The sequence below is a fragment of the Nitratidesulfovibrio sp. SRB-5 genome, from assembly GCF_019931275.1.
GTDB lineage: Bacteria > Desulfobacterota > Desulfovibrionia > Desulfovibrionales > Desulfovibrionaceae > Cupidesulfovibrio.
Window position 1 is genome coordinate 640,131 of the sequence record NZ_JAIOTY010000002.1, and the last position, 114,733, is coordinate 754,863.

Consider the following 114,733-nt stretch of genomic DNA (forward strand, 5'->3'; position numbering starts at 1 on the left):
TGTGGAGCTGGCGATGGGACTCGAACCCGCAACCGGCTGATTACAAATCAGCTGCTCTGCCAGTTGAGCTACGCCAGCCAACGAGAAAGGCCTTCTACCCGCTCCCCTTGGAAAAGGCAATAGGGTAAAGCGGAGGAATGTGCGTTTTTTTGTGCGTTGCATGGCGGATTGGCGTCCGGCGCGGTTTTGCGGGGACAAATTTGTGGGCATGGCGCAAGGGATGATGGCTCCGGGTGTCTGTGCAAGGGGGGGGATGGCCGGATGGCCGATGCCCGCATGCGGCGGCGCCCGTGTGGCCTGTCGGGCAGGCTTTCCGGATGGTCGGCAGGACGATGTCCTGACGATGCCCCGGCGTTGCCCTGACGATGTCCCAGTCCTGGGGATGGACAGTGTTGGGAGGCTGCCGTGCTGGCGATGCTGCCTGTGCGGCCAGCGTGGCCGACGCGACCCTAGCGATCCGTGTGGCTGGCGTGTCCCTTGCGGCCCGTGTGGGCCATCCTGGCGCGTCGTGGGCGTTGGCGCGGGGTTTCGTCCCGTGGCCATCGCTGCGTGTCACGTGGCGGCCAATCATTATAATAAGTGGGTATCCGAACGCGGCCCGCATGCCTGCCTTGCGCAGTCGCTTGCGGCGCTGGCTTTGGCCTGTGCGCGCCGCTGGGGCGGGCGTCGTGCCCTTTCCGCTGCGCACAACGAAAAGGGCCGCCCGAAGGCGGCCCGGAAAGGCGAGAGAAGGGTGAGGCTAGGCCGTTGCGGGGTGACCCACATGCGCGGGCGCATGGGCCGGGGCAACGGCGGGACGGCGGGCTGCCCGTTCGGCGGCGGGTTCGTCCAGCGTCACTTCCTGCAGGTAGATGTCCGCGTTGTCGGTCAGCACGCGCAGGAAGGCGTTGTTCAGGGCATGGCCGGAGCAGTGCACGATGAAGTGCCCCTGGAGCGGGGTGCCCAGCATGGCCATGTCGCCGATGAAGTCCAGGATCTTGTGGCGCACGAATTCGTCGGGAAAGCGCAGGCCGTCGTCGTTGAGCACCGCGTAGTCGTCGAGCACCACGGCGTTGTCCAGCGAGCCGCCAAGGGCCAGGCCCTTGCTGTGCATGTACTCCACTTCGCGCAGAAAGCCGAAGGTGCGCGCCTTGGCCACTTCGGCGAAGGTGCGGGGGGTTACCTCCAGGCTCATGTGCTGCACGCCGATGAGCGGATGGGCGAAGTCGATGGTGTAGTCCACGCGAAAGCCGTCGTAGGGCAGGGCGCGGATGGACTTGCCGTCGCTTTCGTGGCTGATGGGCTTGGCGATGCGCAGCACGCGGCGGGCGCGCGACTGGGTGCGGATGCCCGCGTTGCGCAGCAGCATGACGAAGGAGGCGGCGCTGCCGTCCATGATGGGCACTTCGCCGCCCTGCACCTCGATGATCATGTTGTCGATCTCAAGGCCGCGAATGGCGGCAAGCAGGTGCTCCACGGTGGCCACCGAAGCGTCATGCCCGCTGCCGGACACGCCGAGAGTGGTGGCAAGGCCGGTGGCGACCACCGACTGGGGATTGGGGGCCACGCGGCGCACGCCCTGGGCGGTATGGATATCGAACACGATGCCGGTGTCTTCGGGGGCGGGGCGCATGGTCAGGTGGACCATCTTGCCGCCGTGCAGGCCGACGCCCGAGCATTCGATGTTTTTCTTGATGGTGGTCTGGTTCATAACCCCTCCGCTGGCGTTAGAGCATGAACCGTGCCAAAATCTAGACTTTTTTAGATAGCTGAAATTGTAGGTATTCTGTGTGCGGTGCGGCGCGCGCGAGTGTGTGTTTCACGCACCTGTGTGGCTTTTGCGCATCAATCGTCGTGGTGCGGAAAACACACATTGCGGTGGCATTCGCGTGACGCGGCGTCACGCCACGCGCCAGCGTGTGCGAGCATCCCGGCCTGCGCTGCCGGGCTGTGCCCCTGTCAGTCGCGCGGGGCGCGCCGGGCCACCACGTACCGGTCAAGCCCGGCCAGATCCCGGCGGATGTCCACCTGGGCCCAGAGCCGGGAGCAGGGCTGGAACAGCTCGGCCACGGCCTGCCCCTGCGCGCAGCCGAACTCCATCAGGAACAACCCGCCGGGACGCAGCACCCGGCCCGCCTCGGCCACCAGTATCCGCGCATGGCCCAGGCCGTCCGCCCGGCCTTGCGCGGCGGCAGCGTCGTCCAGCCCCTCACCCGCGCAGGGCACAAGGGCGGAGCGCGGTTCGCGGTCGCGCACTTCCGGGGTCAGGTCCGCGTGTTCGGCCTCGCTGACATAGGGCGGGTTGGACACCAGCAGATCCAGCGCGCCGTCGCGGAACAGGGGGCGGGTGAAGTCCGCCAGCACGGGCTGGCAGCGCTGGAAGGCCGCCCGGCGTGCAGCGGACTGCGCGCTCTGGCTGGTGGGGGCCTTGTCCGCTGCATTCCGGCCGGGGCACGCCACGGTCGGTTCCATGCCCCCGCCGAGATGGGTGACGATGTTGCGCGCGGCCACGGCCAGCGCATCCGGCGCAATGTCGCAGGCCATGCCGCGCAGGTCGTCCCGCTCTGCGCACAGGGTCGCTGCGATGCACCCGGTGCCCGTGCCGCAGTCGGCAAAGAACGCAGTTCGCGGGGCCAGCGAGAGGGCGGTTTCCACCAGCAGTTCCGTTTCGGGCCGGGGAATCAGCGTGGCCGGGGTGACCAGAAAGTCGCGGCCATAGAATTCCCGTTCGCCCAGAATGTGCGCCGTGGGTTCCCCTGCGGCGCGGCGGGCCAGCAGGGCGGCGGCGTGCGCCAGCGCATCGTGCGGCACCGGAGCGGCGGGGTGCAGGGCCAGGCGCAGCAGCAGATCCTGCCGGGGCAGGGTAAGCACCCGCGCCACCAGCAGTTCCGCCGTCAGGCGCGGCGCATCGTCGCGTACGGAGGACGACGGGCTGGACTCCAGATGCGCCGCGGCAGCACGAACCACCGCGCGCAAGCCCTGCGGCGCGGCGGCGGACAGCGCAGCAAGGGCTGCCGGAGTGTCCTGCCCGGCAGGGTCGGGAACTGTCGTGGGGCTGTGATCGCTCATGGGGCCGAGCAGTAGCGCAGCCGGGGGCGCGCCGCAAGCGGTGTTGTGGGGAGGCAGTCGGGGCGCGTGTGGGACGGTGCCGAACGCAATGGACTCGCCGCATCCGTTCTCAGGCGTAGCACCATGCAAGACGGCCCGCCGCTTCCGCGACGGGCCGTCATCTCATTCACTTTTTTCCGGATGCCGGCACCGGTGCTAGTGCACGTCGGCCTGCGCCTTCAGCGCCTCGGTCTGGGCATGGGTGGACAGGGCGTCGAACAGGGTCTGCGCTTCGCCTTCCATGACCCGGTCCAGCGAGTACAGGGTGAGGTTGATGCGGTGGTCGGTCACCCGGCCCTGCGGGAAATTGTAGGTGCGGATGCGTTCGGAACGATCGCCGGAACCCACCTGCGAGCGGCGGTCGGCGGCCACCTCGTTGTGCTGGCGGTCCTGTTCGGCCTGCAACAGGCGCGATGCCAGCACCTTCATGGCTTTCGCCTTGTTCTTGTGCTGCGACTTTTCGTCCTGGCAGGATACCACGATGCCCGACGGAATGTGGGTGATGCGCACCGCCGATTCGGTCTTGTTGACGTGCTGGCCGCCCGCGCCCGACGCGCGGAACACGTCGATGCGGATGTCATCCGGGCGGATTTCCACGTCCACTTCCTCGGCCTCCGGCAGAATGGCCACGGTGGCGGCAGAGGTGTGGATGCGGCCCTGCGATTCGGTGGCGGGCACGCGCTGCACGCGGTGGGTGCCCGATTCGAACTTGAGGCGGCTGTACACCTTGTCCCCGGCGATGAGGGCGATGATTTCCTTGTAGCCGCCGGTGTCCGATTCGTTGGCGCTCAGGATTTCCACCTTCCAGCCGCGCATTTCGGCGTAGCGGGAATACATGCGGAACAGGTCCGCCGCGAACAGGGCGGCTTCTTCGCCGCCGGTGCCCGCGCGGATTTCCACGATGGTGTTCTTTTCGTCCAGCGGGTCCTTGGGCAGCAGCAGCAGTTGCAGTTCCTGCTCGATTTCGGGAATGGCCGCCTCGAGGGATTTGGCTTCTTCATGCGCCATGGACCGGATTTCCGGGTCTCCGTCGTCCAGCAGTTCCTTGTTGTCGGCAAGGTTCTGGCGCAGTTCCTTGTAGCGGCGGAACACGTCCACCACTTCCTTGAGGTCGGCGTGGGCCTTGGTGAGCTTGCGGTAGCGGTCCTGGTCGTTGAAGACCTCGGACGAGGCAAGCTGCTGCTCCAGGTCTTCGAAGCGGCGTTCCAGGTTTTCGAGCTTGGCGAACATCCGTTACTCCGTTGCGGGGGCCTGATGGCGGTAGGCGGGCGCGCGCACCGTTGCCGGGGCGGCGTCTCCCAGGGCCTCGCGCAGGGCCACTATGGCGACCTCGAGCTGGTCTCGGTCGGGTTCATGGGTGGTCAGCATCTGCAGCAGCATGCCGGGGGCGCGCAGCGCCGCGCCCAGCAGGCCGTCGCCAAGGCGGGCGGCGTAGCGGATGGCCTCGTAGGCAAGTGCGCTGATGGGGACCATCAGCAGAAATTTGAACAGCACCGTTCCGGCGTGCTTGGTCACCGCGCCGTCGGGCGTCCACACCAGCAGCAGCAGGGGCACCAGCACCGCGTGCAGGATGATGGAGATGGACAGCACGAACAGCAGAAAGGTGGTGCCGCAGCGCGGGTGCAGGCGGCTGTGGATGGCGGCGCTTTCGGGCGTCACGTCGCCGCGCGCCTCGAAGGCCCGGATCACCTTGTGCTCCGCCCCGTGGTACTGGAACACCCGGCGGATGTCCGGCAAGAACGAGATGGACAGGATGTACCCGATGAAGATGGCGAACTTGAACAGGCCGTCCCAGGCGTGGAACGACAGCCCTTCCACGTCGCCGCCAAGGCCCAGCCACTTCATGCCCAGCGAGAACATGTGCGGCAGCACCACGAACAGGCCAAGGGCCAGAGCCACCGACACCGCAAGGGTCACGGCCAGGTGCCACGGCTTCAGTTCCTCGCCGCTTTCACCCTGGGCGGCGTGTTCGGCCGAGCGGTTCAGGGCCTTGATGCCGTTGACCAGGGTTTCCACCAGGGTGGGAAAGCCGCGCACGAAAGGGCGTTTCAGCCATTCCGCGGACGACAGGGTGTACCACGGGCGGCTTTCGGCCAGTATTTCGCCGTCGGGCAGGCGCACCGCAAGGGCCAGGCGCTCGCCGTTGCGCATCATCACGCCTTCCATGACGGCCTGGCCGCCGATGGTGCAGGGCGTGTCCGCCGCGAGGGACAGCGCCGTGGGCACTACGCGACAGGCACGGCCAAAATGCGAAAACGCCGCGTGGAGCGCACCGGTCACGCCGGTGGCTCGTGTCCTGCCCATTGCGCCCATGCTGTACCCCTTGCGGCTGATGGCAATGAAGATTTCTCCCCGGAGGGCGAACCCCTCCGGGGAGGAAAAATCGACGTCGGCGCGCGTGTGCGCACCGCCCGAGGAAGGCAGGCTACTTGCCTTCGCCGAACTTGGCGTACTTCTTGCGGAAGCGGTCGATGCGGCCGGCGGTGTCAACGAAGCGCTGCTTGCCGGTGTAGAACGGGTGGCACTGCGAGCAGATTTCCACGTTCACGACTTCGCCCTTGGTGGAAAGGGCTTCGGCTTCGTAACCGCACGCGCAGGTCATCTTGGCCTTGAACGTGGTGGGATGGATGTTTTCTTTCATCTTGGACTCCTCGTGGGGAAAATCGGAACGCAAGTTGATACGCCCATCTCCCCGTTTTGGCAAGGCCCCCTATGTGACGGCGTTGCGGGCCGTCCGGGCCTCGTGTAGTCTGCCCATCGCCGCGCCCCGTGCATCGGGGCAGGGCGGGCAGGCGCAGGCAACAGGTATGCCGGGTGCGTGCCGCTGTCAAGGTTGCGCCGGTCGGGACCGGGGCAGCCGGGCCCGGAATGGTTTGTCCGGGCAGCCGCCGGTTTCCTTTTCCTCTTTTTTCGCGTGGCCCTGCCGCGCATGACGAGTACCGCATGTCCCGTCCCGTTGATGTTCATGAGGATGTGGCCGCAGCGCCGCGCGAAACGTTCGGGCCTGAAGCGACCGGTCCGCAACTGTCTGGCCCGCAACGGCCTGGTCCGGACGTGTCTGACCCCGCCGAGGCTGCCGTGCCCCCGCGCCCGCGACCGGCGAAACCCCCGAAAAAGGAACGCGCCGACCAGTTGGTGTTCGAGGCCGGGCTGGCCGAAAGCCGCGAGCAGGCCAAGCGGCTGATCATGGCCGGGCAGGTGGTGGTGTTGCCGGAGGGCGACGGCGACGCGGACGGGGACGACGCGGGCGTGCCGGATCTGGCGAAGACGCCGGAACGGGCCGTGAAGGTGGACAAGCCGGGCCACAAATATCCGGCCACGACCCGCTTCGAACTGTTCGGACGCGAGCGCTTCGTCTCGCGCGGGGCATACAAGCTGCTGACCGCCATCGAGTATTTCGGGCTGGACGTGACCGGGTTCGTCTGTCTGGACGCCGGGGCGTCCACAGGGGGCTTCACCGATTGCCTGCTCCAGCACGGGGCGGCGCGGGTGTATTCCGTGGATGTGGGGCACAACCAGTTGCATGAACGGCTGCGGGCCGACGCGCGGGTTGTCTCGCACGAGCACACCAACCTGCGCACCGCGCCGCCGGAGCTGATTCCCGAGCCGGTGGACCTGGTGGTGGCGGATGTGTCGTTCATCTCGCTGACGCTGGTGCTGGCGCCGTGCCTGCAATGGCTGAAGCCGGGCGGGCGGGTGGTGGCGCTGGTGAAGCCGCAGTTCGAGGTGGGGCCGGGGCAGACCGAAAAGGGCGTGGTGCGCGACCCGGCCCTGCGGCAGGCTGCCGTGGACAAGGTGGTGGCGTACTGCCGGGATGCGCTGGGGCTGGACCTGGAGGGCGTGGTGCCCTCGGCCATTACCGGCCCCAAGGGCAATCAGGAGTATCTGGCGGCGTTCCGGCGGCGGTAGGTTGCCTGCAAGGTATTGCGGTCACGCTGCAGTCGAAATCTGCGCGCTGCGGTCGCCATCCGTAAGGTTCGCGCGTTGCGCTCACCTAACGGCTGCCGCCTTTTGTCGCCGGACGGCGTTGAATCGGCGTTTTTGATGCTCACGTACAAGAGTACAGCTCTGCTTTCGCCCGCTGTAAGCCCCGCGCTTCGCGCTTGCCTAACAGCGGGCGATCTGCGCTCAAAAACGCCGATTCGCCTTGTCCGGCGAGCAAAAATCGTAATTTCGCACATCCTGTCCGCACCAGCCATCCGCGCCGGAAAGACCGGCGCGGAGTATAAGGAAGAAAGGCAGGGGGAGGGTGTGAGGGCCGCCCACAGGATATCGCGGCGGCTGTACATAAAAAGCTCCGCGCCGGAAGACCAGCGCGGAGCGTAAAGGCAATGAGGCTGGCGAACTTGTTTCTTCCACGTGCCGTATTTTCGTTCTCCGGCAAGGAAGATGAGCCTTTTGCGGAGGGAGCGTGCGGCAGCCGTTACACGAACTCAGTGAGTGTTACGGATGGCGACAGCCGCGCGCTCTTTGGTACGCGACCGGAGCAAAAGGCGACATCTGACGCGTTGCTCTCGATGGCCGTAAGACTCGCAGGCTCGTCTAGCGGCCACGTTGCACGCCCTTCGGGTCGGTCCGCCGGAGGCGAAAAGACGGCGCGTGGTTACAAGCCCTTCTTCGCCATCAACGCAGCCAGATCCGCCACGCGGCAGGAATAGCCCCACTCGTTGTCGTACCACGCCAGCACCTTGGCCATGTCGCCGTTCATCACGGTGGTGAATTCGGCATCCACGATGCTGGAATGCGGGTCGGCGATGAAGTCGGACGACACCAGCGGCTTTTCGCAATACGCCATGATGCCCTTCAGCGGCCCTTCGGCGGCGGCCTTCAGGGTGGCGCGCAGTTCGTCGGTGGTGGTGGGCTTTTCAAGCTCGGCCACAAAGTCCACGATGGACACCGTGGCCGTGGGCACGCGCAGGCTGATGCCGTCGAACTTGCCCTTCATTTCGGGAATGACCTTGGCCACGGCCTTGGCCGCCCCGGTGGATGTGGGGATGATGTTCTGGGCGGCGGCGCGGGCGCGGCGCAGGTCCTTGTGGGGCAGGTCCAGGATGCGCTGGTCGTTGGTGTACGAGTGCACCGTGGTCAGCACGCCCTTGACGATGCCGAAGGCCTTGTGCAGCGCCAGGGTGACCGGGGCCAGGCAGTTGGTGGTGCACGAGGCGTTGGACACGACGTGGTGTTTTTCCGGGTCGTAGTCCGCGTCGTTGACGCCAAGCACGATGGTCAGGTCTTCTTCCTTGGCGGGCGCGGTGATGATGACCTTCCTGGCCCCGGCGTCGATGTGCGCCCTGCACTGCGGCCCGGTGCGGAAGATGCCCGTGGATTCGATGACGATGTCCACGCCCAGGTCGCGCCAGGGCAGCACCTTGGGGTCGCGCTCGGCATAGTTGCGCACCACCCAGTCGCCCACGTGGATGTTGCCGTCCTTCACTTCGGCGTCCACCTTCAGGCGGCCGTAGCAGGTGTCGAACTGCAACAGGTGCACGTTGGTGGCCACGTCGTACAGGTCGTTGACGGCCACCACTTCCATGGTGTCGGGGTATCGGTCCAGGATGGCCTTGAACACCTGACGGCCTATCCGCCCGAACCCGTTGATGGCAATGCGGAGTTTGGTCATCGGGGGTTCTCCTACAGTTCGTGGATGGTGTTGTTGTACGCGGTGAGCAGCTCGTAGTCGGTCTTCAGCGCCTGATGCATGCGCGCGTTCTCGATGGCGATGGCGCTGAGGTTGGCGATGGCACCGGCGAATTCCACTTCTTCCTCGGTGAAGTCGCGGGCAACGGCGGAATAGACGCGCAACGACCCGATGGCCTTGCCGTCCACCAGCAGGGGCAGCACCAGGATGGACACCAGCCCTTCGGCGCGGGCGGCTTCCGGGTACTGGAAGCGCGGGTCGGTGGCCACGTCCTGGATGTGCACCACGTTGCCTGCCAGCACCTCGCGGTCAAGGCCGCTCTTGGCGATCTCGATGGGGCCCTTGCGCAGGTAGCCCTTGCTCAGCCCCCACGCGGCGCTGGCCAGCAGGGTGGTGCCGCGCCGGTCGATGAGCCGCAGGGTGCAGGCCTTGGCGTGCATGGCGTCGGCCACCTGCTTGGCGATGGTGTCGAGCACGGTGGTGGGTTCAAGGCTGGAGTTGATGACGCGGACCAGGTCGTAGAGGGTACGGTAATAGGTGTGTTCGCGTTCGCCCATGGCGATTCCTCCGGGGTTGGGGTTGCGGCGGACGTGCGGCGATCGGGACATGACGCTGGGGCGGGGTGGGCGCTGCGGCCCGTCGCAAGCCAGCCGTCCGGGGCGCGGCGCCTCGGTCCTTGCCGCGTGAATGGGGCCGCGTGGTGTCGCACCTGCGGGCCCCGGGGCTGCATGCCGCCGTTCGGCGGACATCCAGAGCCCGACATCCGGAGTCGGGCATCCAGGGTCGGGCATCCAGGGCCGGGCAGTGGCGGGCGATGCCGCCGGAAAGCCCGGTCCACGTCATTCTATATCCGTTCGGGAGAAAAGGCACAAGCGGCCATGCCCGCGGGCGCGGGTTGCCATTGGCGGCAAAGCGGGGTAGGTTGCCCGCGTCATTGGGGAGTAGCCGCCTCCGCAACGGAGGAGCCCACGTCAACAGACTTGGCCCGCGCATCGCGTCGCGTGCCATGGCGTGTGCGGCACCAGCCTGGCGAGACCTTTGACTCCACCACCAGAGCCGGGCCGGCGCTGGCGGGTTGGGGTCATTGGTAGTACCGTCGCCGGCCCCTCAGGATATCCCGCGTGGAAGCTTTCATCGCCGCCTTCGGAATGGTCGCCATCGCCGAAATGGGCGACAAGACGCAGCTCTTGTCGTTCGTCCTGGCAACGCGCTTCTGTGGCCGCCAGTGGCCCATCATCTGTGGCATTTTCGTGGCCACGGTAGCCAATCATTTCTGTGCCGCCTATGTGGGCGAATGGGTGTCCGCCAACATCGGCCCGGACATGCTGCGCTGGGGGCTGGGGCTGGCCTTTCTGGCCTTTGCCGTGTGGGCGCTGATCCCCGACAAGCTGGAATCGGAAGGGGAGTGCAAGACGCGGGAAAGCGCCTTCCTGTCCACCCTGGTGCTGTTCTTCCTGGCGGAGATGGGCGACAAGACCCAGCTGGCCACCGTGGCGCTGGGCGCGCGCTACGCGGACCTGCTGATGGTGACCATGGGCACCACCCTGGGCATGATGGCCGCCAACGTGCCCGCCGTGCTGCTGGGCGAACGCCTGGGGCAGATGTTTCCTCTGGACAAGATGCGCTTTGTGGCCGCCGCGCTGTTCGCGGTGTTCGGCACGCTGATCCTGTTCAAGGTCAATATGGGACTGGGGCTGGCCGGCCTGTAGGCTTCCCGGCCTGAACGCGGCCCGTACCTATTCCATGGCGGCCCGGATACCGGAAACGGGTCCGGGCCCCATTGCGTTGGACTGCGCCGGATTACACAGGATTACACCGGGTTGCGCCGGGGCAGGCAGGTCGGGCCGGGGGGGGGCTGAACCCGGAAACACCCCTAGAACGAGGCGTTCATGGTCTCCAGGCAGTGCAGCAGGGCCGCCTTCTGCTCGGCGGTCAGGTCGGCGGTCAGGTCGGCGGTCAGGCGGCGGTGCAGCCGGTCGTGCTCCTCGTACTGCGTCTGGCCGCGCTGGGTCAGGGCCACGAGGATGGACCGCCGGTCGTGCTCGTGCGGGCGGCGCACCACCAGCTGCTTGTCCTCCAGCCGGTCCACCAGCACGGTGAGGGTGCCGGTGGTCACCCCCATGCGCGCGGCCAGTTCCTTCATGGGCAGCGCGCCGTGAATGCCCAGAATCTCCAGCGTGTGCGTCTGGGGCAGGGTAAGCCCCTGTTCGCGCACCACGTCGTGCTCCCACGAGGAGAGCTTTTCGTAGAATTCCACGATGGCGTGGGTGAGCTTGCCGGTGTCGGACATGGTGGGCCTGCGTGCGAAGGGTGGACGCCGAAAGGGCGCAAGGGGCGCGGTGCCGCACGGATGCGACGGCGCGCCCGGTCCTTATAGCCACCCGCGGATGCGGGGGCAAGGGCGGCGAGGCATGGCGGCATGCTGCCGATGATGCCAGCGGGGGGCTTCCGGTGCGGGGGGCTTCCGGCGCGGGAACCGGTGGGGGGGCGGTCGCATGCGGGCGGGGCGGGGATGCGACGGCGCTTGTCGGTGGCTTGCCGATGTTCGCGCCTGCGTCACACCGGCAGAAAGGTCATGCCCACGCCCAGCCCCACCAGCAACAGGGCCAAGGCCCAGCGGACGGGGCGAAAGGGAAAGTCGGGCCGCCATGCCTCAGGGCGGTCCAGCCCGCGCGCGGCCACGGCCACGGTCTGGGTCCAGGTGCGCTGGCCCAGGATGCGCAGCACGGCGGCGGGCAGCAGCACGGCGCGCCGCCGCAGGGGCAGCGGTCCGCGCAGGTCCGCAGCGCGGGATACCTGCGTGAACGTTCCCTGCGCCATGGGCAGAAAGTGCACCATCAGCGCAATGCCCAGCGCGGGCTGCCAAGCCCGCGCGCCCAGCACGGGGCGCAGCAGCCACACCAGCGCCAGCCCCAGCGCGCGGGGCGATGCGGCCAGGGCCAGCGCAAGGCCGATGCCGATGAGCAGGGCCAGCCGCACCCCCAGCAGCGCGGATTCGCGCGCGGCGTGCGCCAGCAGGGGGCCGTCCGGCCAGGCCAGGCGCAGGGCGTCGAACAGCCCGCCCCCGCCGTCTCCTTCGCCTCCAATGACCGGCAGGGGCGGCGTTTCCGCCGTCCCCAGGCAGGCCAGCGCGAAACGCAACACCACCCACGCCAGCACGAACCATGCGTGGCCGCGCAGCATGCCCGGGCGCAGCCTGCGCCGCAGCGGTGTGGCGACGAACAGGCCGGCCAGACCCGCCGCCACCACGGCCAGCCCCAGGGGCGGCAGATGCCACACCAGCACGCCGTAGCATCCGGCCAGCAGCAGATGCAGGTGCGGGTCCGGCGGGTCCGGCGAATCCGGCGGTACCGGCGGATCCGGCAGGACTGGCAGGGCTGGCACGCCCGCGTGGGGGGGGCCGGGCCGCAGAGGTGGGGTGGGGCCAGATGTGGGAAGTGGTGCGTCGTGTTGCATGAAGATGCTTCAAAAACAGATGATTAAATTTTTTCTAGATTTTCTCTAGTGCGATTTTGGGTGGATGCGGCCCGCCCCGAGGCCGGGAGGGCGCACTCTTCTGGATTAACCGGATCAGCCGGATCAGCCGGAGCAGGGGGAGCGGTCGGATCAGCCGGGTCAGCCCGAGCGTGCCCGCCTGACGACCTGAACGGAGACCGTCCGGAGGTGCGGCGCCTCGTTGCCGCACCCGCGTGCGCGGCCTATGGTAGCCGGGTCCCCGCAGTTCCGCAAACGGCCAGCCTTGGGGCGTTGGCCCCAGCGCAGGAGGTCCCATGTCCGCCGGTTTCCCCGTTGTCTCCGTCAGGTCCGTTTCCCCGGCCAGCACGACGCCGCGCGCGTCCGTTTCCTGCCCCTTGCTGCTGGCGCGGGTGGCGGCGGGCTTTCCTTCGCCCGCCGACGATTACATGGACAGGCCGCTGGACATCGCAGAGCACCTGGTCCGCCATCCGGAAGCCACCTTCTTCCTGCGGGCGCAGGGCCAGTCCATGACCGGCGCGGGCATCCACGACGGCGATCTGCTGGTGGTGGACCGGGCGGTGGAGCCCGTGCACAACAAGGTGGCCATCGTGGCCGTGGACGGTGAACTTACCGTCAAGCGCCTGTATCTGCGCGCGGGCCGGGTGGTGCTGCTGCCGGAAAACCCGGACTACGAGCCGCTGGACGTCACCGGGCGGGACGACGTGCACGTCTGGGGCGTGGTGACCTACGTGGTGCACGCCCTGTAGGGGCCGCTCCCTGCCTCGCGCCGCTCCGGTGCCTCGCGTCGCCCCGGTGCCTCGCGTCGCCCCGGTGCCTCGCGTCGCCCCGGTGCCTCGCGTCGCCCCGGTGCCTCGCGTCGCCTCGGTGCCGCGCTCGCTCCGGTGCCGTGCCCGGACCGGGTGCCGGGGAAACCCCGCGCCGTCCGCGGGCCTTGCCGTGACGGCATGGGGAAGGGGCGTTGGCGCATGGTTTTTCCGCCGGGCGCGGCACCCCGTATCGTCGCTGCGGCGTCCCTGTCCGGCACTGTTCGCAAGGTTTCCGATGCGCGGCGCGGGCGCCGGGCACCACATTCCGAAATCACCTCCGAACAACGGCGCGGCCTGCATTCGCCCGCCCCAGCCCCCACGGCAATCCACCATGCCAGCCCCCGCACATCTTCCCTTCCGGCAGGTTTCGCCCGCCGCCGCTTCGCCGACATCTCCCGGCCCTTCCTGTTCCGCCAATACTGATGGTCCCGCCAGTCTCGCTTATCCCCCAGATTCCGCTGATTCCGCCGATTCCGCCAGTCCCGACAACTCGCCCAGTTCGCCCGGCCCGTCCGGCTCGTCCGGCCCGTCCGCCTCGTCCGGTCAGCCGTGGGCGCTGGTGGACTGCAACAACTTCTACGCATCGTGCGAGCGGCTGTTCCGGCCCGACCTGCGCGGCAAGCCCATCGTGGTGCTGTCCAACAACGACGGGTGCATCATCTCGCGCTCGGACGAGGCCAAGGCCCTGGGCGTGGAGATGGGCGCCCCGGCCTTCAAGGTGCGGCGCGAACTGGCCCGGCTGGGGGTGCACGTCTTTTCCTCCAACTATGCCCTGTACGGCGACCTTTCCAGCCGGGTCATGCGCACCTTGGGCACCCTTGTTCCCGAGGTGGATGTGTATTCCATCGACGAGGCCTTTCTGCCCCTGCGCGGTCCGCTGGCCGCCGACCCCGTGGCGGTGGGCCGCGCCCTGCGCGAACGGGTGGCGCGCTGGACCGGCATTCCCATTTCCGTGGGCATTGCCCCCACGCGCACCCTGGCCAAGATTGCCGGGCGGGTGGCCAAGCGCACCCCGCGATGTGAAGGCGTGTTCGACCTGGCCCGCAGCCGCGAGGTGCTGGGCATGAGCATGGACGATCTGCTGGGTTCGCTGCCCGTGGAGTCGGTGTGGGGCGTGGGGCGGCGGCTGGCGGGCATGCTGCGCGGCGCGGGCATCACCACGGCCCGTGCGCTGCGCGATGCGGGAGATGACTGGGTGCGGCGGCGCATGAGCGTCACCGGGTTGCGTACCGTGCTGGAACTGCGCGGCCTGCCGTGCATCGGGGCAGAGGAACAGGGCGAACCGCCCTCGCCGCGCCACACGGTGGTCTCCTCGCGCTCGTTCGCCGGGCGCATCGCCGACGTGGCCATGCTGCGCGAGGCGCTGGCCACCCACGCCGCCCTGGCCGGGGCCAAGCTGCGCCGGGCCGGGCTGGTGGCCGGGGGGCTGGCCGTGCACGTGCGCACCGCCCGCCACGACGAACAGGCGGCCCTGCGTTGCGACGACAGCGTGGCCCTGCCCCTGCCGGTGCCCACGGCGGACAGCGCGGTGTTCATCCGGCTGGCGCATGAAGGACTCGACCGCGTCTTTCGTCCGGGGTATCCCTACGCCAAGGCCGGGGTGATGCTGTACGGTCTGGAACGGGCCGACACCCGGCAGGGCAGCCTGCTGGCCCTGGCCGACGGCACGGCGGAACGCGACGCCGCGCGTGAACGGCTGATGGCCGTGGCCGACCGGATCAACGCCCGGTACGGTCGCGGCAAGCTGCGCCACGCGGCGGAAGGGCTGGACGACGAGGCCCCCTGGCACATGCGCCAGAAGCACCGTTCGCCCCGCCGCACCACGGCGTGGGACGAACTGGCCGAGGCGCTGTGCGAATAGTGCCGCAGACGCCGCGCGGGCAACGCGACCCGGCGGACCGCAGTGCGCGGGCGCAGCCCGAAGGACGTAAAGAGCAACGGCGCGTTGCGCCCGACGCCATTCCGACAAACTCATGCGCTATGCACAGGGTACGGCATCTGCCGTCCCGCAGGGTCCGCAGGCACCCGCGCCTTTCGCATTGCCACCCGCTGCTTCGGCCATCGACGGCCATCGACGGCAACTGGCGGTTACTGGCGGTTACTGGCGGCAATTGGGGCAGTTGGTGACAGCCGGGCAAGGCGGGGCGCGGAAGCCGGGGCCGGGCCGAACCGGACTGAACCGGACAGGGCCGGAGAGAACCTGACAGAACCGGGCCCGAGCGGACCGGTGCTCGGCGCCAGAAGGAACAGCCATGAAGGATTTCGTCTATCACAACCCGGTGGAGGTCCGTTTCGGCCCCGGTGTTCTGGCCGGGCTTGGCGCGCGGGTACGCGCGGCGGGCGTGGACCACGTTGTGCTGGTGGGCGGCGGCGAGGCGGCGCGCCGCGTGGGCGCGTACGATCAGGCCGTGGCCTCGCTGGATGGGGCGGGCGTGCGCCGCAGCGAGGTGTGGGGCGTGACGGCAAACCCGGATCTGGGCACCGTGCTGCGCATCGCCGCGGCGGCGGGCACCGGTGGCGAAGGTTCCACCGCCCATGCCCCCATCGGCGGTGGCACGGGATTCGTCGCCATCGGCGGCGGCAGCGTCATCGACGCCACCAAGGCGGCAGCGGCCCTGGTGCCCCTGCTGGCCGAAGGGCGCGACCCGTGGAGCCCCTTTGCCGAGCGCAAGCCGGTCACCCGCTCGCTGCCGGTGTTCGCGGTGTCCATCCTGTCGGGCACCGGATCGGAAATGAACGGCAACGCCGTGATTACCCGGGGCGCGTCGGGCCACAAGTGGGGCATGCGCTGCCCGTCGCCGGTGGCCACCTTCGTGGACGTGACCTTCCAGCAGGGGCTGCCCTGGCACCTGACCGTGAACGGCGCGGTCGACGCCATGAGCCACGTGCTGGAATTTTCGGTGGTGGGCACGCCCGCCGCGTCCACCGAGGCTGGTGTCGGGCGCAAGGCCCCGGAACTTCCCTTCTTTGCCGAAGAGGCGGTGCTGGCCCAGAACGAGGCCCTGTTGCGCACCATCGTGCGGGCCGCCGCGCGCCTGCGCGCCGATGCCCACGACGCGGAGGCGCGCGGGGCGCTGGCCTGGGCGTCGGGCGTGGGCCTGTCCGGCCTGACCGGGGTGGGGCTGGGGGCCGGGTCGTGGGAGTCGCACGCGCTGGAGCACGCCGTCAGCGGCCTGCACCCGCACGTGCCGCACGGGCTGGCCCTTGCCGTCATCTACCCGCGCTGGATGGAGGAAGTGGCGCGGGACAAGGCCCCGGCCATGCGCAGGCTGGCGGCGGCGCTGGAAGCCACGGTGGCCGAGGCCCTGGCCGAACCCGGCGAGGACGGCAACCCGTCGGCCCTGCCCGCTGGCGACCGCGATGCCCCGGAGCGTTGCGCGCTGCTGCTGCGCGCGCTGTTCCGGCACTGGGGCGCGCCCGCCGGGCTGTCGCACTGGGGCGTGAGCGAGGGCGACGTGGAGCGTCTGGTGCAGTTGGCCAAGGAATATCCCCGTCCGCTGCAACTGGCGGCGGACAGGGTGGAGCGGGTGTTCCGCGCGTCCCTGTAGGGCCGTCGGGTGCCGGAGTACCGGCGTGCCGCGCTGTACGGGCACGCCGGGCACACGGGGCACGCGGGGCACGGGTGGGGCGGAGGTGCGGATGCGGGCGGCAACGGCGCTGGGGGATGCGTGCCGCCGATCACCGGCGAGACCGGCGGGTGGAGGTCTGCATGAGCACGGAACGGACGGCGGGGGGGACGCCCGCCGCAACGGTGGATGATGCGCCCGACCTTGGGTGTGGCCGACCCGGCCAGTCTGATCTGTCTGGTCAGTCTGGCCAGTCCGGTGATGTCTGTCAGTCGGGCGATGTCGGTCAGGCTGGAGCGGGCGCGACGGCGAAATGTTGCCTGATGGAACTCCATCAGAACGAATTACGCCAGAACGAACACCGCCGGGAAGATCGTCGTCAGGCTGACCGGCGGCGCGAGGACCGGCAACTGCGGGCCGCACTGCCGCTGGCCGTGGAGGCCGCGCGGGGCGTGGAGCACCGGGCATTGCCTGATCGGCCCGATCAGCGCGGCCTATCCGACTGGGCCGATCGATCCGACCGTGCCGACGGGACCGCCGCCGCTCGGGATGACTCGGGCCCCGGCAACCCCGGCAGATCCGGCGGCGGTGGTGGCGTTGGTTCCGCTGGCACCGCCAGGGCGCGTTGCTGCGCCTGCGGCAGCCGCGATGTCTGGCTGCTGCACGACGGCGTGGTGCATCTGGTGGGCTGCCGCCGTTGTGGCCGCACCGGACCGGGGGCGCTCTCCGCGCCGCTGGCCGTGGAGGTGTGGAACAGCGCCGAAGAATCCCGGTTCTGCCGGGGGCTGCCGCCCGACGCCGAAATGATGGCCCCCTGCATGTGCGAGGCGCCGCCCCCCGATGCGGGCACGGCGGTGTCGTACCCGGCTCATCTGCGCCCGCTGGGCAGCCAGGTCATGCCCGCCCCGGTGCTGGTGCACCGGCTGTCGCCTTACGGTGCCCAGCTTTCCGGCCATTGCGAGACCTTGTGCCCGTGGCTGGAGGGCGCGGAGGGCGCGCTGTGCGAACTGGCCCTGCCCATGGCGGACGGCAGGGGCTGGACCTTGTTCGCCCTGCGCGTGGAATCGGCGCGGCGCGAAGGCGACGAACTTTTCGCGGGCGGCGCGTTCGTGCGGCAGGGCGAGCGGCAGCGCGGCCTGCTGGACCGCATGCTGGACGCGGCGGCGGTGAACGAGAAAGGGCAGGGGGATGAGGCGCTCGCGGCGGCGCAGTGATCGTGCCTGCATGCTGCCAAACGCCGGGGCACTTCGCCGGGCAAACCCGGCCCAGCCCGGCTCGCCACACGAACCCGCCATCCGGCCTTGCCCATCCGATCTTGACCGGTAGGCTCGGCGCACTCAATCTGCCCACGTAATTGAGGCGACTTGATTTGCCCCGCGCATTCCGCGCCACGTCCGGCAGTCTTCCCCACGCGTCGGCCCGGTCATTCGGGTAACGAAAAAGCCCGGCCTTCTGGCCGGGCTTTTCGCGTCGTGGAAATGCTGGGGGGCTGCACAGGCGCGGAGTGGGCACCCGGCGGGCGGTGCCTTCTCCCGTCGTTCTTTCAGGCTATTCCGCTTCTTTCTTCGGCTCTTCCGTCACCGCCATTCCCTTCAGCTCCGCCAGCTCGGAGGCCTTCAACTGGCCGCAGGCGGCCTTGATGTCCTGCCCCTTGCTCTTGCGGATGATGGCCGTGACGTTCTTGGACCACAGGTACTGCTCGAAGGCCAGGATGCGCGCCTGGCTGGGGGCCTCGTAGGGCAGTCCCTCCGCCGGGTTGTACACGATGAGGTTCAGCTTGGCCTTGGTGCGCGATACCAGGCGCACCAGTTCGCGGGCGTGGTCGATGGAATCGTTCACCCCGCCCAGCAGCAGGTATTCGAAGGTGATGCGCTCGCGCGTCTTCAGCGGGTACGATTCCAGCGCGGCCATCAGGTCGTCCAGGGTCCAGCGGGCCGCGCGCGGCATGATGCGCGCGCGCACTTCCTGATTGGGCGCGTGCAGCGAAACGGCCAGGAAGGCCAGTCCGCTTTCGCCCAGTTCGCGCAGGCCCTTTTCGATGCCGCAGGTGGACACGGTGATGCGTCGGGGCGAGAAGCACAGCCCGAATTCGTCGTTGAGGGTGCGCAGGCTGCGCATGACCTCGTTCAGGTTCAGCAGCGGCTCGCCCATGCCCATGAACACCAGATTGCGCACGATGGGGTGGTCGGGCCGGTCGTCGCCCAGATGTTCGCGCGCCACCAGCACCTGCCCGAGAATCTCGGCCATGGTCATGTTGCGCTCGAAGCCCATGCTGCCGGTGCTGCAAAAGGTGCAGCCCATGGCGCAGCCCACCTGGCAGGACAGGCACTGGGTCATGCGCACCTTGCCCTCGCGCGATTCGCTGGGAATCAGCACTGTTTCCACCAGCGCGCCGTCGGCCAGGGCCAGCAGGAATTTCACCGTGCCGTCGCTGCTGGTCTTCACGGTGCGGACTTCGGGCCAGGTGATGCGGGCCGCCTCGGCCAGCCGGGCGCGGGTGGCCTTGGAAACGTTGGTCATGGCGTCGAAGGACCGGGCATTCTTCTGCCACAGCCACTGCCACACCTGACGGGCGCGAAAGCGCGGCTCGCCGAGTGTGTCGGTCATCCACGCTTCCAGTTCGTCGTAGGTCAGGTTCAGTATGTCGATCATGCGTGATGGGGGGCAAGGGGTGGGCCGCACGGGCGGCATGGTGGTATGGGTAAGCCCGCGCGGCGGGTTCGTCCAGTGCGTGGCGCACGGAGTGTGGCGCGGGGCGCGCCCGCGCTGCGTGCAGATGCGCGGCCCGCAGGCAATACAGCGGAACGGGCGCGAGGGGAAGCCCCCGCCTGTTCCGTTGTCCGCGCAGGTCGCGCGGGCTGCTCGTGCCGTGCCGTTGTTGCGGGTAGGACCGGCGCCCCTGAGGAGCCCGACCGGCGCCCGATCGGCATCAGGCCGACATCAGCTCGACAACGGGCCGACAACGGGCGGGTATCAGTCCGTTGTCAGGGGGTGCCGTCGGCCTTGCACGGGCCGTTGTCAGGGGCGGCGGAGTCCTGCCCGCGCCCCTTGCTCCGCACCCGTCCCACGGACAGCAGCACGCCCACCGCGCACAGCGCGCAGAAGGTCCACAGCGCGGTGCGCATGGAGGAAAGGAAGCCCGGCAGGGTGGCCGCCGACACCGGCTCCCCGCCCATGAACACGGAAAACACGATGGTCACCACGATCATGGAAGCCATCATGCCCAGGGTGCGCATGGTGCTGGTCATGCCGGATGCCACGCCCAGGTGGCGCGGCTCCACACTGCCCACGATGGCGCTGGCGTTGGGCGAGGCGAACAGTCCGTAGCCCACGCCCAGCAGCACCAGCACCACCACGGTGAGCGCGGTGGAGGTGTCCTGCCCGATGAACGCGGCCACGCCAAGGCCCACGGCGCACAGCACCATGCCCACGGTGGCCACCCGTTCGGCGGGAAAGCGGTCGGCCAGCCGCCCGCCGACGGGCGAAAGCACCATCTGGATCACCGGCTGGATGATCATCAGCAGGCCCGCATCGCTGGGGGTAAGCCCGCGCACGTATTGCAGGTACAGCCCCAGAAAGAACAGCACCCCGAAGGTGGAGGCATAGTTGATGAGCGCGGACAGGCAACTGAGCGTGAACAGCCGGTTGCGCGACAGCAGGGTGACTTCCAGCAGCGGAAAGGGGGTGTGCGATTCCAGCCACAGGAACAGCCCGCCGCAGGCCAGCCCGGCGGCTAGCGCCCCCCAGGCCCATGCGCCCTCGTCCAGATGCGACGAACCCAGGGTAAGCAGCACGATGGTGCCCGCGTATACCAGGCTGCCGCGCAGGTCGAAGGGTTCGCCCCGGGCAGAGCGCCATTCGCCGCGCAGCCTAGTGAACACCAGCAGCAGGGCGGCAATGCCGAAGGGTAGCACCATCAGGAACACCCAGCGCCACCCGAAGTGGGTGGTCAGAAAGCCCCCGATCAGCGGCCCGCACGAAATGCCCGCATAGGCCGCCGCCGAGACGATGCCGATGGCCCGTCCGCGTTCCTCGCGCGGGAACACCTCGAGCATGATGGCGAAGCTGTTGGCCACGATCATGGCCGCGCCCATGCCCTGCAAAAAGCGCAGGCCGATGACCATGCGGATGGACTGCGACAGCGAGAGCACGGCGGTGATGGTGGTGAACAGCACAAGGCCCGCCAGAAACAGCCTGCGCCGCCCGAAGATGTCGCCAAGTCGGCCCATGATCAGCAGGAACACCGAAAGGGCCATGACGTAGGTGGTTTCCACCAGCCCCACCTGCATGGCCGTGGCGGCAAGGTCGCGCCCGATGGCGGGCAGCGAGACGCCCACGGCGGACATCATCAGCGGCATGAGGATCATGGACGTGCTGACCACGAACAGCACCGCCCCGCGCGAAACGGGCGCGGGCGACTGGCCGGGGGCGGATGCCCCGTGGCCCGGCGTGCGGCAGGGGAAGGAGGCGGGGCTCATTGCGCGCCTCCACCCGTCTGGTCCGTCGGGGAAGCATGGCCAGCCTTGCCAGCTTGACCAGTCTGGCCAGCTTGGCAGGTCGGGCCTGCCGGATTTGTCGGACAGGCCGTGTCCGGGGTGCCGGACATGTCCATCCGTTCCGGTCCGGCTGGCCTTTCCGGTTTGGCCGGCCTGTCCGGCCTGCCCAGTTCGGCCAGCACGTTGGAGATCATGCGGTCCAGAAAGCCCAGGGCCTGTTCGCGTTCATCGCCGGAGAATCCGCGCACCATGGTTTCGGTCAACTCGCGCAGGGTGGCCAGAAAGGGCGCGCGCAATTCTTCAGCCTGCGGGGTCAGGGTGATGACCAACTGGCGGCGGTTGCGCGGGTTCACGGTGCGGGTTACCAGCCCGGCGGCCTCCAGCTTGGCCAGCGAGCGGGCGGCGGAACCCTTGTCGAAGTGCAGTTTTTCGGCCAGTTCTTCCTGCGAGACGCCGTCGCCGCCCTGAAAGAGTTCGGCCAGAAAGGGTATCTGCCCCTTGCCCACCGGCCCGAGCGGGGTGATGCGCTCCAGGGCCAGCAGCAGCACCAGGCGGCGCAACTGGCCCACGCGGTAGGCAAAAGATGTGAGTCGCTGTTCCATGCGAAATGTCCTATTGTTGCCTTTGCAACTGTTGAGAGGGCAACAGATAGGCGTGGGGCGGGCAGGTGTCAAGGCTGTGCAGGGGATGGCCTGCGATTTTGCGCGGGCCAGAACAGGGCCCATGGCCGATGGTACAGGTTTTCCGGGCGGTCCTGCTCATGCCGGGGCGTGTGCCGTGGTACGGCGTGTGCTGCGCATCGCACCGGACTTGCCGTGGCGGGCGTGCGGAACGGGGATGCGGCAGCGCCACCCGCGCGAACGGCAGTGGACGCCGGAGCACGGCGGCGCTATGCCGTGGCGGTGCATCGTGATGCCGCGGCCTTGGCCGCACGGACCGCACTGTCGCCCCTGCGCCCTCATCCCGCGTCATCCGCCGAATCGCCAGACCGCCAGCCAACCGGACAGGGAACCGCCCATGAGCACCCGCCACGAATCTTCCGCAGGCCACACCGCCACAGCGCCCGACGCACCGGGCACCTCCGGGACGTTGGGCACGCCTGACGCCTCCCACGGACCGGGCGCGCCTGCTGCATCGGGGGCCGCGACGGGCATCGACCCTTCAGGGGCCTTCGTGCCTGCGGATATGCGCGTGCACCACGAAACCTTCCGGGTGCGCGGGTACGAGGTGGGGCCGGACGGCACCGTTTCCGCGCAGATCATCTGCGACTACCTGCAAGAGGCGGCGGGGGTGCATGCGGACAGGCTGGGGCTTTCGCTGGCGGCGCTGCACGAACAGGGGCAGGCGTGGGTGCTGGCCCGGCTGGCGGTGCAGGTGGAGCGCGCCCCGGCGGAGGGCGAGACGGTGACGGTACGCACCTGGCCGTGCGGGGTGGAGCGGCTGCAATTCCGGCGCGACTACCTGATGCTGGGGCAGGACGGGGCGGTGGTGGCGCGCGGGGCCTCGTTCTGGGTGGTCATCAATCTGGCCAGCCGCAGGCCGGAGAGGATCCCCCCTACGGTGGCGGCCCTGCTGCCGGAAAATCCGCCGCTGGCGCTGGATGGCGGACTGCTGGGCGACCGGCGGCCCCCCGCGGCGGCGGAAGACGCCGCTCCGCTTTCCTCCCGGTCCTTCGCGGTGCGCCGGGCGGACATGGACCGCAACCGCCACGTGAACAACGTGCGCTACCTGGACTGGGCGCTGGAAGGCGTGGCCGACGAGGTGCAGGAGACATCCCGCCCCGTGTGGCTGGACATGCACTTCCGGGCCGAGACGGTGTACGGCGACACGGTGGAAGCGCAATGCCTGCCTGCGCCTGCCGATACGCCCGCGCCGGGTGCCGCGCGCTTCGTGCACGTCCTTACCCGCCGCTCCGATGGCCGCGAGGTGGCGCGGGCGCTTACCGGCTGGCGGTGATGGGGTATTCCCGAGGATTTCTTTTGCCGTAGCCGCCCTGTTTGGTGGGCTCGGAGCGAATTCTGTCGGTATCTGTCCCTGTTAGTGTATGAGGGCGCACGGGTAAGGTCCTGTCTGTGCAGCACACCTTGCCTTGTCCCCGCCCCATCCAACGACCGCCTTTCGCGCGGATTGCGCCCGCAGCCGGAGATCGGCGCCGGAGGCCTTGCGACGGCGGAAGCTCCGGCGTCGCGGGTGCACCGCAGACCGACCAGAGGTACACGCAGAACCCGAACTAACACCAAGGCTTCGGGAGCTTCGCGCGCATTGGCGTCACCGGCGGCAGATCACCCGAAGGCGCCTTGCGCCGCAGGGAAGCTGCCGCCGCAGGGACGCCGCGCAGGATGCCCCGGGGTTCCAAGGGGCGGAGCCCCTGGAACGCGGGGGTGCAGGGGGTGTTCGTTACAACACCCCCTGCCCGTCGGAGACATAACGAAATCGAGCGTGATCGAAAGGGCACACGTGTCTTCGTAGAAACCGTGTCCGACAAGGCACAACGCCTCTTCTTCCCTTTCTTGCTGTCCTTCTTCTTCTCCCTCCCCCGGCCCCTCCCCCTTCCCCTCCCCAACAAAAAAACGGGGGAAGGAACCTGCGTCCCTCCCCCCGCGTCTCGCAAGGAATGCATCAATCCCGGCGCTAGCCGAAATTCTTCGCCTTGTACTCGCGCACGTAGTCCACGGCTTCGGGCACGCTGGTCACTTCGCCCGCCACCTGCGCCTTCAGCAGCGCATCGCGCAGCATGCCCACCTGGGGGCCGGGGTGCAGGCTGGTGAACTCCATGATCTCGTTGCCGTTCAGCAGGGGCTCCAGCATCTGTTCCGGGGTTTCGGCGCGCTCCAGGTACTTCATGTTGTGATTGAAGTAGGTGTAGCTGCCGCCGCGGGCTTCCAGATCGGCACGGGCCATTTCGATGAGCCGGGGGTATTCGTCCAGCGACTTGAAGCGGCGGATGCCCCGGTCGGTGAGCATGAAGTGGAAGCGCATGTGATGGCGCACCAGATGGCACACCTGCTCCACGTCTTCCGGCGAGAAGTGCAGGCGGCGCAGCAGCTTGCGCGTTACCTTCGCGCCCACGCGATGGTGCTGGTAGAAGTTCCACTTACCGTCGAAGTATTCCGCCGTGTACAGCTTGCCCACGTCGTGGAACAACATGGCAAAGGTGCCCAGCCAGTCGTAGTTGTACTCGCCTTCGGGGTAGTGGTGCATGCAATCAAGCGTATGGTCGAGCACCGACTCTTCCGCACCCTCGTCATTGCGCTGCTGGCGCACGCGGGACAGGGCCGCGACTTCGGGCAGCAGGCCGTGCAGCACCTGCGAATCGAACAGCAGCCGCACGAACTTCCACATGCACTCGGCTTCCACCTTGCGCCACTCGTCCATGATGTCCGAGATGCGCACGTAGTCCAGCACGCGGCTGGCGGCGCGGATGATGGCTATCCACGAGTTGGGTTCTATGGGCAGGTCGAAGTTGGCCGCAAAACGCATGGCCCGGATGACCAGCAGGTAGTTGCGGCGCAGGGTTTCGTCGGGAATACCACGCAGTTGCACCTTGCCCTTCGAGAAGTCCTCGAAGCCTTCGTACACATCGCCGGTATGGGCGATGTACGGGCAGGCCAGTGCGGGGGGCATCTTGCCCTGCTCTTCCAGCACGCGCAGCATGCGCGGGGTGATGCGGGCCAGGGTATGTTCCGGATGCGACGATTCTTCGGTGTCGGTGTGGTAGAAGCGGATCAGCGCTCCGCCTTCACGCATGGTGGCGACCACGCCGTCTTCGTTGGAGCGTTCGAGGCTGGGGAAAAGCTTGCCGAGCTCTTCGTAGTCGGGCTCGCAGGCGATGTCGATTTCGATTTCGCGGCCGTCCAGCAGTTCTTTCTGCAACTGCGCGTTGACCACGTAGGCGTCGTAGCCGTTGCGAAGGATGGCCTTGCAGATGGCTATGGCGTCCTTGAAAGGTTGGCTCATCCCTGTCCTCCTGAAAGTGATGAAAAGCGCGCCCTACGGCGCGGTGCCATCCGTGCATCACAGGCGCGGCCAGAAAAGTCAAGGCGGCTGGCGTGGGCTGGCGGGGCCGGTGGATGTGGGCCGGGCATGGCCGGTGGCACCGGATAGGGCAGCATTGGGTGCGTGCGCACGGGAAGTGTGTCTGCCTGATTGTGCCAAAATGCACAAAAGTGGCGTGGGATGCAAGGGGGAGGGGGGATGAGGGGTAAGGGGAGAGGGTTATGCCTTGGTGGTTACGGTTTCTACGAATACACGCCAGCCCTGTTGATTACTCTCGATTTCGTTATGTCTCCGACGGGCCGGGGGTGTTGTAACGAACACCCCCTGCACCCCCGCGTTCCAGGGGGGCTTCGCCACCCCTGGACCCCCGGCGTCTCTTGCGCGGCGTCCCCACGGCGGCAGCTTCCCTGCGGCGCTGGGGCGCCTCCGGGTGATCTGCCGCCGGTGCCGCCAATGCGCACCAATCTCCCGGTGACGTGACTAGGCTATGAGTTGCGTGTGTATTTGGGCCAGTTCAAAGGAAACGTGAAGCGCGTAGAAGCGTGTGACGCCGGGCTTTGACGGCGGCACATGCGTCGCAACGGGGGCGTGGGTAGGGCGACCAAGTGGGATTTAGGCTACGGGAGCTTGGCGCACATACGTATTCCGCCGGGCAGATCACCCAAAGGCGCTCCAGCGCCGGAGGGAAGCTGCCCGGTGAAGAATGCGGTGCAGGATGCGTTGGGGGTCCAGGGGGGGCGAAGCCCCCCTGGAGCGCGGGGATGCAAGGGGCCATCGCTAAATGGCCCCTTGCCCGTCGGAGACATAACGAAATCGACTGTACTCAACAGGGCTGGCGTGTATTCGTGGACGCCGTGTCCAATAGCGCACGACCTCTCTTCTTTGCCTGCGGCCCAGCCCCGTCCCCCTACACCACTTTCACTCCCCCAAGCCACAGCGCCTTCACCCGGCCCACCAGTTCCTTCCCCAGGAACGGCGTGTTCAGACTCTTCGAGTGCATGGTCCCGCGCGAGGGCACCCACTTCTCTTCCGGGTCCAGCAGGAAGAAATCCGCCGGGTCGCCCACGTTGAATCCGTTCACGGGCAGCCCGAATATCCTTCCCGGTTCCGTCGCCCACAGGCGGATCAAATCCGCCTCGGTCAGCACGCCTTCACGCACCAGCCCCCAGGTCAGGGCCACGGCGGTATCAAGGCCGGTGATGCCATTGGGCGCCTCGTCCAGCGGGGTTTCCTTTTCGTGCGCCGCGTGCGGGGCATGATCGGTGGCCAGGATGTCGATGACGCCGGATTGCACGGCCTCACGCAGGGCGGCCACGTCGTCGTCGGTGCGCAGGGGCGGGTTGACCTTGGCCTTGGTGTCGTAGCCCAGCAGTTCCTTGTCGGTCAGCAGCAGGTAGTGGGGGCAGGTTTCCGCCGTTACCGGCACGCCACGCTGCTTGGCCCAGGCGATCAGTTCCACCGAGCGGCGGCACGAGATGTGCGCGAGGTGGATGGGCAGCTTCAGGTAGTCGGCCAGCAGGATGTCGCGCGCCACGTGCAGCGCCTCGCCGATGTCCGGCTGGCCCTTCACCCCTATGCGCCCGCTGGTCTCGCCCTCGTTCATGTGCGCGCCCTTGGCCAGGTAGGGGTCTTCGCAGTGGTCGATGACCACCTTGCCCTGGTCGGCGGCGTATTCCACGCAGCGGCGGAACATTTCGGTATCCGGCACGGGCGCGCCGTCGTTGGAAAAGGCCACGCAGCCCGCCTCGGCCAGTTCGGCCAGTGGGGCAAGCTCCGTGCCCTTCAGCCCCACCGTGGCCGCGCCGATGGGGTGCAGGCGCGGGCCGTGCGGCCAGTGGCGGCGGGCGGTGTCGATCATGTCGCGGGTGATGGAGGCATCGTCGTTGACCGGTTTGGTGTTGGCCATGCACAGCACGGCCCCGAACCCGCCGTGGGCGGCTGCCGCAAGCCCGCTGGCGATGTCTTCCTTGTACTCCTGCCCCGGCTCGCGCATGTGGGTGTGCGCGTCGATCAAGGCCGGAAACAGCACCATGCCCTTGGCGTCGATGCTCTCCGCCCCGGCGGGCGCGGCGCCGGAACCGGCGTCCGTACCGGCGGGCGTGCAGCCCGCGCCGCTGTCGGTCACGGACGCGATGCGCCCGTCGGCCACGGCAACGTCCACCATGCGCCCCAGCAGGCGGGCATTGCGAAGGAACAGGGAAGGGGAAGTGGTGGCGGTCATGCGCGGCCTCCGTTGTCGGCGGTCTGCTCTATGCCGGTGCGGGTGGCGAGCAGGAAAAGGATTGCCATGCGCGTGGCCACGCCCGCGGCCACCTGGTCCAGGATCAGGCTTTCGGGGGCGTCGGCCAGCACGGACGAGATTTCCAGCCCGCGGTTCATGGGGCCGGGGTGCAGCACCCGCGCGCCCGGCGCGGCCATGGCCAGGTGCCGGGGCGACAGGCAGAAACGCTGCGCGTATTCGCGCAGGTCGGGCAGCAGGCCCGCCTGCTGGCGTTCCAGTTGCAGGCGCAGGCACATCACCGCGTCCACTCCCTGCACGGCGTCGTCCAGCCGGTTGAAGATGGTCACCGGCCAGTTGTGCACCCCGGCGGGCAACAGGGTGCGCGGCGCGCACAGCCGCACCTTTACCCCCAGCGACGAGAGCAGGTGCACGTTGGATCGGGCCACCCGGCTGTGGGCAATGTCACCCAGGATGAGCAGGGTGCGCCCCTCGAAGGTGTCGCCCCAGACCTGGCGCAGCGAATAGCAGTCCAGCAGGGCCTGGGTGGGGTGGGCGTGCCAGCCGTCGCCCGCGTTGACCACCGAGCAGTCCAGCCGCTCGGCCAGAAACTGCGCCGCGCCGCTGGACGAATGGCGGATGACGATGATGTCCGGCGTCATGGCCTGCAAGGTGAGCGCGGTGTCCTTCAGGCTTTCGCCCTTGGACAGGCTGGACCCGCTCTTGGCCAGCGAGAAGGTGTCGGCGGAAAGCCGCTTGCCCGCCACGTCGAACGATGTCTTGGTGCGGGTGCTCGGCTCCGCGAAGAACAGCACCACGCTCTTGCCCTTCAGGGTGGGCACCTTTTTCACGGGGCGGCGGTTGATGTCGTGGAACTGGGCCGCCGTGTCCAGCAGGTGGAACAGCTCTGCCCGCGTCAGCTGGGTGACGTCCAGCAGGTCCTTGTGGGGCCACGTGGGGCGTTGTGCGTGCTGCATGTGGGTGTGGGGGGTTACGGGGTTGTCCCCAGTGCTTGGGAAAAATCTTGGGGCAGCAGGGCCAGCCGCGCGCGGCGGCCCGGAACGATGGCGCCGATGTCGCCCCGGCCAAGGGCGGCTGCGCCGTCCGCGGTCAGCAGGCGCAGCAGGGCGGCGGGGGGCAGGTCGTGCCCGGCGGGCAGGTCGCGCAGGGCGCGCGCCTCGTTCCACAGGTCCAGGTCGTGGTTCGAGGCCAGGCTGTCGGTGCCCAGGCACAGCGGCGCGCCCGCCTCGGCCAGGGCGCGGGCCGGGGCCGATCCCACGTTGATGGCCGCGTTGGAGCGGGGGCACAGGCAGACGTGCGCGCCCGATTCGGCCAGCAGGCGGATGTCCGCCGCGTCCAGTTGCACGCAGTGCACGGCCAGGGTGCCTTCGTCCAGCAGGCCGAGTTCGGCTGCGTAGGGCACGGGGCGCATGCCCGCCGCGACAAAGCCCGGCGGCAGCACGCGCACGGCCAGCAGGTCGGCCAGCGCGCCGCGCCCGGTGGTCAGGAACTCCACCTCGTCCGGGTGTTCGGCCAGATGCATGGAAAAGACGCGGTGGTTGCGTTCGCACCAGCGGCGGGCGGCGGCCAGGGCCACCGGATGGGTGGAATACAGGGCATGCCCGGCCAGCGCGGCATCCGGGTGGACGGGGAAGGGCGCGCCGGTGGCGGGGGATGCGCCAGCCGGGCCGAAGGGGGCCACATCGTCCACGGCAAGGTCGGACGCCAGTTCCGCCATGGCGCGCGGCCACAGGGCGGCGGTGTCCGCCGGATGGGTGGGCGGGGCGGCAGACTCGCCGTCGGGCGCGGTGAAGCGGTAGCCGAACACCTCTGCAAAGTGCGAACAACCGATGGACGCGGCCTGCATGGCCCGGCGCACGGCGGCGGGGGCCACGGCGGTGATGTCGCCCACATGCGCGGTATGGCAGGCCGCAAGCTGGCGCGCGGCATCGGCCAGGGCGGCGGTACGGACGTCCGGAGGGGTTTCGGCCCCCGCCAGCGGCAGCAGGCTTTTCACCCACGGCACGAAGCCGCCCCCCAGCACGGTGCGCCCGGCCAGGTGCGAAAGTTCGAGATGGGTGTGGCAGTTGACCACGCCGGGCAGCAGGGTGACGTCGCCAAGGTCGGTCAGGGGCACGCCCGTGCGGCGGCGGAAGGCGTCCATGGGCTCCACGGCCTCGATGACGCCGCCGCGCACCCCCGAAAGCACGCGGGCCGCTCCATCCGCGCCGTCCGCGCCATAGGGGGCCTCCGCCCCCTCCGCCAATGCCGGTTGCCCGGTGCCGTCCAAGAAAACGCCCCGGATCACAACGACATGGTCGTCGAGAACGCGGGGCGGCGAAAACAGGTCGCGCGGGTCTCGTGACGGACCCTCACCTGCGAGGGGTATGACGCGTCGCGCGCGGACGGCGATGAGCATTGTCTGTACGGGGGGTTGGGTGTACAAGCCGGGCACGGTAGTCACCGGCCCTTGGGGTATGCCGTTGGACGCATGCCCACAAAATAGTGTTCCACAATCGGGTGGGGATGTAAAGAAAACGGGCGCGCCCGCCGAACAGATGACGACGGATGGCCGCTGGCAGTCGCACCGGTTGGCGACAGCCCGCCTGCCGTCCCCCCTTGCCTGACAGGCTCACAGACTCACAGACTCACAAACCCACGAGCCCACAGGCCCGCTGTCTCGTTGTCCCGCAATTCCGCCCCATCCGGGCGCACCCCGTCGACCTTCAGCCGCGTATCCCGCGCAGACTCCCATGACCACACCGCACCGCAGTCTCTGCCTCATCCACGCCAACTGCCAGGGCGACCCGCTGGCGCAACTGCTGGCCGCCTCGCCGCAGTTTGCCGCGCGCCACGAAATCCGCCGATACACCAACTACCTGCGCGAGCGCGTGGCCCCCGCCGAACTATCCGGCTGCGGGCTGTTCCTGTACCAGCACCTGGGCGAAAAGTGGGACGACCACGCCTCGGACAGGCTGCTGGCCATGGTCAACCCGGCGGCGCGGGTGCTGCGCCTGCCCAACATGCTGTTCACGGGGTACTGGCCCTTCTGGACCAACAAGAGCCCCATGGATTTCGGCGATTCGCTCCTGGACCGGCTGGTGTCCATGGGCCTTGGCATGGCCGAAATCCTGCACGTGTACCTGCACGGCGACATCGCGGCCAAGTACGACCTGGACGCCATGCTGCGCGCATCGCTGGATGTGGAACGGGACAAGGAACGCGGCGCGGACGTGGAACGGGGCAGGGCCGGGTGCCATGACGTTGACCGGGGTAATGACGCTGCCGGGCGCGCGCTGCCGGGCGGCATCCCCGCCGTGGTGGCCCCCACGGTGGAACTGGTGGAAACGCTGTGGAAGCAGGAGCGGCTGTTCGCCACCATCAACCACCCCAACCGGCGACTGATGCTGCACGTGGCGGAAGGCGTGCTGGCGGCGCTGGGCATGGACCCGCTGCCCCCGGCGGTGCGCGACGGCTTCACCGATCCGTACCCGGAGTTCGAACTGCCCATCCACCCGCAGGTTGCCGCGCACCACGGGCTGGCATTCGGCGGGCCGGACGCCACGTACAACATCTACGGGCGGCGCATGACCTTCGAGGACTACGTGCGCCGCTACGCGGACTGCCGCCTGCGCGGCATCGACAATTTCATCGGATACTTGCAACTGGTGTGAGGGGCGGGGCAAGCCCCCGCGCGCTCCGGCGGCGTCATGCCGTGGCGTCATGCCGGTTAACCGGCAGGGGGGCGACCCGCTCGCCGCATGGAGCGTCGGGCGCCGAACGTCGTGCCGCCGCGCTCCGTGGCTATGCCGGGGGCGCGGAGACGTTCGTTGTTCCGTCGAGCCCCAGCAGGGTGGCCGCGCTGGACAGCAGCACCTCTATTTCGCCGTCGGAAAGGTCCAGCCGCCGTTGCAGGCGGTGGCATTCGTCGGCGGGGTCGAACAGGGGATAGTCGCTGCCGAACAGGATGCGCTCGCGGTCGTGCCGGTCGAAGATGGCGTGCAGGGTGGCGTCGTCGATGAACGAGAGGCTGCTGGAGGTGTCCATCCACACCTCGCGGCCCACCAGCGCTTCCAGCGCGTACTGCCAGTGCTGGTAGCCGCCCAGGTGCGCGGCGATGAACCGGGCGCGCGGAAAGGCATCCAGCAGGGCGGCCAGCTTGTACGGGCAGGAGGGGTTTTCCGCCGGGGGCAGCTTGTCGCCGATGTGGCACATGAACACGAAGTCGTCCTGCGCCGCCTCGATGATGGGCAGCAGGCGCGGGTCGTCCAGGCGGAAGCCCTGGAATTCCGGGTGCAGCTTCAGCCCCCGGATGCCCGCCGCGCGCAGCCGGTCCAACTGGTGTTCCCAGTCCTGATATTCCGGATGCACGGTGCCGAAGGCCACCACCTCCGGGTGGTGGCGCTGCAATTCCACGGCAAAGGCGTTGGCGGGCACCACCTGCGCGGCGGCGGTGGCGGCGCAGTGCACCACCACGCCGTCCAGCCCGGCGCGTTTGGCGCGGGGCAGCAGGTCTTCCACCACGCCTTCGCCCACGGGCGAGATGCCGTAGTGCGATTCCAGCTGTTGCAGGACCTTGGCCGCGATCTTGGGGTGGAAGGCGTGGGTGTGGACGTCGAGGAACATGGGCCTTGCCCTACTCCCGGTCCACTGGGCAGTCAAGCGAGCAGGCACATTCGTTGCGTGAGGTGTGGCCGGATGTGCGTCATGGACATCCGCGAGGCGCCGTGAACGCCCGTGCCCGTCCGAAGGAATCGTTATTTCAGCAGGTCACGCAGCCAGCCGGGCACCGGCACCGGCTTGCCGTCGCGGTTGATGCAGGCATGCTGGGTCATGCCGTCGGCAAGCAACCTGTTGCGTCCCTCGTCCCGAATCTCGTACACGAAGGTCAGCGAGGCGCGGCCCCATTCACTGATGCCCGCGCGTATCTGGATCAGGTCGTCGAACCTGGCCGGGCTGCGGTAGCGGCAGCGTGCCTCGCGCACCGGCAGGATGATGCCGCGCTCTTCCACGGTGGCATAGCCCATGCCCCGCGAGCGGATGAATTCGCTGCGGGCACGCTCGAAGAAGTGCAGGTATTCCGCATAGTACACAACGCCCATCATGTCCGTTTCACCGTAGGACACCCGATGGGCCAACCAGATTTCCGGCACGGGAAAGCCGTCCATATGTTTCGCAACCTCCTGCCGCGTGGCGCGGCGTGTCGATTCGTACGCCATTTCGTGGTGAAAGCCAAAGCCGTGCGCGGCCTGTCCTGCTCCATGGCCTCGTCCTTGTCCACCGGGTCATCCACTGCGCCATCTGTTGCCGCATCTGTTGCCGCATCCGGCTCATCCGCATTCGGGCGTGCCTGCGCGCCTGCATGCGCCCGGGCCGCCGGGGCGCTGCTGCTGGCGCTGGTCATTTCCGGCTGTGCCTCGCATGCCCCCCGGATTGCGGTTCCCGAGCCGGAAATGCCCCCGGCGGTGCAGGCCCCGGCCCCGGCGCGCCCGGCCCTGTCGCTGCCGCCGCTGCCCGCCTACACCGAAGCCTCGCCAGATGAGATCCGCGCCGCCATCGCGGCCATGGACCCGCGCAGCCAGGGGCTTGCCTCGTGGAACGACCTGGCCCCGGCCCTGGCCCAAAGCCTTTCCTACATGGGCACCCGCCCGGCTGGCGGGGTGGCCCTTGACCGGTCGGGCGTGCGCGTGACCAACGCGGATTTCATGGCCGCCCTGCGCCAGCTGTCCGGCTTGCTGCCCCAGCTGGACGCCAACCCCGGCCTGCTTGCCCAGCGGTTTCGCTGGCTGCGCGTGGACACCGCCTGGACCGGCTACTACGAGCCGGTCTTGCGCGCCAGCCGCACCCCCGCGCCCGGCTACCCGCACCCCATCTACCGCACCCCGCCGGACATGCAGGTGACGGAAGTGGCCGCGTCCGGTTCCGGCAAGCAGCGCATGACCTACCGGGTGGTGAACGGCCCCAAGGGGCGCACGCTGCGGCCCTATTACGACCGCGCGGAAATCGACGCCGGTGCGTTGCGCGGCAAGGGGCTGGAACTGGCGTGGGCGGCGGACCCGGTGGACGTGTACATCCTGCAGGTGCAGGGTTCCGGCAGGGTCCGCTTTACCGACGGCAGCGAAGCCCGCGTGCTGTACGCCGCGCAGAACGGGCGGCCCTACGTGTCCATCGGGCGCATCCTGAAGGAACGGGGCGAACTGCCGCCCGACGGGGTGAACATGCCCGCCATCCGCCAGTGGCTGGAAAATCACCCCGCGCAGGCGCGGGAACTCATGAACACCAACCCCAGCTACGTCTTCTTCCGGATGGAGGAAGGCCGCGCCAGCGGGCCGCTGGGCTGCACGGGCAGGCCGCTGACCCCGTGGGTAAGCCTGGCCACCGACCGTTCCGTGCTGCCATCCGGCGCGCTGGTGGCCTTTTCCGCCCCGGTGCCGCAACCAGCGGGCGGCGGCGCGGTGACCGGCCTTGGCCTTGCGCAGGATACCGGCGGGGCCATCAAGGGCTACCGCATCGACCTGTTCTGCGGCGCGGGCGACCGTGCCGCCGCCGTGGCGGGGCATCTGGATGCGCCGGGGCCAGCGTGGCTGCTGCTGCCGCGTAACCCCTGACCAACACCCCGCAGGACGCCTCTGCAAGGAGACCTCCATGGACCCTCGCCAACCGGCGGAACGCATTCCTTCCATCCTCGTGGTGGACGACGACCCGGTGGCCCGCACCGCCATGTGCGGCTACCTGCGCGAGGCGGGCTATGCCGTGCGCGAGGCTGGCGGCGGGGGAGACGCGCTGGCCCTGTTCGACGAGCGCGGCGCCGACGCCGTGCTGCTGGATTGGCGCATGCCAGACAAGGGCGGGGCCGAGGTGTTGCCCCGCATCGCGGCGCAAGACCCCACGGTGCCGGTCATCGTGGTGTCCGGCACCAGCGAGGTGCGGGAACTGGCGCGGGCCCTGCGCCTGGGCGCGTGGGACTTCGTGATAAAGCCCATTGATGACATGGCCGTGCTCGACCGGGCGCTGGTGCGCTGCCTGCTGCGGGCCGAACTGCTGCGCGAGCAGGGCCGCCGCCGCGAAACGCTGGAAGACCTGGTGCGCCGCCGTACCGAAGACCTGGAGGACGCCAACCGCCGCCTGCGTCGGGAAATCGCCGAGCGCCGGGAATTCGAGCGGGCTCTTGCGGAAAGCGAGGAGCGCTTTCGTCAGTTGATGGAGAACTCCAGCGAGGTGTTCTGGGTGCGCGACCTGGCCAGTGACCGGCTACTGTATCTTTCCCCGGCCTACGAAACGGTCTGGGGGCGCCCGGTGCGCGAGGCCATGCGGGGCGGCAACCCGCGCATGGGCACCGTGCACCCCGACGACAGGAACGCGCTGGAAACCGCCATGGCGGGCATTGTCACTTCGGCCACTCCGGTGGATGCGGAATTCCGCATCATGCGGCCCGACGGCGAGGTGCGCTGGGTGCATGCCCGGGCGTTTCCCGTGCGCGACGGCGAGGGCAACGTCTATCGCGTGGCCGGGCTGGCAGAGGACGTCACCGCCCGGCGCACGGCAGAGGAAGGCATACGGGCCTCGCTGCGCGAAAAGGAAATCCTGCTGCGCGAGGTGCACCACCGGGTCAAGAACAACCTGCAACTCATCGTAAGCCTGTTGAACCTGCAGGCGGCCTATGCCGACGGGGCCGCCGACCGCGAGCGGTTCATCGAAAGCCGCAACCGCGTGGCCTCCATGGCCCTGGCGCACGAGGAACTGTACCGCGCCAACGACCTGGCCAGCGTCAACGTGGCCGACTACGTGGAGCGGCTGGCGCGCAAGCTGGCGCAGTCGTCCGTGGACGCAGAGGTGGAACTGGCGCTGGACCTGCCGCCGCTGTTCCTGCCGGTGTCGGCGGCCATCCCCTGCGGGTTGATTCTCAACGAACTGGTCACCAATGCCATCAAGCACGCCTTTCCCGGTCGTGACGCGGGGCGCATCGCCATAGCCGCCCGGCGCCACGGACGCCAGGTGGAGGTGCGCGTTTCCGACGATGGCGCGGGGCTGCCGGAGGGCTTCGACCCCGCCGGGGGCGCAACGCTGGGCATGCAGCTGGTGGGCAGCCTGGTGGCGCAGTTGGGCGGGCGGCTGGAGGTGGCATCCGGCATTGCGGGGGCCAGCTTTGTGGTGCGCTTCGAGGAAAACGAGGCAGAACCCTACGGGGCGGATACGCCCGATGCCACGGGTGCCCCCAATCCGCTGTCGGGCGGGGCGAGGCTGTCCGGTACGTTCATCGCCCCGGATAACGGGCCCGATGACGAGCCCGATGACGGGACGGACGACGGGTAGCGCAACGCCGGAACCGGTTTTCCGGGCAACGATGCCGGGGCGCAACTGCGCAGGCCGACGGTGCTCGGGGGCCGTGCGGCATGGTGCCCCGCCGCTTCGCCACACGATTCGGTGGCGGGCGGCACTGCGGTGAATGCCGACTGCTTCTGATGCATGCACTGCGCAAACAGCATGCGGAACATTTTCTGGCGCCGCCCCATGTCCTTTTTTTCCCTTTGACCCGGTTTTGTCTTGACTTGGTGAGCTGGCGGGCGGAACATGTCTTTGCACCGACCGGACGCTCAATGAGCGCCACGCTGCCGATGCATGCCGAAATCTCCGTTCTGCGCTTCAATGCGCGGGAGGCCAGGCCATGCGAGCACGTCGAGTCCAGTCTGCCTTTCCCCCTCCTGCCCTCTACGCCCCCCGGACGCAGTCGCCTGGCCCGCTGGCCTTTTTTCGCCCCGTTTCGCACTCGTGTGCGGCGGGGCCGTTTTGTGTTCGATCGTCACGTGGTCACAAGGCGTGCCGCCATGGCGGCACCCAGCAACACGCCGCCAGGCCTTTTTGCAGGGGGGCGGCGCAAACCCGGTGGACGACGGAAGCCGCCTGCCGTTCCTGTCGGGCCAGGCCCGAGGAGGCACCATGAGTTTCGCGGATATCGGTTCCATTGTCGTTGGCGTCATCGTGCTCGGCATCATTGGGTATTTCATGTATACCAAGGTCGTGAAGCACTAGGGGCAGTTTCTGAATGGGCCTTTCGCCCGTTGGCTGACCGACCCGAAAGGCGCGCAGCGTATCCGTAAGCGAGCTTGCAAGCTTTACGGACATTGAGCGTAGATCGGTCAAGCATTGCCTGCCATGGCGTTGCTGCCCTCAGCCGCAAGGCTCGCAGCTCGCCTAACGGCTAGCGCTCGGTCGAATATGACAAGAGCGCGTTGCGGTCCTCATCCGTATGGCTCGAAGACTCGCCACGGCATGAGGCATGCTTCCTCATGGCAGGCGTGTTTTTCCGCCAACGAACGAAAATCCTGATCTGTAAACGGCCACAAATCGACACCACCCGCATCGACCCGGCCCACCGGCCAGCCCCGACAGACCGACCGGCGTGACATGCCCCGCCGATGCCACATACCGGCGCCCTTCATTTGCGTGAAGGGCGCCGTTTTTTTTGTTGTCTAAATATACCGGAATGTTGAAGGCGAGCGTGATAATAAGGCGCAACACTCGAAAAGTATTGTCGCTATTCGGTTACGGATGCTAGCGTTGGAGAATTCTCGTTTTTCGCCTGTTCCGGTCGTCTTTGACCGGGCGGATGGGAGACGAGGTGTTGACATTGATTTTCGATATCAAATAAGGTGGCGCTTCCCGCGCGGCACAGGGCTGGCGAGGATGGCTGCCGGGCACGGGCCGAACATGTCACGAACATGGCAAGAACATGGCATGAACATGGGCCAGACGCGCGACGGCGCACTCATCACAAGGAGACGGGCATGAACGAGAACTACAAGTACGGGCTGTATTTCGTGGGCGGCGTGGCGCTGGGTGCCTTGGGCGCGGTGATGCTGGGCCGGGGCAAGTTCGACATCCGGCCGGCCATGGCCGATCTGCTGAGCCACGGCTTCGACCTGAAGGACAAGGCGTCCGCCTACGCCGAAACCGTGCGCGAGCACATGGAAGACATCGTGGCCGAGGCGGAACACGTGCACAAGCAGCGCAAGGATGCCTCCGAAGCCGCCGCCCCCGAAGCAACTGCCGAAGCCGCCAAGGCCTAGCCGGACCTGATCAGACAGGAACCGGATCACTCTCCGACCAAATCCGCAACGGACGAGGCGCATGGACTATCGCATAGCACACGAACTGCCGGGGCGCCTGCGCCTGCGCTGCGCCCCCGGTTCGTTTTCCCAGGACCGGGCGCATGATCTTGTGGCCCGCATCGTGGCCGTGGACGGCGTGGCAGAGGCGCACGCCACCGTCACCACCGGCAGCGTGCTGGTACGCTACACCCGCACCGCCGCGCGCGGCGAGGTGCTGTCCGTGGTGGACGGCTTTGTGGCCGGGGGCGCGCCGCGCCGCAGGTCGGCCGACAAGGCCGGGGCGCGTGCGTCTTCTGGCAACGGCGGCAGCGGCGGCAGGGGTGACAGGGGTGACAGGGGTGACGGGGCCGAGGCCCGGCCCGGTGCCGAACCCGCTGCCAGGCCCGGAGCACGCGGCGGCAAGGGCGCGGGCAGGGGGGCAGGCATGCCCTCCGGCATCAGCGGCAACGCTTCCGCCACCATCCCCGCCACCATCCCCGCCGGACCTGCTCGTCAGGCGCGCGGCCCCATGGGTGCGCATCTGCCGCCAGGGACTCCCGGCGTGGCCGGCCTGCACGGCATGGGTGCCATGGCCCCTCATGGCATGATTCCGGACGGTCCTGCACTGTCGGCAGACGCGTCGGGCGTGGCCGGGTTGGGCGGACTGAACGGACTGGCCATGGCCGGTGCCGCGCCCGGCGCGGGCGGACTGATCCGCTACCTGATCCTGCGTCCCTTCCTGCCGCGCATCGTGCGCATGGTCTCCGCATTCTTCCGCGCGCTCCCCTTCCTGCTCAAGGGGGGGCGGTCGCTGGCTTCCGGTCGTCTCAACGTGGACGTGCTGGACGCGGCGGCGCTGGGCATCTCGCTGGTGCGGGGCGACTTCCGCTCCGTGGGGCTGATCACCGCGCTGTTCGCCGTGGGCGAGTTCCTGGAGGAATGGACCCGCAAGAAGTCGCGCGAAAGCCTGGCCGAAAGCCTGGCCGTGGACGTGGACACCGTGTGGGTGAAACGCGGCGAGGCAGAGGTGCAGGTGCCCCTTTCCGCCCTGGCCGATGGCGACCTCGTGGTGGTCCGCGCCGGTTCGTCCATCCCCGTGGACGGCGTGGTGGCCGAGGGCGAAGCCATGGTCAACCAGACCTCCATGACCGGCGAACCGCTGGCCGTGGCCCGGCGCGCCGGGGCCTCGGTGTACGCGGGCACCGTGGTGGAGGAAGGGCGGCTGGACATCCGGCCCACCGGCGTGGGGTCCGAGACGCGCATCAACCAGATCGTGGGCTTCATCGAACGGTCAGAAGCCCTGAAGGCCAACGTGCAGGGCAAGGCGGAGCGCCTGGCCGACGCCATCGTGCCGTACAGCTTCCTGCTGGCGGGCGGGGTGTGGGCCGTCACCCGAGACGTGGCCCGCGCCGCGTCGGTGCTGCTGGTGGACTACTCGTGCGCCATCCGCCTGGCCACGCCCTTGGCCATTCTGACCGGCATGCGCGAAGGCGCGCACCATGGTGTGCTCATCAAGGGGGGGCGGTTCATCGAAGGTCTGGCGGGCGCGGACACCGTGGTCTTCGACAAGACGGGCACCCTCACCGAGGCGCGCCCCCGCGTGGCGGAGGTCATTTCGCTGAACGGGCATGGCCGCGACGACGTATTGCGCCTGGCCGCCTGTCTGGAAGAGCATTTTCCCCATCCCGTGGCCCGCGCCGTGGTGCGCAAGGCCGAGCAGGAATCGCTGGACCATCAGGAAGAACACGCAGAGGTCGAATACGTGGTGGCCCACGGCATCGCCTCGCGCCTGCGCGGCAAGCGCGTGCTGGTGGGCAGCCGCCACTTCGTCCACGAGGACGAGGGCGTGCCTCTGGACGAATTCCTGCCCGTGATCAACGAATGGGCGGCCAAGGGCTACTCCATCCTGCACCTGGCCATCGGGGGCAAGCTGGCGGGCATCCTGTGCATAGAAGACCCGCTGCGGACCGAGGCCGCCGGGGTGGTGCGCGGCCTGCGCGAGCAGGGCGTGAAGCGCATCATCATGCTGACCGGCGACGGGCCGGTGACGGCGGCGGCGGTGGCCAACGCCGTGGGCGTGGACGAATGGCGCGCCCAGGTGCTGCCCGCCGACAAGGCCGACATCGTGCGGCAGTTGCAGGCCGAGGGCGGCAAGGTGGTGATGGTGGGCGACGGCATCAACGATTCGCCCGCCCTGTCCGCCGCCGACGTGGGCGTTTCCCTGCGAGACGGGGCAGACCTTGCCCGCGAGGTGGCCGACGTGGTGCTTTCCGGCAACGACCTTGCGGAACTGCTGGTGGCGCGTCAGTTGGCAAAGGCAACCCTGCGGCGCATCCATGTGAACTTCGGGTCCATCATGGGGCTGAATTCGGCCTTCATGGCCCTTGGCCTGGTGGGCCGGGCGCAGCCCGGCATGCTGGCTCTGCTGCACAACCTGACCACCGTGGGCGTGGCCCTGAACGCCATGCGGCCCATGCTGGGCAATGGCGCGGCAGAAGGGCGGCGCGGCGCGGAGCGCACGCCGGGGATGATGGCGCTGCCCGTGGGCGTGGCCGGAGAGGCTGCGGCTGGCCCGGTTGCCGGGGCGGCCACCGCCGTGGTTTCGCCCACAGCACGGGTTGCGGCGGGTATTGCCGGGGCGGGTGCCGCCGTCAGGTCCGCGCTGAAGGCCACCGTGCAGGGCGCTGCCAAGACGGTGGGTACCATGGCGGGCAAGGCCCGGGCGACCGGGGAATCGGACACCGCCATGCCGGGCAAGGGCTCCGCAAAGGTTCCGGTTGCTGCGAAGTCAGGCCCATTAGGAAAGTCTGACATGTCGGGCAAGGTCGCCCCGTCTGCCAAAGATGGCGCCAAGCCGACCAAGCCCGTAAAATCCGCCAAATCCGCCAAATCCGGCAAGTCGGCCAAAACCACCGACGAAACCGGTTCGGCCAAAGGCGGGGCCAGGGCCACCGGCAAGGCTGCCCGCAAGACCGGCGGTTCCGGCACGGCATAACGGACGCATCCGCAGCAGGGCCGCGCCCGGCGCGGCAAGGAGGGGAGGACCATGATCAGCAGCTTCATCGACGGCAGGGTACGCATCCGGTGCGATGCGCTGCGCAACCCGGAGGCAGCCGCCGCCATCGAAGGCACCCTGCGCGAGACGCCGGGCGTGCTTTCCGCCACGGCCAATCCGCGCACCGGCGGCCTGCTGGTGGAATACGACCCGGACGCCGTGACGCAGGAGCAACTGCTGGAAGCGGCGAAGATGCTGGAAGCCTTTGCGGCGCAGGAACCGGCAGCCCCGAAGAAATCGTGCTGCTGCCGCCGCCTGACCAAGGCCGAGGCCATGCGCATTTCCAAGCGGGGCATGGCCGGGTCGCTGGCGGCGCTGGTGCTGTTCGGGCTGGCCGGGCGCGAGCGGGCGCACATCGTGGCGGGCGGGCTGTTCCTGGCCTTCAACGCCTACCATCTGTACGCGTATCGCAAGCGCATCATGGCCTAGGCCAGCGCGATCCGGTCGCAGGCCCTACGGCTTGCACACCTTGCAGGGGCGAAAACCCGCGTCCAGGGCTGCTTTGCGCGTGGTGAACACCGCCGTGCAGGCCTTGCACGCGTAGTAAGTGCAACCCTGCTGGTGGAAAATGTGCGACTGCACGTTGCCGTGGTAGACGGCATTCTGCGCGGCCTGTGCGGGGGGTGCGGAAAAGACCAGCGTCAGGGGCAGCGTCAGGGGCAGCGTCAGGGGCGACGTCAGGGTCGAGATCAGGGGCAGCGTCAGCAGCAGGGTGAGCAGAGCCGCCGCTGCGGCGCGGACCGCGAGCGGGCACGGGCCGGAACGGAAACGTGACGGTGTAGGGCGCATGCGGGCCTCCTTTGGTGTGGCCCTACCGCGAAGCGGACAGGCGCGCAACGGACTGAGAATGCATGCATGCGAGAAGGGGCGTCCTCATGGGGCGCCCTTTTTGCGTGGATGGCGGGAAAGGCGGTGCGAAAAGCCTGCCCCAGCGGGGTGAGCGCTACGCGCCAGCCCGGTTCGTCTCGGCCCGCAGGATCAGGTCCAGCAGGGCGGGACCGGAGGGAATGCGCAGGCCCGTGGCCGCGCAGGCCGCCTCGTCGAACCGGGCGGCAGGATGCGGCAGCGTGCCCGGCCCGTGCAGCAGGAAGGGCACGGCGTCCGGGTGGTGGCGACCATCGCCGCAGTGGGTGATGTGGTCGCAGGTGACGCAGAGCAGGGCGTCGGGCCGGGCCGTGCGCAGGGGGGCGATGAGTTCCACGTCGATGCGGGCCAGCAGGGCGGACTTGGCGCGGGCGTCGCGGGCGTGGGCGCACATGTCCGGGCCTTCCACGTGGATGAAGACCACTGCGTGGTCGGCCAGCAGGGCGAGGGCGGCGGCGGCCTTGGCGGCAAGGTCTGTATCCGCGCCGCCGGTGGCGCCGGGGATTTCGGGCGCGGCAAGGCCTGCGGCAAGGGCCAGTCCGCGTGCCAGCGGCACCGCCGCCACCATGGCGGCGGCGAGGGGGGCGCCGGGTGTCGATGCCGTGGCGGTGGAAGTGCGCCGGGTGGCAAACGGCGGCAGGTCGGGGCGGTGACCGCAACCCCACGGCCACAGGGCCAGACCGTGCGGGGCGTCCTTTTCGGTATATCGGGCAAGGTGCGCGTTGGCCGCCGTGATGCGCGCGTGCAGGGCCGGGTGGTGGTGGGCCAGGTTGCTCAGGGCATCGGCGGGGGATTGACCGACGACATCCTGCGGTCCGGCGGGCGTGAAAGGCGTGGGTGCGGTGAACGCGGGCGTGGGGGACGAAGAGATGACAGGTGAAGACGGAGAGGCGGCGTGGCTGGCGGTATCCCGTTCCACCACCGTGAAGCGGAAGCCGCCGCCGTGGGCCGTGGCGTGGGACGGGGGCGGGAAGGCCTCGGACACGATGCGGGCAATCGTTTGTTCCGTGGCGGGGAGCAGGGTGGCGGCGGGGTCGGCGATAGTGCCATGGGCGTCCAGCGCCACCACGTTGCAGCGCCATGCCGTGTCGCGGGGGGCAAGGGTCAGGCCTGCGGCCAGGGCTTCAAGGGGGCCGCGCGCGGCGGGGTGGCGCAGCGGGTCGTAGCCGAGCAGGGCGGGGATGCCCGCGTCGGAACCGGCTTCCGCGCCGCAAGGGATGACCTGGCAGAGACCGGCGGTGCCGGTGGCGGCGAGGTGGTCGAGGGTGGGCGTGTGCGCGGCGGCCAGCGGGGTGGGCTGGCCATCGCGGGCGGGCAGGTCGGCCATGCCGTCGAGGATGCAGATGATGCGGGGCGTGTGCATGGCGGTGGCGGTGGTGGCGCTTGGGGTAGCACGGTCACGTTGCTTGCAAAATTCGTCTTTTTCCGCCGGGCGGCGTTGGTTTGCCATTTTTGATGCTCACGTACCAAAGTACGCTCCGCTCAAAAATGGCAACCCGCCTTGTCCGGCGAAAAAACTCGTAATTTCTGGCACCGTGTCCGCACCAGCCATCCGCGCCGGAAGACCGGCGCGGAGTATAAGGAAAAAAGGCAGTTCACTGGCAGGAAAAGAACCAAGAGAAAGGCCGGGAAGGTGCGTTGGGGGTGGTACGGGCAAGCAGGGCTGCCGCCTTACGGTTGCATTTCCCCAATCAAAAAGTTCTGGAGGGGATGGGGTGCGGGGAAGGGGAACCTCTTCCAAGAGGTTCCCCTTCCCCGCGAATTTATCCCTTTTCCTGCCTTTTCAATCCTTACTGCAACACGCGGTAGCACACAGGCGGCGCAAGCAGAAGCCCGGCGGCCTGCACCTGGGCGATGGCGCCCTGGATGGCGCTGGCCTTGGCGGCGTGGGTCATGAACACCAGCGGCACGCCCTGGGGGTGCTGCCCCTTCTGGATGGCCTGGGCGATGCTGATGGAGTGGTCGGCCATGGCCCCGGCCAGGTCGCGCAGCACGCCGGGGTTGTCCGGCACCATGGCGCGCACGTAGTAGCTGCTTTCGGCGTCTGCCGGGGGCAGGATGTCCGCGCGGGGCGGCACCTGACGCTGAAAGCCGGTGTTGTGCGGGGCGGCGCCGCGCGCCACGGTCATCAGGTCGGCCAGCACGGCGCTGGCGGTGGGCAGGCTGCCCGCGCCAAGCCCGTGCAGGAACACGGGGCCCACGGCGTTGCCTTCCAGGCGGATGGCGTTGTACGCGCCGCCCACCCGGGCGATGAGGAAGGTGTGCTTGACCAGGGTGGGAAACACCCCGGCCTCCAGCTTGCCGTCCACCTCGCGCACCTGAGCCAGCAGCTTGATGCGAAAGCCCAGTTCGCGCGCGAACTCGATGTCCATGCGGTCGATGCCCGCAATGCCCTGCACGGGCAGTTCGGCGTAGGGGTAGTCCATGCCGTAGGCCAGGCGGATCAGCAGCACCAGCTTGTGGGCGGTGTCGTGGCCTTCGATGTCCAGCGTGGGGTCCGCCTCGGCGTAGCCCAGTTCCTGCGCCTGCCCGAGGGCGGTGGCGAAGTCCAGGCCGTTGCTGGTCATCTCGGACAGGATGTAGTTGGCCGTGCCGTTCAGGATGCCGACCAGCGAGCCGATGCGGTTGCCCGCCAGGCTTTCCTTCAGCGTCTGGACGATGGGGATGCCCCCGGCCACGCTGGCCTCGTGGTGCAGGCCCACGTTCTTCTGCTCGGCCAGGCGGTACAGGTCGTAGCCGTCTTCGGCCAGCAGGGCCTTGTTGGCGGTGACCACGTGCTTGCCCGCTTCCAGCGCCCGCTTGATGATGGCGTGGGGGGCGGCAATGCCGCCCATCAGTTCCACCAGCACGTCGATTTCCGGGTCGTCGGTGAGCACTGCCGGGTCGGCGGTCAGGGTTGCGCCCTGCGGCACGGGCCAGGCGCGCGGCTTGGCCAGGTCGCGCACCAGAATGGTCTTGATGACCATTTCGCGGCCGGTGCGCTCGGTGATCCACTGGCGGTTCTCGTCCAGCACGCGGACAAGGCCGCTGCCCACGGTGCCGAACCCGGCCATGCCTATGACCAGCGGCTTCTGGGGCATGGGGCGCTTGTCGCCCGGCTTGTCGCTTTCGCTACCCACACGACCTCCCGGAGAGCACCTTCTTGATGCCCTTCATGGCCTGCTTGGTACGGTGTTCGTTCTCGATGAGGGCGAAGCGGACGTGGTCGTCGCCGTGCGCGCCAAAGCCCAGCCCCGGAGAAACGGCCACGTGGCCTTCCTTGAGCAGCAGCTTGGAGAATTCCACGGACCCCATGGCCCGGAATTCCTCGGGAATCTGGGCCCACACGAACATGGTGCCCTTGGGCGGCGGCACGTCCCACCCCGCGCGGCCAAGCCCTTCGATGAGCACGTCGCGCCGCTTGCGGTAGGTGTCCACGATTTCGGTCACGCATTCCTGCGGTCCGTTCAGGGCCACGGTGGCCGCGATCTGGATGGGCTGGAAGTGGCCGTAGTCGAGGTAGCTCTTGATGCGGGTAAGCGCGTAGACCAGGTCGCGGTTGCCCACGCAGAAGCCCACGCGCCATCCGGCCATGGAGTAGCTTTTGGACATGGAGAAGAATTCCACGCCCACGTCCTTTGCGCCTTCGGCCTGCATGAAGCTGGGCGGCATGTGGCCGTCGAAGGCCAGGTCCGCGTAGGCGAAGTCGTGGATGACGTAGATCTTGTGTTCCTTGGCGAAGTCCACGACCTTCTGGAAGAATTCCGGCGCGGCTATCTCGCAGGTGGGGTTGTGCGGGTAGCTGATGAACAGCAGCTTGGGCTGCGGCCAGGTCTGGCGGGTGGCCACCAGCAGGTCTTCGAAGAAGTCGCGCCCGCGCCCGATGGGAATGCGCCGCACGTCGGCCCCGGCAATGATGGGGGCATAGGTGTGGATGGGGTAGGTGGGGTCCGGCGCGAACACCACATCGCCGGGCGACAGCATGGCCAGCGACAGGTGCGAAAGCCCTTCCTTGGCGCCCATGGTGGCCACGGCTTCCGTGTCCGGGTCAAGGTACACGCCGAAGCGGCGCATGTACCAGTCGCAGATGGCCTTGCGCAGGTTGGGGATGCCGCGCGACACCGAGTAGCGGTGGTTCACGCCCTTGCCCGATGCTTCCACCAGCTTGTCCACGATGTGCTGGGGCGTGGGGATGTCGGGGTTGCCCATGCCAAGGTCGACGATGTCCACGTTCTGGCGACGCAGCTGCATCTTCAGTTCGTTCACCGTCGCAAAGACATAGGGAGGCAGACGGTGCATGCGCGGAAACTGGTTCATGGCGAAGTTCTCCGTGGTTGAAACAAAAAGAGGCGGCAGCGCCGCCTCGAACCAACGGCGCAAGCCTGCGTCACCGAGCGGCGGCTGCCGCGGTGGCGGCCGCGGCGGTAGCGGCGGCGGTGGTGGCGATGGTAGCGGTCCGGTCGAGGTGGGACATGCCGATGACTCTTGTGGTGGAGAATGGCCGTGTATACATTGCGCGTGCGCCGCGTGCCGGTGCGCTGGCGTCTGGTGGACGCCGTGCACGGGACGGAAAGCCCGAACGAATGATCCGGACAAACGGTCCGGACAAAGTCTTCTGACAGGCGGCGAGGCTACCGTGGGTTGCGGTGTCGGTGGGTTGTACTGCAAAAAAGAAATGCCGGTCAATACGCCTAGCTGCGATGATCGGAGACTGTTTGGCCGAACGGTGCCGGGGGATGCATGAACGACGTAAAGCGGCAGGCGCGGCGGGTGTATCTGGTGGGGCCGCGCGCCAGCGGCAAGACCACGGTGGGCAAGGCCCTGGCAGCCCGCGCCGGTTGGCATTTCGAGGATACCGACGCCACGCTTACCGCCACGGCGGGCATGACCGTGGAGCAGATCGTGGAGCGCGAAGGCTGGGAAGGATTCCGGCGGCGCGAAACCGAGGCCCTGTGCGCAACCCTTGGCCGTGACGGTCTGGTGGTGGCCACCGGCGGCGGCATGGTGCTGGCGGAAGAAAACCGGCGCATGCTGCGGGACGGGGGCCTTGTGGCCTACCTGTGCGGCAGCGTGGACCTGCTGGCCGGACGCCTTGCGCGCGACCCGCTGGCCGCGCAGCGCCCCTCGCTGACCGGGCGGCCCATCGCCGAAGAGGTGGCCGAGGTGCTGGCCGCGCGCGAACCCCTGTACCGGGAATGCGCGCATGTGGCGCTGGACGCCGGGGACGACCTGCGGGCGCTGGTGGAGCGGCTGGCCAGCCTGCTGGAAGGGTAGGGGCTGTTCCCGAATTGTCTTCCCGCCAGTTGGAAACCGTCCCGAAAGGCGCGAAGCGTGCCCGTTGGGCGAGCTTGCGGGCCTTGCGGCTGCCGCATATTCCCCCACGCCAGGGGTATTTTTTTCGCCAACGAGCGGGAATCCCAATTCATGAACAGTCCCTGACGCGTGCTCGTCAGCCCGCAGGGCCGGGTGCGCACATGCCCGGTTTCCCTTGGCCTTGGGCGGCTGCGGACCGTCGCGCCCCCTTGCCATGCCCGCCCCAGCGGGGGCATAGTGGCACACCCGCGCGCCGTGGCAGCGCGCGACGGCCATGCCATCGCTGTGTTCATCCGTGAGGTCGCCATGCAGATTCGCAAGATACTCGTTCCCGTGGATGGTTCCGACTACTCGCAGCGCGCGGCGGAATACGCCGCCGACTTCGCGAAAATGGTGGGGGCAGAGGTGGTGCTGCTCATCTGCCGCATGTCCATCCCCCCCATTCTCGGGCAGGTGGCCTACGACCAGGCCCGCAATTCGCTGGTGGCCCAGGCCGAGGAAGTGCTGGAACCCTGTCGCCGCCTGCTGCGCGAGCGCAACGTGCCCTTTGCCGACCGGGTGCTGGAAGGCAAGGTGGAGGTGGCCATCGTGGATGCCGCCGACTACGAGCGCTGCGACCTGATAATCATGGGCTCGCGCGGGCACTCGGAACTGGAGGGGCTGCTGCTGGGCAGCGTCACCCACCGGGTGTTGCAGATGGCGTCGTGTCCCGTGATGGTCATCCGGTAGGGGCTGTATCCAAATTGTCTTTTCGCTCGTTGGCTGGCCGACCCGAAGGGCGCGTAGCGTGCCCGTTAAGCGAGTCTGCGAGCTATACGGGCATCGAGCGCAGAGCGGTCAAAATTCACCTGCCATAGCTTTGCTGTCCTTATCCGTAAGACTCGCGCTACGCGCTCGCCTAACGGCTAAGGCTCGGTTGAGTACGATAAGAGTACGCGTTGCGGTCCTCATCCGTAAGGTTCGCTTCGCTCACCCAACGGCTGAGGCGCGCTGCGGTCGCCATCCGTAATGCTCGAAGACTCGCATAACGGCTGCCGCACTCCCTCATGGCAGGCTTGTTTTCCTTGCCAACGAACGAAAATTTTAATTTGGAAACAGCCCCTGAGACGAAACCTGCGCGTCCCGGCTGGCAGGAGTACCCATGAGCGGCAACACCTTCGGTCGCATCTTCCGGCTGACCACCTACGGCGAATCGCACGGCCCCGGCCTTGGCGGCGTGGTGGACGGCTGCCCCGCCGGGGTGCCGCTGGACGAATCGGTCATCCAGCGCGAACTGGACCTGCGCCGCCCCGGCAGCGCGTCCGCCGGTCTTGCGGGTACGGCCCGCAAGGAATCGGATACCGTGCGCCTGCTTTCCGGCGTGTTCGAAGGGGTCACCACCGGCACCCCCATCGGGTTCCACATCGCCAACGAAGACCAGCGTTCGCGCGACTACGGCGACCTGGCCAAGTTGTACCGCCCCGGCCATGCGGACATCACCTACGACGCCAAGTACGGCCTGCGCGACTTTCGCGGCGGTGGCCGGGCATCGGGACGCGAGACCGTGTCGCGCGTGGCGGGCGGCGCCGTGGCGCTGGCCTTGCTGGCCATGCACGACATAGAGGTGCGCGCCTACACCGTGGAGATCGGCGGCGTGCCCGCCGACGTCGTGGACCCGGCGGGCGCGCAGGAGCGGCTGTTCTTTTCGCCCGACCCGGACGTTGTGCCCGCGTGGGAATCGCTGGTGCACGACGTGCGGGCCGAGGGCGACACCCTGGGCGGCATCGTGCAGGTGGAGGCCACCGGCGTGCCCGCCGGGCTTGGCGAGCCGGTGTTCGACAAGCTGGACGCCCTGCTGGCCCACGCCATGATGTCCGTGGGCGCGGTAAAGGCCGTGGAGGTGGGCGCGGGCCTTGAGGCGGCGCGCCTGCGCGGCAGCGAGAACAACGACCCCATCATTCCCGGCGGCTTCCACACCAACCATGCCGGGGGCATTCTGGGCGGCATCTCCAACGGCCAGCCCATCGTGGTGCGCGCGGCGGTGAAGCCCATTCCTTCCATCGCGCAGGAGCAGATCACCATCGACACCAACGGCAGGCCCGCGCCGCTGCGCGTGGGCGGTCGCCACGACATCTGCGCCATCCCGCGCGTGGTGCCCGTGCTGAAGGCCATGGCGGCGCTGGTGCTGGCGGACAGTCTCCTTCTCCAGCGTCGCATGGGCTAGGGCAAATCGCGCCATTTTGCCTTCGGGCATCGTCAAACATCGTTTTTTGCTCCGGTCGTGTATGGAAGAATACACTCCCTTCGCAAAAAACTCGTTTTCCTTGCCGGAAGGCAAACTGACGCGATTTGCGAGCGCCAGCGCGGTCCATGTGGCTAAGCCGGACTGGATCTGAGTTTTCTCGAAGCTGAAACGCACACGGCGGACGCTCCTTCCGGAACGTCCGCCGTGTGCGTTTTGCTTCTTACTGCCTCGGATCGCCGGGCTGTACTTGGTCGTCGGGCGGGCCGCCGGGCGGGTCGGGGTCCGGGGTGTGGCCCGGTTCCGGGTCGCGGTAGGCGGTGGCGATGCGCTTGAATTCCTCTTCGGCCAGCAGGAAGGCGTCCACCACGGCGGGGTCGAAGTGGGTGCCCCGGCCCTTCAGGATGATCTCGCGCACCTTGGCGTGCGGAAAGGCGGGTTTGTACTGCCGGGCGCAGATCAGCGCGTCGTACACGTCGGCCAGGGCCATCAGGCGACCGGAAAGGGGAATGGCCTCGCCCGCAAGGCCTTCCATGTAGCCGCTGCCGTCCCATTTTTCGTGGTGGCTCCAGGCTATTTCCGCCGCCAGGTGCAGGAAGGCGTCATCCTCCATGCCCTGCGCCGCGTTGGCGATGATGTTGCGCCCGTGGCGCACGTGCTGGCGGATCACCGCGTATTCCTCGTCGGTGAGCTTGCCGGGCTTGAACAGCACGCTGTCGGGCACGGCCACCTTGCCCACGTCGTGCAGCGGCGCGGAATGGAACAGCAGTTCGATGTAGTCCTCGGTCAGTTGGGGGTAGGTTTCCTTGCCGCCCCCCCGTCCGATGTCCCGCAGGGACTCGGCCAGCGCCCGGACGTAGTGCTGGGTGCGCTTGATGTGCGCGCCGCTGATTTCGTCGCGGCTTTCGGCCACGGCGGTCATGGATTCCAGGGTCATCTGCCGGGCATGGTTCAGCTGGCGCAGCCGCACGAAGGCCATGCGCCGTTCCCGCGCGTACAGCGCGAGGGACAGCAGCGCCCCTTGCGCAAGCGCGGCCAGCACCGGGGCGGCCATGGGCAGGGCCATGCCCCGCCACACGAACAGCGCTGACCCCACGGCGGGCATGGTCAGGGCCACGGCCAGCGTGGCGACTCCGGCCTGCAATGGCCCGGCCCGCAGGAACAGCAGTCCGGCCAGCAGGGTGACCAGCGCCGCCGGGACGAGCCGGAACGCGACGGCATGTTCCGGCTCGCGCAGGGGGTTGCCGTCGAACAGGTTGTCCAGGGCCACGGCGTGCACTTCCGTGCCGGGGTAGTTGGACGACACCGGGGTGTGGTGCAGGTCGTTGAGGCGTGCCGCGCTGGACCCCACGATGACCATGCGCCCCTCGAACAGGGCCGGGTCGTGCGCGTCACGCAGCACCTCCGCCGCCGGGACGAAGCGGTGCGCCCGCGCACCCCCGGCAAAGCGCAACCGCATGCGCGCCGCCCGGTCCACCGGGATGCGCGTTTCGCCTGCCACCAGCACCGGCCCCAGCGCGTCCGTTTCCACGCGCACCTCGCGCAGGTTGCGCACCTGCATGAACAGGGCAAGCGCCAGGCTGGGGTAGTACTGCCCCTGAAAGCGATGCAGCAGCGGCACGCGGCGGATGCTGCCGTCCTCGTCCTTTTCCACGTTGATGAATCCGGACGCGGCCAGCCCGGCCTGGATGGGGCCGGTGTTGCACAGGATGCCGGTGGCCTCCGCCGGGGCGATGGCCGTGGTTTCTCCGGTCACGCGCACCGGGCGGGGCAGGTTTTCCGGGTCGGGAGTGACGAGGTCGAACAGGTGCAGCACCGCGCCCACGGCTTCCGCCCCGGCCAGCACGCTGCCGAAATAGGCGTCGTTGTCCTCCATGCCGCGCGGCACGCCGCTGATGGCGATATCCAGCCCGAAGTCGCGCCGGAAGGCGTGGCGGATGGTGGCGATGGAGGTGCGGTCCGGCTCGGAGAACAGGACGTCCACCCCCACCCCCATGGGCCGGGCGGCGGACACCCGCCGCACGATGCCCCCGGTAAGGTAGCGCGGCCACGGCCACTGGCCCGCCACGGCCAGGCTTTCCTCGTCGATGTCCACGATGACCACGCGATCCGGGACATCCGGCGCGGTGGCCCGGGCCATGCGGCTGGCCAGCCCGTCGAGGATGCGGTTGTCCGCAAGCTGCACCAAGCCTTGCTCGGCCAGGCAGAACAGCGCGGCCAGCAGCAGCCCGGCCACGGTGACGGCGGCCACCAGCCGCTGGCGCGAAATGGTGACCAGGCGTGATGCGGGTTTGACGGGCGTGGGCATGAGGTACCGTGTCCGAAAAACTTAGCGGACCAGGATTTCCACCCGCCTGTTCCTCGCCTCGGCCACGCCGGGTGCGGTGGGCACCAGCGGGTCGTTGGCCCCGTGGCCGGACAGCGTCATGGCGCCTGCGGGCACCCCGCGCGCTTGCAGCATGCGGCGCACGGCTTCTGCCCGGGCCATGGACAGCTTCTGGTTGGCGACGGGATCGCCCGCGCTGTCGCTGTGCCCGATGACCGAGACGTTACTCACGGCGCGGCATTTGATGGTGTCGGCGGCCTCGTCCAGTGCCGGGCGGGATGTCGGCTCCGGCTCCGTGGATCCGGTGGGGAAGTACAGCAGGAAGCTCTTGGGCGGTTCCGGCATGGCGGCCAGCGTGCTGCCGAAGACGCGGTCGATCTCCTGTTGCGGCATCACCCTGGGCGGGGCGGGCCTGTCGGTCACCTGGGTGGATTCGTTGGCGGCGGCCAGGGGCTGTTCGGCCCCGCCCGCCCTCACCACCACTCGGCCCACGCCGCCGTCGTCGTCGGGCACCAGCACCACGGTGGTCTTGGGCGCGCAGGCCCCCAGCACAAGACACAGCAGAAGGATGGAAAACAGCGTGCGCATGGTGCCCCCCTATTCGGCGCGGATGAGGAAACGGGTGCCGCGCACGCCCACGGCGGCCTGCGGCGTGCGGACCTTGACGGCCTCTGGCGCCAGCTTGGCCAGCCGACCGGAGGAATAGGCCGCCTCGCCGCGCTGCATGTACACGTCGAAGTCGTAGTCCTTTTCCAGGGGGACGAAGCGGTAGGACTGCACCGTCAGTTCCGAACCCGGCCCCACGGCGATGCGCGTGCCGTCCTGAAAGCTGACCCCGGCCTTGCCGTCCGGGCCGGTGCGCAGGATGTCGCCCACCAGCAGCGGGTCACCCGGCGCGGGAACGGAAGTGGCGGCGCCCCGCTGCACGGTGACCGCGCCGGACACCGTGCGGAAGTTGGCGGCGGGCGCTTCCGCCCGTGTCACGGATGCACACAGGACAAGTGCCACGGTCAACAGAGCCAGCCGTGCCAGCGGCACGCAGGCGAACAGACGTGTAATGCGCATGGAATCCCCCCGGTATGCGTGTTTCGTCCGTATGTGCGGTTGGGACGGGGCATGCCCGTGTCGGCCTGTCCCGTCGAAAGGCGGGCGGCTGCCGCCTGTCCGATTCGCGTGGCTGCGCGGCGCGTGCCCGTCCGGACGCATGCGCAGGCTTGTCCGCATTGATTATTTTGGCATTCATTTTTTGGGTATACAATTAGATTTCGACACAGGCGGGGCGAAAGGTCCGGAAGAATGCGGGCAGACGTGCCGTGCGCCCGCGCCCTGTGCGCCCTGTGCGCGCTGTCACCATCCTTGCGGCTCCATCCGCCGGGCGGCCCGATTGCCGCGCCATCCTTGACGGGTGCGGCACGAGCGGCTAGGGGCTGTTGCAGACCTTGCGGCATCTTGCGCCCCAGGCCGACGGTGCGCTTTCCGTGCCGTGCCGTGCCAGCCCGCGCCGTGCCCCGCGCCCGCGCGACCGGGTGTCTGCTGACGCCCCCGGCCCGCTCTTCTCGCCTCCAACCGGCTCGCCTCCAACCGGACATCCCATGCAGCACGACCCGCGCAACCCGCGATCCTCCCGAATTTCCCGCTCCGCCGCATCGACCGGCCCCGCGTCCGATTCCGCGACCGGCGCTTCGTCCAAGGGGCAGCCCACCGCCAAGGCCGCGCCCATGCTGGCCGCCATGCAGGAGGCGCAGGACGCCCCGGAACAGCTTTCCGGCGTGCTCGACCGCGTCATCTTCCACAACGAGGAAAACGGCTACACCGTGCTGCGCCTGCGCCCGCTGCCCAAGGGCGACATGATCAGCGTGGTGGGGCACATGGTTTCGCCGCAGCCGGGGGCCTCCTTGAAGCTGGTGGGTCGCTGGGTGAACAACCCGCGCTTCGGGCGGCAGTTTTCCATGGAAAATTACGAGAACCTGCTGCCCGCCTCTGTTGAGGGCATCCGCCACTATCTCGGCTCCGGCCTCATCAAGGGCGTGGGCGAATCCATGGCCGCGCGCATCGTGGATGCCTTCGGCGAGGACACCTTTCGCGTGCTGGACGAAGAGCCGGACAGGCTGCTGCGCGTCAGCGGCGTGGGCGGCAAGACGCTGGAACGCATCAAGGCGGGCTGGTCCGACCATCAGGGCATCCGCGACCTGATCATGTTCCTGCAACCGCACGGGGTCAGCACCGCCTATGCCGTGCGCATCTACCGCCACTACGGGCAGCAGGCCCTGGCGGTGGTGCGCGAGAATCCCTACCGCCTGGCCATGGACATCCACGGCATCGGCTTTCATACCGCCGACACCGTGGCGGAAAAGCTGGGCTTCTCGCGCGACAGCGAACTGCGGGCAGAGGCGGGCACCCTGTACACCCTGCAACGCCTGAACGACGACGGCCACGTCTACGTGCCGCACGATACGCTGATCACCCACACCTCGGACCAGCTGGACATCCGCGCCGACCTCGTGGAGGACGCCCTGCGCACCCTGGAGATAGAGGAGCGCATCGTCATCGAGGAAATGGACGGCGAGCTCGGGGTGTTCCTTTCCCGCTATCATCATTACGAAACCAAGATCGCCTATTACCTGCAACGGGTGCTGCGTTCGCCGAAAGCCGTGCACTTCGAGAACCCGGAAGCCGTCATCGCCGAGGTGCTGGCCAAGCTGTCCATCACCCTTGCGCCGGAGCAGCTGGAGGCCGTGCGCACCGCCACCCGTTCCAAGGTCATGGTGCTTACCGGCGGCCCCGGCACCGGCAAGACCACCATCATCAACGCCATCATCAAGGTCTTTGCCGAAACGCGCGCCAAGATCCTGCTGGCCGCGCCCACGGGCCGCGCCGCCAAGCGCATGTCCGAGACCAGCGGGCGCGAATCCAAGACCATTCACCGTCTGCTGGAGTACAGCCCCAAGGAGGACGGTTTCGCCCGCAACGAGGACAACCCCCTCGCCTGCGGCCTGCTGGTGGTGGACGAGGCGTCCATGATGGACACCATGCTCATGTACCACCTGCTGAAGGCCGTGCCGCTGGGGGCCACGCTGCTCTTCGTGGGCGACGTGCACCAGCTGCCCTCGGTGGGGCCGGGCAACGTGCTGCGCGATGTCATCGCCTCCGGCGTGGTGCCGGTGGTGGAACTGGTGGAGGTGTTCCGGCAGGCCGCCGAAAGCGAGATCATCTGCAACGCCCACCGCATCAACCATGGCGAGGTGCCGCCGCTGGAATCCTCGCGCGACCGGCTGTCCGACTTCTACTTCATCCGGCAGGACGACCCCGAGAAGGCCGTGGAGATGATCGTGGAACTGGTGCGCGACCACATCCCGCGCCGCTTCGGCCTGCATCCCGTCAACGACATCCAGGTGCTTACCCCCATGCACAAGGGCGCGGTGGGCGCGGGCAACCTGAACGTGCGCCTGCAACAGGCCCTGAACGGCCAGACCCTGTGCGTGCAACGCGGCGAGCGCCAGTACCGTCTGGACGACAAGGTGATGCAGATCCGCAACAACTATGACAAGGACGTCTTCAACGGCGACATCGGGCGCATCTGTCTGGTGGACCCCAAGGAGCGCCAGCTCACCGTGCGGTTTGACGAGCGCAACGTGCCCTATGCCTGGGAAGAACTGGACGAGATCGTCCCCGCCTACGCCATCTCCGTGCACAAGTCGCAGGGCTCCGAATACCCCGCCGTGGTCATCCCCGTGCTGACCCAGCATTACATGCTGCTGCAACGCAATCTCATCTACACCGGCGTCACCCGGGGCAAACGCCTTGTGGTGCTGGTGGGCGAGCCGCGCGCCCTGGCCATGGCCGTCAAGAACAACCGCATGCACAAGCGCCACACCCGCCTTGCCCGGCGGTTGGCCTTGGGTGTGGGGGTGGGGTAACGCGTTGGGGGAATGACGAAGATTTTTGAAGGGGAAAAAGCGTACCGGGGGAAGGGGGGAAGCTTTGAAAAGCTTCCCCCCTTCCCCCGAACCCCCTTCCCCCCAGCAAATTTTTCAATTGTGGTGTATGGCGTGAGGCAAGAGGTCGTGCAGAAACGGCAGGTTCACGCGGGGCAAGGTGCGAGAGGGTAAGAAATACCCCGGCCAGCAGTTTGCCGAGAACAGGGAGAGAATGAAGATGTCGCAGAAAATATCCATCGTGCTTGCCCGCCGCGAGTCGTCCGGCGCCGCGCGTTCCCTTGTCACAGCGTTGGTCGTGTTGCTGCTGGCCGCGCTGGTCCTGTCCGGCTGCGCCGGGCGCGGACCGCGCGAGACCGTGCCGCCGCGTTTCACCGAACTGGAGCGCCATCCGCAGGATCTTTCCGTGTACGCCGCCCGTGCGGGCGGCGACGCCCCGCTGCTGGACGCCGCCACCCAGGTCGCCCAGGACCAGCGCTGGAACACCCGCTTCTTTGCCCCGTGGGGGCAGACCCGCACCGGGGTCACCATTGCCGAGGTGGCCCGCACCGCCCCCTACCTGACCAAGGAAGGACGCACGCGCGGCCACGCCGAAAACCTGCTGCCGTGGGATGCCAGCCGCTTTGCTGCGCTGGTGGCCAACTGCGATGCCCCTTCCTTCCCGGCCATGGCCGAGCGCGGCATCATCGTGCGCAATACCGCCCTGCGCGAACTGCCCACCCTGCGCCCCTCGTTCGCCAACCCCGACAAGGCCGGGCAGGGCTATCCCTTTGACGACCTTCAGCGGTCCGCCGTGTGGACCGGCACTCCGGTGTTCGTCTCGCACGTGTCGCTGGACCGGGCCTGGCTGTACTGCGAAACCGGCTTCGCCTCCGGCTGGGTGCCCGCAGAGCACGTGGCCCTTGCCGACGCCACTTTCCGCGCCCTGTACCAGAATGGCCGCTACGCCGCCGTGCTGCGCGACGACGTGGCCCTGACCAGCCCGAACCAGGCGTTCATCGCCACGGCGCACATCGGCGCGGTGTTCCCCGTGGCCGTGGAATCTCCGGGCGGGCTCACCGTGCTGGCGCCCCTGCGCGATGCCGACGGGCGCGCCGTGCTGGGGCAGTCCACCCTGCCCGCCGGGTACGCCGCCATGAAGCCGCTGGCCATCTCCGCCGCGCGCATGGCCGAAATCGGCAACCGCATGATGGGCCAGCCCTACGGCTGGGGCGGCATGTACGAGGACCGCGACTGCTCGGCCACCCTGCGCGACCTGTTCGCCCCCTTCGGCATCTGGCTGCCGCGCAACTCCGCGTCGCAGGCCAAGGCCGGGCGGTTTGTGGATTTCGGCAAGGCCTCGCCCGACGGCAAGGAAGCCATCATCCGCGCGCAGGGCGTGCCCTTCCTGACCCTGCTGTGGCTCAAGGGACACATTACCCTGTACCTTGGCGAATACGACGGCCACCCGGTGATGTTCCACAACATCTGGGGCTTGCGCGTGTTCAACAACAGCGGAGAGGACGGCGAACGCGGGCAGGAGGGCCGGTTCATCCTGGGCCGCGCCGTGGTCACCTCGCTGCGGCCCGGCACCGAACTGCCCAACCTGACCACTCCGGACGGGCTGGTGGCCCGCATGCTGGGCATGTCCATCCTTCCCGGCGGGGCTGGCCTTCCCGGCGGGGCTGGCCTTCCCGGCGGCGCGGCGGTGGGGCAGTAGCGTGCCGATGGGGGAAATGAGGATTCCGCGCGCCCCGAACGGGGTGCGCCCATGAGCGGTCACGCCTTTTTCGCGCTGACGCTGGGCTGCAAGATCAACCAGTACGAGACCGAGGCCGTGCGCGAGGCATGGCTGGCGCGCGGCTGGCGCGAGGCGGCGGACCCCGCCGCTGCCGACGTGCTGCTGGTCAACTCGTGCGCGGTCACCGCGCGCGCCGTGGCCGACGTGCGGCAGGCCGTGGCCCGCATGCACCGGGCCGCGCCGCAGGGACGCATCGTGGTCACCGGCTGCGCGGCGCAGGTGCTGCGCGAGGACATTGCCGCGCTGCCCGGCGTGACCGACGTGGTGGGCCAGCAGGCCAAGGTTTCGCTGCTGCGGTATAACCCGGAGCGGGGCGCGGCGGGGGCGCATGAACCCGATGGAGGGGGCGGGGGCGACGGCGGCGACGATCTTGCCGCTGGTGACGCCGTGTTTCCGGCCTTCCGCATCGACGGATTCACCCGGTCACGCCCCGTGCTCAAGGTGCAGGACGGCTGTTCGCACCGCTGCACCTACTGCATCGTGCCGCTGGCCCGCGGCGCGGCCCGCAGCCGCGACCCGCGCGAGGCGCTGGCAGAGGCGCGCCGCCTGCTGGATGCGGGGTTTCGCGAACTCATCGTCTCCGGCGTGAACCTGCGCCAGTACGGGCGCGACCTGCCCGGCGGCGGGCCGGACTTCTGGGATTTGCTGGCCTTTCTGGAACGCGAGCTTGCCCCGCAGTGGGCGGGCCGGGCGCGGCTGCGCATCAGTTCGCTGGAGCCGGGTCAGCTTGGCGAGCGAGCGCTGGACGTGCTGGCCGAAAGCCGTCTGGTGGCCCCGCAACTGCATCTTTCGTTGCAGAGCGGCAGCCCCGGCGTGTTGCGCCGCATGGGACGGGGGCATTACCGGCCCGAGCCGCTGCTGGATTTCGTGCGCGAGTTGGCCGGGGTGTGGCCGTTGTTCGGCCTTGGCGCGGACATCCTGACCGGCTTTCCCGGCGAGACGGACGCCGAGTTTGGCGAGACGCTGGATTTCGTGGGGGCGTTGCCGCTGACCTATGCGCACGTGTTCCCGTATTCGCGCAGGCCGGGCACCCCGGCGGCGGTGATGGAGGGGCAACTGCCGCAGGAGGTGAAGAAGCGCCGGGCGGCGGAGTTGCGCGGTGCGGTGACGGTGAAGAAGGCCACGTTCCTGCAACGCCTGCTGGACGAACCGCGCCTGCTGGTGGCCCCGGAGGGGGCGCGCGGCGTGAAGGGCGTGTGCGAGTATTATGCGGAGTGCCGGTTCACCGGCGGGCGGCGTCCGGCTGCGCAGGCGGGGCAGGGCGGGGAGCAGGCAGGCCCCGGCGATCTGGTGGCCGTGCGTCCGTTGGCTGTCGAGCGTGACGGTCTGTTGGTGGAGGCTGTGTAGCGGTCAGGCTTGGCTGTGCTTTTGAGCGAATACGGCTGTCCATCATGCATGTCATGGTGGGCAGCCGTTGTTTTTGGGGTAAGTGGGAAACTGCTGGATGTGGATGCTTGTTGGGGCGCGCGGTCACGTTGCTTGCGGAATCCGCGCTTTGCGGACGCCATCCGTAAGATTCGCGCAAACGCTCATCTAACGGCTGCCGCCTTTTTGGGCCGGGCGGCGTTGGCGCGTGATTTTCGCTGCTCACGTACGCCAGTACGCTCCGTACGAAAATCGCGCGCCGCCTTGCCCGGCCACAAAAAAACGTAATTCCTTGCACCGTGCCCACACCAACCATCCGCGCTGGAGGACCGGCGCGGAGTATAAGGAAGAAAGGCAGTTCCACGGATGCAGGAAAGACGGTGGAGGAAAGGCCGGGGAAGAAGACGAGGCAGTTCTGTCGTGGGAAATTGGTGGTGGCTGCCCAAGAATGTCCCTGCCAACGCACCCCGTCCACGATGAAAAAGTTGAAAGGGGAGGGGTGCGGGGAGGGGAAAAATTTCAATTTTTCTCCTCCCCGCATTCTCTTCACATTTTCTTTTCTGCTTCAGTCTCCCTCAATTTTCCCCTACTGCCCCGCAACTGCTGCAGGGCGTCGTAGGCGGCGCGGGCGTTGTAGCTGCTGCGCACGAGGGGGGCGGAGAACACGTGGGGGATGCCGAGGGCGTGGCCGTGGGCGGCGTAGCTTTCGAAGACATCGGGGTGCACGTAACGTTCGACGGGCGGGTGGTTGCGGCTGGGCCGCATGTACTGCCCGATGGTGGCGATGTGGCAGCCCGTGGCGGCAAGGTCGGCCAGGGTGGCGCACACCTCGTCGTCGGTTTCTCCCAGGCCCACCATCAGCCCGCTTTTGGCGATGGCCCCGGCGGCGCGTACGCGGGCCAGCAGTTCCAGGCTCTGGGCGTAGTCGGCCTGCGGGCGGATGCGCGGGTAGTGCGCGGGCGGGGTTTCCACGTTGTGGTTGATGATGTCGGGCGCGGCGTCCAGCACGGTGTCCAGCGCGGCCCGGCTGCCGCGAAAGTCGGGGATCAGCACCTCGATGGTGGCGGGCTGGCCGCTCTCGGCGGCGGGCAGGGCGCTGCGCAGGGCGCGCACCGTGGCCGCGAAATGGGCAGAGCCGCCATCGGGCAGGTCGTCGCGGGTGACGGAGGTGACCACCACGTGCGAAAGCCCCAGGCGCGCGGCGCCTTCGGCCACGCGGCGGGGTTCGTCGGGGTCTGGCGGAGCGGCCTGGCCGGGGGTGATGTTGCAGAAGGCGCAGTTGCGCGTGCACACGTTGCCCAGAATGAGGAACGTGGCCGTACCCGAAGAAAAGCACTCGAACATGTTCGGGCACTTGGCGCTCTGACACACGGTGTTCAGGCGCAGGTCGTCCACCAGCGAACGGGTATCCCCGTAGGTGTGGCTACAGGGCAGCTTTACCCGCAGCCACGGCGGAATCCGCAAAGATGGTGCGGAATTGCCGGGCACAGACATCCTTTACCTCCTGCATGGTGGGGGCATCGCCGCCCAGTTCACGGTGCAGCGACGTGGCCTGCGCGTCGGGCAGGCCGCACAGGGTGATCATTTCGAACAATGACAGGTCGCGCCCCACGTTCAGGGCGAACCCGTGGTACGAGGTCCAGCGGCGCACGGCCATGCCGATGGAGCATATCTTGCGGTTTTCGATCCACACGCCGGGGCGGCCTTCCCAGCGGGCTGCCGCCAGCCCGAAGTGTGCCAGCGTGGCAATGACCACTTCTTCGAGGTCGTGGAACATTTGCCGCAGGCCGCCGGGCCGCTTGGCCACCCGGAACACCGGGTAGGCCACCAGCTGGCCGGGGAAATGGCAGGTGATGTTGCCCCCGCGCGAGGACTGCACAAGGTCTATGCCCTGCGTTGCCAGCCATTCGCGGCCCACGTGCAGGTTTTCGCCCCCGCCGTTGCGGCCAAGGGTGATCACCGGGTGGTGCTCCAGCAGGTACAGGGTTTCTTCCGCCCCTGCCGCCACTTCCTCCAGGCGTGCCCGTTGCAGGGCGTCGGCCTCTGCGTAGCGGATGAGGCCCAGGTCGATGATGTTCATGCGCGTGGTGTTCCGGTTGCGAAGGGCCGGGGGCGGTGGCGTCCCCGGCCTTGGAGTTTTCGATGGGCCTGTCCCGGCGTCGCAGAGGCTGGCGCGGGGCGGTTGCCCCGGGCGTGCCCGCTAGTCGTCGCGTCGGGGCCTGCGCCGCCGCGCCTGATGTTGGCCGTTGTCGGGCCGGTCATTCCGTCGATCATCCCGTCGATCATCCCGTCGATCATCCCGCCGATCGTCACGACGGTCGTTCTGGCGCTCGTTCTGGCGCTGTTCGGAGCGCTCCGGGCGGCGATCGGTACGCTGCCCGGCCTGTTCGCCGGGGCGACGATCGTTGCGGGGGGCGTTGCGCTGGTCTTCGCCGCGCTCACCACGTCCCCCGCGATCAGGACGACCCTGCTGCGGACGCTGCTGCCCGTCGTCTCGCCGGGGGGCGGGGCCACGTCCTTCGGGCCGACGGTCCGCCGGGCGGCGCTCGGTTGGCCGACGCTCCTCGGGCCGACGTTCCTCGGCGCGGCGCGGGGCACGATCGTCACGGTCCTGCTGGGCGCCGGGCCTGCCTTCCCGGTCGAAATGACGGCGCGGCTTGCCCTTGCGGCCTTCGTCGGGGCGTTGCTGGCCCCCGAAATCGCGCGGCGATTCGAGCTTGCTATCGGGCCTGGCGTCTGGCCGGGCGTCCGGACGGGCACCGGCGGCGCGTTCCTGCCGGTGGTCCGGCCTGCGGTCGCGCGGAGCGTCGCCACGGGCTCCGGGGTGGCGCTGGGCGCGGTGTTCGTGGCGTTCGCCGCCCCGCTCGTGCCGGTCCCCTCGCTCCATCCGGTCCATTTGATCTGGCCGCCGTTCCTGTCCGCGTCCCTGATTGCCGTCCTGCCGCTGGGCGCGCGGCTGCCGGTCATGGTCGCCCCGGCCTTCGCGTCGTCCTTCCTGCGGACCGTCGGGCCGCTGGCGGCGGGCATTGCCGAAGGGGCGCTGCGGGCGACCCTGCCCGCGCTGCTGGCCGTCGCGGTCGCCATGTGCGGGCCGTTGTCCCCGGCCCTGATGCTGTCCCTGCCGAGCGGACTGCGTCCCATCGCCAGCGTCGTCCCACGCGTTCAGGGCGCGCTGGGCCGTGGCGTTGGGGGCGTTCCTGTCGTCCTGTTCGCCATGCCGGGGGCGGCGGTTGGCCCACTGGCCGCGCTGGTTGCCCTGCTGCCCGTCAGGGTTATTCTGTCTCCGGTCGGCGCGCTGCCCGTCGGGGTGACGCTCTCTCCGGTCAGCACGCTGACCGTCAGGGTGACGTTCTCTCCGGTCAGCACGCTGACCGTCGGGCTGCCCGGCACCCCGCCCGGTCTTGCGCATGCCGGAGCCGCCATCGCGTTCCGTGCGATTGGTCCGGCGTCCACCCGATTCCGCGCGGTTGCCGAAATCATCGGGCAGGCCGCCCCGGCGGCGGGCGCCATGCCCCGCGCCGCTGTCGCCCGCAAAGCCGCCGCTGAACGGTTCGCCGAACCCGTCGTCAAGGGTGCGGCCACGCCGCGCGCCGAAGCGCGGCATGCCGCGCCGCTGCGCGGCCCTGCCCCCGTGCGACTGGTTTGGCTGGTTGGCGAACATCTGGCTGTACGTCGCGCCGTGGTCGGGGCCATCGGCGCGGTTGCCGTCGGGTTCGGACGGGTCATGTCCTTCATGTTCATGGGGCCCGTCGAAATCTTCACCTCCGGCTCCGGCGGCAGCGGGCGCATCCCATTGCGGCGCGCCTTCCATCAGGAAGGCTGGCTGCGTGTCGTCCCCGTCGTCCACCCCGGGGGCTGCTTGCGCCGCGCGCCCGGCAGCCTTGCCGCGCACGGGCTTTCCACCCCGGTCGACCGGGCTTGCCTTGCCTCTGGGGGCCTTGCCCGCAGCGCCTGCGGTACCGGCTGCGCCAGTGGCCTTGCCATCCCGGCTGGGCGGGGTCCATTCCAGTTCCAGCGCGCCCGACTTGCGGTCGCGGCGTTCCACTTCCGGCCAGGTGATGTCGAGGGCCGTGCCGGAATGCACGTGCCGCGCGTCGTGCAGCAGGGCCAGCCCCCGTTCGGAGCAGGCGTAGCGCGCGGGTTCGCGGCGTCCGGGCAGGGGGAAGGCGTCGGAAATGATGCGGATGGTGTTGTGCGGCGCCACCACCTTGTCCGCCTCGCCCAGCAGCACGAAGGACAGGCTGGCGGTGCCCTTTTCCAGCTTGGCCCGGCGGCTCAGTTCTTCCAGCCACGTGGGCGCGCCCTGGATGGGGAAGGTGAAGTGGCACCAGCCGCCCGCGCCGCCCTGTTCCAGCAGGGGGCATTCGTCGTGGTGGGGGCAGGGGGACAGCGGGGCAAGCCCCACCTCCATGGCCGCGCGGCGGAACAGGGTGACGTAGCGCGCACCCAGGCGGGTACCCGGCTCTATGACCAGCACGCGCCCGCCGTGCGACAGCGCCGAGCCGATCTTTTCAGCCAGGTCTTCCATGCGGAATTCCAGCGGTTCGTCGCGGCGCGGCTTCAGTTCGTTCAGCACGTTGCCCGCCATGATCAGCGCCGCGTCACCGCGCGCCTCCTTCAGGGCCGATTCCATGGGGGCGCGGAGGGTGCGCAGCGCCCAGGGCGATTCTTCTCCCGCGATGACTTGCAGCAGTTCGCGGCCCACTTCCAGCGGGTGGGGGGCGATGTCGGCGCACAAGAAGGTCAGCGGCAGGGTGCGCAGGTCGGGCCGGGCCAGCCACAGGGCCAGGGGCAGGGTCAGCGGGCCGCTGCCCAGGTCCAGGATCAGCGGGCGTTCCAGCAGGGCATCGCGGTCCACCAGGTCCAGCGAGGGCAGCAGGCGGCCAAGGCGCACCAGGTTCCACGGCATGAAGTATCGCAGGTAGGCGGACAGCAGGCGCGGGGCCGCCCAGTACGGGTCGGAGAGCGAACCGCGCTCGCTGGTGAGCACCAGCGACAGGTCGTGGATGGCCGTGGGCAGGTCGCGGCGGTGCGCGGTGCGCAGCGGGGCCACGGTGTCCAGCGCCGTGGGCAGTGATTCCAGGCGCTGCCGGTATTCCGGGGACAGGGCGGCGAAAAGATGGTGCATGCGAAATCCGTTGGTTGGGTGCCGGTGCAACCGGCGATGCATGGGCTGCCGCACGCGAGGATGCGCGGGCGCGGCCAGCGCGGAAGCCGGTCATGCAGGGGCACGGGGCCGGGGCATGGGCCGGAACGCGGGGCCGGTGTCGTGGCGTCCGGCGAGGTGCGCGGGCGCGGCTGCGGGCGGTTTGCGCTGTGCGCCGCCCGTATCGGGAAGTACTCGGAATCGGTGAAAGCGGGCGGGCACGGGCCGGCCGGGCTTTCCGGTGTTCGGGGGCCGCTGGTGGTCCTGCCGGTGCAGGGAATCGGGGCGGCTGGATGCACCCTTGCGGTGCGGCCTGTCAGGCTGTTGCGGCATCCCGGCCGCACGTCGGGAGTGCGGCGGGGGGTGATTGTGGGTGGCTCCGCCTGTCTTTGGCGGTTCCACCTGTCGGGGCACGCGGCGGTGTCGGGCCGTCGTGCCGTATCAGCGAAAGCGCATGTGGCGCAGGAACGCGGCGGAAAAATCGCTGGCGGTGGTCAGGTCCACCACGCGGCAACCGGTGCGCCATGCATTGATGCGCGCGCGCAGTTCGGGCCGCAGCAACAGCAGTTCCGCCCCGCGCAACGAGGCGTTGCCCACGGCCCGCGTGCGACCGGCCACCCCTGCGGGCAGAAAACCCAGTGTTTCGAGGTCATCGGGGCGGGCGTGCTCGCCCAGCGCCCCGGCAAGATACACGGCGTCCAGCGCCGTGCCGGGCAAGCCGGCTTCCGCCAGCAGCCGTTCGTAGGCCAGGGAGAAGGCGGCCTTCACCTTCAGCACCTCTTCTACGTCCCCCGCTGAAAGATGCAAGCCCCCGGGCAGGGGCAGGCGCCGTTCGCCGCGCACTTCGACCAGCGATGCGGCAAGGCGACGCGCCAGCGGGGAATGCGGTTCCATCACGAAGCGACCGTCTTCGTCAAGCAGTCCGGCGCGCAGCAACACCCGGAGCAGCGAAAGATAGCCCGTGCCGCACAGGTGGGTGGGGGCGGCGGGGACGCCGTCGTCTTCCGGCAGCACGGTGGGCGCGAGCCCGGCGGGGCCAAGGGAGAAGGCGGCAATGGCCCCCGGCTGGGCCACGCCGCCGCAGGACAGGCCGATGCCCTCCAGCGCGGGACCAAGGGCCACGCTGGTCACCAGCGCGCTGTCCGGCCCGGTGGCCAGCACGAATTCCCCGTTGGTGCCCAGGTCCGCCAGCAGGAAGGGAAAGCGGGGCGATGCGGCGGGCACGGGCGTGGTGTCTGCGGCCCGTGGTGAGTCAAGGCTGGGAGCCTGTAACGTGTTGGCCGCGACGCCCGCGCCATCCATGGCAGCCAGCCCGCCGTACAGCAGCGCGGCCATGCCCGCCCCCACGTCGCCGCCCACGAAGGGCGCGGGCTGCGGGGGAATCCACACCTCGGGCATGGCGGCCCTGTCGTTTACGTCGGTCAATTCGGTCAAGCCGATCCGGTCGGGCAAGCCAGCCAGTTCGGGCAGGATTTCCGCAGTGCCGCCCGCATAGTCCAGACGGTAGGGGGCCGTGGCAAGGCCGGATACGTCGCGGCCCAGCAGGATGGCGGTCATGGCCGAGTTGCCCGCCACGCACAGCCCGCGCACCGGGCCGGGCAGTCCGGCGGCGATGCGGGCCACGGCGGCCAGGGTCAGGCGGCGCAGGGCGGCCAGCCCTTGCGGCGACGAGGCCACGGCCAGGCGGGACATGACCTCGCTGCCCGCGCCCATCTGGGGGTTCAGTTCCGCGCCGTGGGCCACGCGGTGGCCATCCGGGGCCAGGGCCGACCAGTGCAGGGTGGTGGTGCCAAGGTCGATGGCCAGCAGCAGGGGCGCGCCGGTTGCCGGTGACGTATAGGTTGCCGGGGACGTGTCGGTCGCCGGGGCCGTGCCGACTGCCGGTGACGTGCCGGATGCGGAAGCCTGGACGGCGTCGGGCAGGGGTGCATCCGCCGCCCGGAAGCGGCGCGGGGTCGATCCGGCGGGCAGGGTGAAGGCCATGGTGCAACGCGCGTCCGGGGTGCTGGCGGCGTTTTCGTTCGGGTCGGTTCCTTGCGGGGAGGACGACGACCGTGATGCTGGCGCGGGCAGGGCGTGACGGCACAGCAAGCGCCAGCCGTCGGCCAGTTCCCCCGGGGAAAAGTGGGCTTCTTCGGCGGGGTGGGGCGCCGGTGTGCCGCGCGTGAAGCGCGCCGCGCAACGCCCGCAGCGCCCAAGGCCGGAACACAACGCGGGCGGGGCCACCTGGCCGCTCATCCACACCAGTTGGGCCAGGGTGCTGGCCGGGGCCGCATCGGCAGCATCCTGTGCGGACTGGGGCACGGACAGGGACGCGGACAGGGAAAGGGCCAGATGCAGGATGCGCCCGTCCGGCAGGGTCACTTCGGCCACGGCACCCGGTGCGGGCTGTGTGCCCGGCGTACCGGGGCAACCCGGCCTGCCCGGCGTGACTGGCCTGCCCGGCGTGCCCGGCGTGGCTGCTGTGACGGGCGTGGCTGGTCCGCCCCGTCCTTCCGGTCTGGCGGTGGCGCATCCGGTGTCGTTTCCGGCGGGGCGCGGCGGCTGTTCTGACGAAGAATGGGGGGACATACGGCTCCCTGACAGGGCGTCCAAGATGGTTCCTTGCCTGCAACTGCCCCAAGACGCTGCATATGGCAAGCGCGTGTGTGCCTGCGGCATCGGCTGTGCCAGCGCTGCTGCGCCGTTTCTTGGTGAACCGGCGGGGTTTCGGCATGCTTCCGATGGTGGCCGGAGTGTCGAGCGCGCGACGAAAATTTGGTTATCATTGCATATTCAGCAATAGTCCTGTATGGTTATATTATTATTCCAGGGGTGGCTAAAGGAGTTGGCGCATGGAAATCGTGCTTGGCGCGGTGGTGGGCTTTCTGCTGCTGGTGATAGTGCTGGTTGTCAACCAGCGCTCCAGCGCCGCGCACGAGGAACGCCTGCGCGAACTGCATGCCCGGCGCCGCGCGTTGGCCGTGGACCTGCGCAAGTTGCAGGAGAACATCCAGCAGCTCAAGGTGGTGGAGTACGAACTGGGCCGCAGGCTGTCAGAGGCCGACAAACGCGCCAGCCAGGCCATGGAAGTGCGCAGGCAGCGCGATGCGCGCCAGCAGGCAAGCCAGTTCGGCTCCATAGTCGACGTGCTCCTGCACGAGCGGCTGCTGACTGCGGAACAGTTGGGCAAGGCCCGCAGCTACAGGACGCAGACCCGCTCGCAGTACCCGCTTTCCGAGATCGTGACCATGCTCGACTACGTCAAGGCCGACGTGGTGCAGCGCATGCGCCTTCGCTATCCCAAGCTGCCCGACGAATAGCAGGGCGGCCCGCCGGGCGTCTTCTGTTCACCCGGCCCGCCCGCAGGCTTTCGCGGCGGGCTTGCCGGTGTCTGCTTGTGCGGCTTGGCGTTCATCTTGCATGAAATTAGGCGGCGGCAGGATTCTCCCTGTTGCGGCGCAGGTTCCGGGGGCAATCGGGCCAGACAAGCCAATCGGGCCAGACAGCCAGACAGGCCAGTCAGGCCAGCCAGTCCGCCGGATCGGGCCGATGCTTGACCCCGCCCGCCGTCGCTGCCACTATCCGGTCATTCAGTATTCCACGCGCGAGGAGCCCGCACCCCATGAACAAGATTCTGGCGCAGGACGAGGTCGATGCACTGCTTCGCGGCCTTTCCGGCGGCGAGATAGAGAGCGAGACCGACATCCCCGAGGACGACTCGGGCATCGTCCCGTTCGACCTCGCCAACCAGGACCGCATCATTCGCGGTCGCATGCCGGTTCTTGAAATCGTCAACGACCGGTTCGCGCGGCTGTGCACCAACGCGCTGTCCAACACCGTGCGCAAGCGGGTGGAGCTGAACCCCATCTCCATCGACATGACCAAGTTCGGCGACTTCATGCGCTCGCTGCCGGTGCCCACCAGCATCAACATCTTCAAGATGGAGCCGTTGCGCGGCAACGCCATCATCGTGGTGGATTCGCGCCTGGTTTTCGCCCTGGTGGAAAATTTCTTCGGCGGCGCGGGCAGCCAGCCCAAGATCGAGGGGCGCGAATTCACGCGTATCGAACAGGCCATCGTGGACAGGGTAATCAAGATCGCCCTCGACAACATGGAAGAGTCGTGGCGCCCGGTGCACGACGTGAGCCTTGAACTGGTGCGCTCCGAGATCAACCCCCAGTTCGCGGCCATCGTGCCGCCCAGCGACGTGGTGGTGGTGATCACCTTCGAGGTGGAACTGGAAACGGCCATCGGCTCCATGGTCATCTGCCTGCCGTACGCCACCATCGAACCCATCCGCTCCAAGCTGCACGCCAGCTTCCAGACCGAACGGCTGGAAGTGGACCACGCCTGGGTTTCGCGCCTGAAGGAGCGACTGATGGAAACCCCGGTGAACCTCAAGATCCACTTCGGCGAGTCCAAGATCACCGGCAACCAGCTGCTGCGGTTGCAGGTGGGCGACGTGCTGCTGCTGGATACCGACACCGACGACCTGCTGGAATGCACCGTGCAGGGCGTGACCAAGTTCTGGGGCATTTCCGGTACGGTAAAGGCCAACAAGGCCTTCCAGATCATCAAGGAAGAAGAGCCGCGCTACACCTGATGCGCGGCGGCCAGCTCCGGTACGCCCCGGTATACCCCGGTACGCCCAGATCGGGGCAGGTGCGGAACACGCAAAGAACGACGGCGCGCCCGAAAGGGTGCGCCGTCTTGCGTCGTGGCGAAGGGGATGCGTTGGCGAAGTGGGCCGTTGCTGTTCGCGGTTGGGTTGGCAAACTTGCGGCGGGAATGCGCGGCAGGACAGCCCCTAGTAGTACACGCGGGTCAGGGTCAGCCCCTGCGCCGGGGCCGTGGCGGGCGCGGCCTTGCGGTCGCGGGCGGCAAGGATGGCGGGCACGGCGTCCGGGTGCAGTTTGCCGCGTCCCACGGCCACCAGCAGGCCCATCATGTTGCGCACCATCTGCTTGAGAAAGCCGTCGGCCTCGAAGTCCCAGGCGATCACGCGCAGACCGCCGGTCATGGCGTTTGCGGCTTCGTCCGCGCCTGCCAGGGGCTGTGCGCCCGGCAGCACGGTATGGACCGGGGCTTCTCCCTCCACGCGGCGGGCCACCCTGGTCACGGTGCGCACGGTGGTGACGATGTCGGTGCCGGTGTTCTGGAAGCTGGCAAAGTCGTGCATGCCGTGCAGGTGCGCGGCGGCGGCGTCCATGGCGTCCAGATCCAGCGGCCCCGTGGCCCACGCGAAGGGGGCCAGCCGGGGCGGCACCCAGCGCCGTTCGGGCCACAGCCGGTAGGCGTAGGTCTTGCCGCGCGCGTCGAAGCGGGCGTGAAAGTCGTCGGGCACGCGGACCACGGCGGCCACGGAAATGTCGTCGGGCAGCCCGGCGTTGAAGGCGCGCTGCCAATCCAGGTCCGCCCGGTGGTCGGGCACGTCCATGTGGGCCACCTGGGCCTCTGCGTGCACGCCGGAATCTGTGCGGCCCGCGCCGTGCAGGCGCACCGGCGCGCCCACGATGCGTTCGGCGATGCGCTCCAGTTCGCCCTGCACCGTGCGCGGCTGGGGGCGGTCGGTGCGGGCCTGGATCTGCCACCCGGCAAGCCGGGTGCCCACGTAGGAAACGGTCAGCGCGAGACGGGCCATGCGCTATTCGAGGGGCAGTTGCATGCGGGTGAGCGCCTCTGACAGCTTGGCGGCCTTTTCCGCCTGCACGAAGGTCAGGATTTCGCCCGCCTGCCTGCCGCGCATGCCCGCCAGAATCCTGACGGCGATCTTCTCGTCCAGGGTTTCCAGCACTGCCGCCGCCTGCTTGGCCTTCATGTTGGTGTACACGTCCACCAGATGGCGCAGCTTTTCGTCCTTCATGCCCTGCGCATCCTTGAGCATGGTCTTGATGCGCGCCTCAAGGTCCTGCATCTGGGCCAGCTTGGCGTCCACCTGCTGTTCCAGGCTTTTCAGTTCCTGCTCGCGGCGGCTCAGGTCGTCCTGCTTGCGGTTCAGCACGTCCATGGCGGCCTGGGTGGCCTGAGTGGACTGAGTAGATTGTGCGCCGGGCTGCGCGGCGGCGGGGGCGGCGGAACCAGCCCCCATGGTCGAGGAACCCGGCAGACCGGCGGCTGCGGGCAGGGCGGAAGACGGGGCGGCGGGTGCGGCGGGTGCTGCGGGCGATTGGGCAGTGCCCGGCGCGGGTTGGGCCTCGGCGGCCCAGGCTGTGCCCTCTCGGTTCAAGCGCCCCCGCGCGTCATTGGCGCCTGTTTGGGAAGCGGACGCGGATGCGGGGGCGGGCGCGGCTGCGGTCAGCCCCACGGCACGGGCGATATCCGCCGCCAGGGGCTGGGATTCGGCATCCTGCCCGGACTGGGAGGGTTGAGGGGACTGGCCGGATTGGGTGGACTGGCCAGCCTGCCCTGCTTGCAAGGCGTGCACGGTCCGCGCGGTGGCGTCCGCCTGCGTGCTGGCCGGGGCCCCGGATACGGCGGCCACGCCAGTCACGCCAGCCACGCCAGACACGGAGGTCGGGGCGGCAGCCGTGGCGAAGGGCCACGGCTGTTCAAGGGCAAAGGCCACCAGCAGAGCCACCTTGAAGGCGGCGGCGGTGAGCAGCCAGCGGCAGAGCCTAGAAAGACGGAGGCTCGAAGCGAAGCGTTGCGGTTTCGTCATAGGTACGCTGTTCGCGGAGGAGTTCGTCGTGCGCATGGCGGGCCGCCTGTTTGTCCTTCAGCTTTTCCAGCAGTTTGCGTTCCTGCGATTTTTTCACCAGTTCGGCGCGGGCCTGTTCCATCATCTGGGCCAGCATGCGCAGGCGCAGTTCTGCGTGGGTCAGGTCTTCGCGCAGGCCGCGCAAGAAGTTGCGTTGCAGCCAGAGTTCGTCGCGCGTGAGGCGCGCGTCTTCGTACAGCTTCCGTTCCGCTTCGGCAATGGCCGCGCGCACCGCCTCCACCTGGCGCTGCTGCGCCTCGTGGGCGGTCTTGGCGCGGGCGAAGGCCAGCTTGGCCTGCTCCTCCAACTGTTCCCGGTAGTCGAGAACCTGTTGCAGGCGGAAGCGGAACGGGGGCATGCGTGGTCCTTTGGCGGTCGTGGCCAGGGCGGTGGCGTCGGAATGTCGTCGTGCGGCGCCTGGCTCAACCCGGAATAGCAAATACCGGGCCGAATGCACGGACAGGGCGCATGGTCCTGGGGGATGGACCGGACGCATGGACCGGACGCGTGGGCCGGACACATGGGCCGGTCGCGCGGGGGCGGCCCGGGCAACGCGTGGCGCGGGCATGACCGCTACGCAAGGATGGTGCCCAGCAGCGCGGACAGTTCGCCCAGAATGATGCAGGCCCCCAGAAAGTCGCCGTTCAGCCCGCCCTCTCTCCGGGCCAGCCCGGTGAGCCAAACAACGGCGCAGGCGCAGGGCAGGGCGGCGGCCAGCACCGCGGGCGGCCCGGCCAGGGCCACGCCGGTGGCGGCGGCCACCCCGGCGCATACCAGCACGGTCATGTGGGTGGCCCCGGTGGATGTCAGGCGGCCCAGTGTGGAGCGGGTGCCGGGGGGCACGCAGGCCGCCAGCACCACGCAGGCGGCGCGCCCCAGAACGGGAGCCCACACCAGTGCTCCGGCCCGGCCCATGGTGATGACCTCGTGGGCAAGCACCACCTGCCCCAGCACGCCGAAGACGATGCCCAGCACGCCGAAGGCCCCGATGCGGCTGTCCTTCAGGATGTCCCAGAACCGGTCGCCGGTGGCGGAACTGCCCCAGGCGTCCATGAGGTCGGCCCAGCCATCCCAGTGCAGGCCGCGCGTGGCCCACAGCAGCAGGGCCGCGTACCCCAGGGCCTGCACCCAGGGATGTCCGGCGAGCAGCCCCAGCAGAAACGGCCCGGCGCATACCAGCCCGGCCAGCAGACCCACCAGCGGGTAATGGGCAACGCCGGCGGCCATTTCCGCGTCGGTGGCGGCGCGGGCCGGGGCAAGCCGGGTCAGGAAGCCCGTGGACAGGACAAGGGCGCGCCATTGGGCGGCCAGCAGGGGGGCCAGTTTCACCGGCACTCCTCCAGCAGCACTTCTGCGCCGGGGTGCAGCCAGTGCCGTTCGGCGGCAGAGGCCTTGTCCGCCGCCAGTTCCAGGTAGCCCTGGCTGCCCGCCACCAGGCCGGTGCGCCCGGCGGGAATGTCGGCATAGGTGGCGGCGCGGGCGATGTCGATCAGGGTGCCGTCGGGCAGGTGCAGGCGGCAGGCGGCCAGCCAGTCCCATTCGCGCAGGGAGAGGTTGAGGACCACGTTGCCGAAGCGGTCCACGTGCAGCACGGCGGCATGCACGCCATCCGACTCGCGCCGGGGCACAGCCCATGCGGGGCGGGCAAGGTCGGTGGGCAGTACCGGGTCGCCGAAGGCGGCCAGGGATTCGCCACCCGCCAGGCGCGCGGCCAGCGGGGCCAGCACGTCGCGCCCGTGAAAGGTGGCGCTTTGCGGATCGGGCAGGCGGGCCGGGTCCAGCCTGCGCAGCACCGCGTCGGGGCGGGCCTCTGCCGCCAGGTGCAGCAGGCCGTTGTCCGGGGCCAGCATCACCTGCCCGCAGCTTTCCATGGAGACGAGGTCGCGCGGCGTGCCCACGCCGGGGTCCACCACGCAGATGAAGATGGCCCCGGCAGGAAAGTGCGGATGGCTGGCCGCCAGAAAGAAGGCGGCGGTTTCCACCCGGTGGGGTGGCACGCCGTGTGAAATGTCGATGACCGGCACGGCGGGGGCCAGCCGGTGCAACACGCCCTTCAGCTGGCCCACGTAAGGGTCGTCCAGCCCGAAGTCCGTCAGCAGTGCGAAGCAGCGGGCATGGGGGCGGGGTTTTCCGGACGCGGCGGCGGGTGCGGACGACGTGGACGTCGCGACTGGCGGGCAGGCCGATGCGGATGGGCGATGTGGGGTGTCCATGGGCGCTCCGTGGTTTGGGGGAGGCGGGACGGTGCGCGCGGGGCGTTGCGGCTGGCGCGGGTTCGGGCGCCGCGTCACCGCACGCCCGCCGGGCGGCATGGCTGTACCCTAGCGCGGGCGCGCAACGACCACAAGCAGGGGAGGCGAACGCCGGAACCGCCTTGCGGCGGAGCCGCTTCAGGTCCGTGAATCTTGCATCCGGCAGGGCCAGCCCTGCGAACATGGGACCCGCCTGACGGCGGCGTCTGCCGCACAACCATGGAACCCGCCATACGGCGGCGGCCTATCCACAACTATGGAACCCGCCATACGGCGGCGGCCTGTCCATAACTACGGAACCCGCCATACGGCGGGTTCCATGGCGCAGCGGTGAACGGCTGCGGAGCGTGAGCGGCGCGCGGGCTGGTCAGCGGTTGGCCCTGTCGAAGGTGATGTTGAACGACAGCGCGTAGAGGTGGTGGAAAAAGTCCACGTACTCCACGAACACGTCGTCCGGCACCGTGATGCGCGCGGGCGCGAAGTTGAGGATGCCCTTGATGCCCGCGTCCACCAGATGGTTGGCGGCGCGCTGGGCGCGTTCGGGCGGGGTGGTGATGATGCCGATCTCAACGTCCAGGTCGGCCACCTTTTCCTTCAGCCGCTTGGTGCACACCACCTCAAGGCCGGAGACTTCCTCGCCGATCTTGAAGGGATCGCAGTCGAAGGCCCCCACTATGTGGAAGCCGCGCAGCTTGAATTCCTTGTGGTTCAGCAGCGCGCGGCCCAGGTTGCCCACCCCGACGAGCACGGTGCGCCATTCGCGGTTCACCCCGAGAACGCTGGTTATCGATTCGATGAGGCTCTTGACGTAGTAACCCACGCCGCGCACGCCGAACTCGCCGAAGTAGGCAAGGTCCTTGCGGATTTGCGAAGCGTTGACGTTGCACGCCTTGGCCAGCGGTTCGGAGGATATGACGTCGGTCCCTTCACGCAGCAGGTTTTCCAGCACCTGCACGTATACGGCAAGGCGCTGGATGGTTGCGCGGGGAATGTGTTCACTCTTGGGGGCTTGCATGGCTTGATTGGTCTCTCGTTTGGCGGATGTCGTACGGCGAGCCGCCATAATGCTGAAAAAGGAGGCCGTTTGCAACGGCCTCCTTCCGTACGGTCGAATCGAGGCTCGCGAACTAGCCCACGAAGGGGTTGGCGACGAGCAGGATCAGGTTCACCACGAGGGCGTAGATGGCGAGGGATTCGATGAAGGCCAGGCCGAGGATCAGGGTAACCATGATCTTGCCGCCCGCTTCGGGGTTGCGCGCGGTGCCTTCGCAGGCAGCCTTGAGGCCCATGCCCTGGCCGAGGCCGCAACCGGCGGCGGCGATGGCCATGCCGATGGCGGCGGCGAGGCAGGTCAGGCCAAGCGCGCCGGCGTCCATCTTGCCATCGGCGGCGAAGGCAAGGGCGGCAAAGGACATCAGGGCCACGGTGTTCAGGGCGATCATCAGAAACTTGCGCATGACAAACTCCTCTTTGCGTATGGTTGTTTTGGTCGGTTGACCATTCCCTTCGGATTCAGGCTCAGCCCTCATTGATCCGCCAGTTGCAGGGCCGTCTTTTTCCGGCTTTTCGCTAACGGCGGCTCCGTGAAGTCTGATCCTAGTGGGCGTGTTCGAACGCGCCCTTCAGGTAGATCATCGTCAGCATGAAGAAGATGAACGACTGAAGGACCTTGCCCAGCAGGAACAGGAAGTACACCGGAATGGTGCCAACGATGGGAGCCATCAGGAAGAACAGCACCATGACGATTTCTTCACCGCGGATGTTCCCGAACAGACGCAGCGTCAGCGAAAGCGGGCGCGCGGTGTGCGAGATGAGTTCCAGCGGCAGCATCAGCGGCGTGAGCCACCACATGGGACCCATGAAATGCTTGATGTAGCCCGGCCCCCAGCGCTTGATGCCCTGGTAGTTGTAGTACAGGAACACGAAGACGGCCATGGCCGCGTTGGTGTTCACGTTGGCCGTGGGCGCATCGCAGCCGGGGATAAGCCCCAGCAGGTTCTGGAAGAGAATGAACAGGAAGATGCCGCCCAGCAGCGGAAACACCTTGCGTCCATCCTCGCCGATGTTGGTCACCACGAAGTCTTCAAGACCCCCGATGACCACCTCGAAAACGTTCTGTATGCCACCGGGCACCAGTTTCAGCCCGCCGCGGACCAGAAGGCCCAGGCTGAACAGGACGGCCATGGCACACCACGTGTAGAAGACATGCTTGAACTCGACGGTCGCTCCACCGATGGTGACCTGATCCACATGCAACAGCGTGGACCAGAGTACCGGATGCGGCAATCCACCAGCCATTCCCTTACGCCTCCTTCACTTTTTGTCCTGCGCCCCTGGCTATTCCCCACGCGGCGATGCTGAGAACGCACGTGGACAGCCCCGCCAGCAGCGCGGAGACAGAGACCTTTAGCCAAACGATCAGGCCGAAAAGGACCAGACCGGTAAGCAGCAGCCGACCGTAGAATCTGAACATGAGCCCGGCCGCCATGGCGCGTGTGTACGGCAGGAAAACGATGCCCTGCACGAACTTGGCCAAGGCGTAGAAATTGAAGGTCGAAAGCGCGGCCCCCACGCCGAACCACAACCCCCAGTCCCAGAAAGGCGCGCACGCAACCCCGGCAAGCAAGGATGCCCCCGAAACCAGAAGCTGGCAGCGCAGCAGAAGGCGGATTTCCGACGCGCGGAACCCCTTGTGCCACAACCATTCATCTGTCTTTCGGGCCAAACTTTTCAGCATCTTCCTTGTCCTGGGCCTTGAGGAGCCTCCGCGAGTCCAGCCAGACGTTCTTGAACCCGGCCACGATGCCGAGAATCAGGAACACCCCGGTGAGCCACGGCTTTGTTCCCAACCAACGATCAAGGTACCAGCCCATTCCCAGGCCGACCACCGTGGCCGACACCATGTGCAGCCCGATGACCCCGGCGGTGGAAATGGCGTCGAGGTATTTCTTGTCGTTGATTTTGAACCAATTATTGAAGAACATAGGCACCGTCCCGTGGCTTTCGCGCCCATCGAGATGAGAGCGGTTGCCGGGGGCACTTCGTGCAAACGTTCACAAGTCGGGTCGTGTCTAACACAGCGGGCGGTGGGCGTCAACGCGGCGGGGCGGAGTTCGTGAAAAAATTCCCACCGAAGTGCCGGACATGTTTGCTGATTGCCTGAACAATTCAACTGCGTGCGGCGGTCCGTTCCGGGCCGCGGCCACGCTGGAGGTGCCATGCGGCACAAGGACAGGGAAGTGACCGACGTGGCGGATATCTGGGCGGGCGTGGCCGCCAGCCCGTGGATGACCATGGCGCTGTGCGACGGCGCGGAGCCGCATGTGGTGCCCCTGTCGTTCGGGGTGGCGGACGGGGCCATCTATTTCCATTCCTCGCGCAAGGGCCACAAGGTAGAACTGCTGCGGCGCGGCGGAACAGTGTGCTGTTCGTTCGTGCCCTACGCCGAAGCGACCAGGCCCGAGGACGGCACGGGGTGCAGGTTTTCCATGCGTTTCCTGAGCGTGCTGGCCTGGGGACGCCCCGAGGAGTTGCACGACCCCGCCGAAGTGTCCGTGGCGGTGCGCGCCCTGTTGTCGGCCGTGCAGGCCCCCGATGCCCCGGTCAACGAGGAGGCGGTGGGCAGGACGGCCTTTTTCCGGCTGGTGCCGGACAGGATGACCGCCTCGCGCCACGCATAGTGGTGGATGGCGTTGCGGGTGCTCTGGCGCCGCAGGCACGGGTTGGAATGCCCGGCCCGGGAACCTGCGACTGGACACGTGTGCCCGAAGCCGTGTGGCCGGAAGACCCGCGTCCGAAAACGTGCGATCAGGGCGCGGGTGCCCGGAAGGCGTGCGAAAATATTCATGAAGGCTGGACTGTTCGATTGTAACGCGGTACCAATGCGCCACGGCGCATCACGCAGCGCCGTACCCGCCACCACGTCAAACCGCCGGATCTGCCATTGGGGGGATGCCATGCGCCTGACCGTGTCTGCCGTTGTGTGCCGCCGCCAGAATCTCAGCCAGCCTTCGATACTGCCTTCCGCCCCGGTTTCAGTCCGGCTCCTGCATCTGCCCCTGTCCCCGTCTTTGCCCCCGGCTCTGTCCGTACCTCTGGCGGCGGTCTTGCTGGCCGCGCTGCTGGTGCTGACCGGCGCCGGTCAACCGGCATCCACGGCCCTGGCCGCCGAAGCGCGCAGCTACGTGGGCACCGACGCCTGCGCCCCCTGCCATGCCGACCAGCACGCCACCTTCCGCAAGCACGCCAAAAAATCCAAGTCCGCAGAAAGCGTGAAGGTGATGGCCCCCAAGCTGAGCAGGGAAGAAGTGCAGGGTTGCTACGCCTGCCACACCACCGGCTACGGCAAGCCGGGCGGCTTCGTCAGCTTCGAGGCCACGCCCCATCTGGCCGACGCCGGGTGCGAGGTCTGTCATGGTCCCGGTTCCGCCCACGTGGATTCAGGGGGTGACGTTTCGCTCATCGACAAGCCCACCATGGAAGGCTGCGTGGTCTGCCACAACGAGCAGCGGGTGCGCAGCTTCAATTTCAAGCCGTTGCTGCATGGCGGCGCTCATTAGCTGTTCCTTGCAAGAGATGAAGAAACGCCCGCCGCATGGTGCTGACCATGCGGCGGGCGTCGTTTTTTCGGGCTGGTGGCGGGTGCCTTGTCGTGACGGCGCTACTCCCCCGTGCGGGTCAGCAGGGCCACGCATTCCACGTGGGGCGAATGGGGGAACAGGTCGACCGGACGCGCCTCTTGCAGCGCATACCCGCGCGCGGTGAACAGGGCCACGTCGCGGGCCATGGTGGCCGGGTTGCACGAAACGTACACGATGCGCTCCGGCTGGTGGGCGGCCACGGCCTCGACCACGTCCTCGTGCAGGCCCGCGCGGGGCGGGTCCACGACCACGATGCGCGGCGACACGCCCTCGCCGGGGCGCTCGCGGCGCAGGCTGGCGCGCACGTCGCCAGAGACGAAGGAACAGTTCAGGATGTTGTTGCGCGCGGCGTTGGCGCGGGCATCGTTGACCGCCTCGGACGTGATCTCGAAACCGCGCACGGCACCGGCGGTGCGCGCCAGGTGCAGGGCGATGGCTCCCACGCCGGAATACAGGTCCCACACCGTGTCGTCCGGCCCGGCGGCGGCCATGCGGCGCGCCTCGTCGTACAGCAGGTTCGCGGCGGCGGTGTTGGTCTGGAAGAACGAATCGGGGCCCAGCAGCAAGTCGTTGCCGCCGAGGCGCTCGGTCAGCACGGCCTCGCCGTCCACGGCCAGCACCCGTTCGCCGTAGGCGATCTGCTCCGGGTCCAGGCGCAGCGAATGCACCACGCCGGTCACTTCGGGAAAGCGGGCGCGCAGCGCCTCGGCCAGGCGCGACACGGCCTGCGCCGCGCCGGGGTGCCGCCCGGTGATGCACTGGATCAGGCACTGGCGGCCCGGCGTATCCTGGCCTTCGCCTTCCGCCGGGGTGTCGGCCCCGGCATCACGCCCCAGTTCCGGCTCGCGCACCACCAGAAAGCGCCAGAAGCCATCCTGCCTGCTGTCATCCCAGCCGGGAAGGCCGCTTTCGCGCGCAAGCTCGCGCACCGCCTCGACGATGCGCACCGTCAGCGGTGTTTGCAGGTGGCATTCCGTGATGTCCACCACCGCGCGCGAGGCACGGCGGCGCAGGCCCAGGTGCAACTGGCCGTCGCGGTCCTGGCTGAAGGCGAATTCCATCTTGTTGCGAAAGCCGCGCTCGGCGGGGGAGGCCAGGATGGGCAGCACATTGGCGTCGCGCAGGCCGCCGATGCGCCCCAGCGCGTCAACCACGAAGCGCTCCTTCCAGCGCAGTTGCTCGACGTAGGGCAGGTCCTGCCAGGCGCAGCCGCCGCAATCGCCGAAGTGGGCGCAGAACGGGGCACACTGCACGGGCGACGGTTCGAGCACGGCGTCCAGCGTGGCCTCGGCAAAGCGGCGCTTCACCGTGGTCAGTTTGGCGCGCACGCGCTGGCCGGGCAGGCCGCCCGCCACGAACACGACGCGGCCCTCGTGGCGGCACACGGCGCGGCCGCCAGCGGCAAGGGCATCCACGGTCAGTTCCAGAAGGTCGCCGGGGCGGGGGGTGGTATCGGACATGGTGTCTCCAGAAAAATGTTATGAATGCGGCGACCGGGGTGGCCGCGCGTGCGTGCAGTGTTGTTTCGGCCCGCCAGGCCCGTTCTGGCCCGTACGGCCTCGTGGCGTGCGCCATTTGAAACGGGCGGAATGGGCGGGGCGTTAATTGTGTGTGTGGGTGCCCCGTTCGGGTCTGCCGGTTCCCGGTGTCATTTCTGCCGGGGGCAGGGCCGGGCCATGTACAGCGGGACGACGCGCGAGGCAAGTGCGCGCCGGGCTTGCCATGTGCGGTCCTTGTGCGGGAATTCACGATGCGCTTGACATTTGCCGGAAAAGCGGCAAGTAATCTGCGGACCTGGAGTGTTCACGTCTATCCCCGCCCGATGCGCGGCGACCGTCTTGTGCGGTCGCGTGCCGCAGTCGGGCCGCACAAGGAGTCCGGACATGCTGAACGAACTGATTCAGAATGCGATGCATTCGAGCCCGCAGGGTTTCCTGGGCGTCAGCCTGATCGCCATCTACTTCTGCGTCATCGTGGCTACCGCCTTTTACCGTATCGGTAAGGGCGACCACATGCATCATTAGAAGGGACCGCAGAACGAAGGAATCAAGGACGGGCGTGCCCGCCGGGTTTCTTCAGCGCCGTGCCGCGCCACTCGCCGGGGCGTCGCGGGTTTTTCGGTGCGTCACGCGCGCATCGCCAGTTTTCCGCAGGGGCCGTCCGCAGGGGCGGCCTTTTTGCGTGCGCTGCGCCCGGCGGAGCGGGAGGAACCGTAGGCAGCCTTCGATGTCGCCCTGCGTCTGCTCGTCCCGCATGTGCCCGCTTTGTTCTGTTGATCTCCGTCCAGTTCCGTGCCGTTGCGTCCTGTTCCGTCCGGTTCCGCCCGATCCGCTTCCGCGCCGTCACACCCGCAGGCGGTCCTCCATGATGTCCATCAGGTAGCGGCCATAGTCGTTCTTCAGCATGGGGGCTGCCAGCGCGCGCAGGGCATCGTCGTCGATGTAGCCCTTGCGCCAGGCGATTTCCTCGATGCAGGCGATTTTCAGGCCCTGCCGGTCCTGCACGGCCCGCACGAACGAGGCCGCCTGATGCAGCGATTCGAAGGTGCCGGTATCCAGCCAGGCTACCCCGCGTCCCAGGAATTCCACCGACAGGTTGCCTTCGCGCAGGTACAGGTTGTTCAGGTCGGTGATTTCCAGTTCGCCGCGCGGCGATGGGGCAAGCCGGGCGGCCAGTTCCGGCGCGCGCCCGTCGTAGAAATAGAGCCCGGTGACGGCAAAGCGCGACTTGGGCGCGGCGGGCTTTTCCTCGATGCTGATGACCTTGCACGCCGTGTCAAATTCCACCACGCCGTAGCGTTCCGGGTCGCGCACCTTGTAGCCGAACACGACGCCGCCCTTTTCCAGCTTGGCGCACTGCCGCAGCAGCGAGGGCAGCCGGTCGCCGTAGAACAGGTTGTCGCCAAGAATGAGACAGCTGGGTTCCCCGGCCAGAAAGTCGCGCGCCAGCAGAAAGGCCTGGGCCAGGCCTTCGGGGCGGGGCTGTTCGATGTAGGTGAACGAAAGGCCCAGTTGGGAGCCGTCGCCCAGCAGTTCGCGAAAGCGCGGCTGATCCGCCGGGGTGGTGATGATGCATATCTCGCGGATGCCCGCCAGCATCAGCACCGACAGCGGGTAGTAGATCATGGGCTTGTCGTACACCGGCATGAGCTGCTTGGAGACGCCCATGGTGATGGGATAGAGCCGCGTGCCGGAACCACCGGCGAGAATGATGCCTTTCATGCCGACCTCACTGATGAATGGTGCCGCGCAGGGCACGGCAGTGCGGCATGGTAGCCGGGACGGGGCGGGAAGGGAAGGGGGATGCGCGCCGGGGCCGGGGTGATGGGGGGAAGGAGCAGTCCGCCGCGGACGTGCCGGGAATATGGGGAGGGGGATGGCCTGTGTTCGGGCAACTGGAAATCGGCCTTGGCCGTCATGCCATAACGTCGGCCTTGGCCGCATGGCAGGATGTCGGCTTTCGCTGGCGCAACAAAAAAGGCGGTTTTCGCCTGCACAACAAAAAAACGGCTTTCGCCGTTTTGGGGCCCTTTGCGGCAAGGGCCTGGGGGGTGTGCTCGCGTTTTTGGTGGTCCGGGGGGAACAGCCTTGGGGGAGGGCCTTGGTGCGGGGTTCCCCCCGGACGCGAGACGAGACACACTCGAGAAGGGATATATCCCCGGAACCATGGGCCGTCTGTTAGAAATTTCGCGGAGGCTGGTAGTGTCTGGGGGTGAGCGGTCGCTGACATACGGTATCGTTGGAGAAAGGAGAAATTCTAACGCAGGTGTGGCACGGTGGCCGTTGCCGATGGGGGGAAATCCCGACCTTGCGGGGCGTGTGGGCGTATGCTATCGACATCGGCCCCGCATGAGGGGCGCGTGAACCGGCCGGAAGGCCCGCGTTTGCGCACGGATGCGGCCCGCTGGTGGCCGCCCGGATGGAATTTTACGAACATTTCCGGGGCTCGGCCGCGCAGGGTGGCAATCCGGGGTTGACTTCCTGCCCCGAATGAGGATAAGTCAGCCCTCTCTCGTCATGGAGGTTACTAATGTACGCGATTATCGAAACGGGTGGCAAACAGTTCCGCGTCGAAGAAGGCGCCAAGATCTTCGTAGAGAAGCTCGAGGCCGAAGCCGGCAGCGAAATTGTCATCGATAAGGTTCTGATGCTGGGCGGCGGCGCGTTTTCCGTCGGCGCTCCCTATGTGGAAGGCGCGAAGGTCACCGCCGAGGTGGTCGAACACGGTCGCGGCGAAAAGCTCATCGTGTTCAAGAAGTGGCGCCGCAACGACTCCCGCAAGAAGCAGGGCCACCGTCAGGACTTCACGGCCCTGAAGATCAAGGCCATCCAGGCCTAGCGCCAAGGAGAACACGTCATGGCACATAAGAAAGCAGGCGGCAGCTCCCGCAACGGACGCGACAGCGCCGGACAACGCCGCGGCGTGAAGCGCTTCGGCGGCGAGCAGGTCCTGGCCGGCAACATTCTGGTTCGTCAGCTGGGCACCCGCGTGCACCCCGGCGACAACGTGGGCATGGGCAGGGACTACACCCTGTTCGCCACGGTCGAGGGCACCGTGAAGTACGAAAAGTACACCCGCAAGAAGAAGGTCCAGACCCGCGTGCACGTGGTGCCCGCCCAGGCGTAGGCCCGGCCGCACATACACGTCCACGGCTTGCATTTCCGGGGCGGAAGTCGCGCAGCGTTCTTCCGCCCCTTTCGTGTTTGCTTCGCGCGGTCGCCGCGTGTAGTGCACGGGGCAGGCAGGTTGCGCCCATTGCACCCAGGGGGTCGCTCCGGTCCGGCATGATGGCCAGGCCAGTCGGGGCCAAACCGGTCAGGTCCGGACCAGTCAGGTCAACAGCCGTCAGGCCCGGACCAGTCAGGCCCAAAGGCGTCAGGTCCGGACCAGACATGGCCAGTCCAGTCAGATCCTGAACAGTCAGGTCCTGACCAGTCAGGCCGGGCCCGGCGCGAAAGGCGGGGCAGCAGCGCCGGTCACCGGCGCCGACACCGGATTTTTTGGCGTTCTTCGCGTTCACCGCGTCGGGCGCGTTACGGCAGGTCGGTCACTTCCGGCTTCGCCCCGGCACTGCGGACATTCCGCGCGCCGCATCCACCGCATATCCACAGTATTCAAGGCAGGCATCATCATGCGCTTCGTCGACGAAGCCACCATTACGGTTCGCGCGGGCAACGGCGGCAACGGCTGCGTTTCGTTCCGCCGCGAAAAGTTCGTGCCGCGCGGCGGCCCCGACGGGGGCGACGGCGGCGACGGCGGCAGCGTCATCCTGCGCGCCTCCACCCGGCTGTTGTCGCTCTACGACTTCCGTCTGCAACGCACCTACGAGGCGCAGAACGGGCAGGGCGGCATGGGCAGCCAGTGCCATGGCCGCAAGGGCGACGACCTGACCGTGGAATTGCCCGTGGGCACCCAGATTTACGAGGTGACCGAGGACGGCGAAACCCTGCTGTGCGACCTTTCCGACCCGGAGACCGTCTTCGTGGTGGCGCAGGGCGGGCGCGGCGGCAAGGGCAACGAGCACTTCAAGTCGTCCACCAACCGCGCCCCGCGCTTTGCCCAGAAGGGCGAGACGGGAGAGGTGCGCTCGCTGCGCCTGGAACTGAAGATCCTGGCAGACGCGGGCCTGCTGGGCCTGCCCAACGCGGGCAAGTCCACCTTCATTTCCAAGGTGTCGGCGGCGCGGCCCAAGATCGCGGCCTATCCGTTCACCACGCTGATCCCCAACCTTGGCGTGATGATCGACGATGCCGACCCCGAGCAGCGGCTGGTCATCGCGGACATTCCGGGTCTCATCGAGGGGGCGCACACCGGACAGGGCCTTGGCCACCGCTTCCTGAAGCACGTGGAGCGCACCCGGTTTCTGGTGCACATCCTGAGCGTGGAAGACGTGTCCCTCGACAGTCCCGACGGCCCGTGGAGCGGCTTTGACCTCATCAACGAGGAACTGGTGCGCTTCGACGCGGACCTTGGCCAGCGGGTGCAGTTGCAGGTGGTCAACAAGATCGACCTGCGCGACCCCGAAGATGTGCAGGCCCTGCGCGACCGCGCCGCCGCCGATGGCCGTACCGTGCACTTCATGTCCGCGCTCACCGGCGAGGGGGTGGAGGACGTGGTGGCCGAGATGTGGCGCATGCGCGACGAGCTGGACAACCACGAGGCCCTGGTGCGCCTGCGCGAGACCGAGGAATTCGACGAGGAAGAAAGCGACATCGAGGTGATCTGGGTGCGCGAATAACCCCGGCGCAAGCTGGCGGCGCGCCCGCATCCCAACGGAGCGACGGCATGTCCGGACGGAACGAGGCAAGGCAGGATCAGGCGGATACGGCGGGCGACTGGCAGGCCGAACGGCGCAGGGCGCTGGCGGATGCGCGTTGCGTCGTGGTCAAGGTGGGCAGCGCCGTGCTGACCAATGGCCAGGGGCTGGACCTTGCCATGGTGGAATCGCTGGCGGGCCAGCTTTCCGCCGTGCAGGAAGGCGGGCGCCGCGTGGTGCTGGTGTCTTCCGGCGCGGTGGCGGCGGGGCGCGGCGTGCTGCGCAGTTGCTGCGAGATCGCGGGCATGCCCCACCGGCAGGCGGCATCGGCCATCGGGCAGAGCCGCCTGATGCATCATTATGATGAAGCCTTTGCCCGGCGCGGGCGCATATCGGCCCAGGTTCTGCTTACCCGCGACGACCTGAAGAGCCGCAACCGCTTTCTCAACGCCCGCAATACCTTTGCCGCGCTGCTCGACTGGGGGGCCATCCCCGTGGTCAACGAGAACGACACCGTGGCCGTGCACGACCTGAAGTTCGGCGACAACGACTGCCTGGCCAGCCTGTTGCTGAACATCGTGGAAGCCGACCTGTTCGTGAACATGACCTCGGCGGGCGGCGTGTTTGCCGAAAATCCGCAGGACAACCCCGACGCCTGCGTCATGGACTGCATCGACGACGTGCACGGGCTGGACCTGGACGGGCTGTGCGGCGGCAAGACGTCCGTGGGCACCGGCGGCATGTATTCCAAGCTGCTGTCCGCGCGGCGCGCCGCGCAGATAGGCGTGCCCACGCTCATCGTGCCGGGGCGCGAGCCCGACGTGCTGGCCCGCGCCTTCGCCGGAGAGGCCATTGGCACCTGGGTGCGCGCCGACGCCCGCACCGTCTCGCGCCGCAAGTACTGGCTGGCCTACCAGTCGGACCCGGCAGGCACCGTCACCGTGGACGAGGGCGCGGCCCGCGCCCTGCTGCAGGGCGGCAAAAGCCTGCTGCCCGGCGGGGTGTGCGCGGTGGAAGGGGGCTTCGGCTCCGGTGCGCTGGTGCGCGTGGCCGCGCAGGACGGCACGGTCATCGGGGTGGGGCTTTCCAACTACGCGGCGGCTGAACTGCGGCGCATCATGGGCCACAAGCGCCACGAGGTGGCGGCCATCCTGGGCGACGCGCATTATCCGGAAGTTATTCACCGCGACAATCTGTTGCTGGATGCCGTGGTGTAGGGCCCAAATTGTCCTTTTGCCCGTTGGCTTCCGACCCGGAGGGCGCGAAGTGTGGCCGTTGGGCGAGGTTGCGAGCCCTACGGACATCGTGCGCAACGCGGTCAAACTTCGCCTGCCATGGCGTTGCTGTCCTTATCCGTAAGACTCGCGCTACGCGCTCGCCTAACGGCCAAGGCTCGGTCGAATACAGCAAGAGTACGCGTTGCGGTCCCTATCCGTAAGGTTCGCTTCGCTCACCAAGCGGCTAGGGCACTCCCTCATGGCAGGCTCGTTTTCCTCGCCAACGAACAAAAATCCTGATTTGGGCCCCCCTGCGCGCGAAGTTGGTTGCGGAACATTAAAAGCGAATGAATCGCAGGGTGTGAATTCATTCCGGAATAACCAACGATTTCGGCTTGTTCACCCTGTCAGGATGGAGCCCCGCATGACCGTACACGCACCGCACCCCACGCCCCCCTGCATCCTGACCATCGCCGGATCCGATTCCGGCGGCGGCGCGGGCATCCAGGCGGACCTGAAGGCCATGACCACCCTCGGCGGCTTCGGCATGAGCGTCATCACCGCGCTCACGGCCCAGAACGGCCTTGGCGTCACCGGCATCCACGCCCCGGACGCGGAGTTCGTGGCCCTGCAACTGACCACCGTGCTGGACGGCTTTCCCGTGGCCGGGGCCAAGACGGGCATGCTGTTTTCCGCGCCCATCATCGAGGCCGTGGCCGACGTGCTGGACGCCCGCAAGACCTTTCCGCTGGTGGTGGACCCGGTGTCCGTGAGCCAGAGCGGGCACCGCCTGCTGCGCGAAGACGCCGTGCAGGCTCTGGTGCGCCGCGTGCTGCCCCTGGCCGACCTGTTGACCCCCAATCGCCCCGAGGCGGAAATGCTGGCGGGCATGGACATCGCCACCGAAGCCGACGTCCGTGAGGCGGTGCGCCGCATCCTGGCCATGGGACCGAAGGCGGTACTGCTGAAGGGCGGCCACTTCGAGGGCAGCGGCGACCTGGTGGACTGGCTGGGCCTGCCCGGCACCGCGCCGAACGGCGCACCGGAGATCATCGCGCTTTCCCAGCCCCGCGTGGATACCCCCAACAACCATGGCACCGGCTGCACCCTGTCCGCCGCCATCGCCACCTGTCTTGGCCTCGGCATGGACCTGTTGCCCGCCGTGCAGCGCGCCCAGCGTTACCTGAACCTGTGCCTGCGCGAAAGCTACACGCCGGGTCAGGGCTTCGGCCCGCCCAACCATGCCGCACCCCTGACCCTGCGGGAGTTCTAGCGGGATTGCCGACAGGCCGTCATCCGGCCCGGCGTCGGCGTTTCGCCCGTTCGCGCGGGCATGGCTGGCCGTCCGCACGCCAGCACGGTTCCACATATTCGGGCCGCCCCTTCCGGGCGGCCCTTTGCATTTTCATGGTAGGGGCGGCATTGCCCGGCGGCGTTTCCCGTCTGGCCATCGGAGCCCCCCTGCCTGCCGGCTTGGAAATATCATGGACCTGGGGTAGGCTTTGCCCGGCGCTTCGGCCTCCGCACGGCCCGAAAGCCTCGCCTGGACCCGCTTCGATCACGTCCGGTCCCATCGTGCGCCCTTCCGCCCGCATCCGGCGCCACCCCGAACGCCACCACAGGACCACGCATGACCCCGACCCTGCCCACGTTCCACGCCCCCGCAGAACGCTCGCCCGACGCCGACCTGCTGCGCCAGGCCGGGCTGTTCCGCGATCCCACCCTGATCAGCCTGCTCGATTCAGTGACGGACATCGTGCTGATCCTGAACCGGCACCGCCAGATCGTCTTCGTCAACCGCAACCTGCTGGAACTGCTGTCCCTGTCCGACGGCGCCAACCTGCTGGGGCTGCGCCCCGGCGAACTGTTCCACTGCGAGAACGCCTGTGATGGCCCCGGCGGTTGCGGCACGGCGGACGGGTGCCGCGAATGCGGGGCGGTAAAGGCGGTGCTGTGCGCCCTGGGCGACGAGCGCAGGGTGGAGGAATGCCGCATCACCCAGCGCAAGGGCGACGACGTGCTGGCCTACGACCTCAAGGTCTGCGCCACGCCGTTCGACCGGGACGGCGAGCGGTTCATCATTTTCGCCATCAACGACATCAGCCATGAAAAGCGGCGGCGCGCGCTGGAACGCATCTTTTTCCACGACATCCTGAACACGGCGGGCGGGCTGCGCAACCTGGCCCAGATGATCCTGGAGGAAGTGCCCCTGGACCTGCGCGGCGACACCATGCTGCTGCACCGTTTTTCCAACGCGCTGGTGGAAGAGATCGTTACCCAGAAGCTGCTGCTGGCCGCAGAGACCGACGAACTGCCGGTGGACCCGCACCCCGTGGACGGGGTGGAACTGCTGCGCGACGTGGCCAACCTGTACGCCGGGCACGAGGCGGCGCGGGGGCGCACCCTCACCGTGCTGTCCTGCGCCGCGGACACGGCCATGGTCACGGATTCCACGCTGCTGGGCCGGGTGCTGGGCAATCTGGTCAAGAACGCGCTCGAGGCCACCCCCGAGCAGGGCGAGGTGGTGCTTGGCTGCGACTGCGACGGGGAGTGCGTTACCTTTCGGGTGCGCAACCCCGGCTACATCCGGCCCGACGTGCAGCGCCAGATATTCCAGCGCTCGTTTTCCACCAAGGGGATGGGGCGGGGGCTTGGCACCTACAGCATCCGCCTGCTGACGCAGAACTACCTGAAGGGCCGGGTGGGCTTTGAAACGTCGCCCTCGGGCTGGACGGAATTTCGCGTGTGCCTGCCGCGCGACGCCTTCAACGGCACGGCTACCTGCGAATCCGGCATGCCCGATGCCCCCGGCGATATCCGCCATGACCTGCCGGGTCTTGCCCCCACGTGGGCGCGCGAGCAGGAGCAGATCCCTGGTGAAGACTCGCCGTGGAACGACAACGGCTGCGCGCGCGGTGGCGACGCAACAGCATGGGGGAGCGATGACACAGCCGCTGCGCGTTCTGGTCGCTGAGGACGACGCCGTCGGCGCGGCCCTGCTGCGCGGGCTGCTGGTCCGCGAGGGCCACGTGGTGATCGGCCCCGCCGCCATGGGCGAGGAGGCCGTGCGCCTGGCCCGGGACGAGCGGCCCGACGCCGTGCTCATGGACATCTGGCTGGCCGGGGACATGAACGGCGTGGAGGCCACCCGCGCCATCACCGCCGACTTCGACATCCCGGTCATTCTGGTCACCGGCGCCACCGAGGCCACGGACCACGAACTCATGGAACAGGTAGTGGGCAGCGGCGCCCTGGGCTTCATGTCCAAGCCGGTCACCGGCGACGCCCTGCGCGTGAACCTGCGCATCGTGCGCCACCACACCCGCCTGCACGCACGGCTGCGCGACAGCGAACTGCGTTACCGTTCCATCTTCGACAACGCCGTGGTGGGCATCTACATGGCCGACCCGGAAGGGCGTTACCTGGTGTCCAACCGCGCCTTCGCCCAGATGCTGGGCTGGTCCGGACCGGGCGAACTGGTATCCGGCGTGCGCTCCATGGACGAGCAGATTTACGAGGCGCCGGGGCGGCGGCAGGAACTGCTGGCCCGCCTGCGCGCCGAAGGCACGGTGACGGGCTTCGTCTCGCAGGTGTACGGGCGCGACGGCGACCTGTTGTGGGTATCGGAACATTGCACCGCCGTGCACGACTGGGCGGGTGAACTGCTGCACTACGAGGGCATCGTGGTCAACGTCACCGCCCGCATCGAGGCGGAGCAGCGCTGGCGCACCACCCTCGGCATCCTGCGCAGCACCATCGACGCCATGCCCGACCACGTGGTGCTGCTGGACCTGGATCGCAACGTGATCATGGCCAATGCCTCGTGGGTGCGGCAAGTGTGCGGGCCGGGGCTTCCCGATGCCGCGAGCACTGCGGATGCGGGAGGCGCGGTGGACGGCTCGGTCATGGTGCGCTGCCCCGACTGCGTGGCCGAGGATGGCGGCCTCACGCCCCTCGACCGTTTTCTGCACGAGGGCGGGCACCAGTCCGGCCCCGTGCGCCTGCTGCCCGGCGGCGACCCGTGCGTGTGCAGCGTTTCGCCCTACCGGGCGCCGGACGGCACGGTCATCGGGGCGGTGCTGGTGCTGCGGCGCGATGGCGAGGGATGCCTTGCCGGTTCCGAAGGGCTTGCCGCGCGGGTGGACATGGCGGGGCACCGGGGGGTGTGATGCGCAAGCATCAGTTCGCCAAGATCGACTGCAACTGCACCCGCCGGGCCACGCATCTGAAATGCGTCTTCTGCGGGGTGATGGAATACCGCAGCCTGGACGAGGCGCGGCGCATGACCATGGGCCAGGCCGAATGCACGCATCCGGACGCTCCGCAGGTGCCGCCGCAGGAAAAGTTCCGGGCCATGATGGGCGGCACGCTGGATTGCCTAGCGCCGGACTACGACACCCATTTCAAGCCTGATTGACCCCAATTGAGCCCGGCTGAACCCGGTCGGGCCCGGTCGGGCCGGGCTGGACTGGCTGGACCGGGCAGGATTGGCTGGGCCGGGTTGGACTGGCTGGGCTGGCCTGCCCCGGACGGCGAGCCCCGAACCTGAAAGGCAGCCTTCCGGCGCTCCATGCTCCACAAGGCCGCATGACGGTTTTGCCGTAGCGGCTCCCGCGTTTTTTCTTTCCGCCGGGCGTTGTACCCCTCCCGAACCCGTTCGATCCGGCGCATCGTCACGCCTGCCTTTCTCCCTGTCCTTGGTGCGCAACGCCTTGCCCCGCGTGCAGGCCCCTTCCGCGCAGGCGGTTTTTCCCTCCGATGAGAAATCATGTTGCGTCAGCGCATGGCCTGTACCTGGCAGGTGCATGGACCCATGGGCCGTGGGCCTGACGCCCCGCCGGTGCCGACATGCGGGCGGGACGTCGTTCCGGTGACGGAATGAGGCGTGCCACCATGACGTGCGTTGGCGCACACACTATAATGCCGTCTCATGCCGTGGACGCTCCATCGTCAAAATGGCAATCTTGCAGGCAAGCTACGGTTATGCGGAGTACGGCACTGGGCAGCGCTTTGGTCGGGGCGTGCACGTCGGGGTCGATAGTTCTTATTTTCACGATCTAAACGTCCTGTTGTTTTTTCCGATACGGCAGGTAGGATCATTGGTTCTACCGCGCGCACGGGGGTGCGCGCGGAATTACCCAGATGGGGGTCATGATGGGCATTCGGCAAAAACTCTTTCTCCCCTTCGCGCTGTCGGTTCTGTTGCTGGGCGGCGGCGCATACTGGTTTCTGGCGGGCGAACTGACGGACCTGAAGGGGGTCTTCCTGCGCCAGATGGCACGAGCCAAGGCCAACGAGGTGAGCCAGTCGGTGGAACTGCTGGCGGCTCAGGCACTGGAACAGGCCGCGCTGTTCTCGCAGCTGCCGGCAGTGCAGGCGGCCTACGCCACGGCGCTTTCCGGCAGGATAGACGATGAAAAGGATCCCATGGCGCAGCAGGCGCGCGAAGCCCTGCGCCGCGAGCTTGCCGCGCACCTTGCCTCGTTCGAGGCGGTGACGGGCCGCAAGTTCAAGCTGCATTTCCACCTGCCCAACGGGCGCAGCCTGGTGCGGCTGTGGAGCAAGAAGCAGATCAAGCGCGACGGGCAGGACATCGACGTTTCCGACGACATTTCCTCCTTCCGCAAGACCGTGATGGACGTGAACCGCACCGGCCAGCCCATGAAGGGCATAGAAGTGGGGCGCGGGGGCTTCGACATTCGCGGCGTTTCGCCGGTAAAGGGCGCGGACGGCAAGCAGATCGGCTCCGTGGAGGTGCTCATCGAGTTCGCGCCGCTGCTCAAGATCGCCTCCAGCGCAGAAGGCGAGGACGTGCTGCTGTACATGAACGCCTCGCTGGGGTCGCTGGCCCAGGGCATGAGCGACACGACCAAGTACCCGCGCGTGGGCAACGACTTCATCTTTGCCGCGGGCAATCCGCAGATTCCCGCCGCCGCGCTGGTCACCCCGCAACTGCTGGCCGCCGGAAAGGCCGGGCTGAGCACCGCCGAGGGCGGCGACACCGCCCTGGTGGCCTTCCCGGTCAAGGATTACCGGGGCGAGCAGGTGGGCGTGTTCGTGCACGCATCGAACATCAGCGGGGCCACGGCCATCTTCGAGCGCTTCTCGGGCATCATGCTGGGCGCGCTGCTGGCCCTGCTGGCGGTGCCCGGGGTGGTGTTCTCGGTGCTGGTGTCGCGCTTCGTCACCACGCCCGTGTCCCGCGTGGTGTCGCTTATCCGCGACATCACCGAGGACCGCGCCAACCTGAACGACCGCCTGAACGATGCGGGCCGTGACGAGATCAGCCAGTTGGCCCGGTGGTTCAACCGGCTCATGGGCAAGATCGAGGACATCCTGTGCTCGGTCGAAGGCTACAAGAACGTGGTCAACGCCATTCCCGACCCGGTGTTTGCCGTGGACGACGACTATAACATCATCCTCGCCAACACCGCCGTGGCGCGCATCGCCGGGGCGGACGACGGCGAGAAGGTGCGCGGTCGCAAGTGCAGTTCCATCTTCAACGCCTCCATCTGCGGCACCTCCAAGTGCCCCATCAACCAGGCCATGCAGCGTGGTGGCCGGTACGAGGCGGACATCGTGGAGCTGAACATCCTTGGCCAGACCCGCTTCGTGCGCCCCTACGGCGACATCGTGCGCGACTGCCACGGCAACAAGGCCGGGTACCTGGAAGTTGCCAGCGACGTTTCCGAACTGGTGATGAAGGAACGCGACCTGCACGCCCACATGGAGCGCATGAAACAGGTCAACGCCGAACTGGTCTCCGTGGCCGGACAGGTGGCCGACGCCACCGGGGCCATCGAGAGCCAGACCGAGGGCGTGATGCGCGGCACCGAAAACCAGCGCGGGCTGATCACCGAATCGGTGACCGCCATCGAACAGATGAACGCCACCATCATGGAGGTGGCGCGCAGCGCCGCCAACGCCTCGCGCCAGGCCGACAGCGGCCAGGCACGGGCTCAGGAAGGCGCCCGGGTGGTGGACGAGGCGGTGACGGCCATCGGGCAGGTCAGCAGCCTTACCGGCGTGCTGCGCGGCAACCTTGGCGAACTGGGGCGGCAGGCCGAAGGCATTGGCCAGATCATGAACGTGATCAGCGACATTGCCGATCAGACCAACCTGCTGGCACTGAATGCCGCCATCGAGGCGGCCCGCGCGGGCGATGCCGGGCGCGGTTTTGCCGTGGTGGCGGACGAGGTGCGCAAGCTGGCGGAAAAGACCATGAACGCCACGCAGGAGGTGCGCCGGTCCATAGAGACCATCCAGTCCGGGGCCGCGCGCAACATCGCCAGCATGGAAGAGGTGGCCGGCGCCGTGGACAACGCCACGTCGCTGGCGGGCCGTTCCGGCGAGGCGCTGCGCGAGATAGTGGCCCTGGTCAACGACACCTCGGCCCAGGTCACGTCCATCGCCACGGCGGCGGAGGAGCAGTCCGCCGCCAGCGAGGAGATTACCCGCAGCGTGAGCCAGGTCAGCGAGCTGTCCGACGACACCGCCCACCGCATGGAAGAAGCGGCGCGGGCCATCAACGACCTGGGCGCGCTGGCCGCGCGCCTGCGCGAGATCGTGCAGGGCTGACGCCCGCGCGGTGCATGATGCAACACGGCCCGCTCCCGCAAGGGGGCGGGCCTTTTCGCGTCCGGTGCCGGTGCGTGTTCGGGGGCGGGGGGAAGGCGCGGAACGGAAGGGCGCGTCCCGCATGCGTGGGTGGCAGCGTGAAAGATTGGCGCCACTGGTCGTGTGCGGTCGTGTGCGGTCGTGTGTGGTCGTGTGTGGTCAGGGGGGGGCGTGGGACATGGTTGCTGTTCGTGGTGTCGTTGATGGCGCGTGGTTGGCGTCCGCACACGGTGAAGGTGCGGGAATGGGTGAATTCGTGCCTGGGTAGCCTGAAACGGTTTGGGACGGCGTGAAACGACTTTGAACAGCCGGGGGTAATCGGGGGCAGCTGGGGGCGGCGGGGAGTGACGAGAAGCGGTGGGAGCCGCCCCTGGTAAATAATGGTGGTGCGTGTGTGCACGGAGTGGAGTATTGTTGACACCAGTTGATTGTCGGTGCTAGTCCGATGAAGAGATGGGCGCAGGCCGGAACATTCCGGCCTTCCCGACGGACCATGCGGGGCCGCCATGCGGCACCGGGGGAGGCATGGCGGGTGGCCGAGCGCCGCGAGAGCACGCGGAGCGAGGCCGATTGCGAGTGCCGGATGGTGGGTGCGCCACATGCCGTACGGCTGGGGTGCGCCAAAGAGCGCCGAAGCGGGCAGTGCGCCCGCAGTGTCTGCATGGGCCCCGGCGCCATGCATGCGTAAGGACGCGCCAATGGCCAAGACCACCTTCACCCTTGCGGAAGCGGCGGATCTCCTGAGCTGTCACAAGGAGACGCTTCGCCGCGCCATCAAGGACGGCACGTTGCGGGCTGCCCGCCTGGGGCGCGGCTACCGCATCTCGCGCAGTGACCTGGAAGCCTTCTGGACCGCGCAGGGCGGCGGTGCGCTGTTCGGCGACGGAGAATCCCCGGCGGATGTGCCGCCCGCGGAACGACCGGCGCCGAGCAAGGCGAAGAAGCCGGAAGGCCCCCGACAGCTAACCCTTCCCACATCGTGAGGAGGCGCGCATGGGTTCGGACATGACCTGCAGGGCGATGGAAGACATTTCACTGCGCAACGACGCGGGCCACGACATCGCGTTCAAGGGGCGCCTGTTCTCCGAATGCTCGTGGTACGACGACGAGACCGGCGTGCTTACCCGCCAGAAGCTCTACGTCACCGAAGAAAACGAGCAGATCTACTACATCGTCTCCGGCAACGGTGCCGCGCGCAGCCGCCGCGCCTACCGGTTGCGCGTGGAAGGCGACCGCTGCGTCATCAACAACGGCGCGTGCGACATGTCCATGCAGCTCGACATGCTGCTGCTGGCCGTGCGCGGCCTGTGCGGGCTTGATGCCGCCCCGTCCGACGCTGCCCTGCTGGCCAGCGTGGAAGAGACGCTGAAAGCCGCCAACGGCTGAGGCCGACCACCCCCCGGCGCGAATTTCGTGCGCGCACCTTCCGGCAAGGGCCGGAGGGTGCGCGTTTCGCTTTTTTGGGGGCGAGCCGCCCTGGAGTTGGTGCGAGCCTGCCCTGTGCGCATGGCCTTGCAGGCAGGGGCTTCGTCGCTGGCGCGGGGGATGTCCGGCGCTGCTTCGGGCACGCGCATGCCTCCCGCGCGCGTGAAGTGACGGGCGCATTCCAGCGGGTTGTACCCGTACTTCCCCAGTTCATGCCTCGCGCACGCGTGGAATGACGGGCCGGCCCGCCCTTGCACGTCGTGGCGCTGCGGAGCGCCCCGGCGGAAACCCCGCGTCCGTCCCGGTCCCGGTTCCGGGCTTTCTCTGGGGGGTTGTCTTTTGGGGTGGATAATGTTCCTATTGCAATGTCCAGGTATCTTTGTGCCGATAGTGTCCGGAATTGAGGCCGGGCACCATGGAGGTAAGCCATGGCATTGACGAAGCAGTTCCTGAAGAGCAGGCCGGCCTGCAAGGTGAAGTTCCGCCTCGAACCCGACGAAGTGGGACAGGCCACCGAGGTGTACCTTGTGGGCGAATTCAACGACTGGAACGAACGCGCCACCCCCATGCGCCGCCTGAAGGACGGCGGCTTCACCGCAGAGGTGGAGCTGGAGACGGGGCGCGAATACCGCTTCCGCTACCTGCTGGCGGGCGGCGCTTCCGGCTGGCTCAACGATGGCCGGGCCGACAGCTACGAGTATTGCCCCTTCGCGCGGACCGACAACTCGCTGGTCAGTGTCTAGCACTGGAGTTGATCGGAGCACTCTACGGACATGCTCCGTCAGGACAGTCGTTTCGCCAGTCGTCACGCGCCGCTCCAGTTGGGATCCCGGTTGGGCTCCCCGTTGCGCACCCAATGGCATCGGCCAGGCACGCCGGGCCTTCCGCGCCATTCATCCCTTGTTCTGCCCAAGGCCGTGAGGCCGACGGCAAGCCCGGCACGGGTATCTGCTGCCCTCGCGCGTTTCGCGGCCACGCATTCGGGGCAATGCGTGCCTTTGCGGTGGTTCGTCGTTTCGTTCCGCCGGAATTCGCCACGCGCTGCCGTCGGATGTTTCACGACTCACCTTGCCAACCACCCGAAACGGTTATAGCATTGGTACAACGAGCCGGTCGGGGGGCGGGTTGTCGTGACCACTCAGGCGGAAGGTTCATGTCGCAAGCCGCAGCGCAGAGCATCAGGGATTTCGACCTGCTCGAAATGCCCATGGAAGGGGTGGCCGCCTACTGGCTTTCCCTGAAGAAGCTGGTGGGCAACCGCCGCAACTTCAAGGGGCTGGACCAGGAGGCGGAGTTCACCTCCGAACCCTTCGTGCGGCATCTGCTGGAGATTACCTTCAGCGGCGACATGGGCGAAGACCGCGTGCGCCGTTGCGCCGCCGCGCGGGGCGACCTGCTGCGCGGCGAACTGAACCGGCGGCTGGACCTGATGCGCGTGGCCGTCCTGGACGTGGCCGGGGGCGAGAATCCCCTGCGCACCATGGCCCGCATCGCCGCACTGTATCCCGTTCCGCCCATCACCACCGAAAAGGCGTTGGGCTACGCCCAGGAACTGTTGCGTCAGGCCGGGGAAAAGCCCCCGGCAGAACGCTTCTTCGACGTTTCCCACCGCTTGCAGGACGACAGGCTTGTCGTGGCCCTGCTCTTTTACGTCCTGCTTTCCCGCCACCATGGCAGAATGGCCTGCCGTCCCTTCCTGGAGCATCTGGGCTCGCGCTTTTTTGCCGACGGCATGGCCCTGGTGGCCGATGGCTTTGATGCCCCGTTTGTTCGGAAATGGCTGAAAAAGCATAAACTGGTCCTGCTGGACGACGTGCGCGACAAGATGTCCATGTCGGTGGAACTGGCCCTGGGCATCAAGGCCCGGCTGGGCTACGACGACGTGTTCCGCATTGCACGTTCCTACATGCGTTAGGGACCGGGTCCCATAAGCCAACGCAGGGGGTGGACCATGGCGGGCAACGGCGGGGGTGGTGCGCAACGATCAAGGGCCCGGTTGCTGCGGCTGGCCCAGGGGGCCGCGCTGGGCCTTGGCGCGCCGCTGGGCTGGCAGGTGCTGCGCTGGCTGTTCGATCTCACGCCCATCCACCACCGGTACGAACTGGTGCTCAACGTCTACATGGCCGTGGGCGGGGTGCTGGTGTTCGCCGTGTTCGGCTATCATCTGGGCCGCAAGGAACAGCGCCTGGAACGGCTGACCCTGGTGGACCCCCTGACATCGCTGTACAACCGCAGGCATTTCGAGCTGATGCTGGAAGCAGAGTTCGCCCGGCACCAGCGCGACGGCAGCGATCTTTCGCTGCTCATGCTCGACCTGGACCACTTCAAGCAGGTCAACGACACCTGGGGCCACCAGGAAGGCGACCAGGTGCTGATGACCCTGGCGGGCATCCTGCGCGCGGGCCTGCGCGCCCAGGACGTGGCCGCGCGGGTGGGCGGCGAGGAATTCGCCGTGATCATGCCCGGCGTGGGCGGCGCGGGCGCCCTGGCCGCCGCCGAGCGGCTGCGCATCGCCGTGCGCGACGGCATTTTCCTGGTGGGGCCGGGCACGCGCATTCCGGTGCGCATCTCCATCGGCGTGGCCAGCACCGAACGGTTGGTCGTTTCCAACCCCACGGAACTGTTCCGCCTGGCGGACGACGCCCTGTACCGGGCCAAGGGACTGGGCCGGGACCGGGTGGAACCCGCATGGCCGGGCGGCGGCGAGGAGCAGTTGGGCTCCTGTTGAGGGCGTGCGGCCCGTTTTCTCCCCCGCCTGTTCGTTCCGGCTTCCCCCTCTCTGAAGCGTTAGTGCTTTGATGCGGTGATGCCCTGACACGCTGCTGTGCGGGGCCTCCCGTCCGATACGTGTGCGGCCCCGGTTGCCATGACGCCGCGAAATGTTCATGGTACAGGGCTGCGGGGCGTCGGCGCGCCACAAGGAACCGTACGGTTCCGGGCGCGCCGTTCCGACCGGGCCGTCCATTCGCCCATACGCCCTGGCCCCCCTTGCGGGCCAGCCACGCCCCGGCTTCGCAGCCATGACATCCCCCCACGGAGGAATCCCACGCATGCAATCCCACGGGTTCGATCTCGTTTTCGAGCGCACCGTCCATGAACTGAACAGCCGCATCCGCCTGTGGCGCCACGACGCCACCGGCGCGCAACTGCTTTCCTGCTGCAACGCCGACGAGAACAAGGTCTTCGGCGTCACCTTCCGCACGCCGCCGTCCGACTCCACCGGGGTGGCGCACATCCTTGAACATTCGGTGCTCTGCGGGTCGGAAAAGTACCCGGTCAAGGAACCCTTCGTGGAACTGCTGAAGGGCTCGCTGCAAACCTTCCTCAACGCCTTCACCTACCCGGACAAGACCTGCTACCCGGTGGCCTCGGCCAACCTGCAGGACTTCCGCAACCTGGTGGACGTGTATCTGGACGCGGTGTTCTTTCCGCGCATCACGGAAGAAATCTTCCGGCAGGAAGGCTGGCACATAGAGGCCGACGCGCCGGAAGGCCCCTTCGCCTACAAGGGCGTGGTCTACAACGAGATGAAGGGCGTGTACTCCTCGCCGGAATCCATCCTGTCCGAACAGTCGCAGCAGGCGCTGTTCCCGGACATCACCTACGGGCTCGATTCCGGCGGCAACCCGGAACACATCCCGGACCTGACGTACGAGCAGTTCGCCAATTTTCACGCCACCTACTACCACCCCAGCAACGCCCGCTTCTTCTTCTGGGGCGACGACCCGGAAGAGGACCGGCTGGCCTGCCTGGCCGCCGTGCTGGCGCGCTTCACGCGCATTGACGTGGCGTCCGCCGTGCCCTTGCAGCCCCGTTCGGACACGCCGCGCATGCTCGAGGTGCCGTACGCCGCGTCCGAGGGCGATGACCGGGGCATGGTGACCATGAACTGGCTGCTGTGCGAAACCGCCGACGTGGAGCGCAACTTCGCCTTCGAGATGCTGGAGCACATCCTGCTGGGCCTGCCCGGTTCGCCCCTGCGGCGCGCGCTGATCGAATCTGGCCTTGGCGAGGACGTGGCGGGCGTGGGGCTGGAAAGCGACCTGCGCCAGATGTACTTCTCCGTGGGGCTCAAGGGTATCGAGCCCAGGACCGCATCCGACGTGGAAATGCTGATCATGGAAACCCTGGCCGACCTGGCCGAGGAAGGCCTGCCCGCCGACGCCGTGGAAGCCGCCGTGAACAGCGTGGAATTCGCCCTGCGCGAGAACAATTCCGGCCGTTACCCGGTGGGCCTTTCGGTGATGGTGCGCAGCCTGACCACCTGGCTGTACGACAGGGATCCGCTGGCCCTGCTGGAATGGGAAGCGCCGCTGGCGGCCATCAAGGCGCGCGTCGCCGCTGGCGAGCGGTACTTCGAAGGGCTGATCCGCGAATGGCTGCTGGACAACCAGCATGTGGCCACCGTGCTTCTGACGCCCGACCGCAAGCTGGCCGACCGGCGCGAGGCCGCAGAGGCCGCCGGGCTGGAGGCGTACCGCCAGGGCCTGCGCCAGTGCGAACGCGTGGCGCTGGTGGAGGAAACCCGCGCCCTGCGAACCTTGCAGGAAGCCCCGGACAGCCTGGAGGCCCTGGCCACCATCCCCGGCCTGGAGCTGGAAGACCTGCCGAAGGAAAACCGTCCCATCCCCAGCGAGAACCGGCAGGCGGGCACGGTGCCCGTGCTGTTCCACGATCTGGACACCTCGGGCATCGCCTACACCGAGACCACCTTCGACCTTTCCGCCGTGCCCGCGCGCCTTGTGCCCCTGGTGCCGCTGTTCGGGCGCGCCCTGTTCGAAATGGGCACCGCGAAGCGCGACTTCGTGGACCTTGGCATGCGCATCGCCCGCAAGACCGGCGGCATGGACGCGGACACCCTGTTCGCCACCACCCTTGGCGCGCGCCAGCCCCTGGCGCGGCTGGTGGTGCACGGCAAGGCCACCCGCGACAACGTGCCCGCGCTGTACGACCTGCTGTCCGAAGTGCTGCTGGAGGCGAAGTTCGACGACCGCGAGCGCTTCCAGCGCATGGTGCTGGAGGAAAAGGCCCGGCAAGAGCACGTGCTGGTGCCTTCCGGCCACGGCATCGTCATGGCCCGGCTGCGCGCGGGCTACAACGCGGCGGGCTGGCTGGACGAGGCCACCACCGGCGTGTCGTATCTGGCCTTCCTGCGCACTCTGGCCGAACGTCTGGAAAAGGACTGGGACGGCGTGCTGGCCGACCTTGCGGCGCTGCGCGGCCTGGTCCTGCGCCGTTCCGGCTGCCTGATGAACCTTACCGCCGATGCCGATGTGGCGGGGCTGGTCTCCTGCCCGGCCGCCGACCTTGCCGCCGCGCTACCCGATGCGACTGCTCCGGCCCAGACCGACGGGTGGCATCCCGCAGGCGACGCGGCGGAGGCCGAGGCGCTGGTCATGCCCGCCCAGGTCAACTACGTGGGCAAGGCGGCGGACCTGTATGGCCTGGGCTACACCTACCACGGTTCGGCCAACGTGGTGTTCAAGCACCTGCGCATGGCCTTTCTGTGGGACCGGGTGCGCGTGCAGGGCGGGGCGTACGGCGCGTTCTGCGCCTTTGACCGGGCCAGCGGCCTGCTGACCCAGGTTTCGTACCGCGACCCCAACGTGGCCGCCACGCTGGACGTGTACGACGCCACGGCGGACTACCTGCGCCGCGTCTCGCTGTCGCCCACGGAGCTGGCCAACGCCATCGTGGGCGCCATCGGCGACGTGGACAGGCACATGCTGCCCGACGCCAAGGGCTCCGCCGCGCTGTACCGCAGCCTGGTGGGAGACACCGACGCGGCGCGCCAGCAGATGCGCGACGAAATCCTTTCCACCACCAACGACCACTTCCGCGCCCTGGCCGACGTCATGGCCGCAGCGGCCCGCACGGGCCGGGTGGCGGTGCTGGGCGGCGCGGCGCTGGAACGCGTGGCGGGTGAGCGGGGCTGGCGCGTGGAGCGCGTCCTCTAGGGGCTGTTTCCGGATTGTCCTTTCGCCCGTTGGCGTCCCGCCCCGGGGGCGCGCTGCGTGGCCGTTGGGCAAGCCTGAAACCCCGCGGGCATCGAACGAAAATCCTGCGTCGGGAGTTCTGGCCAGGCCGTTCCTTCTCCGTTTTTCCCCATGGCAGCGGCCCTGTTGCGCTGGCCGGGTACACGGTATAGGAACAGCCAGACCACGCCCCACATCGCGAGGAAACCCATGAAGCAAGCCATAGACGTGTTTCACGAGTACATCGCCCGCAACGGCCTGAAGGTCACGCCGCAGCGCATGCTCATCGTAGAGGTGTTCATGAGCGCAGGCGGACACCTGACCACCGAGGAACTGTACGAACGGGTAAAGGCCACGGATCCTTCCGTGGGGCAGGCCACGGTGTACCGCACCATGAAGCTGCTGTGCGATTCCGGCCTGGCCAAGGAAGTGCACTTCGGCGACGGGGTGGCCCGCTACGAGCAGAAGTATGGCAGCAAGCACCACGACCACCTCATCTGCGAAGCCTGCGGAGAGAACATCGAGGTTCTGGACGACGAGATAGAGCGGTTGCAGGAGGATCTGGCGCGTCGCCACGGCTACGTGCTGACCTCGCACCGCATGTACCTGTTCGGGGTGTGCGGCAAGTGCCGCTCGGACGGCAAGCGCCGCCCCGCCCGCGAAGACTGATCGCCGACAACGCCTGACAACTGCCCGGTCCTCCCGCGCCATGTGCGCGGCAGGCGGGCATGGCATCCTTCCACGCATGCGACACCCCGCCCTCACGGCAACCGTGAGGGCGGGGTGTAAACTTTTGGATGCACCAAGTTGCAAACCGCGCTTTGCACTGCAAATCAGGGGTTGCGCAAAGCTGGTGGGGTGCTTTTTTATAATCCTTTTATTCAAGCGTATTAGGACTTGTCCCGGGGCGGCATGCTTCTTGATTCCAGGCAGGCAGAAACGCGTTGCGCGGTGCGCCACGCGAACCCGCAAGGAGGAGAACACACGCATGTCAGACGCCGATGCATCAAACATTGTCATCGACAAGGGGCAGTCGAAACTATCCGACCTGTGGACCAAGGAAGACTACTGGGCCATTTGGCTCGGGCTCGCGATCATCGTCGCGGCCATTTTCCTTTTCCTCGTCAACCCGCCTGCCGATTACCGGCAGAAGATCGACAAGGCCAACGCCGTCATGGCGGCCGAGGCGCAACGCGCCCCGTTCAAGACCATTGCCTGGTACAAGGCGCAGGACGACAAGTCGCGCATCAGGGCGCGCGATAGCGCCATGGGCAAGGCCATTGCGGGCATCATGAAGACGCCGCAAGGGTGGGTGTCCAACCCGATGGATTCGCTTGTGCTCAGCAAGGCGGACGCCGATGCCAAGGCTGCCGCCAACGCGGACAAGGCCGCATCAAGCAAGGCCGCGGCGGAGAGCGCCATGGCTGCCGCAGTGGCCGCCGAAAAGGCGGCGGGCGATGCCGCCTTTGCAGACGCAAGCCTGAACGCCGACGCCCAGGCCAAGATCGCGCAGTGGCGCGCGGCGGCCGCCAAGGCCAAGTCGGCGGCGGACAAGGCCAAGTCCAGCCCGTTCAACCTCATGACCTCGCTTCCGCTGATCATGGTCGCCGCGAGCCTGCTGTTCGCCATCGGCATGAAGGCCATGGGCCGTGACGTGCCGCGCTTCCTGCTCGGCTTCGTCGGGGTGTTCGCGGTGGCGTGCCTGGCCTTCATGATGGGCCAACAGTCCACCATGAAGTACTGGGGTGTCGGTGCGGAAGCATGGGCCATCATCATCGGCATGGTCATAGCCAACACCGTGGGTACGCCACGTTGGATACACCCGGCGTTGCAGGTGGAATTCTTCATCAAGACCGGCCTCGTGCTGCTGGGTGCCGAGGTGCTGTTCGACAAGATCGTGGCCATCGGCGTGCCCGGCATCTTCATGACCTGGGTGGGTACGCCCATCGTGCTCATCGGCACCTACATCTTCGGTCAGCGGGTACTGCGCCTGCACTCCAAGACCCTGAACATGGTCATCTGCGCCGACATGTCGGTATGCGGCACTTCTGCCGCCATCGCCACCGCCGCCGCGTGCCGGGCCAAGAAAGAGGAGCTGACCCTGGCCATCGGCCTTTCGCTGGTGTTCACGGCCATCATGATGATTGCCATGCCCGCCTTCATCAAGGCGGTGGACATGCCCCAGGTGCTGGCCGGGGCCTGGATGGGCGGCACCATCGACGCCACTGGCGCGGTGGCTGCGGCGGGTGCCTTTCTGGGTGAAACGGCGCTGCACGTGGCCGCCACCATCAAGATGATCCAGAACGTGCTCATCGGGGTGGTGGCCTTCGGCGTGGCCGTGTACTGGTGCACCCGCGTGGAATGCAGCGCGGGCAAGACCGCCAGCGTGGCCGACATCTGGCACCGTTTCCCCAAGTTCGTGCTGGGCTTCCTCGGGGTGTCCATCATGTTCTCGATCATCAGCGGCAGCCTTGGCCCGGACATGGGGCAGGCCCTGCTGGACCAGGGCGCCATACGCGGCCTTACCTCGCCCGCGCGCAACTGGTTCTTCTGCCTGGCCTTCGCGGCCATCGGCCTGGAAACCAACTTCCGCGAGCTTGCCCACTACCTGCAGGGCGGCAAGGCGCTGGCGCTGTACGTGGTCGGCCAGACGTTCAACCTGGTCATGGCGCTGACGCTGGCGTACATCATGTTCTACGTGCTGTTCCCCGAAATCACGGCCAAGATCTAGCTTCCGTAATCGCACGTGCCTTTCCGTGTCCTAACCGGCCCCCCGCTCCGCGCGGGCGGGGGGCCGCCTTCCGGAGTTCCCATGCGACGTACCCTTGCCGGTCGGGTGGCCAGCCTGTTTCTTTCCATCGCGGTCCTGTGGGCACTGTTCTTCGGCGCAGGCCCGCTGCTTGTGGATTCGTTGCCCGCGTTGCGCCACTACGGCGAAGTGCAGGACATCTATGGCATCCGCAGCGGGCAACTGTATTACACCGATGTGGAAACCTCGCAGATGGCGGAGATGAATTCGCGCCACACATGGCGATTCACGCCGCGCGGGCCGGACGCGACCCATTGAGGCGGCATGCAGGGGGGCGGACTTGACGCGGGTGACCAGCCCGACATACCGTCCGTACATCCCGCGTCCTCGCGGCCTTTCACCTGGTCGGTGCCGTTCATGCACATTCCCAAGCCGCACACGCTCCAGCACAAGTTCCTCGCCGGGCTGGCCGTCGTGGTGGTCTGCCTTGGCGGGGTGTTCGCCTCGGCCCTGTACGTGCACCTGCGCGACGTGCTCGAAGAAGAGGTGCAGGCCAAGGCCGAACTGGTCTTCGCCCAGGTGGACGCCATCCAGGGTTTCGTGCGGGACGTCCTGCGTCCGCGCGTGATGGAGGAGCACCCCGGCGACTTCATCATAGAGGCCATGTCCTCGTCGTTCATCTCGCGTCTGGTCATGGACCGCATGCGCGGCACGGGCACCGGGCATACCTACCGCCGGGTGGCCATCTCCGCCCGCAACCCAGCCTACGAAGCCACTCCCCGAGAGCGGGAGCTGATCCAGTACTTTCGCGTCAATCCGGACGTTCCGCTGTGGACCGGCTACGACATCGTGAACGGGCAGGAATACTACGCCATTGCCCGGCCCGTGGTGTTCACCGAGCCGTGCATGGCCTGCCATGGCCGACCCGTGGACGCCCCGCCGGAACTGGTGGACATGTACGGTGCGCGCGGCTTCGGCCAGGCCATGAACATGGCCGCCGGGCTGGACTACGTGGCGGTGCCCGTTTCCGCGTCGGTGGAGGGGTTGCGCCAGTCCATCACCATCTTCTTCATGTCGCTGGTGGGGTGTGCCCTGATATTCTTCTCGTCGGCCAGCGTGGTGTTCCGCGTGCTGGTGGTGCGCAACCTGCGCCGTCTGACCGGGGTATTCCGGCGCACCCTGGCGCAGGGGGCCGAATGCGGCGCCGGGTTCTGCGGGGCGGATGGCAGCGCCGCGCTCATCGAAAGGCTGGAGCAGGGCGACGAGATCGACGAACTGGTGGACGGCTTCGAGCAGGTGGCCCACCACCTGGCCGACGCCCGGATCCAGTTGCAGAGTTATGCCGCCAACCTGCGCCAGATGGTGGACGAGCGCACCGCCGAACTCTCGCGCGAGGCGGATGAACGCCGCAGCGACGTTGCCCTGTTCGTGCGCCTGTTCGAGGAGATGCGTACCCTGCGCACCCGCGAGGGCCTGTGGCATTGCGCCCTGCCGCAGATCTGCCGCCGCTTCGGCGCGCGGCGCATCGCCTACGTGTGCACCCTGGTCTCGCACAATTTCTACGCATGGCCAGAGCCCGACCGGCGTCCCGATCTGCCCCGGTCCCTGGTCGCCGCACTGACCGGCGGGCAGGTGGTGGGGCATGGCGCCTCGCTGTTCGTGCCGGTGGAAGCCCAGGCCGGTGCGGCGGAAGGCTTGCTGTGCCTGGAATGGGACGACGCCGACGACGCCGCGCGCCAGAACCTGGACGTGCTGGCCGCGCTGGGACGGCAGCTTGGCACCGTTGCCGAAAACCTTTCGGCCCTGGACCGGCTGGTGCGCCACATGGACGTGCTGCAATCGGTGTTCGAGGGCATCCGCGATCCGCTGGCCCTGGTGGACGGCTCCGGTTCGGTGATCATCGCCAACGAGGGCGCGCGGCGCCTGTCGCTGGAGCTTTCCGGCGGGGCCGTCCCCTCCGGTGACCTGCTGGCCGCCCTGCGTGGTGGTGACGGCGGCGCCCCGGGCGGCAATTCCGGCGGCGTTCGGGCCATCGGCGCGTACGCTGGAGGCGGCGATACCCATGGCGCGGCGGGCACGGGACACGCGGGGGTGGGCATTCCCGCACCGGCGCAAGGGGCGGAATCGCGCGAGGTGACGCTGCCCGGCGGGCGATCATTCATGGTCAACCTGTACCCGCTGGCGCGCGCGGCCGACGAGCCGGGTCGCGCTGCGGTCTACGTGCGCGAGACAACGCTGGAAAAGCGCATGTTCGCGCAGGTCAGCCAGAGCGAAAAGATGGTCACCGTGGGCAAACTGGCCGCAGGGCTCGCCCACGAGATCAACAATCCGCTGGGGGTCATCCTGTGCTACGCCGAGCTGCTGCGCCGCAATACCGGCGATGCCCAGCAGCAGGCCGACCTGGACGTGATCCTGCGGCACACCCGCCAGGCACAGCGCGTGCTGCGCGACCTGCTGAACTTCGCCCGGCCCAAGGCCGCCGGGGCCGCGCCTTCGGACATCGCCCGCGTGGCGCGGTCGGTGGCGGAGGTCTTCGGGGTGCAGGCGGCCAAGAAGTTCGCCTCTGTCATGGCGGAGGCGGAGCCGGACCTGCCCCCGGTGACGGCGGGCGAGCAGGCCCTGGAGCAGATTTTCAGCAATCTCGTGCTCAATGCGCTGGACGCGCTGCCCGCATCGGGCGAGGGCAGGGTGCGCATCCGGGTGCGACGGGGAGAAAACCCCGGCGAGGTGGTGGCCACAGTGGCCGATTCCGGCACCGGCGTTCCCGAACATCTGCGCAAGGATGTGTTCGATCCGTTCTTCACCACCAAGGAAATGGGCACGGGCCTCGGCCTTGCCGTGGTCTACGGCCTGGTGGTGGACGCGGGCGGCAGCGTGACTGCGGGCGACAGCGCGGAACTTGGTGGGGCGGAATTCACGGTGCGCCTGCCGGTGGTGGGGGCCGTATGCCCCACGCCGCCCGTCGTCCCCATGCCGTCCGCAGGCGCCGTGCCGCAGTCCCTGCCCATTTCGGCCCCTGCGCCGTCCGGTCCCGCGCCCGACTCCGGATCCGGCCCGGCTGCCGGTGAACCGGCGAACAGTGACGCCCCAATCCGGGAGGAATGATGCCCCACCGACCGCACGTGCTCATCGTGGACGACGAACCGGATTTTGCCCGGGGGCTTTCGCGGCTGGCTGCGGAACTGTTTCCCGAGGTAGTTGTTTCGCAGGCGTTTTCCGGCGCGGAGGCACTGGACTGCCTGCGTGCGCAACGGGTGGACGTTCTGCTCACCGACCTGCGCATGCCGGGCATGACCGGTCTGCAACTGTTGACCATGGCGCTGGAGCAGGACCAGGACCTGAGCGTGGTGGTGCTGACCGCGCACGGCTCCATCGAAACGGCGGTGGAGGCGTTGCGCGCCGGGGCCTACGATTTCGTGGCCAAGCCCGTGGAGCCGGACCAGTTGGCCCGCGTGCTGGGCAAGGGGCTGGAGCGCAGCCGGCTGCTGGCGGAAAACCGCCGCCTGCGCGACGTGGTTTCGCTGGGCACCGGTCGCGACGAACTGGTGGGCCTGGGGCAGGCCATGCAGACCCTGCGCCGCACCATCGCCACCGTGGCCCAGTCGGACTATACGGTGCTGGTGCGGGGCGAATCGGGCACCGGCAAGGAAATGGTGGCCCGCACCATCCATCGACAAAGTCAGCGCGCCTCCATGCCCTTTCTGGCCGTGAACTGCCCGGCCATTCCGGAACACCTGCTGGAAAGCGAACTGTTCGGCCATGTGCGCGGGGCCTTCACCGGGGCGGAGCGCGACCGCAAGGGGCTGTTCGCCATGGCGGACGATGGCACCGTGCATCTGGACGAAATAGGCGACATCTCGCAGGCCATCCAGACCAAGCTGCTGCGCTTTCTGCAAGAGGGCGAAATACGGCCCGTGGGTTCCGGGCGTACGGAAAACGTGGATGTGCGGGTGGTGGCCTCCACCAATCAGGATCTGGAGGCGCGCATGGCCTCGCGGGAATTCCGCGAGGATCTGTTCTACCGGCTCAACGTGGTCACCATCCGGGTGCCTCCCCTGCGCGAACGGGTGGAGGACATCCCCCTGCTGGTGGTCACCTTCCTGCGCAATGCCTGCGACGAACTGGGCCTGCCCCAGAAGACCGTGACGCCCGACGTGCTCGACTACCTGGCCGGGCGTGATTGGCCGGGCAACGTGCGCGAACTGCAAAACGTGGTGCGCAGGCTGACCCTGTTCAGCGGCGGCGATGTGCTGGGCATGGATACGGTGCGCCACGTGGCGGCGGGCGGGCATGGCCGCACGGGCGACTGGCTGCGTACCCGGCAGGGGGGATTTGCAGGCGCTGCCGGTTCAGGCATCGCTGATGGCGGCGTTGCCGCCGCGCCAATGCCCGGCCAGACGGGCGGCCCGGAGGCCGCCGGGGGCATCGTGCCCAGTGGGGCAGCCGGAGCTGGCGGAGCAGGCGCGTCAGGCGGGGCAGGCGGATCAGCCGGATCAGCCGGAGCTGGCGGAGCAGGCGCCACAGTCCCGGCAGGGGGCGGCGTGGTGCCGTACAAGGAGGCCAAGGCCCGCGTCACCGACCGGTTCACCCAGAGCTACCTGCGCGACCTGCTGGCCCAGACCGGGGGCAACGTGTCCGAGGCGGCGCGGCTGTCCGGCCTGTCGCGGGTGGCCATCCAGAAGATGGTGGCGCGGCTGGGGATGGATGTAGGCGAGTTCCGGGGCTAGGCCGTCATTCCCGCGTGGCCACCAGAATGCCGCCCAGGATCAGCGCGCCGCTCACGAAGTGGGCGGGCGTCACCGGTTCGCCCAGCAGCAGCAGCGCCTCCAGCCCGCTGAACGCAGGCAGGGAATAGTAGATCAGCGCCGCGCGGCTGGGGCCGATGGCCGCGATGGCCAGGTTCCAGCAGCGGTAGGCGATGAGCGACGCCCCCAGCCCGATGTACAGCACCCCGATCACTGCCTGCGGCGTGAACACGGGCATGGGCCCGGTGGAAAGCTCCCACGCCAGCATGGGCAGGACGCCCAGCAGCCCGGGAATGAAGGTGGCCATGAGGAACGTGGTCTGCCCCACGCCCGCCGGACGCTTGCGCACCAGCACCGAATACCCCGCGAACAGCATGGAGGCGGCCACCATCCACAGGTCGCCGCTGGTGAAGGTGAGCGTGGAAAGGCGCGCAAGGTCGCCCCGCGTCACCAGCACCACGATGCCGGTCACCGCCGTGGCCAGGCCCGCCAGGCGGCGAACGGTCACCGCCTCGCCCAGGAATACCCGTGAAAACAGGATGATGAAGATGGGCGATGACGTGGCGATGAGCGCCATGTTCAGCGCGGCGGTGGTGCGCCCGGCCACGTAGATGAAGGTGTTGAACACCGAAACGCCCACGAAGCCGGTCACGCAGAAATAGACCAGATGGGCGCGCACCACCGGCCATTCGCGGCGCAACGGGCCAAGGCCGAAAGGCAGCAGGACGCAGGTGGCCACCAGCCACCGCGCGAACGAGACGGATACCGGCGGCATGCTGTCGGCCAGCGCGCGCGCCACGATGAAATTGCCGGACCAGATGACGGTGGCCGCCAGCGCCAGAAGGACGCCGCGCGTGCCGCCGCCAAGGCCCTCGTTGCGGGGGGATGCGTGCATGGATGTACTCCGGAAATGAGAGCATCCTGCCTACGCCGGGGGCATGGGGGTGTCAAGCGGGCGGGCTGGCGGGCGAAAGGGCAGAACTGGCGGAATGGGCACGACTGTCAGAACGGGCAGAACGGGCAGAACGGGCAGAATTGAGCGGCCAGTGCCGGACCGTGCCGGACTGGATCGGACTGGGCCGGGCAGTGCCGACCTGTGCCGGACCGTACCGGACAGTGATGAACAGGATTGAACCCGGTAGGACTGGGCATGCGGTGGCAAGCGTCGCGGGGGCTGCCACGCAGCGCGCCCCCGTCGGCGGGAACGACGGGGGCGCGGGCGGGAGGGGTGCGTAGCACTCTTTCGTAAGCACACCGAGCGGGTTGGTGTTACGATTTGATGAATCGTATGTGTAACATCTAGCTGTTTGTAGAAAGCGTGTCAACAGTCGGGGCAAAGTTCTGTGCGCTGGCTTGCGGAAACCGGCAGCCGTATCTCCGTGTGCACCACCGTGCCTTTGTCCGGGCTCCGTCCGTCGTGCCGGGGTTCTGTCCGGCGTGCCCCGCGCTCCATGCCCGTGGCCGTGTTCCGGCCTGCATCCACGCCCTTTCATGCTGCATTCGCGCCCTGGGGCTCCCTTGCCCATGGCGCCCGCGCGGGGTAGGAGAGGTGTTCGCGTCCAACCCGTGCCCGTTGGCACGCGCGGTGCCGTCGTGTGGGCAGTCCGTGCGTGGCGGCGCCCCTGCGCGCAAGAAGGAAAAGGAACAGACCGTGACCATGACCGGATTCTTCAACGTTCTCTCGGTGGAGGCGTTCACCGAGCTTTTGCGCGCCTTTCCGCCGCTGGCGGCGGAAACGGCGGAACTGCACCACGCCGATGGCCGGGTGCTGGCGGCGGACGTCATTGCCGCCGAAGACCTGCCCCTTACCGATCGCGCGGGCATGGACGGCTACGCCGTGCGCGCCGCCGACCTGTTCGGCGCCACGGAAACAAGCCCCGCCTACCTCGAATGCGACGGCAGGGTGGACATAGAGCACCCCGCCACCTTCGCCGTTGCGCCGGGCCGCTGCGCCGCCATAGTCACCGGCGGGGTCATGCCCGAAGGCACCGACGCGGTTATCATGGTGGAACATACCCACGAACTGGGCGCGGGCACCATCGAAATGCGCCGTGCCGTGGCCCCCGGCGAAAACGTGATGCTGCGCGGCGAGGACGCCATGGCGGGCACGCCCGCATTGACGGCGGGCACCCGGCTGCGCCCGCAGGAAGTGGGCATGCTGGCCGCCGTGGGCGCCACCACGGTGCGCGTGCGCCGCGCCCCGCGCGTGGTCGTCATTTCCACCGGCGACGAACTGGTGCCCCCGGAGGCCACGCCCCGGCCCGGCCAGGTACGCGACGTGAACAGCCACACCCTGGCCGCGCTGGTGCGCCGGGCCGGGTGTGAGGCGCGCTGTCTCGGCATCGTGCCCGACGAACTGGACGCGCTGGAAGCGGCCCTGCGCGAGGGACTGCGTGACGCCGACGTGGTGTTGCTGTCCGGCGGCAGTTCGGTGGGGGTGCGCGACCTGACCGTGGCCGCGCTGTCGCGCATCGAAGGGGCGGAACTGCTGGCCCACGGCGTGGCCATCAGCCCCGGCAAGCCGACCATCCTTGCGCGTGTACGTGCGGAGGACGGCGGCGGCTGCCGCGCGGTGTGGGGCCTGCCGGGGCAGGTAACCTCCGCCCAGGTGGTCATGTTCGTGCTGGGGGTGCCCTTCCTGCACCATCTTTCCGGCAGGACCGACGCCTTCGACCGGTCGCTGTGGCCCGCGCGCCGGGTGCGCCTGGCGCGCAACGTGGCCTCGCGGCAGGGGCGCGAGGACTGGGTGCGGGTGCGCATCGAGGCCGAAGGGGGCAGCGGCGATGCCGCATCGCCATCGGTCGCGACGCCATCGGTCGCGTCACCGTCCGCAGTACCGCTGCTGGGCAAGTCCGGCCTGCTGCACACGCTTACCGGGGCGCACGCGCTGGTGCGCATCCCGGAGCGGGCGGAAGGACTTGTGGCGGGCAGCGAGCACGACGCCTATCTCATCTGATCCAACGCGGCCTTTTCGCTTTCGGCTGCGTCAGATGCGTTTTTTGTTCCAGTCACGTACCAAAGAGTACGCTCCCTCCACAAAAAAGCGCATCTTCCTTGCCGGAAACGAAAATTTTCGCGTTGGCGGCTGTACCTTGATACGGAATACCAAACCATGCGCATTCTTTTCTTTGGCGACATCGTGGGCAAGCCGGGCAGGCAGGCCCTGAAGGAACAGCTGCCTGCCCTGCGGCGCGAGCACGCCGCCGACGTGGTCATCGCCAATGGCGAAAACGCCTCCGGCGGCATCGGCCTGACGGCGGAAACCCTGCGCGAGCTGCTGGGCATGGGCATCGACATCCTGACCACCGGCAACCACGTCTGGAAGCACCGCGACCTGTACGGCGCGCTGGACAAGGAGCCGCGCCTGCTGCGCCCCGCCAACTACCCGGCGGGCGCGCCGGGGCGGGGCCTTGGCGTGTACGACCTGCCCGGTGGCCACCGCCTTGCCGTGCTGAACCTGTGCGGCACCACCTACATGGACCCGCTGGACTGCCCCTTCCGCACGGCGGAAACCCTGCTGGCCCGGCTGGAGGCGGAAGAGGGGCACCCCCTCGTGCGCCTGGTGGATTTCCACGCCGAGGCCACCAGCGAAAAGAAGGCCCTTGGCTGGTTTCTGGATGGCCGGGTCAGCGCGGTCATCGGCACGCACACCCACGTGCAGACCGCCGATGCCATGTTGTTGCCCGGCGGTACCGCCTACCTGACCGACGCGGGCATGTGCGGGGTGGAGGCGTCGGTGCTGGGCATGGACCACAAGGTCATCGTCGACCGCTTTCTGACCCGGCTGCCGCAGCGCTTTCGCCCGGCCACGGGGCGCGGTTCGCTGAACGGCGTACTGCTGGACGTGGACGAAGGGATCGGCAGGGCGCGGTCCATCCGCGCGTTGCGCGTGGCCTGCCCGGCGGCAGAGGCATTCGATACGGACAACGCCGCGTCGCAGGCCACGGACGCCTGACGGACAGGGCCTTGCTGGCGGGCGCGGGGCGGCAGGGCAGCTGTAGTTGTTGCCACGCCTTTCGCCGGGTGGCAGCGGTTTCTGCCTGTCGCCGCCGTTCCTCCACCGGCCCGCCTTGGGCGCCCGCCCGGCTTCCCGTCGGCCCCCATCCGGCCCCTGTCCGGGCCCCATTCAGGTTGACACCACCCGCCATCTCTGGAAGACCGTCCCGATACCATGCAGAGGGGTTGCAGACCATGATCGACATCGACACCCAGTTGGAACGCATCAAGCGCGGCATGGCCGAACTCATCGACGAGGCCGAACTGCGCAAGAAGATTGCGCGCGGCGCGCCGCTGCGCATCAAGGCGGGCTTCGACCCCACCGCGCCGGACCTGCACCTGGGCCACACGGTGCTCATCCACAAGCTGCGCCATTTTCAGGAGCTTGGCCACACCGTCATCTTCCTGATCGGAGACTTCACGGGACAGATCGGCGACCCTTCGGGCCGCTCGGACACCCGCCCGCCGCTGACGCCGGAACAGATCCTGGAAAACGCCGAGACCTACAAGAAGCAGGTCTTCAAGATCCTGGATCCGGAAAAGACCGAGGTAGATTTCAACTCGCGCTGGATGAACGCCTTTTCCGCCGCGGACTTCGTGCGCCTGGCCTCGCGCTACACCGTGGCCCGCATGCTGGAGCGCGACGACTTCGAAAAGCGTTACCGCGACGGGCGGCCCATCGCCATCCACGAATTCCTGTACCCGCTGGTGCAGGGGTACGATTCCGTGGCCCTGCGCGCCGACGTGGAACTGGGCGGCACCGACCAGAAATTCAACCTGCTCGTGGGGCGCACCCTGCAATCCCAGTACGGGCAGGAGCCGCAGTGCATCCTTACCGTGCCCCTGCTTGAAGGGCTGGACGGCGTGAAGAAGATGTCGAAGTCCCTCGGCAACTACGTGGGCATCGACGAGCCGCCGTCCGACATGTTCGGCAAGATCATGTCCGTGTCCGACGACCTGATGTGGCGGTACTACGAACTCGTCTCCGCCCGCTCGCTGGACGACATCGCGGACATGAAGCGCCGCGTGCAGGCCGGCGAGGCGCACCCCAAGGCGGTGAAGGAAGACCTGGCCTTCGAGATCACCGCCCGCTACCACGGCGACGACAAGGCCGCCGAGGCCCGGCAGGGCTTCAACGCCGTGTTCGCAGGCGGCGGCGTGCCAGACGATGCGCCCGAACACTCCTGCCCCCAGGGCGAGGACAGTACCCCGCCGGTGTTCCTGGAAGCGGCGGGGCTGGTCAAGTCGCGCGGCGAGGCCAAGCGGCTGATCAAGGAAGGCGCCCTGTCCGTGGACGGCGTGCGCTGCGATGACGCCATGGCCCCGCTGGCCCCCGGCAGCTACGTGGTCAAGCTGGGCAAGAAGCGCTTCCTGCGCCTGACCGTGACGGGGTAGCCCCGGCCCGCATCCGGTGCGTTTGCGGTCACACTGCAACACCGCGCGTTTACAGACATTCGCATGGCATTCTCACGCCGCTCCGGTTCGCCGGGGCGGCGTTTTTCCTGTTGAGCTCCCTGTGCAGTGTAAAGATATGTAAAGGTGGGCCGATATGACCTTGTGACGGCAACCAGTCACGGGGTGACGCCATGATCCTTTCCCCCATCTCCGGCTACCTGCTGCGCGAATCGCAGGAACGGCAGCAGGAGGCCCGCCGCGCCCGGTACGGCACCGGCCCGGTAAGCCTGCGCGGCAGCCTGACCGACGCCTACGACACCGTGTCCACCCGCACGCCCGATGTGGTGTTCGAGTTCGGCGACGTTTCGCGTGCGCGTCAGAATCAGGATGACGCCTACGGCTATCTTCTGGCCGGGGGCGACGTGCTGCGGGGGGGCAAACCCATCACGCACGTGACGAAATCCGGCCTGCTGGTTGAGGTGGGGCCCACGCCCGTTCGTGGTCAGGACGGCAGCACGACCATGGGGTGGGCCGTATCGTTCAGCCGCAACGGTGAACTGGTGGGTGCCGGCCTTATCCGGAAGGATACCCGGGTGGTGGAAAATGCCGACGGCACGGTGAGCCTGGAGGCGGCACCCGACGGCGAAACCCTGGACGGCACCGGGGACGACGACTTTTTCATCCGGCTGAGCGACCGTCAGGTGCACGCGGGTGGCGGTGACGACGTGGTCATCTCGCTGGGCGGCAGCGGCGGGGTGGACGGCGGCACCGGCAACGATGCCATTCTGGGCATGTTCCGGGGCGTGGCCGCCGAAGGCCCCGAAGGGCTGACACTGCTCGACGGGGGCGAGGGCGATGACCTGATCCGCGCCGACAACGGCGTGCACGTGGCGCTGGTTGGCGGCACCGGCAATGACACCCTGGACGGCGCCGTGGCCCATTCGCTGGTGCGCGGCGGCGCGGGCGACGACACGCTGAAGGGCGAGGCGCACTACGCGGTCATGGACGGGGAGGACGGCAATGACCTGTATAAAATGGACATGGCCGCCTGGTCGCAGGTGGCGGGCGGCAACGGCGACGACGCGCTGACCGGCACGTTCCTGCGTTCCGGCATGGCGGGTGGCGAAGGGGACGACACCTTTGATGGCCGGTTCCAGGTCTCCGACCTGCTGGGCGAGTCGGGGGATGATACCTTTCGGGGGATGTACGAGCGCGGCAGGGCAGACGGAGGCGAAGGCGACGACGCCTTTGCCGTGGACGCGGCGCACACCACGGAGTTTGCGGGCGGGGCAGGAGACGACACCCTGCGTGCCGTGACATCGTTTTTCGCCAGCTATGACGGCGGCGAAGGACACGACGTGGTGGAACTGGGGCGCAGGCGGCGGCTCAGTCCATCGGGTGACTACGTGCCGGGTGGCCTGTCGCACGTGGGCTGGAAGGTCGAGGGTCTTGCGGGCGACTATTACGCTGAAGGAGACCTGGCCCACAACACGGTGCGCGGCGGCGAGGGCGCGGACGACCTGACCGTGTACGGGGCGCCGGACGACCGGCGCGGGCTGGATGATCCCGCGCGGGTCAGCGGAGGCAAGGGGCGCGACGTGGTGGCCATCTACGGGGCCATGCAGCGGTTGGGGCAGTTGTACGGAGAAGAGGAAGACGGAGAAATGGGGGTGCTGCTGCTGCCGTACGTGTAGCGGCGGGCATGATGCCTGCCCTGTTGCGCTGTCGGGAACTGTGTTTCCGGCGGCTTTTTTGTGTCCAATCTCCAATCCGGACAGACCGCGTGGCCTGCGTCATGCCTGTTGCGCCGCACGGCGCCACCGCGCCTCCATGGGGGGGCCTCGGGGGGTAGGGTTGCCCCGCGTTGTGGCGCACACCCCTTCTCATGAAAGCGCAACTGCTCTATGGTGCTGGCAGAATCAGCAATCCGGAAGCATGGAGCGAGTATGAGCGCGAAGCCGGAAAAGAGTCGGTCGGGGTGGTCGCCAACAGCCATTGCAGTGCGCGGCAAGGCGTGGTGGGCCCTGCGGAGGGTGCGCCGCTGGACGTACACCGTTGTCGCCATCGTCGCGGCCTGGGGCGTGCTGGCCGGGTTGGCCATGCCGCCGCTGTTGCGCGGCGTGCTGGAAGACCAGCTGTCCGACAAGCTGCGGGTGCGCTGCGCCGTGGAAAAGGTGCGCTTCAACCCCTATTCGTGGGCGCTGTCCATTCAGGGCGTGCGCGTGCCCAACCCTACCGGCGACGGCGACATGCTGACCTTCGACGCGCTGGAATTCTCGCCCGGCCTTTCCGCCGCGTTGCGCCTTGCGCCGGTGCTGGCCTACGTGCGGCTGGTGAACCCGGTGGTGTACGTGGCCCATTTCGGTGACGGGCGCTATTCCTTTTCGGAATTCATTCCCGCGGACGGAGACGGCGAGGGCGGCAAGCAGGA

At 68.1% G+C, this 114,733-nt stretch carries 92 protein-coding genes, 1 tRNA gene and 1 riboswitch (1 of these 94 running past the window's edge); of the genes, 50 read left to right on the plus strand and 43 right to left on the minus strand.

Annotation, left to right across the window (positions count from 1 at the left end; all coding sequences use genetic code 11):
* Positions 1 to 2 precede the first annotated feature (2 nt).
* The 6 genes from K6142_RS10175 to rpmE form a co-directional block, all read right to left on the minus strand.
* A tRNA-Thr gene (locus tag K6142_RS10175) sits at positions 3 to 78 on the minus strand.
* A 661-nt stretch (positions 79 to 739) separates the two neighbouring features.
* Positions 740 to 1,690: a UDP-3-O-acyl-N-acetylglucosamine deacetylase gene (lpxC, locus tag K6142_RS10180; RefSeq protein WP_190244786.1), complete on the minus strand. Its 951-nt coding sequence runs from the start codon at positions 1,688 to 1,690 to the stop codon at positions 740 to 742.
* A 248-nt stretch (positions 1,691 to 1,938) separates the two neighbouring features.
* A complete protein-coding gene (locus K6142_RS10185; protein WP_190244785.1) occupies positions 1,939 to 3,048 on the minus strand; it encodes a HemK/PrmC family methyltransferase in 1,110 nt (369 codons plus the stop codon).
* Positions 3,049 to 3,243: 195 nt separating this feature from the next.
* Positions 3,244 to 4,317 carry a peptide chain release factor 1 gene (gene prfA, locus K6142_RS10190; protein ID WP_190244784.1) on the minus strand — a complete coding sequence of 358 codons (1,074 nt, stop codon included), beginning with the start codon at positions 4,315 to 4,317 and terminating at the stop codon, positions 3,244 to 3,246.
* Positions 4,318 to 4,320: 3 nt separating this feature from the next.
* Positions 4,321 to 5,253, minus strand: a complete 933-nt coding sequence (locus K6142_RS10195; RefSeq protein WP_190244799.1) for a DUF1385 domain-containing protein — start codon at positions 5,251 to 5,253, stop codon at positions 4,321 to 4,323.
* A 259-nt stretch (positions 5,254 to 5,512) separates the two neighbouring features.
* A complete protein-coding gene (rpmE, locus tag K6142_RS10200) occupies positions 5,513 to 5,728 on the minus strand; it encodes a 50S ribosomal protein L31 (RefSeq protein WP_012612573.1) in 216 nt (71 codons plus the stop codon).
* 437 nt (positions 5,729 to 6,165) lie between these two features.
* Here rpmE and K6142_RS10205 point away from each other — a divergent pair, with 437 nt between their 5' ends.
* Positions 6,166 to 6,996, plus strand: a complete 831-nt coding sequence (locus K6142_RS10205; RefSeq protein WP_223290338.1) for a TlyA family RNA methyltransferase — start codon at positions 6,166 to 6,168, stop codon at positions 6,994 to 6,996.
* Between the two features lie 694 nt (positions 6,997 to 7,690).
* Here K6142_RS10205 and gap read toward each other — a convergent pair.
* Both gap and K6142_RS10215 read right to left on the minus strand, forming a co-directional pair.
* A complete protein-coding gene (gene gap / locus K6142_RS10210) occupies positions 7,691 to 8,707 on the minus strand; it encodes a type I glyceraldehyde-3-phosphate dehydrogenase (RefSeq protein ID WP_190244783.1) in 1,017 nt (338 codons plus the stop codon).
* A gap of 11 nt (positions 8,708 to 8,718) precedes the next feature.
* Complete coding sequence (locus K6142_RS10215; RefSeq protein ID WP_190244782.1) at positions 8,719 to 9,282, minus strand: GAF domain-containing protein; 564 nt, start codon at positions 9,280 to 9,282, stop codon at positions 8,719 to 8,721.
* 367 nt (positions 9,283 to 9,649) lie between these two features.
* A riboswitch (yybP-ykoY riboswitch) is annotated at positions 9,650 to 9,833 on the plus strand.
* A 13-nt stretch (positions 9,834 to 9,846) separates the two neighbouring features.
* On the opposite strand from K6142_RS10215, the gene K6142_RS16665 reads away from it, so the two are divergent.
* Positions 9,847 to 10,434 (plus strand): TMEM165/GDT1 family protein, encoded by a 588-nt coding sequence (locus tag K6142_RS16665; protein ID WP_012612569.1) that lies wholly within the window; start codon positions 9,847 to 9,849, stop codon positions 10,432 to 10,434.
* A gap of 164 nt (positions 10,435 to 10,598) precedes the next feature.
* Here the strand turns inward: K6142_RS16665 and K6142_RS10225 are convergent, their stop codons facing one another.
* Together K6142_RS10225 and K6142_RS10230 are read right to left on the minus strand one after the other, a co-directional pair.
* A complete protein-coding gene (locus K6142_RS10225; protein WP_012612568.1) occupies positions 10,599 to 11,015 on the minus strand; it encodes a MarR family winged helix-turn-helix transcriptional regulator in 417 nt (138 codons plus the stop codon).
* 266 nt (positions 11,016 to 11,281) lie between these two features.
* Entirely contained in the window at positions 11,282 to 12,109 is an 828-nt protein-coding gene (locus tag K6142_RS10230; protein ID WP_223380827.1) for a cobalt transporter, read from the minus strand.
* A gap of 386 nt (positions 12,110 to 12,495) precedes the next feature.
* Here K6142_RS10230 and K6142_RS10235 point away from each other — a divergent pair, with 386 nt between their 5' ends.
* The 4 genes from K6142_RS10235 to K6142_RS10250 all read left to right on the plus strand — a co-directional run bounded on the left by K6142_RS10235 (position 12,496) and on the right by K6142_RS10250 (position 17,788).
* The gene (locus K6142_RS10235; protein WP_012612566.1) at positions 12,496 to 12,948 is read left to right on the plus strand and encodes a LexA family protein; all 453 of its coding nucleotides are present in this window, start codon (positions 12,496 to 12,498) and stop codon (positions 12,946 to 12,948) included.
* Positions 12,949 to 13,339: 391 nt separating this feature from the next.
* A complete protein-coding gene (locus K6142_RS10240; protein ID WP_223380828.1) occupies positions 13,340 to 14,869 on the plus strand; it encodes a Y-family DNA polymerase in 1,530 nt (509 codons plus the stop codon).
* A gap of 391 nt (positions 14,870 to 15,260) precedes the next feature.
* Positions 15,261 to 16,556 carry an iron-containing alcohol dehydrogenase gene (locus tag K6142_RS10245; protein WP_223380829.1) on the plus strand — a complete coding sequence of 432 codons (1,296 nt, stop codon included), beginning with the start codon at positions 15,261 to 15,263 and terminating at the stop codon, positions 16,554 to 16,556.
* A gap of 161 nt (positions 16,557 to 16,717) precedes the next feature.
* Complete coding sequence (locus tag K6142_RS10250; RefSeq protein WP_190245830.1) at positions 16,718 to 17,788, plus strand: hypothetical protein; 1,071 nt, start codon at positions 16,718 to 16,720, stop codon at positions 17,786 to 17,788.
* Positions 17,789 to 18,122: 334 nt separating this feature from the next.
* Here the strand turns inward: K6142_RS10250 and rlmN are convergent, their stop codons facing one another.
* The 3 genes from rlmN to K6142_RS10265 all read right to left on the minus strand — a co-directional run bounded on the left by rlmN (position 18,123) and on the right by K6142_RS10265 (position 21,672).
* The gene (rlmN, locus tag K6142_RS10255; RefSeq protein WP_190245831.1) at positions 18,123 to 19,226 is read right to left on the minus strand and encodes a 23S rRNA (adenine(2503)-C(2))-methyltransferase RlmN; all 1,104 of its coding nucleotides are present in this window, start codon (positions 19,224 to 19,226) and stop codon (positions 18,123 to 18,125) included.
* Between the two features lie 332 nt (positions 19,227 to 19,558).
* Positions 19,559 to 21,052, minus strand: coding sequence for an MFS transporter (locus K6142_RS10260; protein WP_190245832.1), 1,494 nt, complete (start codon positions 21,050 to 21,052; stop codon positions 19,559 to 19,561).
* A complete protein-coding gene (locus K6142_RS10265) occupies positions 21,049 to 21,672 on the minus strand; it encodes a MarR family winged helix-turn-helix transcriptional regulator (protein ID WP_190245833.1) in 624 nt (207 codons plus the stop codon). Before K6142_RS10265 ends, K6142_RS10260 begins: the two co-directional genes overlap by 4 nt.
* A 415-nt stretch (positions 21,673 to 22,087) precedes the next feature.
* On the opposite strand from K6142_RS10265, the gene K6142_RS10270 reads away from it, so the two are divergent.
* Entirely contained in the window at positions 22,088 to 23,026 is a 939-nt protein-coding gene (locus K6142_RS10270; RefSeq protein WP_190245834.1) for an acyl-[acyl-carrier-protein] thioesterase, read from the plus strand.
* Between the two features lie 675 nt (positions 23,027 to 23,701).
* Here K6142_RS10270 and K6142_RS10275 read toward each other — a convergent pair.
* The 4 genes from K6142_RS10275 to K6142_RS10290 all read right to left on the minus strand — a co-directional run bounded on the left by K6142_RS10275 (position 23,702) and on the right by K6142_RS10290 (position 29,574).
* Complete coding sequence (locus tag K6142_RS10275; RefSeq protein ID WP_190245835.1) at positions 23,702 to 25,027, minus strand: HD domain-containing protein; 1,326 nt, start codon at positions 25,025 to 25,027, stop codon at positions 23,702 to 23,704.
* A gap of 946 nt (positions 25,028 to 25,973) precedes the next feature.
* Positions 25,974 to 27,287 (minus strand): dihydroorotase, encoded by a 1,314-nt coding sequence (locus K6142_RS10280; protein WP_190245836.1) that lies wholly within the window; start codon positions 27,285 to 27,287, stop codon positions 25,974 to 25,976.
* Complete coding sequence (locus K6142_RS10285) at positions 27,284 to 28,261, minus strand: aspartate carbamoyltransferase catalytic subunit (RefSeq protein WP_190245837.1); 978 nt, start codon at positions 28,259 to 28,261, stop codon at positions 27,284 to 27,286. Before K6142_RS10285 ends, K6142_RS10280 begins: the two co-directional genes overlap by 4 nt.
* A 14-nt stretch (positions 28,262 to 28,275) precedes the next feature.
* Positions 28,276 to 29,574 (minus strand): amidohydrolase family protein, encoded by a 1,299-nt coding sequence (locus K6142_RS10290; protein ID WP_223380830.1) that lies wholly within the window; start codon positions 29,572 to 29,574, stop codon positions 28,276 to 28,278.
* 463 nt (positions 29,575 to 30,037) lie between these two features.
* On the opposite strand from K6142_RS10290, the gene K6142_RS10295 reads away from it, so the two are divergent.
* Positions 30,038 to 30,958 carry a WcbI family polysaccharide biosynthesis putative acetyltransferase gene (locus tag K6142_RS10295; RefSeq protein ID WP_190245120.1) on the plus strand — a complete coding sequence of 307 codons (921 nt, stop codon included), beginning with the start codon at positions 30,038 to 30,040 and terminating at the stop codon, positions 30,956 to 30,958.
* Between the two features lie 130 nt (positions 30,959 to 31,088).
* On the opposite strand, the gene K6142_RS10300 is transcribed toward K6142_RS10295, so the two are convergent.
* Together K6142_RS10300 and K6142_RS10305 are read right to left on the minus strand one after the other, a co-directional pair.
* Entirely contained in the window at positions 31,089 to 31,910 is an 822-nt protein-coding gene (locus tag K6142_RS10300; RefSeq protein ID WP_012612553.1) for an amidohydrolase family protein, read from the minus strand.
* A 131-nt stretch (positions 31,911 to 32,041) separates the two neighbouring features.
* Positions 32,042 to 32,452 (minus strand): acyl-CoA thioesterase, encoded by a 411-nt coding sequence (locus K6142_RS10305; RefSeq protein WP_190245119.1) that lies wholly within the window; start codon positions 32,450 to 32,452, stop codon positions 32,042 to 32,044.
* Between K6142_RS10305 and K6142_RS10310 the strand changes: the two genes are divergently transcribed.
* From K6142_RS10310 to K6142_RS10335, 6 genes are all read left to right on the plus strand, one after another.
* Positions 32,453 to 33,892, plus strand: a complete 1,440-nt coding sequence (locus tag K6142_RS10310; protein WP_223290368.1) for a murein transglycosylase A — start codon at positions 32,453 to 32,455, stop codon at positions 33,890 to 33,892. It begins immediately after the preceding gene.
* 37 nt (positions 33,893 to 33,929) lie between these two features.
* The gene (locus K6142_RS10315; protein ID WP_190245118.1) at positions 33,930 to 35,597 is read left to right on the plus strand and encodes a sensor histidine kinase; all 1,668 of its coding nucleotides are present in this window, start codon (positions 33,930 to 33,932) and stop codon (positions 35,595 to 35,597) included.
* Positions 35,598 to 36,071: 474 nt separating this feature from the next.
* Entirely contained in the window at positions 36,072 to 36,314 is a 243-nt protein-coding gene (locus K6142_RS10320; protein ID WP_223290367.1) for a hypothetical protein, read from the plus strand.
* 755 nt (positions 36,315 to 37,069) lie between these two features.
* Positions 37,070 to 37,351 (plus strand): hypothetical protein, encoded by a 282-nt coding sequence (locus K6142_RS10325; RefSeq protein WP_190245116.1) that lies wholly within the window; start codon positions 37,070 to 37,072, stop codon positions 37,349 to 37,351.
* Positions 37,352 to 37,412: 61 nt separating this feature from the next.
* A complete protein-coding gene (locus tag K6142_RS10330) occupies positions 37,413 to 40,367 on the plus strand; it encodes a heavy metal translocating P-type ATPase (RefSeq protein ID WP_223380831.1) in 2,955 nt (984 codons plus the stop codon).
* A gap of 51 nt (positions 40,368 to 40,418) precedes the next feature.
* A complete protein-coding gene (locus K6142_RS10335; protein WP_190245114.1) occupies positions 40,419 to 40,856 on the plus strand; it encodes an HMA2 domain-containing protein in 438 nt (145 codons plus the stop codon).
* A 24-nt stretch (positions 40,857 to 40,880) separates the two neighbouring features.
* On the opposite strand, the gene K6142_RS10340 is transcribed toward K6142_RS10335, so the two are convergent.
* The 4 genes from K6142_RS10340 to K6142_RS10355 all read right to left on the minus strand — a co-directional run bounded on the left by K6142_RS10340 (position 40,881) and on the right by K6142_RS10355 (position 45,587).
* Positions 40,881 to 41,216 carry an Ada metal-binding domain-containing protein gene (locus tag K6142_RS10340; protein WP_190245113.1) on the minus strand — a complete coding sequence of 112 codons (336 nt, stop codon included), beginning with the start codon at positions 41,214 to 41,216 and terminating at the stop codon, positions 40,881 to 40,883.
* A gap of 154 nt (positions 41,217 to 41,370) precedes the next feature.
* A complete protein-coding gene (locus K6142_RS10345) occupies positions 41,371 to 42,654 on the minus strand; it encodes a phosphoglycerate mutase (protein ID WP_190245112.1) in 1,284 nt (427 codons plus the stop codon).
* A gap of 427 nt (positions 42,655 to 43,081) precedes the next feature.
* Positions 43,082 to 44,371, minus strand: coding sequence for a homoserine dehydrogenase (locus K6142_RS10350; protein WP_190245123.1), 1,290 nt, complete (start codon positions 44,369 to 44,371; stop codon positions 43,082 to 43,084).
* Positions 44,372 to 44,402: 31 nt separating this feature from the next.
* The gene (locus K6142_RS10355) at positions 44,403 to 45,587 is read right to left on the minus strand and encodes an aminotransferase class I/II-fold pyridoxal phosphate-dependent enzyme (RefSeq protein WP_190245111.1); all 1,185 of its coding nucleotides are present in this window, start codon (positions 45,585 to 45,587) and stop codon (positions 44,403 to 44,405) included.
* Positions 45,588 to 46,010: 423 nt separating this feature from the next.
* Between K6142_RS10355 and aroL the strand changes: the two genes are divergently transcribed.
* From aroL to aroC, 3 genes are all read left to right on the plus strand, one after another.
* On the plus strand, positions 46,011 to 46,544 hold the full coding sequence (aroL, locus tag K6142_RS10360; protein WP_190245110.1) for a shikimate kinase AroL: 534 nt from the start codon (positions 46,011 to 46,013) through the stop codon (positions 46,542 to 46,544).
* Between the two features lie 345 nt (positions 46,545 to 46,889).
* Positions 46,890 to 47,312, plus strand: coding sequence for a universal stress protein (locus K6142_RS10365; protein WP_012612540.1), 423 nt, complete (start codon positions 46,890 to 46,892; stop codon positions 47,310 to 47,312).
* A 412-nt stretch (positions 47,313 to 47,724) separates the two neighbouring features.
* A complete protein-coding gene (gene aroC / locus K6142_RS10370; RefSeq protein WP_190245109.1) occupies positions 47,725 to 48,786 on the plus strand; it encodes a chorismate synthase in 1,062 nt (353 codons plus the stop codon).
* A gap of 241 nt (positions 48,787 to 49,027) precedes the next feature.
* Here aroC and K6142_RS10375 read toward each other — a convergent pair whose 3' ends face one another.
* The 3 genes from K6142_RS10375 to K6142_RS10385 are packed head-to-tail and all read right to left on the minus strand — an operon-like array spanning position 49,028 to position 52,195.
* Positions 49,028 to 51,112, minus strand: coding sequence for a CHASE2 domain-containing protein (locus tag K6142_RS10375; protein ID WP_190245108.1), 2,085 nt, complete (start codon positions 51,110 to 51,112; stop codon positions 49,028 to 49,030).
* A 21-nt stretch (positions 51,113 to 51,133) separates the two neighbouring features.
* Positions 51,134 to 51,718 (minus strand): OmpA family protein, encoded by a 585-nt coding sequence (locus K6142_RS10380; RefSeq protein WP_190245107.1) that lies wholly within the window; start codon positions 51,716 to 51,718, stop codon positions 51,134 to 51,136.
* Positions 51,719 to 51,727: 9 nt separating this feature from the next.
* Complete coding sequence (locus K6142_RS10385) at positions 51,728 to 52,195, minus strand: FecR domain-containing protein (protein WP_190245106.1); 468 nt, start codon at positions 52,193 to 52,195, stop codon at positions 51,728 to 51,730.
* A gap of 665 nt (positions 52,196 to 52,860) precedes the next feature.
* On the opposite strand from K6142_RS10385, the gene K6142_RS10390 reads away from it, so the two are divergent.
* From K6142_RS10390 to K6142_RS10400, 3 genes are all read left to right on the plus strand, one after another.
* A complete protein-coding gene (locus tag K6142_RS10390; protein WP_190245122.1) occupies positions 52,861 to 55,047 on the plus strand; it encodes an ATP-dependent RecD-like DNA helicase in 2,187 nt (728 codons plus the stop codon).
* A 238-nt stretch (positions 55,048 to 55,285) separates the two neighbouring features.
* A complete protein-coding gene (locus K6142_RS10395; protein WP_190245105.1) occupies positions 55,286 to 56,764 on the plus strand; it encodes an NlpC/P60 family N-terminal domain-containing protein in 1,479 nt (492 codons plus the stop codon).
* A 51-nt stretch (positions 56,765 to 56,815) separates the two neighbouring features.
* On the plus strand, positions 56,816 to 58,192 hold the full coding sequence (locus tag K6142_RS10400) for a MiaB/RimO family radical SAM methylthiotransferase (RefSeq protein WP_190245104.1): 1,377 nt from the start codon (positions 56,816 to 56,818) through the stop codon (positions 58,190 to 58,192).
* Between the two features lie 564 nt (positions 58,193 to 58,756).
* On the opposite strand, the gene lipA is transcribed toward K6142_RS10400, so the two are convergent.
* From lipA to K6142_RS10420, 4 genes are all read right to left on the minus strand, one after another.
* Positions 58,757 to 59,704, minus strand: coding sequence for a lipoyl synthase (gene lipA, locus K6142_RS10405; protein WP_190245103.1), 948 nt, complete (start codon positions 59,702 to 59,704; stop codon positions 58,757 to 58,759).
* Positions 59,634 to 60,290: a lipoyl(octanoyl) transferase LipB gene (lipB, locus tag K6142_RS10410; protein WP_190245102.1), complete on the minus strand. Its 657-nt coding sequence runs from the start codon at positions 60,288 to 60,290 to the stop codon at positions 59,634 to 59,636. The genes lipA and lipB overlap by 71 nt, the downstream gene beginning before the upstream one ends.
* Before the next feature lie 120 nt (positions 60,291 to 60,410).
* Positions 60,411 to 63,338 (minus strand): small ribosomal subunit Rsm22 family protein, encoded by a 2,928-nt coding sequence (locus K6142_RS10415; RefSeq protein WP_223380832.1) that lies wholly within the window; start codon positions 63,336 to 63,338, stop codon positions 60,411 to 60,413.
* A gap of 459 nt (positions 63,339 to 63,797) precedes the next feature.
* Positions 63,798 to 65,927, minus strand: coding sequence for an ASKHA domain-containing protein (locus K6142_RS10420; protein WP_223380833.1), 2,130 nt, complete (start codon positions 65,925 to 65,927; stop codon positions 63,798 to 63,800).
* Positions 65,928 to 66,190: 263 nt separating this feature from the next.
* Between K6142_RS10420 and K6142_RS10425 the strand changes: the two genes are divergently transcribed.
* Positions 66,191 to 66,658 carry a hypothetical protein gene (locus K6142_RS10425; RefSeq protein WP_190246003.1) on the plus strand — a complete coding sequence of 156 codons (468 nt, stop codon included), beginning with the start codon at positions 66,191 to 66,193 and terminating at the stop codon, positions 66,656 to 66,658.
* Between the two features lie 302 nt (positions 66,659 to 66,960).
* On the plus strand, positions 66,961 to 67,941 hold the full coding sequence (gene fliM / locus K6142_RS10430; protein WP_035066492.1) for a flagellar motor switch protein FliM: 981 nt from the start codon (positions 66,961 to 66,963) through the stop codon (positions 67,939 to 67,941).
* A 204-nt stretch (positions 67,942 to 68,145) separates the two neighbouring features.
* Here the strand turns inward: fliM and K6142_RS10435 are convergent, their stop codons facing one another.
* The 10 genes from K6142_RS10435 to K6142_RS10480 all read right to left on the minus strand — a co-directional run bounded on the left by K6142_RS10435 (position 68,146) and on the right by K6142_RS10480 (position 75,271).
* Positions 68,146 to 68,979: a tRNA pseudouridine synthase A gene (locus K6142_RS10435; RefSeq protein WP_190246002.1), complete on the minus strand. Its 834-nt coding sequence runs from the start codon at positions 68,977 to 68,979 to the stop codon at positions 68,146 to 68,148.
* A gap of 3 nt (positions 68,980 to 68,982) precedes the next feature.
* Positions 68,983 to 69,996, minus strand: coding sequence for a MotE family protein (locus K6142_RS10440; RefSeq protein WP_190246001.1), 1,014 nt, complete (start codon positions 69,994 to 69,996; stop codon positions 68,983 to 68,985).
* Positions 69,953 to 70,393: a flagellar export protein FliJ gene (fliJ, locus tag K6142_RS10445; protein WP_012612524.1), complete on the minus strand. Its 441-nt coding sequence runs from the start codon at positions 70,391 to 70,393 to the stop codon at positions 69,953 to 69,955. Before fliJ ends, K6142_RS10440 begins: the two co-directional genes overlap by 44 nt.
* 215 nt (positions 70,394 to 70,608) lie before the next feature.
* The gene (locus tag K6142_RS10450; protein WP_223380834.1) at positions 70,609 to 71,364 is read right to left on the minus strand and encodes an adenosylcobinamide-GDP ribazoletransferase; all 756 of its coding nucleotides are present in this window, start codon (positions 71,362 to 71,364) and stop codon (positions 70,609 to 70,611) included.
* Positions 71,361 to 72,248 (minus strand): S-adenosyl-l-methionine hydroxide adenosyltransferase family protein, encoded by an 888-nt coding sequence (locus tag K6142_RS10455; RefSeq protein WP_190244119.1) that lies wholly within the window; start codon positions 72,246 to 72,248, stop codon positions 71,361 to 71,363. The genes K6142_RS10450 and K6142_RS10455 overlap by 4 nt, the downstream gene beginning before the upstream one ends.
* 406 nt (positions 72,249 to 72,654) lie before the next feature.
* Positions 72,655 to 73,350 (minus strand): redox-sensing transcriptional repressor Rex, encoded by a 696-nt coding sequence (locus K6142_RS10460; protein WP_081437375.1) that lies wholly within the window; start codon positions 73,348 to 73,350, stop codon positions 72,655 to 72,657.
* A gap of 64 nt (positions 73,351 to 73,414) precedes the next feature.
* Positions 73,415 to 73,744, minus strand: coding sequence for an ATP synthase F0 subunit C (locus K6142_RS10465; RefSeq protein ID WP_007523853.1), 330 nt, complete (start codon positions 73,742 to 73,744; stop codon positions 73,415 to 73,417).
* A 139-nt stretch (positions 73,745 to 73,883) separates the two neighbouring features.
* Complete coding sequence (gene atpB / locus K6142_RS10470) at positions 73,884 to 74,585, minus strand: F0F1 ATP synthase subunit A (RefSeq protein ID WP_012612519.1); 702 nt, start codon at positions 74,583 to 74,585, stop codon at positions 73,884 to 73,886.
* A gap of 4 nt (positions 74,586 to 74,589) precedes the next feature.
* Positions 74,590 to 75,024 carry an ATP synthase subunit I gene (locus K6142_RS10475; RefSeq protein WP_190244120.1) on the minus strand — a complete coding sequence of 145 codons (435 nt, stop codon included), beginning with the start codon at positions 75,022 to 75,024 and terminating at the stop codon, positions 74,590 to 74,592.
* Positions 74,993 to 75,271 (minus strand): AtpZ/AtpI family protein, encoded by a 279-nt coding sequence (locus K6142_RS10480; protein ID WP_190244121.1) that lies wholly within the window; start codon positions 75,269 to 75,271, stop codon positions 74,993 to 74,995. The genes K6142_RS10475 and K6142_RS10480 overlap by 32 nt, the downstream gene beginning before the upstream one ends.
* Positions 75,272 to 75,505: 234 nt before the next feature.
* Here K6142_RS10480 and K6142_RS10485 point away from each other — a divergent pair, with 234 nt between their 5' ends.
* Together K6142_RS10485 and K6142_RS10490 are read left to right on the plus strand one after the other, a co-directional pair.
* Complete coding sequence (locus K6142_RS10485; protein WP_190244122.1) at positions 75,506 to 75,967, plus strand: pyridoxamine 5'-phosphate oxidase family protein; 462 nt, start codon at positions 75,506 to 75,508, stop codon at positions 75,965 to 75,967.
* 276 nt (positions 75,968 to 76,243) lie between these two features.
* On the plus strand, positions 76,244 to 76,846 hold the full coding sequence (locus K6142_RS10490) for a cytochrome c family protein (RefSeq protein WP_190244123.1): 603 nt from the start codon (positions 76,244 to 76,246) through the stop codon (positions 76,844 to 76,846).
* A gap of 101 nt (positions 76,847 to 76,947) precedes the next feature.
* Here the strand turns inward: K6142_RS10490 and rlmD are convergent, their stop codons facing one another.
* On the minus strand, positions 76,948 to 78,387 hold the full coding sequence (rlmD, locus tag K6142_RS10495) for a 23S rRNA (uracil(1939)-C(5))-methyltransferase RlmD (RefSeq protein ID WP_190244124.1): 1,440 nt from the start codon (positions 78,385 to 78,387) through the stop codon (positions 76,948 to 76,950).
* 423 nt (positions 78,388 to 78,810) lie between these two features.
* On the opposite strand from rlmD, the gene K6142_RS10500 reads away from it, so the two are divergent.
* Positions 78,811 to 78,951 carry a hypothetical protein gene (locus K6142_RS10500; protein ID WP_012612513.1) on the plus strand — a complete coding sequence of 47 codons (141 nt, stop codon included), beginning with the start codon at positions 78,811 to 78,813 and terminating at the stop codon, positions 78,949 to 78,951.
* Positions 78,952 to 79,269: 318 nt separating this feature from the next.
* Here the strand turns inward: K6142_RS10500 and rfbA are convergent, their stop codons facing one another.
* Entirely contained in the window at positions 79,270 to 80,148 is an 879-nt protein-coding gene (gene rfbA, locus K6142_RS10505) for a glucose-1-phosphate thymidylyltransferase RfbA (RefSeq protein WP_190244125.1), read from the minus strand.
* Positions 80,149 to 80,956: 808 nt separating this feature from the next.
* Here rfbA and rplU point away from each other — a divergent pair.
* The 20 genes from rplU (at position 80,957) to K6142_RS10605 (ending at position 106,893) form a co-directional block, all read left to right on the plus strand.
* The gene (gene rplU / locus K6142_RS10510) at positions 80,957 to 81,265 is read left to right on the plus strand and encodes a 50S ribosomal protein L21 (RefSeq protein WP_007523828.1); all 309 of its coding nucleotides are present in this window, start codon (positions 80,957 to 80,959) and stop codon (positions 81,263 to 81,265) included.
* A gap of 18 nt (positions 81,266 to 81,283) precedes the next feature.
* A complete protein-coding gene (gene rpmA / locus K6142_RS10515; protein WP_035066468.1) occupies positions 81,284 to 81,553 on the plus strand; it encodes a 50S ribosomal protein L27 in 270 nt (89 codons plus the stop codon).
* A gap of 505 nt (positions 81,554 to 82,058) precedes the next feature.
* Entirely contained in the window at positions 82,059 to 83,165 is a 1,107-nt protein-coding gene (gene obgE, locus K6142_RS10520; RefSeq protein WP_190244126.1) for a GTPase ObgE, read from the plus strand.
* A gap of 47 nt (positions 83,166 to 83,212) precedes the next feature.
* Positions 83,213 to 84,400, plus strand: coding sequence for a glutamate 5-kinase (gene proB, locus K6142_RS10525; RefSeq protein WP_190244127.1), 1,188 nt, complete (start codon positions 83,213 to 83,215; stop codon positions 84,398 to 84,400).
* Between the two features lie 424 nt (positions 84,401 to 84,824).
* Positions 84,825 to 85,673: a bifunctional hydroxymethylpyrimidine kinase/phosphomethylpyrimidine kinase gene (thiD, locus tag K6142_RS10530; RefSeq protein WP_190244128.1), complete on the plus strand. Its 849-nt coding sequence runs from the start codon at positions 84,825 to 84,827 to the stop codon at positions 85,671 to 85,673.
* A gap of 357 nt (positions 85,674 to 86,030) precedes the next feature.
* On the plus strand, positions 86,031 to 87,374 hold the full coding sequence (locus K6142_RS10535) for a PAS domain-containing sensor histidine kinase (protein ID WP_190244129.1): 1,344 nt from the start codon (positions 86,031 to 86,033) through the stop codon (positions 87,372 to 87,374).
* Positions 87,343 to 88,569: a PAS domain S-box protein gene (locus K6142_RS10540; protein ID WP_190244130.1), complete on the plus strand. Its 1,227-nt coding sequence runs from the start codon at positions 87,343 to 87,345 to the stop codon at positions 88,567 to 88,569. The genes K6142_RS10535 and K6142_RS10540 overlap by 32 nt, the downstream gene beginning before the upstream one ends.
* Positions 88,569 to 88,817, plus strand: a complete 249-nt coding sequence (locus tag K6142_RS10545; RefSeq protein WP_190244131.1) for a hypothetical protein — start codon at positions 88,569 to 88,571, stop codon at positions 88,815 to 88,817. Before K6142_RS10540 ends, K6142_RS10545 begins: the two co-directional genes overlap by 1 nt.
* Before the next feature lie 737 nt (positions 88,818 to 89,554).
* Complete coding sequence (locus tag K6142_RS10550) at positions 89,555 to 91,978, plus strand: methyl-accepting chemotaxis protein (protein WP_041728283.1); 2,424 nt, start codon at positions 89,555 to 89,557, stop codon at positions 91,976 to 91,978.
* Positions 91,979 to 92,715: 737 nt separating this feature from the next.
* Positions 92,716 to 93,000 carry a helix-turn-helix domain-containing protein gene (locus K6142_RS10555; protein WP_167123504.1) on the plus strand — a complete coding sequence of 95 codons (285 nt, stop codon included), beginning with the start codon at positions 92,716 to 92,718 and terminating at the stop codon, positions 92,998 to 93,000.
* Between the two features lie 10 nt (positions 93,001 to 93,010).
* Positions 93,011 to 93,403 carry a hypothetical protein gene (locus K6142_RS10560; protein WP_012612501.1) on the plus strand — a complete coding sequence of 131 codons (393 nt, stop codon included), beginning with the start codon at positions 93,011 to 93,013 and terminating at the stop codon, positions 93,401 to 93,403.
* A gap of 467 nt (positions 93,404 to 93,870) precedes the next feature.
* Positions 93,871 to 94,185 (plus strand): isoamylase early set domain-containing protein, encoded by a 315-nt coding sequence (locus K6142_RS10565; protein WP_190244132.1) that lies wholly within the window; start codon positions 93,871 to 93,873, stop codon positions 94,183 to 94,185.
* A gap of 410 nt (positions 94,186 to 94,595) precedes the next feature.
* Complete coding sequence (locus K6142_RS10570; RefSeq protein ID WP_190244133.1) at positions 94,596 to 95,357, plus strand: hypothetical protein; 762 nt, start codon at positions 94,596 to 94,598, stop codon at positions 95,355 to 95,357.
* 36 nt (positions 95,358 to 95,393) lie between these two features.
* Positions 95,394 to 96,170, plus strand: coding sequence for a GGDEF domain-containing protein (locus K6142_RS10575; RefSeq protein ID WP_190244134.1), 777 nt, complete (start codon positions 95,394 to 95,396; stop codon positions 96,168 to 96,170).
* Between the two features lie 322 nt (positions 96,171 to 96,492).
* Positions 96,493 to 99,399, plus strand: coding sequence for an insulinase family protein (locus K6142_RS10580; RefSeq protein WP_190244135.1), 2,907 nt, complete (start codon positions 96,493 to 96,495; stop codon positions 99,397 to 99,399).
* A gap of 228 nt (positions 99,400 to 99,627) precedes the next feature.
* Positions 99,628 to 100,086, plus strand: a complete 459-nt coding sequence (locus tag K6142_RS10585) for a Fur family transcriptional regulator (protein ID WP_012612496.1) — start codon at positions 99,628 to 99,630, stop codon at positions 100,084 to 100,086.
* 319 nt (positions 100,087 to 100,405) lie between these two features.
* On the plus strand, positions 100,406 to 102,148 hold the full coding sequence (locus K6142_RS10590; protein ID WP_190244136.1) for a YeiH family protein: 1,743 nt from the start codon (positions 100,406 to 100,408) through the stop codon (positions 102,146 to 102,148).
* A gap of 81 nt (positions 102,149 to 102,229) precedes the next feature.
* Positions 102,230 to 102,484 (plus strand): hypothetical protein, encoded by a 255-nt coding sequence (locus K6142_RS10595; protein WP_190244137.1) that lies wholly within the window; start codon positions 102,230 to 102,232, stop codon positions 102,482 to 102,484.
* Between the two features lie 99 nt (positions 102,485 to 102,583).
* On the plus strand, positions 102,584 to 105,271 hold the full coding sequence (locus K6142_RS10600; RefSeq protein ID WP_190244138.1) for a DUF3365 domain-containing protein: 2,688 nt from the start codon (positions 102,584 to 102,586) through the stop codon (positions 105,269 to 105,271).
* A complete protein-coding gene (locus K6142_RS10605; protein WP_190244139.1) occupies positions 105,271 to 106,893 on the plus strand; it encodes a sigma-54-dependent transcriptional regulator in 1,623 nt (540 codons plus the stop codon). The genes K6142_RS10600 and K6142_RS10605 overlap by 1 nt, the downstream gene beginning before the upstream one ends.
* Before the next feature lie 4 nt (positions 106,894 to 106,897).
* Here K6142_RS10605 and K6142_RS10610 read toward each other — a convergent pair whose 3' ends face one another.
* Positions 106,898 to 107,806, minus strand: coding sequence for a DMT family transporter (locus tag K6142_RS10610; RefSeq protein ID WP_190244140.1), 909 nt, complete (start codon positions 107,804 to 107,806; stop codon positions 106,898 to 106,900).
* Between the two features lie 762 nt (positions 107,807 to 108,568).
* Here K6142_RS10610 and glp point away from each other — a divergent pair.
* The 5 genes from glp to K6142_RS10640 form a co-directional block, all read left to right on the plus strand.
* Positions 108,569 to 109,867, plus strand: coding sequence for a gephyrin-like molybdotransferase Glp (gene glp, locus K6142_RS10615; RefSeq protein ID WP_190244157.1), 1,299 nt, complete (start codon positions 108,569 to 108,571; stop codon positions 109,865 to 109,867).
* A 156-nt stretch (positions 109,868 to 110,023) separates the two neighbouring features.
* Positions 110,024 to 110,866 (plus strand): YmdB family metallophosphoesterase, encoded by an 843-nt coding sequence (locus K6142_RS10620; RefSeq protein ID WP_190244141.1) that lies wholly within the window; start codon positions 110,024 to 110,026, stop codon positions 110,864 to 110,866.
* A 236-nt stretch (positions 110,867 to 111,102) separates the two neighbouring features.
* Positions 111,103 to 112,302 (plus strand): tyrosine--tRNA ligase, encoded by a 1,200-nt coding sequence (gene tyrS, locus K6142_RS10625; protein ID WP_190244142.1) that lies wholly within the window; start codon positions 111,103 to 111,105, stop codon positions 112,300 to 112,302.
* A 191-nt stretch (positions 112,303 to 112,493) separates the two neighbouring features.
* A complete protein-coding gene (locus K6142_RS10630) occupies positions 112,494 to 113,996 on the plus strand; it encodes a calcium-binding protein (RefSeq protein ID WP_190244143.1) in 1,503 nt (500 codons plus the stop codon).
* 252 nt (positions 113,997 to 114,248) lie between these two features.
* Positions 114,249 to 114,733 carry the 5' portion of a DUF748 domain-containing protein gene (locus tag K6142_RS10640; protein WP_190244144.1) on the plus strand. It continues 3,823 nt past the right edge of the window, so 485 of the gene's 4,308 nt are visible here — the first part of the coding sequence; it begins with the start codon at positions 114,249 to 114,251; its stop codon lies off the right edge, out of view.

What these genes read in the sequence shown, in the direction of transcription:
- K6142_RS10500 (WP_012612513.1), top strand. Translation starts at nt 78,811, where the DNA reads ATGCTGAACGAACTGATTCAGAATGCGATGCATTCGAGCCCGCAGGGT.
- K6142_RS10300 (WP_012612553.1), bottom strand. Translation starts at nt 31,910, where the DNA reads ATGTTCCTCGACGTCCACACCCACGCCTTCCACCCCAAGATCGCGGCC.
- K6142_RS10215 (WP_190244782.1), bottom strand. Translation starts at nt 9,282, where the DNA reads ATGGGCGAACGCGAACACACCTATTACCGTACCCTCTACGACCTGGTC.
- thiD (WP_190244128.1), top strand. Translation starts at nt 84,825, where the DNA reads ATGACCGTACACGCACCGCACCCCACGCCCCCCTGCATCCTGACCATC.
- K6142_RS10480 (WP_190244121.1), bottom strand. Translation starts at nt 75,271, where the DNA reads ATGTTCTTCAATAATTGGTTCAAAATCAACGACAAGAAATACCTCGAC.
- rplU (WP_007523828.1), top strand. Translation starts at nt 80,957, where the DNA reads ATGTACGCGATTATCGAAACGGGTGGCAAACAGTTCCGCGTCGAAGAA.
- K6142_RS10570 (WP_190244133.1), top strand. Translation starts at nt 94,596, where the DNA reads ATGTCGCAAGCCGCAGCGCAGAGCATCAGGGATTTCGACCTGCTCGAA.
- K6142_RS10380 (WP_190245107.1), bottom strand. Translation starts at nt 51,718, where the DNA reads ATGCGCACGCTGTTTTCCATCCTTCTGCTGTGTCTTGTGCTGGGGGCC.
- K6142_RS10475 (WP_190244120.1), bottom strand. Translation starts at nt 75,024, where the DNA reads ATGCTGAAAAGTTTGGCCCGAAAGACAGATGAATGGTTGTGGCACAAG.
- rfbA (WP_190244125.1), bottom strand. Translation starts at nt 80,148, where the DNA reads ATGAAAGGCATCATTCTCGCCGGTGGTTCCGGCACGCGGCTCTATCCC.
- K6142_RS10240 (WP_223380828.1), top strand. Translation starts at nt 13,340, where the DNA reads ATGCCAGCCCCCGCACATCTTCCCTTCCGGCAGGTTTCGCCCGCCGCC.
- K6142_RS10630 (WP_190244143.1), top strand. Translation starts at nt 112,494, where the DNA reads ATGATCCTTTCCCCCATCTCCGGCTACCTGCTGCGCGAATCGCAGGAA.
- K6142_RS10545 (WP_190244131.1), top strand. Translation starts at nt 88,569, where the DNA reads ATGCGCAAGCATCAGTTCGCCAAGATCGACTGCAACTGCACCCGCCGG.
- K6142_RS10565 (WP_190244132.1), top strand. Translation starts at nt 93,871, where the DNA reads ATGGCATTGACGAAGCAGTTCCTGAAGAGCAGGCCGGCCTGCAAGGTG.
- K6142_RS10620 (WP_190244141.1), top strand. Translation starts at nt 110,024, where the DNA reads ATGCGCATTCTTTTCTTTGGCGACATCGTGGGCAAGCCGGGCAGGCAG.
- K6142_RS10580 (WP_190244135.1), top strand. Translation starts at nt 96,493, where the DNA reads ATGCAATCCCACGGGTTCGATCTCGTTTTCGAGCGCACCGTCCATGAA.
- K6142_RS10295 (WP_190245120.1), top strand. Translation starts at nt 30,038, where the DNA reads ATGACCACACCGCACCGCAGTCTCTGCCTCATCCACGCCAACTGCCAG.
- glp (WP_190244157.1), top strand. Translation starts at nt 108,569, where the DNA reads ATGACCGGATTCTTCAACGTTCTCTCGGTGGAGGCGTTCACCGAGCTT.
- K6142_RS10225 (WP_012612568.1), bottom strand. Translation starts at nt 11,015, where the DNA reads ATGTCCGACACCGGCAAGCTCACCCACGCCATCGTGGAATTCTACGAA.
- K6142_RS10315 (WP_190245118.1), top strand. Translation starts at nt 33,930, where the DNA reads ATGGACCCTCGCCAACCGGCGGAACGCATTCCTTCCATCCTCGTGGTG.
- lpxC (WP_190244786.1), bottom strand. Translation starts at nt 1,690, where the DNA reads ATGAACCAGACCACCATCAAGAAAAACATCGAATGCTCGGGCGTCGGC.
- K6142_RS10550 (WP_041728283.1), top strand. Translation starts at nt 89,555, where the DNA reads ATGGGCATTCGGCAAAAACTCTTTCTCCCCTTCGCGCTGTCGGTTCTG.
- K6142_RS10195 (WP_190244799.1), bottom strand. Translation starts at nt 5,253, where the DNA reads ATGGAAGGCGTGATGATGCGCAACGGCGAGCGCCTGGCCCTTGCGGTG.
- K6142_RS10285 (WP_190245837.1), bottom strand. Translation starts at nt 28,261, where the DNA reads ATGCAGCACGCACAACGCCCCACGTGGCCCCACAAGGACCTGCTGGAC.
- K6142_RS10425 (WP_190246003.1), top strand. Translation starts at nt 66,191, where the DNA reads ATGGAAATCGTGCTTGGCGCGGTGGTGGGCTTTCTGCTGCTGGTGATA.
- fliJ (WP_012612524.1), bottom strand. Translation starts at nt 70,393, where the DNA reads ATGCCCCCGTTCCGCTTCCGCCTGCAACAGGTTCTCGACTACCGGGAA.
- K6142_RS10350 (WP_190245123.1), bottom strand. Translation starts at nt 44,371, where the DNA reads ATGCCCCAGAAGCCGCTGGTCATAGGCATGGCCGGGTTCGGCACCGTG.
- K6142_RS10585 (WP_012612496.1), top strand. Translation starts at nt 99,628, where the DNA reads ATGAAGCAAGCCATAGACGTGTTTCACGAGTACATCGCCCGCAACGGC.
- K6142_RS10260 (WP_190245832.1), bottom strand. Translation starts at nt 21,052, where the DNA reads ATGAGCCCCGCCTCCTTCCCCTGCCGCACGCCGGGCCACGGGGCATCC.
- K6142_RS10535 (WP_190244129.1), top strand. Translation starts at nt 86,031, where the DNA reads ATGACCCCGACCCTGCCCACGTTCCACGCCCCCGCAGAACGCTCGCCC.
- atpB (WP_012612519.1), bottom strand. Translation starts at nt 74,585, where the DNA reads ATGGCTGGTGGATTGCCGCATCCGGTACTCTGGTCCACGCTGTTGCAT.
- K6142_RS10310 (WP_223290368.1), top strand. Translation starts at nt 32,453, where the DNA reads ATGTTTCGCAACCTCCTGCCGCGTGGCGCGGCGTGTCGATTCGTACGC.
- K6142_RS10390 (WP_190245122.1), top strand. Translation starts at nt 52,861, where the DNA reads ATGCAGGAGGCGCAGGACGCCCCGGAACAGCTTTCCGGCGTGCTCGAC.
- K6142_RS10270 (WP_190245834.1), top strand. Translation starts at nt 22,088, where the DNA reads ATGAGCACCCGCCACGAATCTTCCGCAGGCCACACCGCCACAGCGCCC.
- K6142_RS10365 (WP_012612540.1), top strand. Translation starts at nt 46,890, where the DNA reads ATGCAGATTCGCAAGATACTCGTTCCCGTGGATGGTTCCGACTACTCG.
- K6142_RS10345 (WP_190245112.1), bottom strand. Translation starts at nt 42,654, where the DNA reads ATGCACACGCCCCGCATCATCTGCATCCTCGACGGCATGGCCGACCTG.
- K6142_RS10490 (WP_190244123.1), top strand. Translation starts at nt 76,244, where the DNA reads ATGCGCCTGACCGTGTCTGCCGTTGTGTGCCGCCGCCAGAATCTCAGC.
- aroL (WP_190245110.1), top strand. Translation starts at nt 46,011, where the DNA reads ATGAACGACGTAAAGCGGCAGGCGCGGCGGGTGTATCTGGTGGGGCCG.
- K6142_RS10420 (WP_223380833.1), bottom strand. Translation starts at nt 65,927, where the DNA reads ATGTCCCCCCATTCTTCGTCAGAACAGCCGCCGCGCCCCGCCGGAAAC.
- K6142_RS10235 (WP_012612566.1), top strand. Translation starts at nt 12,496, where the DNA reads ATGTCCGCCGGTTTCCCCGTTGTCTCCGTCAGGTCCGTTTCCCCGGCC.
- rpmE (WP_012612573.1), bottom strand. Translation starts at nt 5,728, where the DNA reads ATGAAAGAAAACATCCATCCCACCACGTTCAAGGCCAAGATGACCTGC.
- K6142_RS10245 (WP_223380829.1), top strand. Translation starts at nt 15,261, where the DNA reads ATGAAGGATTTCGTCTATCACAACCCGGTGGAGGTCCGTTTCGGCCCC.
- K6142_RS10385 (WP_190245106.1), bottom strand. Translation starts at nt 52,195, where the DNA reads ATGCGCATTACACGTCTGTTCGCCTGCGTGCCGCTGGCACGGCTGGCT.
- K6142_RS10395 (WP_190245105.1), top strand. Translation starts at nt 55,286, where the DNA reads ATGTCGCAGAAAATATCCATCGTGCTTGCCCGCCGCGAGTCGTCCGGC.
- rlmN (WP_190245831.1), bottom strand. Translation starts at nt 19,226, where the DNA reads ATGATCGACATACTGAACCTGACCTACGACGAACTGGAAGCGTGGATG.
- prfA (WP_190244784.1), bottom strand. Translation starts at nt 4,317, where the DNA reads ATGTTCGCCAAGCTCGAAAACCTGGAACGCCGCTTCGAAGACCTGGAG.
- obgE (WP_190244126.1), top strand. Translation starts at nt 82,059, where the DNA reads ATGCGCTTCGTCGACGAAGCCACCATTACGGTTCGCGCGGGCAACGGC.
- K6142_RS10605 (WP_190244139.1), top strand. Translation starts at nt 105,271, where the DNA reads ATGCCCCACCGACCGCACGTGCTCATCGTGGACGACGAACCGGATTTT.
- K6142_RS10355 (WP_190245111.1), bottom strand. Translation starts at nt 45,587, where the DNA reads ATGAACCAGTTTCCGCGCATGCACCGTCTGCCTCCCTATGTCTTTGCG.
- K6142_RS10555 (WP_167123504.1), top strand. Translation starts at nt 92,716, where the DNA reads ATGGCCAAGACCACCTTCACCCTTGCGGAAGCGGCGGATCTCCTGAGC.
- K6142_RS10335 (WP_190245114.1), top strand. Translation starts at nt 40,419, where the DNA reads ATGATCAGCAGCTTCATCGACGGCAGGGTACGCATCCGGTGCGATGCG.
- K6142_RS10330 (WP_223380831.1), top strand. Translation starts at nt 37,413, where the DNA reads ATGGACTATCGCATAGCACACGAACTGCCGGGGCGCCTGCGCCTGCGC.
- K6142_RS10560 (WP_012612501.1), top strand. Translation starts at nt 93,011, where the DNA reads ATGGGTTCGGACATGACCTGCAGGGCGATGGAAGACATTTCACTGCGC.
- K6142_RS10275 (WP_190245835.1), bottom strand. Translation starts at nt 25,027, where the DNA reads ATGAGCCAACCTTTCAAGGACGCCATAGCCATCTGCAAGGCCATCCTT.
- K6142_RS10455 (WP_190244119.1), bottom strand. Translation starts at nt 72,248, where the DNA reads ATGGACACCCCACATCGCCCATCCGCATCGGCCTGCCCGCCAGTCGCG.
- fliM (WP_035066492.1), top strand. Translation starts at nt 66,961, where the DNA reads ATGAACAAGATTCTGGCGCAGGACGAGGTCGATGCACTGCTTCGCGGC.
- lipA (WP_190245103.1), bottom strand. Translation starts at nt 59,704, where the DNA reads ATGTCTGTGCCCGGCAATTCCGCACCATCTTTGCGGATTCCGCCGTGG.
- K6142_RS10485 (WP_190244122.1), top strand. Translation starts at nt 75,506, where the DNA reads ATGCGGCACAAGGACAGGGAAGTGACCGACGTGGCGGATATCTGGGCG.
- rpmA (WP_035066468.1), top strand. Translation starts at nt 81,284, where the DNA reads ATGGCACATAAGAAAGCAGGCGGCAGCTCCCGCAACGGACGCGACAGC.
- rlmD (WP_190244124.1), bottom strand. Translation starts at nt 78,387, where the DNA reads ATGTCCGATACCACCCCCCGCCCCGGCGACCTTCTGGAACTGACCGTG.
- K6142_RS10375 (WP_190245108.1), bottom strand. Translation starts at nt 51,112, where the DNA reads ATGCCCACGCCCGTCAAACCCGCATCACGCCTGGTCACCATTTCGCGC.
- K6142_RS10460 (WP_081437375.1), bottom strand. Translation starts at nt 73,350, where the DNA reads ATGGCGGCTCGCCGTACGACATCCGCCAAACGAGAGACCAATCAAGCC.
- K6142_RS10280 (WP_190245836.1), bottom strand. Translation starts at nt 27,287, where the DNA reads ATGACCGCCACCACTTCCCCTTCCCTGTTCCTTCGCAATGCCCGCCTG.
- K6142_RS10610 (WP_190244140.1), bottom strand. Translation starts at nt 107,806, where the DNA reads ATGCACGCATCCCCCCGCAACGAGGGCCTTGGCGGCGGCACGCGCGGC.
- K6142_RS10540 (WP_190244130.1), top strand. Translation starts at nt 87,343, where the DNA reads ATGACACAGCCGCTGCGCGTTCTGGTCGCTGAGGACGACGCCGTCGGC.
- K6142_RS10575 (WP_190244134.1), top strand. Translation starts at nt 95,394, where the DNA reads ATGGCGGGCAACGGCGGGGGTGGTGCGCAACGATCAAGGGCCCGGTTG.
- K6142_RS10600 (WP_190244138.1), top strand. Translation starts at nt 102,584, where the DNA reads ATGCACATTCCCAAGCCGCACACGCTCCAGCACAAGTTCCTCGCCGGG.
- gap (WP_190244783.1), bottom strand. Translation starts at nt 8,707, where the DNA reads ATGACCAAACTCCGCATTGCCATCAACGGGTTCGGGCGGATAGGCCGT.
- K6142_RS10265 (WP_190245833.1), bottom strand. Translation starts at nt 21,672, where the DNA reads ATGGAACAGCGACTCACATCTTTTGCCTACCGCGTGGGCCAGTTGCGC.
- K6142_RS10415 (WP_223380832.1), bottom strand. Translation starts at nt 63,338, where the DNA reads ATGCACCATCTTTTCGCCGCCCTGTCCCCGGAATACCGGCAGCGCCTG.
- K6142_RS10590 (WP_190244136.1), top strand. Translation starts at nt 100,406, where the DNA reads ATGTCAGACGCCGATGCATCAAACATTGTCATCGACAAGGGGCAGTCG.
- K6142_RS10465 (WP_007523853.1), bottom strand. Translation starts at nt 73,744, where the DNA reads ATGCGCAAGTTTCTGATGATCGCCCTGAACACCGTGGCCCTGATGTCC.
- proB (WP_190244127.1), top strand. Translation starts at nt 83,213, where the DNA reads ATGTCCGGACGGAACGAGGCAAGGCAGGATCAGGCGGATACGGCGGGC.
- K6142_RS10340 (WP_190245113.1), bottom strand. Translation starts at nt 41,216, where the DNA reads ATGCGCCCTACACCGTCACGTTTCCGTTCCGGCCCGTGCCCGCTCGCG.
- K6142_RS10400 (WP_190245104.1), top strand. Translation starts at nt 56,816, where the DNA reads ATGAGCGGTCACGCCTTTTTCGCGCTGACGCTGGGCTGCAAGATCAAC.
- K6142_RS10435 (WP_190246002.1), bottom strand. Translation starts at nt 68,979, where the DNA reads ATGGCCCGTCTCGCGCTGACCGTTTCCTACGTGGGCACCCGGCTTGCC.
- K6142_RS10595 (WP_190244137.1), top strand. Translation starts at nt 102,230, where the DNA reads ATGCGACGTACCCTTGCCGGTCGGGTGGCCAGCCTGTTTCTTTCCATC.
- lipB (WP_190245102.1), bottom strand. Translation starts at nt 60,290, where the DNA reads ATGAACATCATCGACCTGGGCCTCATCCGCTACGCAGAGGCCGACGCC.
- K6142_RS10250 (WP_190245830.1), top strand. Translation starts at nt 16,718, where the DNA reads ATGAGCACGGAACGGACGGCGGGGGGGACGCCCGCCGCAACGGTGGAT.
- K6142_RS10305 (WP_190245119.1), bottom strand. Translation starts at nt 32,452, where the DNA reads ATGGACGGCTTTCCCGTGCCGGAAATCTGGTTGGCCCATCGGGTGTCC.
- tyrS (WP_190244142.1), top strand. Translation starts at nt 111,103, where the DNA reads ATGATCGACATCGACACCCAGTTGGAACGCATCAAGCGCGGCATGGCC.
- aroC (WP_190245109.1), top strand. Translation starts at nt 47,725, where the DNA reads ATGAGCGGCAACACCTTCGGTCGCATCTTCCGGCTGACCACCTACGGC.
- K6142_RS10440 (WP_190246001.1), bottom strand. Translation starts at nt 69,996, where the DNA reads ATGACGAAACCGCAACGCTTCGCTTCGAGCCTCCGTCTTTCTAGGCTC.
- K6142_RS10185 (WP_190244785.1), bottom strand. Translation starts at nt 3,048, where the DNA reads ATGAGCGATCACAGCCCCACGACAGTTCCCGACCCTGCCGGGCAGGAC.
- K6142_RS10325 (WP_190245116.1), top strand. Translation starts at nt 37,070, where the DNA reads ATGAACGAGAACTACAAGTACGGGCTGTATTTCGTGGGCGGCGTGGCG.